107 protein-coding genes and 4 tRNA genes (1 of these 111 running past the window's edge) are annotated in these 114966 nt (G+C 62.5%); 37 read left to right on the top strand and 74 right to left on the bottom strand.

The features are described 5' to 3' along the window. The 15 genes from nuoN to V4R08_RS03780 all read right to left on the bottom strand — a co-directional run. Positions 1-906: the 5' portion of an NADH-quinone oxidoreductase subunit NuoN gene (nuoN, locus tag V4R08_RS03850; protein ID WP_335578123.1), read on the bottom strand. The gene continues 531 nt to the left of window position 1, outside the view; only the first 906 of its 1437 coding nucleotides appear in the window; it begins with the start codon at positions 904-906; its stop codon lies off the left edge, out of view. A 24-nt stretch (positions 907-930) separates the two neighbouring features. Then, entirely contained in the window at positions 931-2439 is a 1509-nt protein-coding gene (locus tag V4R08_RS03845; protein WP_335578122.1) for an NADH-quinone oxidoreductase subunit M, read from the bottom strand. Beyond that, positions 2439-4508 (bottom strand): NADH-quinone oxidoreductase subunit L, encoded by a 2070-nt coding sequence (gene nuoL, locus V4R08_RS03840; protein ID WP_335578121.1) that lies wholly within the window; start codon positions 4506-4508, stop codon positions 2439-2441. Before nuoL ends, V4R08_RS03845 begins: the two co-directional genes overlap by 1 nt. Positions 4509-4591: 83 nt before the next feature. Further along, positions 4592-4900, bottom strand: a complete 309-nt coding sequence (nuoK, locus tag V4R08_RS03835) for an NADH-quinone oxidoreductase subunit NuoK (protein ID WP_335578120.1) — start codon at positions 4898-4900, stop codon at positions 4592-4594. Then, the gene (locus tag V4R08_RS03830; RefSeq protein ID WP_335578119.1) at positions 4897-5535 is read right to left on the bottom strand and encodes an NADH-quinone oxidoreductase subunit J; all 639 of its coding nucleotides are present in this window, start codon (positions 5533-5535) and stop codon (positions 4897-4899) included. The genes nuoK and V4R08_RS03830 overlap by 4 nt, the downstream gene beginning before the upstream one ends. Before the next feature lie 93 nt (positions 5536-5628). Continuing rightward, positions 5629-6117: an NADH-quinone oxidoreductase subunit NuoI gene (gene nuoI, locus V4R08_RS03825; protein ID WP_335578118.1), complete on the bottom strand. Its 489-nt coding sequence runs from the start codon at positions 6115-6117 to the stop codon at positions 5629-5631. Positions 6118-6124: 7 nt separating this feature from the next. Next, positions 6125-7195: an NADH-quinone oxidoreductase subunit NuoH gene (gene nuoH, locus V4R08_RS03820; protein ID WP_335578117.1), complete on the bottom strand. Its 1071-nt coding sequence runs from the start codon at positions 7193-7195 to the stop codon at positions 6125-6127. Between the two features lie 5 nt (positions 7196-7200). After that, a complete protein-coding gene (gene nuoG, locus V4R08_RS03815) occupies positions 7201-9276 on the bottom strand; it encodes an NADH-quinone oxidoreductase subunit NuoG (protein WP_335578116.1) in 2076 nt (691 codons plus the stop codon). Between the two features lie 4 nt (positions 9277-9280). Continuing rightward, positions 9281-10606, bottom strand: coding sequence for an NADH-quinone oxidoreductase subunit NuoF (gene nuoF / locus V4R08_RS03810; RefSeq protein ID WP_335578115.1), 1326 nt, complete (start codon positions 10604-10606; stop codon positions 9281-9283). Then, a complete protein-coding gene (gene nuoE, locus V4R08_RS03805) occupies positions 10606-11292 on the bottom strand; it encodes an NADH-quinone oxidoreductase subunit NuoE (RefSeq protein WP_335578114.1) in 687 nt (228 codons plus the stop codon). Before nuoE ends, nuoF begins: the two co-directional genes overlap by 1 nt. A 14-nt stretch (positions 11293-11306) precedes the next feature. Further along, a complete protein-coding gene (locus V4R08_RS03800) occupies positions 11307-12269 on the bottom strand; it encodes an FkbM family methyltransferase (protein ID WP_335580172.1) in 963 nt (320 codons plus the stop codon). Then, positions 12269-13477: an NADH-quinone oxidoreductase subunit D gene (locus V4R08_RS03795; RefSeq protein WP_335578113.1), complete on the bottom strand. Its 1209-nt coding sequence runs from the start codon at positions 13475-13477 to the stop codon at positions 12269-12271. Before V4R08_RS03795 ends, V4R08_RS03800 begins: the two co-directional genes overlap by 1 nt. After that, a complete protein-coding gene (locus tag V4R08_RS03790) occupies positions 13477-14097 on the bottom strand; it encodes an NADH-quinone oxidoreductase subunit C (RefSeq protein ID WP_335578112.1) in 621 nt (206 codons plus the stop codon). Before V4R08_RS03790 ends, V4R08_RS03795 begins: the two co-directional genes overlap by 1 nt. Before the next feature lie 12 nt (positions 14098-14109). Then, the gene (locus V4R08_RS03785; protein ID WP_335578111.1) at positions 14110-14724 is read right to left on the bottom strand and encodes a NuoB/complex I 20 kDa subunit family protein; all 615 of its coding nucleotides are present in this window, start codon (positions 14722-14724) and stop codon (positions 14110-14112) included. Continuing rightward, the gene (locus V4R08_RS03780) at positions 14715-15080 is read right to left on the bottom strand and encodes an NADH-quinone oxidoreductase subunit A (protein ID WP_335578110.1); all 366 of its coding nucleotides are present in this window, start codon (positions 15078-15080) and stop codon (positions 14715-14717) included. The genes V4R08_RS03785 and V4R08_RS03780 overlap by 10 nt, the downstream gene beginning before the upstream one ends. A 328-nt stretch (positions 15081-15408) precedes the next feature. Here V4R08_RS03780 and V4R08_RS03775 point away from each other — a divergent pair, with 328 nt between their 5' ends. Continuing rightward, a complete protein-coding gene (locus V4R08_RS03775; RefSeq protein ID WP_335578109.1) occupies positions 15409-15603 on the top strand; it encodes a hypothetical protein in 195 nt (64 codons plus the stop codon). A 182-nt stretch (positions 15604-15785) separates the two neighbouring features. On the opposite strand, the gene V4R08_RS03770 is transcribed toward V4R08_RS03775, so the two are convergent. Next, positions 15786-15862 (bottom strand) — tRNA-Asp (locus V4R08_RS03770). Positions 15863-16075: 213 nt separating this feature from the next. Here V4R08_RS03770 and V4R08_RS03765 point away from each other — a divergent pair. From V4R08_RS03765 to V4R08_RS03755, 3 genes are all read left to right on the top strand, one after another. Next, a complete protein-coding gene (locus V4R08_RS03765; protein ID WP_335578108.1) occupies positions 16076-16375 on the top strand; it encodes an HU family DNA-binding protein in 300 nt (99 codons plus the stop codon). Between the two features lie 136 nt (positions 16376-16511). Continuing rightward, positions 16512-17765 (top strand): peptidase T, encoded by a 1254-nt coding sequence (gene pepT, locus V4R08_RS03760; protein WP_335578107.1) that lies wholly within the window; start codon positions 16512-16514, stop codon positions 17763-17765. 128 nt (positions 17766-17893) lie between these two features. After that, entirely contained in the window at positions 17894-18214 is a 321-nt protein-coding gene (locus V4R08_RS03755; RefSeq protein WP_335578106.1) for a hypothetical protein, read from the top strand. A gap of 7 nt (positions 18215-18221) precedes the next feature. Here V4R08_RS03755 and V4R08_RS03750 read toward each other — a convergent pair whose 3' ends face one another. Beyond that, positions 18222-19079, bottom strand: coding sequence for a class I SAM-dependent methyltransferase (locus V4R08_RS03750; RefSeq protein ID WP_335578105.1), 858 nt, complete (start codon positions 19077-19079; stop codon positions 18222-18224). A gap of 351 nt (positions 19080-19430) precedes the next feature. Here V4R08_RS03750 and V4R08_RS03745 point away from each other — a divergent pair, with 351 nt between their 5' ends. After that, positions 19431-19646 carry a hypothetical protein gene (locus V4R08_RS03745; protein WP_335578104.1) on the top strand — a complete coding sequence of 72 codons (216 nt, stop codon included), beginning with the start codon at positions 19431-19433 and terminating at the stop codon, positions 19644-19646. 58 nt (positions 19647-19704) lie between these two features. On the opposite strand, the gene V4R08_RS03740 is transcribed toward V4R08_RS03745, so the two are convergent. The 6 genes from V4R08_RS03740 to V4R08_RS03715 form a co-directional block, all read right to left on the bottom strand. Beyond that, positions 19705-19781 (bottom strand) — tRNA-Val (locus V4R08_RS03740). 226 nt (positions 19782-20007) lie between these two features. After that, positions 20008-22431: an endopeptidase La gene (gene lon, locus V4R08_RS03735; protein WP_335578103.1), complete on the bottom strand. Its 2424-nt coding sequence runs from the start codon at positions 22429-22431 to the stop codon at positions 20008-20010. A 305-nt stretch (positions 22432-22736) separates the two neighbouring features. Then, positions 22737-24011, bottom strand: a complete 1275-nt coding sequence (clpX, locus tag V4R08_RS03730) for an ATP-dependent Clp protease ATP-binding subunit ClpX (RefSeq protein ID WP_011510697.1) — start codon at positions 24009-24011, stop codon at positions 22737-22739. 425 nt (positions 24012-24436) lie between these two features. Next, positions 24437-25072, bottom strand: a complete 636-nt coding sequence (locus V4R08_RS03725) for an ATP-dependent Clp protease proteolytic subunit (protein ID WP_335578102.1) — start codon at positions 25070-25072, stop codon at positions 24437-24439. 332 nt (positions 25073-25404) lie between these two features. Beyond that, on the bottom strand, positions 25405-26766 hold the full coding sequence (gene tig / locus V4R08_RS03720) for a trigger factor (RefSeq protein ID WP_335578101.1): 1362 nt from the start codon (positions 26764-26766) through the stop codon (positions 25405-25407). A gap of 150 nt (positions 26767-26916) precedes the next feature. Beyond that, positions 26917-27001 (bottom strand) — tRNA-Leu (locus V4R08_RS03715). Positions 27002-27248: 247 nt separating this feature from the next. On the opposite strand from V4R08_RS03715, the gene V4R08_RS03710 reads away from it, so the two are divergent. Then, positions 27249-28595, top strand: coding sequence for a multicopper oxidase family protein (locus V4R08_RS03710; RefSeq protein ID WP_335578100.1), 1347 nt, complete (start codon positions 27249-27251; stop codon positions 28593-28595). Positions 28596-28699: 104 nt separating this feature from the next. Here V4R08_RS03710 and V4R08_RS03705 read toward each other — a convergent pair whose 3' ends face one another. Further along, on the bottom strand, positions 28700-30199 hold the full coding sequence (locus V4R08_RS03705; RefSeq protein WP_335578099.1) for an NAD(P)H-hydrate dehydratase: 1500 nt from the start codon (positions 30197-30199) through the stop codon (positions 28700-28702). Between the two features lie 351 nt (positions 30200-30550). Between V4R08_RS03705 and V4R08_RS03700 the strand changes: the two genes are divergently transcribed. The 3 genes from V4R08_RS03700 (at position 30551) to V4R08_RS03690 (ending at position 33820) form a co-directional block, all read left to right on the top strand. Continuing rightward, on the top strand, positions 30551-30889 hold the full coding sequence (locus V4R08_RS03700; protein ID WP_011510702.1) for a P-II family nitrogen regulator: 339 nt from the start codon (positions 30551-30553) through the stop codon (positions 30887-30889). Positions 30890-30979: 90 nt separating this feature from the next. Beyond that, positions 30980-32389, top strand: a complete 1410-nt coding sequence (gene glnA / locus V4R08_RS03695) for a type I glutamate--ammonia ligase (protein WP_335578098.1) — start codon at positions 30980-30982, stop codon at positions 32387-32389. 243 nt (positions 32390-32632) lie between these two features. Next, the gene (locus V4R08_RS03690) at positions 32633-33820 is read left to right on the top strand and encodes an AI-2E family transporter (protein WP_335578097.1); all 1188 of its coding nucleotides are present in this window, start codon (positions 32633-32635) and stop codon (positions 33818-33820) included. A gap of 121 nt (positions 33821-33941) precedes the next feature. Here the strand turns inward: V4R08_RS03690 and V4R08_RS03685 are convergent, their stop codons facing one another. The 4 genes from V4R08_RS03685 to V4R08_RS03670 all read right to left on the bottom strand — a co-directional run bounded on the left by V4R08_RS03685 (position 33942) and on the right by V4R08_RS03670 (position 37259). After that, positions 33942-34238: an antibiotic biosynthesis monooxygenase family protein gene (locus V4R08_RS03685; RefSeq protein ID WP_335578096.1), complete on the bottom strand. Its 297-nt coding sequence runs from the start codon at positions 34236-34238 to the stop codon at positions 33942-33944. Positions 34239-34770: 532 nt separating this feature from the next. Beyond that, complete coding sequence (locus V4R08_RS03680; protein WP_335578095.1) at positions 34771-35310, bottom strand: hypothetical protein; 540 nt, start codon at positions 35308-35310, stop codon at positions 34771-34773. Positions 35311-35817: 507 nt separating this feature from the next. Next, positions 35818-36333 (bottom strand): transcriptional regulator LdtR, encoded by a 516-nt coding sequence (gene ldtR / locus V4R08_RS03675; RefSeq protein ID WP_335580171.1) that lies wholly within the window; start codon positions 36331-36333, stop codon positions 35818-35820. Between the two features lie 458 nt (positions 36334-36791). Further along, on the bottom strand, positions 36792-37259 hold the full coding sequence (locus V4R08_RS03670) for a DUF6163 family protein (RefSeq protein WP_335578094.1): 468 nt from the start codon (positions 37257-37259) through the stop codon (positions 36792-36794). 179 nt (positions 37260-37438) lie between these two features. Between V4R08_RS03670 and hemB the strand changes: the two genes are divergently transcribed. The 3 genes from hemB to V4R08_RS03655 all read left to right on the top strand — a co-directional run bounded on the left by hemB (position 37439) and on the right by V4R08_RS03655 (position 40130). Continuing rightward, entirely contained in the window at positions 37439-38500 is a 1062-nt protein-coding gene (gene hemB / locus V4R08_RS03665; RefSeq protein WP_335578093.1) for a porphobilinogen synthase, read from the top strand. Positions 38501-38631: 131 nt separating this feature from the next. After that, positions 38632-39171, top strand: coding sequence for an RDD family protein (locus V4R08_RS03660; RefSeq protein WP_335578092.1), 540 nt, complete (start codon positions 38632-38634; stop codon positions 39169-39171). A gap of 185 nt (positions 39172-39356) precedes the next feature. Further along, on the top strand, positions 39357-40130 hold the full coding sequence (locus V4R08_RS03655; protein WP_335578091.1) for an arginyltransferase: 774 nt from the start codon (positions 39357-39359) through the stop codon (positions 40128-40130). A 5-nt stretch (positions 40131-40135) separates the two neighbouring features. Here V4R08_RS03655 and V4R08_RS03650 read toward each other — a convergent pair whose 3' ends face one another. The 14 genes from V4R08_RS03650 to rpoZ form a co-directional block, all read right to left on the bottom strand. Continuing rightward, the gene (locus V4R08_RS03650) at positions 40136-41536 is read right to left on the bottom strand and encodes an Nramp family divalent metal transporter (protein WP_335580170.1); all 1401 of its coding nucleotides are present in this window, start codon (positions 41534-41536) and stop codon (positions 40136-40138) included. Between the two features lie 179 nt (positions 41537-41715). Further along, positions 41716-42087 (bottom strand): arsenate reductase (glutaredoxin), encoded by a 372-nt coding sequence (arsC, locus tag V4R08_RS03645; RefSeq protein WP_335578090.1) that lies wholly within the window; start codon positions 42085-42087, stop codon positions 41716-41718. Continuing rightward, positions 42084-42782, bottom strand: a complete 699-nt coding sequence (locus V4R08_RS03640) for an MIP/aquaporin family protein (protein ID WP_335578089.1) — start codon at positions 42780-42782, stop codon at positions 42084-42086. The genes arsC and V4R08_RS03640 overlap by 4 nt, the downstream gene beginning before the upstream one ends. Further along, positions 42769-43110, bottom strand: coding sequence for an ArsR/SmtB family transcription factor (locus tag V4R08_RS03635; protein WP_335578088.1), 342 nt, complete (start codon positions 43108-43110; stop codon positions 42769-42771). Before V4R08_RS03635 ends, V4R08_RS03640 begins: the two co-directional genes overlap by 14 nt. A gap of 109 nt (positions 43111-43219) precedes the next feature. Further along, positions 43220-45466: a DNA topoisomerase IV subunit A gene (gene parC / locus V4R08_RS03630; RefSeq protein ID WP_335578087.1), complete on the bottom strand. Its 2247-nt coding sequence runs from the start codon at positions 45464-45466 to the stop codon at positions 43220-43222. 102 nt (positions 45467-45568) lie between these two features. Then, complete coding sequence (gene recO / locus V4R08_RS03625) at positions 45569-46324, bottom strand: DNA repair protein RecO (protein WP_335578086.1); 756 nt, start codon at positions 46322-46324, stop codon at positions 45569-45571. Positions 46325-46367: 43 nt separating this feature from the next. Continuing rightward, the gene (locus tag V4R08_RS03620) at positions 46368-46745 is read right to left on the bottom strand and encodes a hypothetical protein (RefSeq protein WP_335578085.1); all 378 of its coding nucleotides are present in this window, start codon (positions 46743-46745) and stop codon (positions 46368-46370) included. 13 nt (positions 46746-46758) lie between these two features. Continuing rightward, the gene (gene era / locus V4R08_RS03615; protein ID WP_335578084.1) at positions 46759-47670 is read right to left on the bottom strand and encodes a GTPase Era; all 912 of its coding nucleotides are present in this window, start codon (positions 47668-47670) and stop codon (positions 46759-46761) included. Then, a complete protein-coding gene (gene rnc / locus V4R08_RS03610; protein ID WP_335578083.1) occupies positions 47667-48467 on the bottom strand; it encodes a ribonuclease III in 801 nt (266 codons plus the stop codon). The genes era and rnc overlap by 4 nt, the downstream gene beginning before the upstream one ends. Next, a complete protein-coding gene (lepB, locus tag V4R08_RS03605) occupies positions 48464-49222 on the bottom strand; it encodes a signal peptidase I (protein ID WP_335578082.1) in 759 nt (252 codons plus the stop codon). Before lepB ends, rnc begins: the two co-directional genes overlap by 4 nt. A gap of 303 nt (positions 49223-49525) precedes the next feature. Beyond that, positions 49526-49945 carry a holo-ACP synthase gene (acpS, locus tag V4R08_RS03600; RefSeq protein WP_335578081.1) on the bottom strand — a complete coding sequence of 140 codons (420 nt, stop codon included), beginning with the start codon at positions 49943-49945 and terminating at the stop codon, positions 49526-49528. Beyond that, positions 49942-50712 (bottom strand): pyridoxine 5'-phosphate synthase, encoded by a 771-nt coding sequence (locus V4R08_RS03595; protein WP_335578080.1) that lies wholly within the window; start codon positions 50710-50712, stop codon positions 49942-49944. The genes acpS and V4R08_RS03595 overlap by 4 nt, the downstream gene beginning before the upstream one ends. Positions 50713-50932: 220 nt before the next feature. Next, a complete protein-coding gene (locus V4R08_RS03590) occupies positions 50933-53188 on the bottom strand; it encodes a RelA/SpoT family protein (RefSeq protein ID WP_442935622.1) in 2256 nt (751 codons plus the stop codon). Positions 53189-53439: 251 nt separating this feature from the next. Then, the gene (gene rpoZ, locus V4R08_RS03585; RefSeq protein WP_335578078.1) at positions 53440-53832 is read right to left on the bottom strand and encodes a DNA-directed RNA polymerase subunit omega; all 393 of its coding nucleotides are present in this window, start codon (positions 53830-53832) and stop codon (positions 53440-53442) included. A gap of 331 nt (positions 53833-54163) precedes the next feature. Here rpoZ and V4R08_RS03580 point away from each other — a divergent pair, with 331 nt between their 5' ends. Then, complete coding sequence (locus V4R08_RS03580; RefSeq protein WP_335578077.1) at positions 54164-54793, top strand: LabA-like NYN domain-containing protein; 630 nt, start codon at positions 54164-54166, stop codon at positions 54791-54793. Then, the gene (locus V4R08_RS03575) at positions 54771-55493 is read left to right on the top strand and encodes a uracil-DNA glycosylase (protein WP_335578076.1); all 723 of its coding nucleotides are present in this window, start codon (positions 54771-54773) and stop codon (positions 55491-55493) included. The genes V4R08_RS03580 and V4R08_RS03575 overlap by 23 nt, the downstream gene beginning before the upstream one ends. Here V4R08_RS03575 and V4R08_RS03570 read toward each other — a convergent pair. The 4 genes from V4R08_RS03570 to dapA all read right to left on the bottom strand — a co-directional run bounded on the left by V4R08_RS03570 (position 55477) and on the right by dapA (position 57872). Next, positions 55477-55638, bottom strand: a complete 162-nt coding sequence (locus V4R08_RS03570; RefSeq protein WP_335578075.1) for a hypothetical protein — start codon at positions 55636-55638, stop codon at positions 55477-55479. The genes V4R08_RS03575 and V4R08_RS03570 overlap by 17 nt on opposite strands. A gap of 316 nt (positions 55639-55954) precedes the next feature. After that, complete coding sequence (smpB, locus tag V4R08_RS03565) at positions 55955-56428, bottom strand: SsrA-binding protein SmpB (protein ID WP_335578074.1); 474 nt, start codon at positions 56426-56428, stop codon at positions 55955-55957. 64 nt (positions 56429-56492) lie between these two features. Beyond that, the gene (gene mscL, locus V4R08_RS03560; protein ID WP_335578073.1) at positions 56493-56912 is read right to left on the bottom strand and encodes a large conductance mechanosensitive channel protein MscL; all 420 of its coding nucleotides are present in this window, start codon (positions 56910-56912) and stop codon (positions 56493-56495) included. Positions 56913-56981: 69 nt separating this feature from the next. Beyond that, positions 56982-57872, bottom strand: a complete 891-nt coding sequence (gene dapA / locus V4R08_RS03555; protein WP_335578072.1) for a 4-hydroxy-tetrahydrodipicolinate synthase — start codon at positions 57870-57872, stop codon at positions 56982-56984. A gap of 228 nt (positions 57873-58100) precedes the next feature. Here dapA and V4R08_RS03550 point away from each other — a divergent pair, with 228 nt between their 5' ends. Further along, positions 58101-60350: a lytic transglycosylase domain-containing protein gene (locus V4R08_RS03550; RefSeq protein WP_335578071.1), complete on the top strand. Its 2250-nt coding sequence runs from the start codon at positions 58101-58103 to the stop codon at positions 60348-60350. Positions 60351-60539: 189 nt separating this feature from the next. Here the strand turns inward: V4R08_RS03550 and V4R08_RS03545 are convergent, their stop codons facing one another. The 3 genes from V4R08_RS03545 to V4R08_RS03535 form a co-directional block, all read right to left on the bottom strand. Next, positions 60540-60824: a DUF3551 domain-containing protein gene (locus V4R08_RS03545; RefSeq protein ID WP_335578070.1), complete on the bottom strand. Its 285-nt coding sequence runs from the start codon at positions 60822-60824 to the stop codon at positions 60540-60542. A gap of 231 nt (positions 60825-61055) precedes the next feature. Then, complete coding sequence (locus tag V4R08_RS03540) at positions 61056-62564, bottom strand: porin (protein ID WP_335578069.1); 1509 nt, start codon at positions 62562-62564, stop codon at positions 61056-61058. A gap of 194 nt (positions 62565-62758) precedes the next feature. Then, complete coding sequence (locus tag V4R08_RS03535) at positions 62759-64240, bottom strand: porin (RefSeq protein ID WP_335578068.1); 1482 nt, start codon at positions 64238-64240, stop codon at positions 62759-62761. A gap of 647 nt (positions 64241-64887) precedes the next feature. Here V4R08_RS03535 and V4R08_RS03530 point away from each other — a divergent pair. Continuing rightward, a tRNA-Ser gene (locus tag V4R08_RS03530) sits at positions 64888-64981 on the top strand. 99 nt (positions 64982-65080) lie between these two features. After that, positions 65081-65947 (top strand): hypothetical protein, encoded by an 867-nt coding sequence (locus V4R08_RS03525; protein ID WP_335578067.1) that lies wholly within the window; start codon positions 65081-65083, stop codon positions 65945-65947. A gap of 55 nt (positions 65948-66002) precedes the next feature. On the opposite strand, the gene V4R08_RS03520 is transcribed toward V4R08_RS03525, so the two are convergent. From V4R08_RS03520 to V4R08_RS03485, 8 genes are all read right to left on the bottom strand, one after another. Next, positions 66003-66269, bottom strand: a complete 267-nt coding sequence (locus V4R08_RS03520) for a hypothetical protein (RefSeq protein ID WP_335578066.1) — start codon at positions 66267-66269, stop codon at positions 66003-66005. Positions 66270-67831: 1562 nt separating this feature from the next. Continuing rightward, positions 67832-69316, bottom strand: a complete 1485-nt coding sequence (gene gatB / locus V4R08_RS03515; protein ID WP_335578065.1) for an Asp-tRNA(Asn)/Glu-tRNA(Gln) amidotransferase subunit GatB — start codon at positions 69314-69316, stop codon at positions 67832-67834. Between the two features lie 66 nt (positions 69317-69382). Continuing rightward, positions 69383-70726 (bottom strand): patatin-like phospholipase family protein, encoded by a 1344-nt coding sequence (locus V4R08_RS03510; RefSeq protein WP_442935621.1) that lies wholly within the window; start codon positions 70724-70726, stop codon positions 69383-69385. Between the two features lie 68 nt (positions 70727-70794). Then, positions 70795-71094: a hypothetical protein gene (locus V4R08_RS03505; protein ID WP_442935620.1), complete on the bottom strand. Its 300-nt coding sequence runs from the start codon at positions 71092-71094 to the stop codon at positions 70795-70797. Beyond that, positions 71091-72566, bottom strand: a complete 1476-nt coding sequence (gene gatA, locus V4R08_RS03500; RefSeq protein ID WP_335578064.1) for an Asp-tRNA(Asn)/Glu-tRNA(Gln) amidotransferase subunit GatA — start codon at positions 72564-72566, stop codon at positions 71091-71093. Before gatA ends, V4R08_RS03505 begins: the two co-directional genes overlap by 4 nt. Further along, positions 72563-72769 (bottom strand): hypothetical protein, encoded by a 207-nt coding sequence (locus V4R08_RS03495; protein ID WP_335578063.1) that lies wholly within the window; start codon positions 72767-72769, stop codon positions 72563-72565. Before V4R08_RS03495 ends, gatA begins: the two co-directional genes overlap by 4 nt. A gap of 14 nt (positions 72770-72783) precedes the next feature. Continuing rightward, the gene (gene gatC / locus V4R08_RS03490; RefSeq protein ID WP_335578062.1) at positions 72784-73071 is read right to left on the bottom strand and encodes an Asp-tRNA(Asn)/Glu-tRNA(Gln) amidotransferase subunit GatC; all 288 of its coding nucleotides are present in this window, start codon (positions 73069-73071) and stop codon (positions 72784-72786) included. Positions 73072-73263: 192 nt separating this feature from the next. Beyond that, a complete protein-coding gene (locus V4R08_RS03485) occupies positions 73264-74334 on the bottom strand; it encodes an NAD(P)H-dependent flavin oxidoreductase (RefSeq protein WP_335578061.1) in 1071 nt (356 codons plus the stop codon). Positions 74335-74480: 146 nt separating this feature from the next. On the opposite strand from V4R08_RS03485, the gene ruvX reads away from it, so the two are divergent. Beyond that, positions 74481-74972, top strand: a complete 492-nt coding sequence (ruvX, locus tag V4R08_RS03480; protein WP_335578060.1) for a Holliday junction resolvase RuvX — start codon at positions 74481-74483, stop codon at positions 74970-74972. Between the two features lie 39 nt (positions 74973-75011). On the opposite strand, the gene V4R08_RS03475 is transcribed toward ruvX, so the two are convergent. Then, entirely contained in the window at positions 75012-75788 is a 777-nt protein-coding gene (locus V4R08_RS03475; protein ID WP_335578059.1) for a CPBP family intramembrane glutamic endopeptidase, read from the bottom strand. Positions 75789-75828: 40 nt separating this feature from the next. Beyond that, positions 75829-77475 carry an acyl-CoA dehydrogenase family protein gene (locus tag V4R08_RS03470; protein WP_335578058.1) on the bottom strand — a complete coding sequence of 549 codons (1647 nt, stop codon included), beginning with the start codon at positions 77473-77475 and terminating at the stop codon, positions 75829-75831. A gap of 207 nt (positions 77476-77682) precedes the next feature. Between V4R08_RS03470 and V4R08_RS03465 the strand changes: the two genes are divergently transcribed. From V4R08_RS03465 to dprA, 4 genes are all read left to right on the top strand, one after another. Beyond that, positions 77683-78636: an aspartate carbamoyltransferase catalytic subunit gene (locus tag V4R08_RS03465; RefSeq protein ID WP_335578057.1), complete on the top strand. Its 954-nt coding sequence runs from the start codon at positions 77683-77685 to the stop codon at positions 78634-78636. Positions 78637-78774: 138 nt separating this feature from the next. Further along, positions 78775-80076 carry a dihydroorotase gene (locus V4R08_RS03460; protein ID WP_335578056.1) on the top strand — a complete coding sequence of 434 codons (1302 nt, stop codon included), beginning with the start codon at positions 78775-78777 and terminating at the stop codon, positions 80074-80076. Between the two features lie 164 nt (positions 80077-80240). After that, on the top strand, positions 80241-80837 hold the full coding sequence (gene plsY, locus V4R08_RS03455) for a glycerol-3-phosphate 1-O-acyltransferase PlsY (RefSeq protein WP_335578055.1): 597 nt from the start codon (positions 80241-80243) through the stop codon (positions 80835-80837). Between the two features lie 159 nt (positions 80838-80996). Beyond that, positions 80997-82115, top strand: a complete 1119-nt coding sequence (dprA, locus tag V4R08_RS03450; protein ID WP_335578054.1) for a DNA-processing protein DprA — start codon at positions 80997-80999, stop codon at positions 82113-82115. Between the two features lie 36 nt (positions 82116-82151). On the opposite strand, the gene V4R08_RS03445 is transcribed toward dprA, so the two are convergent. Continuing rightward, positions 82152-83561 (bottom strand): hypothetical protein, encoded by a 1410-nt coding sequence (locus V4R08_RS03445; RefSeq protein ID WP_335578053.1) that lies wholly within the window; start codon positions 83559-83561, stop codon positions 82152-82154. A gap of 267 nt (positions 83562-83828) precedes the next feature. Between V4R08_RS03445 and V4R08_RS03440 the strand changes: the two genes are divergently transcribed. Then, on the top strand, positions 83829-85079 hold the full coding sequence (locus V4R08_RS03440; protein ID WP_335578052.1) for a cyclopropane fatty acid synthase: 1251 nt from the start codon (positions 83829-83831) through the stop codon (positions 85077-85079). Positions 85080-85184: 105 nt separating this feature from the next. Here the strand turns inward: V4R08_RS03440 and V4R08_RS03435 are convergent, their stop codons facing one another. Then, positions 85185-85427: a hypothetical protein gene (locus V4R08_RS03435; RefSeq protein ID WP_335578051.1), complete on the bottom strand. Its 243-nt coding sequence runs from the start codon at positions 85425-85427 to the stop codon at positions 85185-85187. A 364-nt stretch (positions 85428-85791) separates the two neighbouring features. Between V4R08_RS03435 and V4R08_RS03430 the strand changes: the two genes are divergently transcribed. The 5 genes from V4R08_RS03430 (at position 85792) to purF (ending at position 92430) form a co-directional block, all read left to right on the top strand. Then, positions 85792-87282, top strand: coding sequence for a replicative DNA helicase (locus V4R08_RS03430; protein WP_335578050.1), 1491 nt, complete (start codon positions 85792-85794; stop codon positions 87280-87282). Positions 87283-87357: 75 nt separating this feature from the next. After that, positions 87358-88554, top strand: a complete 1197-nt coding sequence (gene alr, locus V4R08_RS03425; RefSeq protein ID WP_335578049.1) for an alanine racemase — start codon at positions 87358-87360, stop codon at positions 88552-88554. 27 nt (positions 88555-88581) lie between these two features. Next, positions 88582-90033 (top strand): DNA repair protein RadA, encoded by a 1452-nt coding sequence (gene radA / locus V4R08_RS03420; RefSeq protein ID WP_335578048.1) that lies wholly within the window; start codon positions 88582-88584, stop codon positions 90031-90033. 170 nt (positions 90034-90203) lie between these two features. Further along, positions 90204-90839, top strand: coding sequence for a CvpA family protein (locus V4R08_RS03415; protein WP_335578047.1), 636 nt, complete (start codon positions 90204-90206; stop codon positions 90837-90839). Between the two features lie 82 nt (positions 90840-90921). Next, positions 90922-92430, top strand: a complete 1509-nt coding sequence (purF, locus tag V4R08_RS03410; protein WP_335578046.1) for an amidophosphoribosyltransferase — start codon at positions 90922-90924, stop codon at positions 92428-92430. Between the two features lie 42 nt (positions 92431-92472). On the opposite strand, the gene V4R08_RS03405 is transcribed toward purF, so the two are convergent. Continuing rightward, positions 92473-93003, bottom strand: coding sequence for a GNAT family N-acetyltransferase (locus V4R08_RS03405; RefSeq protein ID WP_442935619.1), 531 nt, complete (start codon positions 93001-93003; stop codon positions 92473-92475). 62 nt (positions 93004-93065) lie between these two features. Beyond that, complete coding sequence (locus V4R08_RS03400; protein ID WP_335578044.1) at positions 93066-93452, bottom strand: hypothetical protein; 387 nt, start codon at positions 93450-93452, stop codon at positions 93066-93068. 715 nt (positions 93453-94167) lie between these two features. Between V4R08_RS03400 and V4R08_RS03395 the strand changes: the two genes are divergently transcribed. The 3 genes from V4R08_RS03395 to V4R08_RS03385 all read left to right on the top strand — a co-directional run bounded on the left by V4R08_RS03395 (position 94168) and on the right by V4R08_RS03385 (position 96583). Then, entirely contained in the window at positions 94168-94470 is a 303-nt protein-coding gene (locus V4R08_RS03395; RefSeq protein ID WP_335578043.1) for a hypothetical protein, read from the top strand. 381 nt (positions 94471-94851) lie between these two features. Next, positions 94852-95925, top strand: coding sequence for a PrsW family glutamic-type intramembrane protease (locus tag V4R08_RS03390; RefSeq protein WP_335578042.1), 1074 nt, complete (start codon positions 94852-94854; stop codon positions 95923-95925). Positions 95926-96004: 79 nt separating this feature from the next. Then, positions 96005-96583, top strand: coding sequence for an HdeD family acid-resistance protein (locus V4R08_RS03385; RefSeq protein WP_335578041.1), 579 nt, complete (start codon positions 96005-96007; stop codon positions 96581-96583). Between the two features lie 134 nt (positions 96584-96717). Here V4R08_RS03385 and V4R08_RS03380 read toward each other — a convergent pair whose 3' ends face one another. The 3 genes from V4R08_RS03380 to epmA form a co-directional block, all read right to left on the bottom strand. Next, positions 96718-96978: a hypothetical protein gene (locus tag V4R08_RS03380; RefSeq protein WP_335578040.1), complete on the bottom strand. Its 261-nt coding sequence runs from the start codon at positions 96976-96978 to the stop codon at positions 96718-96720. A 98-nt stretch (positions 96979-97076) separates the two neighbouring features. Next, complete coding sequence (locus V4R08_RS03375; RefSeq protein ID WP_335578039.1) at positions 97077-98177, bottom strand: lysine-2,3-aminomutase-like protein; 1101 nt, start codon at positions 98175-98177, stop codon at positions 97077-97079. Then, a complete protein-coding gene (epmA, locus tag V4R08_RS03370; RefSeq protein ID WP_335578038.1) occupies positions 98174-99211 on the bottom strand; it encodes an EF-P lysine aminoacylase EpmA in 1038 nt (345 codons plus the stop codon). The genes V4R08_RS03375 and epmA overlap by 4 nt, the downstream gene beginning before the upstream one ends. A 143-nt stretch (positions 99212-99354) precedes the next feature. On the opposite strand from epmA, the gene efp reads away from it, so the two are divergent. The 4 genes from efp to V4R08_RS03350 all read left to right on the top strand — a co-directional run bounded on the left by efp (position 99355) and on the right by V4R08_RS03350 (position 103786). Then, a complete protein-coding gene (efp, locus tag V4R08_RS03365; RefSeq protein WP_335578037.1) occupies positions 99355-99921 on the top strand; it encodes an elongation factor P in 567 nt (188 codons plus the stop codon). A 40-nt stretch (positions 99922-99961) separates the two neighbouring features. Then, a complete protein-coding gene (locus V4R08_RS03360) occupies positions 99962-101650 on the top strand; it encodes a peptidoglycan DD-metalloendopeptidase family protein (protein ID WP_335580167.1) in 1689 nt (562 codons plus the stop codon). Between the two features lie 69 nt (positions 101651-101719). Continuing rightward, on the top strand, positions 101720-102943 hold the full coding sequence (locus tag V4R08_RS03355; RefSeq protein ID WP_335578036.1) for a lytic murein transglycosylase: 1224 nt from the start codon (positions 101720-101722) through the stop codon (positions 102941-102943). Positions 102944-103031: 88 nt separating this feature from the next. Further along, positions 103032-103786 (top strand): IS5 family transposase gene (locus V4R08_RS03350; RefSeq protein ID WP_335577532.1). Its coding sequence is split into 2 segments (ribosomal slippage): positions 103032-103365 and positions 103365-103786, totalling 756 coding nucleotides; the frame shifts between segments, so codons are not numbered across the junction. A gap of 16 nt (positions 103787-103802) precedes the next feature. Here V4R08_RS03350 and V4R08_RS03345 read toward each other — a convergent pair. The 6 genes from V4R08_RS03345 to V4R08_RS03320 all read right to left on the bottom strand — a co-directional run bounded on the left by V4R08_RS03345 (position 103803) and on the right by V4R08_RS03320 (position 110633). Then, positions 103803-104225, bottom strand: coding sequence for a RidA family protein (locus V4R08_RS03345; protein WP_335578035.1), 423 nt, complete (start codon positions 104223-104225; stop codon positions 103803-103805). Between the two features lie 93 nt (positions 104226-104318). Beyond that, complete coding sequence (recJ, locus tag V4R08_RS03340; RefSeq protein ID WP_335578034.1) at positions 104319-106160, bottom strand: single-stranded-DNA-specific exonuclease RecJ; 1842 nt, start codon at positions 106158-106160, stop codon at positions 104319-104321. A 64-nt stretch (positions 106161-106224) separates the two neighbouring features. Continuing rightward, complete coding sequence (gene glpX / locus V4R08_RS03335; protein ID WP_335578033.1) at positions 106225-107220, bottom strand: class II fructose-bisphosphatase; 996 nt, start codon at positions 107218-107220, stop codon at positions 106225-106227. 263 nt (positions 107221-107483) lie between these two features. Further along, entirely contained in the window at positions 107484-108806 is a 1323-nt protein-coding gene (locus V4R08_RS03330; RefSeq protein WP_335578032.1) for a homoserine dehydrogenase, read from the bottom strand. Between the two features lie 82 nt (positions 108807-108888). Further along, positions 108889-110106, bottom strand: a complete 1218-nt coding sequence (locus V4R08_RS03325; protein WP_335578031.1) for an LL-diaminopimelate aminotransferase — start codon at positions 110104-110106, stop codon at positions 108889-108891. 260 nt (positions 110107-110366) lie between these two features. Further along, a complete protein-coding gene (locus tag V4R08_RS03320) occupies positions 110367-110633 on the bottom strand; it encodes a hypothetical protein (RefSeq protein WP_335578030.1) in 267 nt (88 codons plus the stop codon). 257 nt (positions 110634-110890) lie between these two features. On the opposite strand from V4R08_RS03320, the gene V4R08_RS03315 reads away from it, so the two are divergent. Continuing rightward, positions 110891-112696: a PHA/PHB synthase family protein gene (locus V4R08_RS03315; protein ID WP_335578029.1), complete on the top strand. Its 1806-nt coding sequence runs from the start codon at positions 110891-110893 to the stop codon at positions 112694-112696. A 113-nt stretch (positions 112697-112809) separates the two neighbouring features. Next, a complete protein-coding gene (locus V4R08_RS03310) occupies positions 112810-113208 on the top strand; it encodes an MAPEG family protein (RefSeq protein ID WP_335578028.1) in 399 nt (132 codons plus the stop codon). Positions 113209-113290: 82 nt separating this feature from the next. Here V4R08_RS03310 and argC read toward each other — a convergent pair whose 3' ends face one another. Together argC and V4R08_RS03300 are read right to left on the bottom strand one after the other, a co-directional pair. Continuing rightward, positions 113291-114286 carry an N-acetyl-gamma-glutamyl-phosphate reductase gene (gene argC, locus V4R08_RS03305; RefSeq protein ID WP_335578027.1) on the bottom strand — a complete coding sequence of 332 codons (996 nt, stop codon included), beginning with the start codon at positions 114284-114286 and terminating at the stop codon, positions 113291-113293. A 114-nt stretch (positions 114287-114400) separates the two neighbouring features. Then, entirely contained in the window at positions 114401-114931 is a 531-nt protein-coding gene (locus tag V4R08_RS03300; protein WP_335578026.1) for a DedA family protein, read from the bottom strand. Between the last annotated feature and the right edge of the window lie 35 nt (positions 114932-114966).

Raw genomic sequence — 114966 nt, 5'->3', positions numbered from 1 at the left:
CGAATAAGCCATCATGCGCTTGATGTTGCGCTGTCCGATCGCGCCAAACGAACCCAGCGCCATGGACGCGATCGCCACGAACACCACGATCTGCTGCCATTCGGAGACAACGCCGGAGAACGCCGTCAGCACCACGCGGGTAAACACCGCCATTGCCGCAACCTTCGGCGCCGAGGAGAAGAATGCCGTGACCGGCGTCGGCGCGCCTTCATAAACGTCGGGTGTCCACATGTGAAACGGCACCACCGACACCTTGAAGCACAGGCCCGCCAACAGGAAGACGACGCCGAATACAACGCCGATGCTGCCGGTCTTGGCAGCGGCTGCAATGCCTGCAAAGCTGACGGTTCCCGTGAAGCCGTAGATCAGCGAAGCGCCGTACAGCAGCATCCCGGACGCCAGTGCGCCGAGAACGAAGTATTTCAAGCCTGCCTCGGTTGACTTGACGTTGTCACGATCGCTCGCCGCCACCACGTAAAGCGCAAGGCTCATCAACTCGAGCCCGAGATACAGCATGATCAGGTCGGCCGCCGAAATCAGCACCATCATGCCGACGGTCGAGAGCAAAACCAGAATCGCGAACTCGAACATCCGCCGGGACTGGTTTTCAAGAAACTCGCGCGACAGAACGAGCGTCGCCGCCGAGCCTAGCAAAGCCAGAATTTTCAGAAACCGCGCGAAATCATCGACGATAAAACTGCCGCCGAGCGTGATCAGCTTGCCGCTCGGCAGCAGATACTCAATCACGCCGGTCGCGACGAGAAGGAGTACCGCCAGGACCGTAACGAGAGCTGCCGCGCGCTGGCCGCACCACGCCCCGATCGTCAGCAACGCCATCGCGCCGGTCGCCAGCACGATTTCCGGCAATACAGGAAGCAATTGATATCCGGCAGCCTCAAACGTCATAGTGGTATCCCTGACCTGCCGTGATCATGGCAGCGCCGCCGCCTTGATGGCGGCAGTCGCATTTGCATAATTATTGACAAGATTTTGCACGGAAGCCGCCGAGAGATCGAGCACCGGCTTCGGATAAACGCCCAACCAGATCGTCAGCGCAACCAGCGGCATCAACGTGAGGCATTCACGGAACGTCAGGTCCTTGATCGTCGCAAGCGACGGCTTGACCAGTGCCCCGAACACGACCTTGCGATAGAGCCACAGCGCGTAGGCCGCCGACAGGATTATGCCCGTCGTCGCCGCGAACGCCGTGGGGATCGATACCTTGAAGGTGCCGATCAGCGACAGGAACTCGCCGACGAAACCGGAAGTGCCGGGCAGCCCGACGTTGGCCATGGTGAACGTCATGAACACCAGCGCATAAAGCGGCATCCGGTTGACGAGGCCGCCATAAGCCGCAATCTCGCGGGTATGCATACGGTCGTAAATAATGCCGACACAGAGGAACAACGCACCAGATACGATACCGTGCGAGATCATCTGGAATACGCCGCCGTGGACCCCCTGCATGGTGCCCGCGAAGATGCCCATGGTGACGAAGCCCATGTGCGCGACCGACGAATAGGCGATCAGCTTCTTCATGTCGTCCTGCATCAGCGCCACCAGTGAGGTGTAGACGATCGCGATGGCCGAGAGCACAAACATCAGCGGCGCGAAATCATGCGACGCCAGAGGAAACATCGGCAGCGAGAAGCGCAGGAAGCCGTAGCCGCCCATCTTCAGCAGGATTCCCGCAAGAATCACCGAGCCCGCCGTCGGAGCCTCGACGTGCGCATCCGGCAGCCAGGTGTGCACTGGCCACATCGGCAGCTTCACCGCGAAAGACGCCAAGAACGCCAGCCATGCCCACATCTGCAAATTGTACGGAACAGGGATCCGCATCAACGTGGGGATGTCGGTGGTGCCGGCATTCCAGTAGAGCGCCATGATGGCCAGCAACATCAGAACCGAGCCGAGCAGCGTATAGAGGAAAAACTTGAAGGTGGCGTAGATCCGGCGCGGACCGCCCCAGATGCCGATGATCAGGAACATCGGAATCAAGACGCCTTCAAAAAATACATAGAACAACAACAGGTCGAGCGCCGAGAAGGTGCCGATCATCAGCGTTTCCAGCACAAGAAACGCTATCATGTAGGCCGGCACCTGGCGCGAGATCGCCCGCCAGCTCGCTATAATGCAGAACGGCAATAATGCCGTAGTGAGGATCAGCAACGGCAACGAGATGCCGTCCACGCCCATGTGATAGCGAATACCGGTCGCAAGCCAGGTCGCGTGTTCGACGAACTGAAAACCGGCATCGGTGGGATCGAAGCGCGCGACCAGAATCAGCGACACCGCAAAGGTGACGACGGTGGTCCATAATGCAATCCAGCGCGCAGTGCTGTTGGCAACGTCGTCATTGCCGCGCGCCAGCAGCCAGACCAGCAGCGCTCCGAGCAGCGGCAGAAAGGTCACGACGGAAAGAATCGGCCAGGTCGTCATCACTGGCCTCCCGCGCCGAACATAAACCAGGTGATCAGACCTGCGGCCCCCATCAGCATCGCGAACGCATAGTGATAGAGATAGCCGGTCTGCAATCTCACCACATTGCGAGTGACATCGAGCACCCGTGCCGACACGCCGTCGGGACCCAAGCCGTCAATGACGAAGCCATCGCCCTTCTTCCACAGGAAGCGGCCAAGCCACTTCGTCGGACGCACGAAGATCAGCTCATACAGTTCGTCGAAGTACCACTTGTTGAGCAGGAACTGATAGAGCATCCGATGCCGGCGGGCGAGTTGGACCGCCAGATAAGGCCGGCGGATATCGAGCACCCATGCCACCACGAAGCCCAAAATCATCATCGCCGTCGGCAGGAAGCCAATGGCTTGCGGAATCTGATGCATCTCTTCGATGATGTGCGGATGCATCTTCACCGACCCACGAAAAAATTCCTCTACGCCGTGACCAGCGAACAGTTCCTTGAACGGGAATCCCGAGAGGATCGATCCAGCGGCGAGAATACCGATCGGAATCAGCATCCAGATCGGACTTTCGTGCGCGGCCTCATAGTGAGCCCGATCGTGCGGCTTACCATGGAAGGTCTTGAAGATCATCCTCCATGTATAAACCGAGGTCAGTCCGGCCGCGATGACGGTCATCGCGAAACCGTAGAACGCGAAGGGATTGTGAGACACGTAGGCGGATTCGATGATCGCATCCTTCGAAAAATAACCGGCCGTCAGCGGAAATCCCGTCAGCGCCAGCGCGCCGATCACCATGACAAAATACGTGTAGGGGATACGATCCTTCAGGCCGCCCATATAGCGGATATCCTGCTCGTGATGCATCGCGTAGATCACAGATCCCGAACCCAGGAACATCAGCGCCTTGAAGAAGGCGTGGGTGAACAAATGGAACATGCCGACGGAGTAAGCCCCCGCTGCCATCGCAACGAACATGTAGCCGAGCTGCGAACAGGTCGAATAAGCTATGATTCGCTTGATATCGTTCTGGACAAGAGCGATCGTCGCCGCAAAGAACGCCGTGGTTGCGCCGATAAACATCACGAAAGCCTGTGCATCCGGCGCCAGCTCGAACAACGGCGACAGCCGCGCCACCATGAACACCCCGGCCGTCACCATGGTCGCCGCGTGGATCAGCGCCGATACCGGCGTCGGGCCTTCCATGGCGTCCGGTAGCCAGGTGTGCAACAGGAACTGGGCCGACTTGCCCATGGCGCCCATGAACAGCAGCAGACAGATCAACGTCAGCGCGTTGATGTCCCAGGCGAGGAAGTGGACCGTCTTTCCGGTCAACCCGGGCGCCGCGCTGAAGATGGTATCGAAATCGATCGAACCGATCAGCATGAACAACGCAAAGATGCCGAGTGAAAAACCGAAGTCGCCGATACGATTGACCACAAAAGCCTTGATCGCCGCCGCATTCGCCGAGGGCTTCCGATACCAGAATCCGATCAGCAAATAGCTGGCAAGACCAACGCCTTCCCAACCGAAGAACATCTGCACCAGGTTGTCCGACGTCACCAACATCAGCATCGCGAAGGTGAACAGCGACAGATAGCCGAAAAAGCGCGGGCGGTTCGGATCCTCGTCCATGTAGCCGATGGAATAAAAATGCACCAGCGACGATACCGTGGTGACGACCACCAGCATCACCGCCGTCAGCGTATCGACCCGCAGCGACCACGCGATTTGCAAATCGCCCGAATTGATCCAGGGGAACAGCGCTATCCGTGCGTCGTGATGCATGAAGCCGACATCGACGAACACCACCCACGACAGTCCGGCCGACACGATCAGAAGAATCGTGGTGATCAGTTCTGCTGCGCGCGATCCCGCGGCCGGCGGTTCGCTGACATGATGGTCGTCGTGACCGTGGACATCACCGTGCCCGTGATCGTCATGCGCGACCGCCGCGTGCGCATGATCGTGGGCGTCGTGATGATCGACCGTATCCCCGCTGGGGTTGCGCCAATGCGCGCCTGCCAGTGCAATCAGCCCGGCGAGGATCGCGCCGATCAGCGGCAAAAAGACGATCGCCTCGATCATGTACCCACCTCATGGAGCATGACCCCGCAGCCAATGGATCCATTGGTCGGAGAAAGCCGGTCCTCACTTTTCCGGATCATGCTTCAGCCCTTCATCAGATTGACGTCCTCAACCGCGATCGAGCCGCGGTTGCGGAAATACACAACGAGAACAGCAAGACCGATCGCCGCCTCAGCCGCGGCGACCGTAAGCACCAGCAGCGCAAACACCTGTCCAACGATGTCGCCCAGGAACGCTGAAAACGCCACCAGGTTGATATTGACCGCCAGCAGGATCAGCTCCACCGACATCAGGATGACGATGATATTCTTGCGGTTGAGGAAGATACCGAGAATCCCCAGGGTGAACAGGATCGCGGCGACCGCCAGGTAGTGCCCGAGCCCGATCGTCATTTCACCCACTCCGCTGCGTCGGCGTCCTGCAACCCCCGCCCGGAAGCCACCTTGCGCACGCTCATGGCCATCTCGGGCGTCCGCGCGTTCTGGACATTGATATCCTGCCGCTTGACGCTCGCCCTGTGCCGCAGCGTCAACACGATGGCGCCGATCATCGCCACCAGCAACACCATGCCGGCAAGCTGGAAATAATGGATGTACTTCGTATAGAGTACGAGGCCGATCGCCTCGGTGTTGCTGACGTCGCCCGGTATGGCCGCGGTGATCGATTTCGTGACCGTCGGATTGAGGGTCCAGCCTCCGACAACGAGCAGCAGTTCCAGCAAAAAGATCGCTGCGATTACCAAGCCGAGCGGCAAATATTCGAGAAAGCCCTCGCGCAATTCGGCGAAATTCACGTCCAGCATCATGATGACGAACAGGAACAACACCGCGACCGCGCCGACATAGACCACGATGAGGATCATCGCGAGAAATTCCGCGCCCATCAGGATGAACAGGCCGGCGGCGTTGACGAACGCCAGAATCAGAAACAGCACCGAGTGCACGGGATTGCGCGACGAAATGACCATGGCGGCGGATGCGACGCACACGCCGGCGAACAGATAGAAGAACAGCGCGGGAAGGATCATCTAGACGCCTCCACTCCCTCTCCCCACCTGCGGGGAGAGGCGAGGAAGAACATCCGTTCTATCGGCTGACGAACAAGACATTGTGCCCTCACTTCACCGATACGGCGCATCGAGCTCGATCGCTTTCGCGATCTCGCGTTCCCAGCGGTCGCCGTTGGCGAGCAGCTTTGCCTTGTCATAATAGAGTTCCTCGCGGGTCTCGGTCGCGAATTCGAAATTCGGCCCCTCGACGATGGCATCGACCGGGCAGGACTCCTGGCACAATCCGCAATAGATGCACTTCACCATGTCGATGTCGTAGCGCACGGTGCGCCGCGTGCCGTCGTTGCGGCGCGGACCGGCCTCGATGGTGATGGCCTGCGCCGGACAGATCGCCTCGCACAGCTTGCAGGCGATACAGCGCTCCTCACCGTTCGGGTAGCGGCGCAATGCATGTTCGCCGCGGAATCGCGGCGAGATCGGATTCTTCTCGAAGGGATAATTGATGGTCGCCTTCGGCTGGAAGAAATAGCGCATGGTGAGGAAGAACGCCGACACGAATTCGGTCAGCAGAAGCGAACGGGCTGTTGCATTGATACTCATGACAACCTCACTTCGGCGCGATGCCGGCGAACTGCAACACGCCCGCCACGATCACGACCATCGCCAGCGACAGCGGCAAAAACACCTTCCAGCCGAGCCGCATCAATTGATCGTAGCGATAGCGCGGCACGATCGCCTTCGCCATCGCGAACAGAAAGAACATGAAGAACAGCTTCAGCGAGAACCAGATGACGCCGGGCACCCAGTTGAACGGCGGCAGATCGATCGGCGGCAGCCAGCCGCCCATGAAGAGGATCGCACCCATCGCGCACATGGTGGTGATCGCGACATACTCGCCGAGCATGAACAACAGATACGGCGTCGAGCCGTACTCGACCATGAAGCCTGCGACGAGTTCGGATTCCGCCTCGACCAGGTCGAACGGAGGGCGGTTGGTCTCGGCTAGGGCCGAAACGTAAAATACCACGAACATCGGCAGCAGAGGCAGCCAATACCAGTTCAGGAATGTCAGCCACGGCAATCCGATCAGGCTGCCGAGACCGCGGACATGCTGCGCCTCGACGATGGCCGAGAGGTTCAGTGAGCCTGCGCAGAGCAATACTGTGACGAAAACGAAGCCGATCGAGACTTCGTACGAGACCATCTGCGCTGCCGAACGCAATGCCGCAAGGAACGGATACTTCGAGTTCGACGACCAGCCGGCCATGATGATGCCGTAGATCGACAGCGACGAAATCGCGAAGATGTAGAGAATCCCGACATTGATGTCGGAAATCACCCAGTTCAGATTGACCGGGATCACCGCCCATGCCGCCAGCGCCAGCACGCAAGTGACCAGCGGCGCCAGCAGGAACACGCCCTTGTTGGAGCCGGACGGAATAATCGGTTCCTTCAGCACGAACTTGAGCAGATCCGCGAAGGATTGCAGCAGACCCCATGGCCCGACCACGTTCGGGCCGCGCCGGATCTGCACCGCCGCCCAGATCTTGCGGTCGGCGAGCAGGATATAGGCGACCGCGATCAGCAGCACCACGAGCAGCAGCACGCTCTGCGCGACCATCACGATCAGCGGCCAGAGAAAGTCCGTCCAGAACGGGGCTGCGAAGAATTCGGCCATCACGCTCACTCCGCCGCCGTCAGCATGCGACCAGACGCAAGCCGCGAGCATTCCGCCATCACAGCCGAGGCCCGCGCGATCGGGTTGGTCAGATAATAGTCGTCAACCGCAGCCTTGAACGGCGGTTTTTCGATGCTGCCGCCCTTGCCTGCAAGATTTTTGATCGCGCCGGAATCGCCGCCCTCGATCCGGTCGATCCGCATCAGGTGCGGCACCGCCTTGAACATCGCCTGCCGCAGCGCCGCCAGCGAGTCATAGCCCAGCGTCTTGCCCAGCACTTCGGATAACGCGCGGATGATCGCCCAGTCTTCCCGCGCCTCGCCCGGAGGGAAGCCAGCGCGGTTCGCCATCTGCACCCGGCCTTCGGTGTTAACGTAGATGCCGGTCTTCTCGGTATAGGCGGCGCCCGGCAAAATGACGTCAGCGCGGTGCGCGCCCGCGTCGCCGTGAGTCCCGATATAGACGACGAACACCCCGTCCGGCACCTTGATCTCGTCGGCGCCGAGCGAGAACAGAACATCAAGTTCACCCGGCGCGGTCATCCGCGCTGCGTTCAGGCCGCCCTTCCCCGGCGCGAAACCGAGGTCCAGCGCACCCACCCGCGACGCCGCATCGTGAAGCACCGCAAATCCGTTCCAGCCGTCCTTCAGCGCGCCGATAGTCACGGCAAGCTTGGCCGCCGCCGCGAGAATGGCCCCGCCGTCGTGCCGCGATGTCGCACCCGCACCGACCAGCACGATCGGATTGTTCGCGCCTTTCAGCACACCGAGGAACCCGTTCTTGCCCGCGGCGAGGTCCGCAAGCGAATCCGCGCCGGCGCCGAGATAATCATGGTCGTAAGTCAGATCGGCGCTCTCGCCGATCACGCCGATCTTGAGCTGACCGGTTCGCCAGCGTTTGCGGATGCGCGCGTTGAGGATCGCCGCTTCCTTGCGCGGGTTCGACCCCACGATCAGCAGCGCGTCGGCCTGCTCGATGCCGGCGATGGTCGGATTGAAAATATAGGATGCCCGCCCCAGCGCCGGATTGAAGGCATCGCCGCCCTGCACCGCGACGTTGACCGAGCCGAGTTTCGACAGCAGGTCTTTCAGCGCGAACATTTCTTCCACGGCCGCAAGATCGCCGGCAATCGCGCCGATCCGCTTGCCGTCGGCCCGCGTCACTTTCGCGGCGATCGCAGCGAATGCTTCAGGCCACGAGGCAGCGCGGAGTGCGCCGTTTTCACGGATGTAGGGGCGGTCGAGCCGCTGGGTGCGCAGTCCGTCGACGATGTGGCGGGTCTTGTCGGAGATCCACTCCTCGTTCACGGCCTCATTGACGCGCGGCAGGATGCGCATCACTTCGCGCCCGCGCGTGTCGACCCGAATGGCCGAGCCGACCGCATCCATCACATCGATGGATTGGGTTTTGCCGAGTTCCCATGGCCTTGCGGCGAATGCGTAGGGCTTCGAGGTCAACGCGCCGACCGGACAGATATCGACGAGGTTGCCCTGCAATTCCGAGGTGAGCGCGCTCTCGAGGTAGGTGGTGATCTCCATGTCCTCGCCGCGGCCGGTCGCGCCCATTTCCGGCGCACCGCAGATCTCCGCAGAGAAGCGGACGCAGCGCGTGCACTGGATGCAGCGGTTCATCGAGGTCTTGACCAGCGCGCCGAGATACTTGTCCTCGACCGCGCGCTTGTTCTCGGCGAAACGCGAGGTATCGACGCCGTAACCCATCGCCTGATCCTGCAAATCGCACTCGCCGCCCTGATCGCAGATCGGGCAATCGAGCGGATGGTTGATCAGCAGGAACTCCATCACGCCTTCGCGCGCCTTCTTCACCATCGGCGATCGCGTGGAGATTTGCGGCGGCTCTCCGTTGGGACCCGGACGGCAATCGCGCACGCCCCAGGCGCAGCTCGCGACCGGTTTCGGACCACCCTTCACCTCGACAAGGCACATCCGGCAATTGCCCGCGATCGACAGCCGCTCGTGGTAACAGAAGCGCGGAATCTCGGCGCCCGCGGCCTCGCACGCCTGCAGCAGCGTATATTCGGCGGGTACGTCGATCTCTTTGCCGTCGATGATAAGCTTCGTCATGGCCCTACTCCGCCGCGACCATGCGCGCGGGATCGAGGATGCCCTGATCGTCGCGGTCGGCGTTGTGCGAATACTGGTCGATGCGCGCCTCGATCTCGTGACGGAAGTGCGCGATCAGTCCCTGGATCGGCCAGGCCGCAGCGTCGCCGAGCGCGCAGATGGTATGACCTTCGACCTGCTTGGTGACCTCGAGCAGCATATCGATCTCGCGCTTGTGGGCACGGCCTTCGGCCATCCGGGTCAGCACCCGCCACATCCAGCCGGTCCCCTCCCGGCACGGCGTACACTGGCCGCAACTCTCGTGCTTGTAGAAATAGGAAATGCGCGCGATCGCCCGGATCAGGTCGGTCGACTTGTCCATGACGATGACGGCGGCGGTGCCGAGGCCGGAGCGCAGCTTGCCGAGGCTGTCGAAATCCATCGGCGTATCGATAATCTGCTCGGCCGGCACCATGCGCACCGACGAGCCGCCCGGAATAACCGCCTTGAGATTATTCCAGCCGCCGCGGATGCCGCCGCAATGGGTGTCGATCAATTCACGAAACGTGATCCCCATCGCCTCTTCGACGTTACAGGGGCGTTCGACGTGGCCCGAAATACAAAACAGCTTGGTGCCGACATTGTTGGGACGGCCGATCCCGGCGAACCAGGCCGCGCCGCGGCGCAGGATATCCGGCGCCACCGCAATCGACTCGACGTTGTTCACGGTCGTCGGGCAACCGTAGAGACCGACATTGGCCGGGAATGGCGGCTTCAGCCGCGGCTGGCCTTTTTTGCCTTCAAGGCTCTCCAGCAGCGCTGTCTCCTCGCCGCAGATGTACGCCCCCGCGCCATGGGCGACGTACAGATCGAACGGGAAGCCGTGGATATTATCCTTGCCGATCAGTTTGGCCGCGTAGGCCTCGTCGATGGCGACCTGGAGGTGCTCGCGCTCACGGATGAATTCGCCGCGAATGTAGATATAGCCGGCATGGGCGCCCATGCCGACGCCGGCCAGCAGACAGCCCTCGATCAAAAGATGCGGATCGTGCCGCATGATCTCGCGATCCTTGCAGGTACCCGGCTCGGACTCGTCGGCATTGACGACGAGATAGCTCGGGCGGCCGTCGGCGTTGTCCTTCGGCATGAAGGACCATTTCATGCCGGTCGGGAATCCAGCGCCGCCGCGGCCGCGCAGGCCCGACGCCTTCATCTCGCTGACAATCCAGTCACGGCCCTTGTCGATAATCGCCTTGGTGCCGTCCCATGCGCCACGGCGGCGAGCGCCGGCGAGCCGCCAGTCGCCGAGACCGTAGAGGTTGCGGAAGATGCGATCCTTGTCGTCGAGCATCAGCTTTTGCCCTTTTTGCTCGCGTCATCGGCGGGTGCCGGCCGGGCGCTGGCCCGCTGTCCCCCCTCGCCTTTCGCAGCCGCCGTATTCAACGTGGTCGGGCCGCCGACGGGTGCGGAAAACTGGCGGTCGATCTGGGGACCGGGCTTCGGCGGTTGGCCCGAGGCGAACCCGTCCAGCACCTTACCGAAATTCTCCTTCGTCAGATCCTCGTAGGTGTCTTTCCAGATCAGCACCATCGGCGCGTTGACGCAGACGCCAAGACACTCGACCTCTTCCCAACTGAAGTCGCCATCTTTCGAGAGGTGGAAGGGATCGTGATGGATGCGGCTCTTGCAGACGGCGAGGATGTCCTCAGCGCCGCGCAACCGGCACGGCGTCGTGCCGCAGACCTGGATATGCGCTTTCTTGCCGACCGGCTGCAACTGGAACATCGTATAAAAGGTCGCGATCTCCAGCATCCGGATGTAGGGCATATCCAGCATGTCAGCCACGACGCGAATCGCGGCTTCCGACACCCAGCCGTCGTGCTGTTCCTGCGCGCGCCACAGGATAGCGATGGCCGCGGACGCCTGGCGACCGGGCGGATATTGCTCGATCTGTTTTTTGGCAAAAACGAGATTCTCCGCGCTGAACGCGAAACTCTCGGGCTGCTGTTCTTTCGGTGCCAGGCGGCGAACGGACATCGTACTCTAGTCTCTCAATGAACACGTTGCGACGCGGTCGCGTTCAGGCGGCGAAAACGATCTTGCCAGAATGCGCTTGAGGTTCCGAACACGTTGTACCCAACGTGGGAGGCGACCTTGATGCGATCCAGAATGGAAAGCTCTGTCAGCGTCTCGAAGCGGCCGTTGGCCGGATCGTGCACGATCAGCGTTAGCGGCGTCTGCTCAAGAATGTAGCGCGAAACGGTGTGGTTCCGGTCATTGCCGTGTTCCTCGCACAGGATCACGGCATCGCCTTGCAGCACGCGGGTGCCACCCTTGATGGCTTCGATCTCGACGCCTTCAACGTCGAGCTTGATGAGGTGCTTGCCATCGGGCGAAATTCGGCCGTCGTCGAGCAGGTTATCGAGCGTCAGCACCGGCACGTTCTCCCCGCCGGCATCGGCGTCGCCGGCGATGCTGAAGGCTTCGTGCTTGGTGCCGGACAAGCGCGCAGTGCCGCGGGTCGCGCCAATGGCGCTCTGCATCACCTCGAAGCGGTTGCCGTTAATGTCAGCGTTATTCGACAGCCTGACGAAATTCTTCGACGACGGCTCGATCGCGATCGCCTTGCGCGATCCGAACGGCTTGCTGGACACCAGCACCGACCAGTAGCCGTAATTGGCGCCGCAATCGAGCAGCGTGTAGTCGACGTCGGCGGAAGCGCGAAACAGCAGTTCAAGCTCCTCTTCATACTTGAAGGAGCGATTGAGCAGCTTGCTCCAATAACCGTCGCCATAGGGAAACGCGAACGTGGCGTCGGAATTGAGCCTGACGGCGATATCACGCTCCGGCAACGTCTTGCGCAACAGGTTGGCGCACCAGTTGTAGCCGCGATGCGAAAACAGCGACGACACCTTGGAACCTGCCACCAGCGCCAGCGACGCCGCGCGCTCCCAAGGGTTAGCTCCCTGAAGAACACCGGAGGTCCGGTCGAACTGGATCGGCGGCTGTGCGATCACCGGTCGACCTCTCCGAACACGATGTCGAGCGAACCGAGAATAGCGGAAACGTCCGCCAGCAGGTGGCCCTTGCAGATGAAATCCATCGCCTGCAGATGCGCAAAACCCGGCGCGCGGATCTTGCACTTGTATGGCTTGTTGCTGCCATCGGAAACGAGAAAGACGCCGAACTCTCCTTTGGGCGCTTCCACCGCCGCGTAGACCTCTCCGGCAGGAACGCGAAAGCCTTCGGTGTAAAGCTTGAAGTGATGGATCAACGCTTCCATCGAACGCTTCATTTCACCGCGACGCGGCGGGAAAATCTTGTTGTCTTCGATCGCCACCGGCCCCTGCCCGTCGGCGGCGCGCAACTTGGCGATGCACTGCTTCATGATCCGCGCCGATTGCCGCATCTCTTCCATGCGGATGAGATAGCGATCGTAGCAGTCGCCGTTCTTACCGATCGGAATATCGAAGTCCATTTCGGCATAGCATTCGTAGGGTTGCGCCTTGCGCAAATCCCAGGCAGCACCGGAGCCGCGGACCATGACGCCGGAGAAACCCCATTCCCAGGCCTGCTTCAAGCTGACCACGCCGATATCGACGTTGCGTTGCTTGAAAATGCGGCTGTCGGTCAGCAACGCATCGAGATCAGCCACGACCTGAAGGAACGGATCGCACCAGGCGTCGATGTCATCGATCAGCTTCGGCGGCAGGTCCTGATGCACGCCGCCGATGCGGAAATATGCGGCATGCATCCGCGAGCCCGAGGCGCGCTCGTAGAACATCATCAGCTTCTCGCGTTCCTCGAAGCCCCACAGCGGCGGCGTGAGCGCACCGACATCCAGCGCCTGCGTAGTAACATTGAGAAGGTGCGAGAGAATGCGGCCGATCTCGCAGTAGAGCACCCGGATCAACTGTCCGCGGCGGGGCACCGCGATCCCCAGCAGCTTTTCGGCAGCGAGACAGAAAGCATGCTCCTGGTTCATCGGCGCGACATAATCGAGCCGATCGAAGTACGGTATCGCCTGAAGGTAGGTCTTTTGCTCGATCAGCTTCTCGGTGCCGCGGTGAAGCAGACCGATGTGGGGATCGACGCGCTCGACCACCTCACCATCCAGCTCCAGCACCAGGCGCAACACGCCGTGCGCCGCCGGATGCTGCGGGCCGAAATTGATGGTGAAGTTGCGCATACCGGGAGTTTCGGTACCAAGTGCTTCGGTCATCAGCCACCCGCCTTGCCGCCGGTCGCCTTCTCGTCACCCGGCAGCGGATAGTCCGCGCCTTCCCACGGCGACATGAAATCGAATTTGCGGAATTCCTGATTGAGACGCACCGGCTCGTACACGACCCGCTTCTCGGCATCGTCGTAACGCACCTCGACGAAACCCGTCAGCGGAAAATCCTTGCGTAGCGGATGTCCTTCGAACCCATAGTCGGTCAACAAACGCCGCATGTCGGGGTGGCCGGTGAATATCACGCCGTAGAGGTCGTAGGTCTCGCGTTCGAACCAGTCTGCGCCGGGAAACACATCGATCAACGATGGCACCTGCGTGGTCTCCGAGGCCTGGGCGTTCAGACGAATGCGGGTATTCAGCGTCGGCGACAGGAAGTGATAGACCACGTCAAAGCGCTTCTCGCGGCCCGGATAGTCGACCGCGGTCACGTCGGTGATGTTGACGAAGCGGCAACGCTGATCGTCGCGGATGAAACGAGCGACCTCGACAATCTTCGCGACCTCGACCGTGATACTCAATTGACCGAACGCCAGGGAATGGCCGATGGCCGCGCCCGGAAGCGTGGCAACGATCATCTGACCCAAGGCATCGAGCCTGCTGTCGTCCATTCCTTCAAACCTTTAACGTTCGATAGTTCCAGTTCGCCGGATCTTTTTCTGCAACAGCAGAATGCCGTAGAGAAGCGCTTCAGCCGTCGGCGGACAGCCCGGCACGTAGACATCGATCGGCACGATCCGGTCGCAGCCGCGCACCACCGAATAGGAATAGTGGTAGTAGCCGCCACCGTTGGCGCACGATCCCATCGAGATAACGTAGCGCGGTTCCGGCATCTGGTCGTAGACCTTGCGCAGCGCGGGCGCCATCTTGTTGGTCAGCGTGCCGGCGACGATCATCACGTCCGACTGCCGCGGCGAGGCGCGCGGTGCAAAGCCGAAGCGCTCGACATCATAGCGCGGCATCGAAACCTGCATCATCTCGACCGCGCAGCAGGCAAGACCGAAGGTCATCCACATCAGCGAGCCGGTGCGCGCCCAGGTGATGAGGTCGTCGGTCGCGGCGACGAAGAAGCCCTTGTCGGACAGTTCGTGATTGACCTCGAGGAAATACGGATCGCTGGCTCCCACCGGCCGGCCGGTCCGGGGATCCAGAATCGAGGCCGCTGCCGGAGCCACGCGAGGACCGCCGACGGAGAACGCAGCATTCGCGACCTTCGTGCCAGGAGAGCTCAATCCCATTCGAGCGCGCCTTTCTTCCATTCGTAGGCAAAGCCGACGGTCAACACGCCAAGAAAGACGATCATCGACCAGAAGCCCGTCGCTCCAAGCTTGCCGAGCGTGACCGCCCAGGGAAACAGGAATGCGACTTCAAGGTCAAAAATGATGAAAAGAATAGCTACCAGGTAAAATCTGACGTCGAACTTCATCCGGGCATCGTCGAATGCGTTGAACCCGCACTCATAGGCCGAAAGCTTCTCCGGGTCAGGCTGCTGGTAGGCGACAATAAAGGGAGCGATCAGTAGCACAGCGCCGATCACGGCCGCTATACCGATAAACACCACAAGCGGAAGATAGTTCTGCAAAATGCCGCCCATCGGCGCTTCCCCTCGCTGCGGACGCTCGACCCGCAGATTTGTTAGACTATTGGAACTTTTGAGAGGCTTTAGCCCAGTGCAACAGGGGTGGCAAGATAGCCTATTTTGACGCACCCGGGACCGAGGTTTTGCGGGTTGACAAGACACTTCGGCCGAAAATCCCGCCTGCCAAACCCCTTGCCCCGCGCGTTCCATCGGACACCACGCCGGCGTCCGGGAATCAGGCAAATGAAACCATTTTGGAGAGCCCGCGAAGCGTAGCTGAAACAAACCGCATTTATTGCTCTGTCCGACGGCGCACGGCGGTGCCGGGAGACAGGAGGCGACCATGAACCACTCGATCCAAAGCGCGGACCGCGCCACCCACCTGAAGATCGTGGTCGTCGCACTCTTCGTAGGCGCCATGCTGACAGTTTTCGGCACTTCCCTCCGTCCGAGCACCGACTTCGTCCAGACCGTGCATGTGATCAAGGCCGGTCAGCCAACGATGATATCCAGTTCGGGGACATCCCTGGTGAGGTGATCTTGCCTGGTGAGGTGATCCTGGATTTCGGCTCGGTGACCAAAGCGGCTATAGGGCGGCTTTGCCTATCGATGTCAGGCCGCGAGGACCGCCCCAGCGTTACTGAAGCTTACATCACCGGCGTTTTACGTCGCCGGAGCCTTGCGTCAGAGCCGAGCGTTGGAGATCAAGCCGGAAAACACTGGCGCGAGAGACGGGACTCGAACCCGCGACCTCCGCCGTGACAGGGCGGCGCTCTAACCAACTGAGCTACTCCCGCGGATGTCGTATCCGCACAGAGCCGAGGACTTAAAGGCGGGGCCTTTCCAAGTCAAGGCAGTTGCGAATCCCCTTGGCTGACAGGCATTTTTGAGCGGTCGATGCAAAAAACCGGCTGTTTACAGGCAAAACGGCGTGGTCGGTGCCTCCCCGAATCAACCAAGGCCTGATACGCTTTGCGTCCCGAAGCCATCAACGACGAGGAGGGCCATATATGGCGAAGAAAGCAGCGACCCCGAGCACCGTGACGCTGAAGCATCTCGCGGCGGCATTGGCCGAGGACCATGAATTGTCGAAGAAGGCCTCCGAGGCCATCTTGAGCGACATGGTCACCCGCATCACCAAGCACCTCAAGAAGGGCGATCGGATCCGCATCGTCGGTCTCGGCATTCTTCAGGTCCGCAAGCGCGCCGCCCGCAAGGGCCGCAACCCGGCCACCGGCGAGGAAATTCAGATCAAGGCCTCCAAGAAGGTCGCATTTCGCGCTGCAAAAGAACTCAAGGAAGCCATCTAACCAGAACGCGGATCAGGACGCTCCGGTTTAACCGCCGGGGGATCCGCCTGCCCGACCGATCGCAATGAGCAAAGGCCGGAACGGCAGATTTGGTTGGCCTGATTTCCTGTATAGACGGCCCCTGCCCTGAGATACGATGGCCGCTCCCATGACATTCAAGCACACGGTGACGGAGCGCTTCCTGCGTTATGTCGTCATCGACACCCAGTCGGACCCGACATCCTCCACGTGTCCGTCCACCGAGAAGCAGAAGAATCTTGGACACCTGCTGGTGCGCGAGTTGCACGAGATCGGCATCGCGGATGCCCACCTCGACCGGCAGGGTTACGTCTATGCGACGATTCCCGCGAACAGTTCCAAGCGGGTCCCCGTCATTTGCTTCTGCTCCCACATGGACACGTCGCCGGATTGTTCAGGAACAAACGTCAGACCGCAGATCGTCAGGGATTATCGCGGCGGCGACATCAAGCTCTGCGGCGATCGGTCGCAGGTGATTCGCGTCAACGACAACCCGGCGCTGGCCGATCAGGTCGGCAATGACATCGTTACGTCGGATGGCACCACGCTGCTCGGCGCCGACAACAAGGCGGGCGTCGCCGAAATCATGGATGCCGCACAGATTCTGCTTGCCGATCCCCGGATCCAGCACGGCGCCATCAAAATCCTGTTTACGCCCGACGAGGAAATCGGGCGTGGCGTCGACAAGGTCGATCTGGAAAAACTGGGCGCAGACTTCGCTTACACCGTTGACGGAGAGACTGCGGGTCATATCGAGGACGAGACCTTCTCGGCCGATGGCGCCGTTATTACGATCGAGGGCGTCAGCGCCCATCCCGGCTTCGCCAAGGGCAGGATGGAACATGCGATCAAGATCGCATCCCGTATTGTGGAGCGGCTTCCGAAAGACACCTGCTCGCCCGAGACCACCGACGGCCGCGAGGGATTCCTGCATCCGACCGGCATCAGCAGCACGCTGGAGCGTGCGACACTCAGCTTTATCGTGCGCGATTTCACCGATGGCGGGCTGAAGGAAAAGGAAACTCTGCTGGAGGGAATCGTCCGTGGTGTCATGGCGGATTTTCCGCACTCGACGTATCGGCTGGACATCCAGCCGCAGTATCGCAACATGAAACAGATTGTGGATCGTCATCCCGATATCGTCGACAACGCCATGGAAGCGATCCGCCGCGCCGGTCTCGAACCGGTCAAGGGCAGCATTCGCGGCGGCACCGACGGCTCGCGGCTGTCGTTCATGGGGCTTCCCTGTCCCAATATCTTCGCCGGCGAGCACGCGTTCCATTCACGCACCGAATGGGTCAGCGTGCAGGACATGGAAGCCGCGGTCCGGACTATCGTGCATCTCGCAGCGATCTGGGAAGAGCGCGCCTGAAGGCTCTGATATCGCGGTCAATGATGGCGTTTTGGATGCCACGCCATGATCGGAAGAGCGCGCAACGACATCGTTAATCTTTCCTAAACGCCAGGAGATATGATCCTCGAATCAACGAGGATTCAAAAATGCTGCGCACCATCCTGCTTGCGGTCATCGGCCTCGCCGCCACGGGAGCGACGGTGTCAGCCGCTGACCTTCCGGTGCATAGCCGCATCGGCGCGATCTTCGCCGAGCCTGCTCCGTCTCCGCGTGCCCGTGTCGTGCGTGAGAAGGAGAAGGATTATCCCGAGAGCGCGCTCTACCGTTTTCGGATTCCTCCGCCGGTGCCCGGCTATTACGGGAGGCCGAACGATTTCTACTATCGCCCCTACTACGAAGATCGGTCGGCGATCTCGTTCTATTTCGACCGGTTACCATACGCTTGCGGACTGTACGGATATTGCTAGTCCGCCATCATGGGTTGCGCGCGGTCACGATCCAGATCGATGCTGGAAGCACGACCGCCTGCCCTTTGACGAACGGAGCAAGCGCTTCACGGATCGACCTCGTCGCCGCGGCGATGACATCAACAGGCTGCCCCTCAAGCGCACGGCTGGCCGGACCGATCTGAAGCGCGGACTCGACCGCGGCGTCGAGCCCGCTGCCGACCGAAATGTCCAATGCGAGGTCGCAAGCTTCCATTGCTATTTCGGAGAAACCGGCCTGGCCGAGAATACGGTGAACGCGCGCTTCGGACGCGAACGAGAACGGGCCGGGGTCTTCCGGTCCGAGTTCGGGAAGTTTCGGAACATGGTTGTAGGCCGCCTGGAGCGGGGCCATGAGCCATGGATTGAGCCGCGGCTCCCGCCAGCATGCGAATGTCAGCCGGCCGCCCGGCCGCAACGCCTGGCGCAGGTTGGCGAACGACACGGCCGGCTCCGCAAAGAACATCACGCCGAACCGGGAGGCAATCAGATCGGACCGTGCCGCTTCGAACGGATGCACCGTGGCGTCGGCGAGCAGGAACTCCACCGGAGCGCCTTCCGGTGCGACTTGCCCGGCCCGCTCCAGCATCGGCGCCGAGATATCGACGCCCAGAACGCGGCCAGTAGCACCGACTTGTTCCGCAAATGCCCGCGTGGTGGCGCCGCAACCACAGCCGACATCGATGATGCGTTCGCCCGGCACGGCTTGGGCGCGATCGAGCAGGATGGCTGACACCGGCGCCAGCATCGTATCCTGCACCTGCTGCCGGTCGACCCAACGCTGGCCGCCGGGCCCATTCCAGTAAGCGATCTGTTCCGGGTCCTGCGCGTGAGGGATTTCCGCCATCGCTGCTCCCGCGAGAATCTGAAATCAACAGAGAACTGGTGGGCGGCGAGAGATTCGAACTCCAAACCTCTCCGTTCAAACGAGACCGCCCGTCACGAAATCAATGACTTAACGATGGTTTTGACGGAGGTAAACCGTGAACGATTCAGCAACTTGCGGGATTGGCGAAATCTCCCTACTGCTCGCCGTCCAAAGTTGAAATAGGCCACGCGAGGGCTGTAACCGTGAGCCATGGTCGCGTAAAGGTACCGACCTGCGCTTGGGATGGCGCCATGGGAGACTAACCGGCCTTCGTGCGCAAGAAAGATGCGCGGCTTATGATCGCGCACTCGACCAGGATGGAGAGATGAGATGGAAGACGAGGAAGATAAGCGGATTGTTGAGCATGGCCCTTCCATCGGCGAATACCGCCGGGAGTCAATTCCGGAATACATCATCGATGCGAACGGCGATCGGTTTGAGTTTGATCGCATTGCACTGGAGGGCTACGGCGGGCTTGAACCGTCGCAGCTAGCCCGGAACGAATGCCTTATGTCGCCAGGTTTGATCTATCGTAAAGTTTCGTGATCGACCTGCGCCGAATGGCGTAAGATAGATAGCTGCGCCAGCGCAAGGTCTTGATTTGTGGTAGGCGGCGAGAGATTCGAACTCCCGACCCTCTCGGTGTAAACGAGATGCTCTAACCAGCTGAGCTAGCCGCCCGCGCCTCCTGTTTAGCTCCGACACGCCCCTGCACGCAAGCCGGCGCCGGCCGTAGTTGCAGCGCGGGTTCATCGGCAACGTCTTTGTGGATCGGTCTTCGCGCGAAAGTCAGGAATCCGAAGTCTCATTGTCGGTCGATATCCGCGATCATCCGGCAGGCATAACCGGCTCATAAAGCAAACGGCGCCCTCTCGGGGGCGCCGTTTCGTTGGTTGGCTCAAGACGTTCAGTGCGCGGTCAGACCGCCGGCGGCCTCGTCAGTCGCATCGGTGACCGGAAGCTTGGGATCCTCTTCCCAGACAATCGGCTTCGGCTGCCGCACCAGCGCCCTCCTGATCACCTCGTCCATCCGCGCGACCGGAATGATGTCCAGCCCACCCTTGATGGCGTCTGAGATCTCCGTCAGATCCTTGGCATTTTCGTCGGGTATCAGCACCGTCTTGATGCCGCCTCTAGCAGCAGCCAGAAGCTTCTCCTTCAGGCCGCCGATCGGCAACACCCTGCCGCGCAGCGTGATCTCGCCCGTCATCGCGATGTCGTGCCGGATCGGAATTCCGGTCAGCACCGACACGATCGTCGTTGCCATCGCCACGCCGGCCGAAGGACCGTCCTTCGGAGTAGCTCCCTCGGGAACATGGACGTGGATATCGCGCCGCTCGAACAGCGGCGGCTCGATCCCGAAGGTGATCGCGCGCGAGCGGACATAGGACGCCGCCGCCGAGATCGATTCCTTCATCACGTCGCGCAGGTTGCCGGTGACCGTCATGCGCCCCTTGCCGGGCATCATCACACTTTCGATCGTCAGCAACTCGCCCCCGACGTCGGTCCACGCCAGACCGGTCACGACGCCGACCTGATCGTCGCTCTCGATCTCGCCGTAACGATACTTCGGCACTCCGAGAAATTCCTCGACGGCCTTCTCGGTGACCTTGACCGACTTCCTCTTCGACAGCATCAGCTCCTTCACCGCCTTGCGGGCAAGCGTGGAGAGCTCGCGCTGCAGGTTTCGTACGCCCGCTTCGCGGGTGTAGCGACGGATGATGAGCAGAAGCGAGTCGTCATCGATCGACCACTCCTTCGAATCCAGGCCGTGCTTGGCGAGCGAGTTCGGGATGAGATGCTTGCGGGCGATCTCGACCTTCTCGTTCTCGGTGTAGCCGGCGATCCGGATGATCTCCATGCGGTCCATCAATGGCCCGGGAATATTCAGCGTATTCGCGGTCGTGAGGAACATCACGTTGGACAGATCGTAATCGACCTCCAGATAATGATCGTTGAACGTCGAATTCTGCTCGGGATCGAGAACCTCAAGCAGAGCCGACGACGGATCGCCGCGGAAATCGGCGCCCATCTTGTCGATCTCGTCCAGCAAAAACAGCGGATTCGAGGTCTTGGCCTTGCGCATCGACTGGATGATCTTGCCGGGCATCGAGCCGATATAGGTCCGACGGTGACCGCGGATCTCGGCCTCGTCGCGCACGCCGCCGAGCGACACGCGCACGAATTCGCGGCCGGTCGCCCGCGCGATCGACTTGCCGAGCGAGGTCTTGCCGACACCGGGCGGACCGACGAGGCACAGGATCGGTCCGGTCAGCTTGTTGGCGCGCGACTGCACCGCGAGATACTCGACGATACGGTCCTTGACCTTTTCAAGCCCGTAATGGTCGGCGTCCAGCACTTCCTGCGCTGCGTTGAGATCCTTTTTGACCTTGGACTTTTTGCCCCACGGAATCGATATCAGCCAGTCCAGATAGTTGCGCACTACGGTTGCTTCGGCCGACATCGGAGACATCTGCCGCAGCTTCTTCAGCTCGTGCTGGGCCTTCTCGCGAGCTTCCTTCGAGAGCTTGGTCTTGGCGATCTTCTCTTCCAGATCGGCGAGTTCGTCACGGCCCTCGTCGTCGCCGAGTTCCTTCTGGATCGCCTTCATCTGCTCGTTGAGATAATACTCGCGCTGGGTCTTCTCCATCTGGCGCTTGACGCGCGAGCGGATGCGCTTCTCGACCTGCAGGACCGAAATCTCGCTCTCCATCAGACCGAGCACCTTTTCCAGACGCGCCGTCACCGACAGCGTTTCCAGGATGCCCTGACGATCCGCGATCTTGGCGGCGAGGTGCGAAGCTACGGTATCGCCGAGCTTGGCGAAATCCGCGATCGCCTGCACGACCCCCACGACCTCGGGCGAGATCTTCTTGTTCAGCTTCACATAGCTTTCGAAATCCGACACGACCGAACGCGCCAGCGCTTCGGCTTCGACGCTGCTGGTGTCAGCATCGGCGAGCGCGACGGCTTCGGCCTCATAGTAATCGGTGCGATCGGAGTATTTGGTGACGCGCGCGCGGTCCAATCCCTCGACCAGCACCTTCACCGTGCCGTCGGGAAGCTTCAGCAGTTGCAGCACACTGGCGAGCGTTCCGATTTTATAGATCGAATCCGGCTCAGGATCGTCGTCCGACGCGTTCTTCTGCGTCGCCAGCATGATCAGCGCATCGTTCTTCATGACCTCTTCGAGCGCCTTGATCGATTTCTCGCGGCCGACGAACAGCGGCACGATCATATGCGGGAAAACGACAATGTCGCGAAGCGGCAGCACCGCGTAAGTATGGCTTTCTCCGTGAACGATAGCTGGCCTGGGTTTTGAGGCGGTCATGGCCTTGTTCCTTTTGTTGCGCCCCCTTGTACGCAGCCCGCAGATCGTGCGCAACCGCCACAAGGTGCCGAGTTTCCTGGAGAAGTATGGGCCTTTTGCGAACCGATGGCCTCACCTGCCCTGGATCGTGAAGCAGCGAACGCACATGCGTCGCCGCCGACAGCATTAGGTGGCCATCGACCACCGGCGTGTCAAGTGAAGGAAAGTGGCGGCTTCCAGGGACTACATGGCCGTCGCTCGTATAGCCGGCGACCGCCGCGCGGAACGACCGGCAGCGACGCTTCGCGGCGACAGGAGCGCCTCGATCAGGCGCTGGCGCTGGTCTCGCTCGCGCGATCCGAGCGGTCCGCGTAAATGTACAGCGGCCGCGCGGTTCCCTCAACCACTTCGCGCGAGATCACGACCTCCTCGACCCCTTCCAGACCCGGAAGATCGAACATGGTCTCGAGCAGGATGCTCTCGAGAATCGAACGCAACCCGCGCGCGCCGGTCTTGCGCTCGATCGCCTTGCGTGCGATCGCACCCAGCGCCTCGTCGGCAAACGTCAGTTCGATATTCTCCATCTCGAACAACCGCTGATACTGTTTCACCAGCGCATTCTTCGGGTCGGTCAGGATCTTCTTCAGCGACGCTTCGTCGAGATCCTCGAGCGTGGCGACAACGGGCAGACGCCCGACGAACTCCGGGATAAGGCCGTACTTCAGCAAATCCTCCGGCTCGACATGCCTGAAGATTTCACCGGTGCGGCGATCTTCCGGTGCAAGCACCTGCGCAGCGAAACCGATCGACGTGGTCCGTCCGCGCGCGGAGATGATCTTCTCGAGGCCGGAGAACGCACCGCCGCAAATGAAGAGGATGTTCGTCGTATCGACCTGCAGGAACTCCTGCTGCGGATGCTTGCGGCCTCCCTGCGGCGGCACGCTCGCGACAGTTCCTTCCATGATTTTCAGCAACGCCTGCTGCACGCCCTCACCCGATACGTCACGCGTAATCGAGGGATTGTCGGACTTGCGCGAAATCTTGTCGATCTCGTCGATGTAGACGATACCGCGCTGCGCACGCTCGACATTGTAGTCCGCGGACTGCAACAGCTTCAGGATAATGTTCTCGACGTCCTCGCCGACATAGCCGGCTTCGGTCAGCGTCGTCGCATCCGCCATCGTAAACGGAACATCGAGAATTCGCGCCAGCGTCTGCGCAAGCAGCGTCTTGCCGGATCCGGTCGGGCCGATCAGCAGGATGTTCGACTTCGCGAGTTCGACGTCGTTGTGCTTGGTCTGATGATTGAGCCGCTTGTAGTGGTTGTGGACAGCGACCGAGAGCACCTTCTTGGCATGGCCTTGCCCGATGACGTAGTCGTCCAGGACCTTGCAGATTTCCTTCGGAGTCGGAATGCCGTCGCGCGATTTCACCAGCGAGGATTTGTTCTCCTCGCGAATGATATCCATGCAGAGTTCAACGCATTCGTCACAGATAAATACGGTGGGTCCCGCAATCAGCTTGCGTACTTCGTGCTGACTCTTGCCGCAAAACGAACAATACAGCGTGTTCTTGGAGTCGCCCGTACCGACCTTACTCATTCCTGTCTCCGTCCGCCGTTCGGTCTCGCCTGTTTGCCTGCTCGCCTGCTACGTTCCGGCACATCCGGGGAAGCAGGGTTAGATATGAGCAAAGTCCGCACCAGGAAAGACCCTGCGCTCTCAATCCCGCGCGAATCGCGGTTAATTCGATTCTCCTGCGCATACTCGCTAGCTGAACCCAGCTAGCGAACCACGGTGACCGCCGACTATCAAGAATTCACTAATCGGCCGGCCTTCCGCATCATGACAATAGCGCGATTTGGCTCGACAACGCGACTCTCTTTGACCAAATTCAGCGCAGCGTTGCGCTATTGTCACGCCAGTCAAGCGGAAACGCCATGAAAAAGGAACTTTTCAGAAAGTATCGCGCCGTGATCGCCGGCGGCGCCGGGTTGGGCCGAATCAACCGGCCCGTTCAGCCCACACTATGAAGTTTTGGGGGCAGCCGGCTCTTCAGCACGCTTGTCGATCACCTTGTCGACAAGGCCGAAATCGCGGGCCATCTCGGCGGTGAGGAACTTGTCGCGCTCAAGCGCATCCTCGATCGCCTTGTAGGTCTGTCCCGTGTGCTTGACGTAGATCTCGTTGAGCCGCTTCTTGAGATTCAGGATTTCCTGAGCGTGCAGCATGATGTCCGTCGCCTGACCCTGGAAGCCGCCGGAAGGCTGGTGCACCATGATGCGCGCGTTCGGCAGCGCATGGCGCATATCCTTCTCGCCGGCAGCCAGCAGCAACGAGCCCATCGACGCGGCCTGTCCCGTACACAACGTTGCGACCGGCGGACGAATGAACTGCATCGTGTCGTAGATCGCGAGGCCCGATGTCACCACGCCGCCCGGCGAATTGATGTACATCGAGATTTCCTTCTTGGGATTCTCAGCCTCAAGGAACAAGAGCTGCGCGACGACCAGCATCGACATGTTGTCCTCGACCGGCCCGGTCAGGAAGATGATGCGTTCCTTCAGCAGCCGGGAGAAGATGTCGTAAGACCTCTCGCCGCGGTTGGTCTGCTCGACCACCATCGGCACGAGGTTCATATAGGTTTCCACTGGATCGCGCATTGATCACCTAAAAGTTTGTGTCAGCAGTTAGCGGCGACGGACATCCGAGCCAAAACCGACAGTCTCCGGCTTTTCCGGTGCGGACGAACGTCCCGTGATGCAGGACTCGGCAAGCACGGCCCACAGATATGAGCCGATCGCTCGGGCGACAAGGGAGCCGCGCCGCGGCGACCGAACCTAGTGGTCCGATTCGAACATTCGCATCCACTCCACCAGTTCAAACCGATTCGCAGCGCATGACCTAGCGTTGACGGCGTCGCGACGCTGGTTTCGACCAATATCCTTAATATCCGGCACGGGCCGGACCCGAGGCCCGATCGACGCGCGGCCCGTCAGGCCTCGGCACTGTGTGCCTCGTGATCCTTAAAGAGATCCTCACGCGTCACCTTCTTTTCCGTAACGGTGGCGAGTTCGAGAATGAAGTCAACCACCTTGTTTTCGAACAGCGGCGCACGAACCTGAGCCAGGGCCTGGGGGTTTTTCTGATAGTAGCTCCAGATCTCCTTCTCCCGCCCCGGCGTCTGGCGGGCGCGACTGACCACTGCGCGATTGATTTCGTCATCAGTGACCTTGATCCCGTTCTTTTCGCCGATATCGGAAAGCACGAGGCTGAGCCGTACCCGGCGGTCGGCGATCTGGCGATACTCAACCCTTGCGGCCTCTTCGGTGGTATTCTCGTCGGCAAAGGTCTTCTTGTTCGTCTCCATCTCCGTCGTGATCGACTTCCACACCTGTTCGAATTCCTCGTCGACCAGCGACGGCGGCGCGTCGAACTTGTGCGTATCGTCGAGACGATCGAGCAGCGCGCGCTTGAGGTGCTGCCTCATCGCGCGGGCAAATTCGGCGCCGAGTTGCTCGCGGACGACTTGCTTCAACTGATCGAGTTCCTCCAGACCGAGCAACTTGGCGAACTCGTCGTCGATCTTGATGTCCTGCGGTGCCTCGATCAGGCTGGCGGTGGTCTCGAACTCTGCATCCTTCCCGGCAAGTTCGTTGTCCATATAGTTGTTGGGAAAGGACGTCTTGACGATGCGAGTCTCGCCGGCGCCGATCCCGATCAACTGCTCCTCGAATCCCGGAATGAGGGCGTTCGACCCGAGCACGACCAGAACGTCATCGCTACTGCCGGCCTCGAACAGCTCGCCGTCGATGGTGCCCTTGAACGAGATGGTGACGCGATCGCCATTCTCGGCCTTGGCGCCCTCCGCCCTGGCGGAGTAGCTGCGGTTCTGATCTGCGATCCGCTGGATGGCCTCGTCGACGTCGGTGTCGGAGACATCGACCACCGGCTTTTCGAGGTTGAAGGTCTTGAAGTCCGCAAGCTCGATCGCCGGTACGACTTCAATCGCCACGCTGTAGCTGAGGTCGGATTTGCCCGCGAGGATATCCTCGATCTCCTTCACCTCCGACGGCATCGTCACCTTGGGATTACCCGCAAGCTTGAAGCCGCGGTCGGTGGCGATCTGCATGTTCGTATCGCGGATCGTGTCCTCGATGGTCTCGATCATGACGGAGCGGCCGTACATCTTCTTGAGATGGCTGACCGGCACCTTTCCGGGACGAAAGCCGTCGAGTTTCACCTTGTCCTTGAGGTCGACCAGCCGCGCATCCGCCTTGGCCGTGATTTCAGCAGCCGGAATGCTGATCTGGAATTCGTGCCTCAGTCCCTCGGCGAGGGTTTCGTTCACCTGCATGGCGTCAATCTTCTTCCGCTTGGCCCGGCCGGAACGGCCGGATCATTGTCAATCGGTCGATGCGCGGCAAAACGCCTGCATCGGTGTATGGCCGGCATATATCCACCCGGATAGCTGCCTGAAATCGTTCTGCTCAAACGCTGTGGCGTTTGGTGCGGGCGGAGGGACTCGAACCCCCACAACTTTCGTCACTGGAACCTAAATCCAGCGCGTCTACCAATTCCGCCACGCCCGCTACGAGCATCAATCCGGCCTGCGATGCCGAGCATGATGCCGAAAATGCGAAGCGGCTTTCGGTAGACGTCATGCTCCAACGAGTCGAGATCGGGCGCACCAACGGCACCGGCCTCTCCCCCGGTATCATCAACGCGCTCAATGGGGCGGGCTTATAACATGAGGATACCGGTTCGCAGCAAAAAAATGGCCGTTCGGCCCGCCGGAGACTGCTGGACAGAACTCCGAGAACATGATCCGCATCGGCAATGACGCGCCGTCCTGTTCAGTTCACCCGGAGGCATCTGCTAGCGGGCTTCGGGGCTGCCGCCGTGGCGGGTCCAACGGCCGCGATCCACGCGCAATCGCGGCATCCGCAGCATCCGCAGATGCTTGCCTTTGATGCGGCGCCTGCCCCCCTTTTACTGGGGCCGGATCGACGCGAAACCGCGGTCTGGTCGCTGCGGACCGACGGGTCATCGGCAATCCCGCGTTTCCGCCAAAACGAGGGCTTCGACCTTGTCGTGAACAACGGCCTTCCGGCGCCGCTGGTCCTGAACTGGCACGGGATCGATGGCGTACCTTCCATCGAACCGTTGACCGCTCGACGGCCGGCGTCGTCGGGCGAATCCGACCGCTACTCGCTCCCGTTGCGTCAGGCCGGTACTTTTCTCTGCGATGGCCGCCTCCTCGGAGACGGTCTGGCGCAACCCTCGCCCGCACAGGCCCTGATCGTCGAGGAACGGACGCCGGTCGAGGTCGACCGCGACGAGGTCATGCTGATCGAGGACTGGCGGCTCGACGCCGAAGGATCTCCGGTTGCTCCCGGTCCCGGAGGAAAGAAGGCAGGAGCCCCAATTTATCTGGTCAACGGAAAGCCCTCGCTCGACCTCACATTGCGCCCCAACGAACGACTCAGACTCAGGTTCGTCAATGCCTGCCAACGCAATGCAATTGCTATCGGAATCAAGAATCTTGATGTTCGGGTCATGGCGATCGACAGTCAGCCGGCGGAACCGTTTCTGGCCCGCAACGGGCGAGTGGTGCTGGCCCCCGGGACCCGGATCGACGCCGTTATCGATGCGACGCTCCCCGCAGGAACGACATCAGCCGTCACCCTGCATGATGGCGGCAGTCCGCGACAGATCGCCCAACTGCACATTTCCACAGACAGCCCCGTTCGGCCCGCGCCATTGCCGGCGCCCGCTCCGTTGCCGTCCGAGAGCCTGCCGACCCGGCTCGATCTCAAGACTGCGCTCCGCGTCGACATGCCGCTGGCCTCCTCCGGAGAGGCTCCGACTTCGTGGGGTCCGCCGACGCACTTCAGTACGGGCTGGACCCCGGCGTTTCGCGCAAAGCGCGGCCGGCCCGTGGTGCTCGCGCTGACCAACCGGGCAGCAATCCCCATGGCATTTCATCTGCACGGCCATCACGCCCGTCTGCTCGACCGGCTCGACGACGGGTGGAAGCCGTTCTGGCTGGATACCGTGCTGGTCGATGCCGGGCAGACCCAGCGTATCGCTTTCGTCGCGGACGTGGCCGGGGCCTGGCTGGTCGAGACGATGGCCGTCGAATGGAACGCGCCGCGCCAGGTCCGCTGGTTCGCGGTGGAGTAGGATGGAGCCTGATTCAACTGCATTGCATCAGACTCTGAAACCTTATTCCTTGTGGTTGAGTACGATCTTATCCGGAAACCGGTTTCCACTTTTCGGGATCATGCTCAGTAATCAATCCCGAATTGATCGTAGAGCCGCCGCAACACCGCTGGCAGCACCTCCGGCAGATCCTCCGCGATCAGCCCCGGGCCGGCCTCGTGCCCTGCCTCGCCGTGCATCCAGACGCCGATGCAGGCCGCATCAAAAGCCGGCACGCCCTGCGCCAGCAACCCGCCGATCATGCCGGACAGCACGTCGCCTGAGCCTGCCGTGGCCAGCCACGGCGGCGCATTGGCCGCGATCGTCGCGCGCCCGTCCGGCGAAGCCACCACCGTATCCGGCCCCTTGAGCAGGACAGTCGCGCCCGAACGTCCGGCCGCGGCGCGCACCCGCTCAAGTTTTGAGCGAAGTGGAAATTTGTTGCTCATCGCGCTGAAAAGACGACGGAACTCTCCTTCATGCGGCGTCAGGATAATGTCGGTATTCCCGGTCTCCTTAACGGCCTCGAACAGGCGATCCGGTGCGTCGGCAAAACTGGTCAGCGCGTCGGCGTCGAGCAGCAGCGCCGGCCGCGCCGAAAGCGCCGTGGATACGAGCGCGCGGGTCTCCTCCCCAATTCCCGCCCCCGGCCCGATCACGCAGGCATTGAGACGCCGGTCCGTCAGGATTTCCGCAAACTCCGCAGCGCCGTTCATGCGCCGAACCATCACGGCGATCAGCGACGCTGCGTTCGCACCCAGCGCATCGTCCGGCGAGAGCACCGTCACAAGCCCGGCTCCAGCCCGCAGCGCGCCACGCGCCGACAATCGGGCAGCGCCCGTGGAGGTCAGATGGCCGGACACGACGACTGCATGTCCTCGTGCATATTTGTGCCCGTCGATACCCGGCACGGGAAACGCGCCTCGCCAGTAATCCGGGATATTCTCGAAGGTTGCGGGACGAATCTTATCCAGCACCGCATCGGAGATGCCGATGTCGGCAACGCGCACCCGGCCGCAATGAATCCGGCCCGGCAGCAAGAGATGCGCCGGCTTCTTGCGAAAGAACGTCACCGTCTCCGTGGCGCGTACCGCGGCGCCCATGATCGCGCCGGTGGTGCCGTTGATGCCGCTCGGCAGATCGACGCTGAGCACCGGCGCGCCGTTGGCGTTGATGGCCTCGATCATCGCATGGGGGTTGCCCGTGACCGAGCGATTGAGCCCTGCGCCGAACAGCGCGTCGACAATCAACGCGGGCGAGCCGAGCGCGGACAGGTCGCAACGCAGCACCGGCCCTTTCCAACCCTTCGCCGCGAGCGCGGCGTCGCCCTTCAGGCTGTCCCGCTCGCACAGCAGGATAACCGAAACGTCGTGGCCGCGCGCCGCCAGTTCGGTCGCTGCGACAAACCCGTCCCCCCCGTTGTTGCCGCACCCGGCGACAACCAGGATCGAGCCTTGACCGACGAGGTCGGTGGCCGCGTCCGCCACCGCCTGTCCGGCGCGCAGCATCAGCGCGAAGCCCGGCGCGCCGGCCGCAATGGCGAGCCGGTCAGCCTGCTCCATTTCACCGGTCGTCAGAATCTCCATGGCCTAACCAACTCGCTGGGGCAAAGAGCTAACCGTCTTACAGACGCACGGCTGCACAAAAAATAAACCCGTTGCCTAATTTGTAATCTGACAGATACTCCGGCGCGCTGCTACGACATGCAAAGTCACGCTTTAATCACCTGATAACGTTTGAAAATTGCACGCTCCTGCGAGTTGGCACAAACCCTGCTTAGAGAGAGACGTTTCGATCTGTGGTGACCACTGGCAGGTAATGAAGCGTGTCTCGCGACTTTTGTCCGTCCGAAAACCAGTGCATGACCGATGCTGCAGGCGGCAGTGTAAGCGCGCATCGGCCACTGGCTGGAAATCGGAAGCGCCAGGAGACGTTCAGTGAAGAAGATCGAAGCCATCATCAAACCGTTCAAGCTCGACGAAGTAAAGGAAGCCCTTCAGGAGATCGGATTGCAAGGCATCACCGTGATCGAAGCAAAAGGCTTTGGCCGGCAGAAGGGGCACGCCGAACTCTATCGCGGCGCGGAATACGTCGTGGACTTCCTGCCCAAGGTCAAAATCGAGATCGTGATCGGCGATGATCTGGTCGAAAAAGCCATCGACGCCATCAGGCGCGCCGCCCAGACGGGCCGCATCGGCGACGGCAAGATCTTCGTGTCCAATATCGAGGAAGCCATTCGGATCCGGACGGGAGAATCCGGCCTCGACGCCATCTAGACTCTCTGAGAGCGACATCCGCACATCAAGCCATGCCAACGGCCGCTTCGCGCTGCCGATCACGAAGACCAGCAGAGACAAGGGGTATTTATGAAGACCGCCAACGACGTCCTGAAATCAATCAAGGACAACGACGTAAAGTACGTCGATCTGCGATTCACCGATCCGCGGGGCAAGTGGCAACACGTCACCTTCGACGTCAGCATGATCGACGAGGAGATTTTCGCAGAAGGCACGATGTTCGACGGCTCGTCGATCGCCGGCTGGAAAGCGATTAACGAGTCCGACATGATGCTGATGCTCGACCCGAGCACGGCCTCGATCGATCCGTTCTTCGCGGAAACGACGATGGTCATCACCTGCGACATCCTGGAGCCCTCCACAGGCGAGCCCTACAACCGCGACCCGCGCGGCATTGCCAGGAAAGCCGAGGCGATGGTGAAATCGATGGGCATCGGCGACACCGTGTATGTCGGCCCCGAAGCCGAGTTCTTCGTTTTCGATGACGTGCGTTTCTCCGCCGATCCGTACAACACCGGATTCAAGCTGGATTCATCCGAACTGCCGACCAATTCGGCAACGGAATATGAAGGCGGCAACCTCGGCCACCGCATTCGCACCAAAGGCGGCTACTTCCCGGTCCCGCCGCAGGATTCAGTGCAGGACATGCGCTCCGAAATGCTGGGTGCCATGGCCAAGATGGGTGTCAGGGTCGAGAAGCATCATCACGAGGTGGCGTCCGCCCAGCACGAGCTCGGCATGAAATTCGACACGCTGACCCACATGGCCGACCAGATGCAGATCTACAAATATTGCATCCACCAGGTGGCGCATATCTACGGCAAGACCGCCACTTTCATGCCGAAGCCGATCTTCGGCGACAACGGCTCCGGCATGCACGTCCACCAGTCCATCTGGAAGGACGGCAAGCCGACCTTCGCCGGCAACAAGTACGCCGACCTGTCGGAAACATGCCTGCACTACATCGGCGGCATCATCAAGCACGCCAAGGCGATCAACGCTTTCACCAATCCGTCGACCAACTCCTACAAGCGTCTGGTGCCGGGCTACGAGGCGCCGGTGCTCCTCGCCTACTCGGCGCGCAACCGCTCGGCATCGTGCCGCATCCCCTACACCACCTCGCCAAAGGCCAAGCGCGTGGAGGTTCGCTTCCCCGACCCGATGGCCAATCCGTATCTCGCCTTTGCGGCGATGCTGATGGCGGGCCTCGACGGCATCAAGAACAAGATCGATCCGGGTCCGGCCATGGACAAGGACCTTTACGACCTGCCGAAAGAAGAGCTGAAGCAGATTCCGACGGTCTGCGGCTCGTTGCGCGAGGCGCTGGAAAGCCTCGACAAGGACCGCACCTTCCTGAAGAACGGCGGCGTGTTCGACGACGACTTCATCAACGCCTATATCGAGCTGAAGATGACCGAGGTGGAGCGCTTCGACATGACCCCGCACCCGGTCGAATTCGACATGTACTATTCATACTGATTGGTTCTCGGTCTCGAAAACAAAAGCAGGCGCTCCTGACGGAGCGCCTTATTTTTTGACGCCAGCACCCCTCGTTTCAAATTTCCGGCCGTTGCAGCGCGGCACGGCGGCAGGACCGGTCCGGGGCCCGTTTCGAGCGGACGCCTCGCCCGATACCGGTCGCCGTCAGACCAGCACAGCCGGCGACGCTTGATCCGGACGGCGTTTTAACGGAACACTGCGGGCTCAAAACCGGAGGCGACCGTGACCGACTTCACCGTAGGCAAAGGGCAAACCCGGACGGATCTGGCATGGGCGATTGCGACCGGAGGGATCGGCATCGTCCTGTTCGCGGCCCTGCTGGTGTTCGCCTGGGAATTTGCGGCGACGCTTTTCCTGATCTTCGCCGGTGTGCTGCTCGGCGTTGCTCTCAACGCCATCACAAATCTGCTCGGCCGCGTCGTTCGCCTGCCTCATGGATTGCGGCTGACGATCGTCTGTCTGGCGCTCGCTGCGGCGTTGTCAGGCGTTGTGGTTCTCGGGGGAACAACAATCGCGAACCAGGCAACGGTTTTAAGCAATACCCTCAAATCGCAGCTTGTGAACCTCAAGGCCTTCCTCGAGAAAAATGGCGTAGACACCAGCTACCTCAATCTGACCGGTCTCAATCCGTCGTCCGAAACCTCGAAAGCTTCCGGGACTGCAAGCGCTTCAGGAACCGCAAGAGCCTCCGGAGCCGCAAAAGCCGATGAGACGCCGTCAGCAAATGTTCAGCACAACTTGCCAAGCGCCGGCGCGCTGGCCTCTAGCGGTTCCGCAATTGTCAGCCAGACCCTGAAGCTCATCCTCGGCACCGTCAGCGCCGTCGGAAATTTCTTCATCGTGCTGTTTCTCGGCCTTTGCTTTGCCGCGCAGCCAACTCTCTATCGTAAAGGATTGCTCAGCATGACACCGGCGAAACACCGGGCGGCGGCGGCGGTTCTGGTCGACAGGATCGGCGATACCCTGGAGCGCTGGCTGATCGCCCAAATGGTCACCATGGCCGCGGTTTTTCTGGTGACCTGGATCGGCCTTGAGATCATCGGCATCCAGAGCTCCTTCATCCTGGGCATCCAGGCCGGTTTGCTCGCCTTCATTCCGACCATCGGCGCGCTACTCGGCGGGTTGATCGTGGTGCTGGCGAGTCTGGCTTCGGGGTGGGTGGCAGGCGCGAGCGCATTCGTGTTGTTTCTTGGCGTCCATGCACTGGAGAGCTACATCCTCACGCCCATCATCCAGCGTCAGGCGCTCGACATCCCGCCCGCGACGCTGTTCGCGTTCCAGATTTTGCTCGGCGTTGTCTTCGGCGTCTGGGGGCTCGCGCTGGCCCTGCCCCTGCTCGCGATCGGCAAGGTCGCTATCGATTATTTGCGCGAGGATGGCGAGCAGCGGTCCGTCAAAGCCGCAAGTTAGAGCGTTTTCGAGCGAAGCATGTCCTCGGGCTTGACCCGAGGATGGGTACCGGTTCGCGTGAAGAAAACGCGTCAAATCAAAATCATAGAGCCTCGCTTCTGGTTCCATCAGGAGCGAGGCTCTAAAAGGTTGCAACCGTATTGGTGTGTTCGACCTCGGGGGGCGAGGCAAAATGCGCTCCGACCAGCGCGCGCCATTCGGTGAAATTGGCGGATTCGCGAAAATCCACGGAATGGTTTTCAAGCGTTTCCCACTCGATCAGCAGCCGGTAGCGTGACGGCTTCTCGATAGACCGGTGCAACTCGAAGCTTTTCCAGCCCTTGCAGCGCTTGAAGATCGTCTGCGCCTGCGCGATCGCGGCCTCAAAGTCCTTCTCGCTGCCCGGCTTGACCTCGATTTGCGCGATTTCGGTAATCATGTGAGGAGACCCTTCGTACGGCTCCCGTCTGTATCGCAATCGGCAGCAACCGGGAAGCCCACCGCGAACGAACGTCTCACGCCTTCCGGGTTAGCCAGCCTCGTTATCGCTCGCAGCAACGCAACAAGGAACGGCAAAACGCACCGGATGAGCCGGGCCGGAGCGCTTAAAAGTGCGGGGAATGTCGCGTTCTATTGGTCCAGTTCTAACATTCGCATCCCGCTTCAGCGAGCCTTTTACGAATGTTAGAATCGAGGGACCACCAGCTTAGAGCGCTTACCGTTCTGATGGAATCAGAACGGACGCTCTAAGCCATTGAGTGGTCGCATTTCCTTACGGCAAACCGGTTTCCACTTCACCGGGACATGCTCTAGGTGTCAGGCGTTGGCGCGCTCGCCTTCAGCGACCATGGCGCTGCCTGAGCCGAAATAGATGCGCGCAACGCCTTTAGGCGTTGCGCAGCAAGAGGCTTGTCCTTGGTTTCCCATAGAACACGGCGCTGCCGCCTCAGGTGATCAATTCGCGGTACTCTCTATCTCGAGTGGTGGTGCGACTTATGCGAGCTGTGTTTGGATTCCGACTGCGAGCTGTGGTTGGAATTATCCGACGCTGCGGCGGAAGCAACCTGCTGCGAAAGCTGATCGACGCTTTTGTGCAAGTTTCCTACGTCGGTCTGAAGAGCCTCTATCGTCTTGACGGACTCAGGATTTGCCTTCCCGGCGCGATCAATCTTCGCCTTGAGAGCGTCGAGATCCGATACCTTGAAAGCACCCAACTGCGTTTGTACGGTCGCGAGCTGAGACTGCAAATCCTTAATCCGTGCGTCGAGCTGAGAGGTATCGGCTGCCGGCGGCGGATCCTTCATCCTTGCTTCGAGATAGCCCAAGCGCTTTTCCAGCCCGGCGACTGCATCTGTGTGGGGCGCGGCTTTCGCTTTCGCGGGAACCGCTGCAAGCGCCTTCGACGGAAGCGGGCCGCCGGTACTCCATACCAAGCCCACGCTGGCGAAGGACAACACGCCGACAACGAGTATGCCCCAAATCAACCGATTAGAGTGGTCGTGTTCGTTCATCACGTTGCCTCCCTTATGTGTTGTCTTGTTATCTTTTAACTCGTCCAGCCAAGCCCTCAGTATGACCGCTCTGCGACTATTTGTACAGAGGGCACGCTTCGTTTGGCTTCGCTCCTCGGCGCGGGCGCGTGGGCTCGGATTGAGATGCTGGTCGGTTGCACCAACGGGACTTGATCGCCAACCCCATGGACTACTGGCAAATATAAATTGCACGTGTAGTTTTGCATTCGCGTTCGGGACGCGCGACTAGATGAGCATTTTCGAGCGAAGTGGGTACCGGTTCGCGTGAAGAAAACGCGTCAATTCAAAATCATAGAGCCTCGCTCCTGATTCCATCAGAAGCGAGGCTCCATGTCGGCCGCGAATGTCAAATCCACTCGGCCAGGAACAGCAAACGCACCGGCGCCGGACGAACCGGGCCGATGCGCTTAAAGTGGAGGGAATGTCGCGTTCCAGGAGAACGGGCGGCCGGTCTTGACGCCGGCTTCGCACTGTCCCGGAGAAAACTCACAGCCGATACAAAATCTGGTCGGTCCAGAAGCGCTCGAGGCGATGCAGCGACTTGTTCAGCGTTGCGAACTCCTCGTTCGAAATGCCGCCGACCTGTTCAACGGTCTTGACGTGCTTCTGGTATAGCGCGTCGACGATGCGTCGGATTTCCTGGCCTTGCGCGGTCAGGCGAATGCGCACCGAGCGGCGATCGACGCGCGAGCGCTGATGATCGAGGAAGCCCAACTCGACGAGCTTCTTCAGATTATAGGAAACGTTGGAGCCGAGATAATAGCCGCGGGTCCGCAATTCGCCGGCGGTCAACTCCTTGTCGCCGATGTTGTAGAGCAGAAGCGCCTGCACCGAATTGATGTCGGCGCGGCCGCGACGATCGAATTCATCCTTGATGACATCGAGCAGACGACGATGCAGACGCTCGACCAAGGTCAACGCTTCGAGATAGAGCGGCTGCACCGGCGCCTGGCCGGCAACCTGTTCCGCGGGCTCGTGAGCCTTCGCAACGGCTTTCATGATGACATCCCCTGTTGTCGTTTTTATCGACTTATTCGACGAAACTTGTGTCCCGCCTGATAGCTGGACCTTAGGGGAGGCGTTTGAAGATCAGCTTAAATAAGACAATAAAGACATCATGAATTTAAGACAGTGAATCGCCGATTAAGCCTTTCAGATAAGGGCTTTTTGCAACTTTTCCTTGACGTTTCCGCCACGCTGTTCACCCTTCGTCTGCGGCTGTTGTCGCATTCAGGAACAGCACCGTTCAAATTCGAAACATCCGGTCAATACAAATGACCACGCCGTTAGGGTGACCGAATTCTTACCGCTAAAAATTCACGGAAAATTTGACGCAACGTCTCAATTTCGATTCTGCGCGACGTCGTCACAATTCTAGCGATGCCGTCTATTCCGGTTAAATCGGCTCCGTCCTTTCGGATGCGGGACTTTTTTTGACGAGGCTCGCGCATTTGCAATGTCTATGGCGGCCGTTCGCGCGCCGCCATCCAGGCCAGCGCAAGATAGGCCGTGAGCATTGCCGTTTCCAACCCGACCACCGCCAGACTGCCGCCATAGATCGCCGGGAACATCAGTTCGACCACAGCCATCGAGACGACGGTGGTGAGCCACACAACGGCGCCCCATGGCGTCGCGAGCCACAGGCCCACGGCGGCCACCAGATCGATCACCGCGAAGTAGACCGTCGCCGCCTGCCAGGCCATGGTCTGGTTCTCAAATGCATCGTCTTCGCCACCGATGAATCCGGTCACTTGAGCCCAATGATAGAGCCCCGCGACGAGCGATAGCACCGCCATGATGCGCAGGAACAGCACCAGTCGCCGGGTCCAGAGATTTTCGACCGTTTCCGTCCGTGCAGACGAAATCCCCGCCACCGACATGGCGTTGTTATCCCGTGGGATCTGCTCGCGCGAAGAGGTTTCAGACATCAGGGTGCTCGTGGCCGGAAACGACGGACATACGAATGCGAAGTCGATTCATGACTTTTTGGAACCACAAAATCAATTGCATTGCGTCGGGGTGCATGAGCGCGGTGACGAAGCCGGTTCCTGGTGCTAGAATTGGAACAAAATCAAATCGGTTTCTGGCCTTCGGGAGTGTCGGCAACATGGCGATAAAATACGGACGTCCCATAGAAATGCGGGATGGACCCCGCCGCGAGGCCGCCGTCACCGCCGCTCCGCTCGATCTGGTGGCCCGGCTGCGCCGCAACCGCAAGGCGGAATGGGCCCGCCGTCTAGTCCGTGAAAGCGTCCTCACCACCGACGACCTGATCTGGCCGCTGTTCGTGGCCGACGGCACCAACAAGCGGACGCCGGTCGCCTCGATGCCCGGCGTCGACCGCATCAGCGTCGATCAATGCGTGCGCGACGCCGAACGCGCGCTGAAGCTGAACATTCCCTGCATCGCGCTGTTCCCCTATACCGATCCCGCGTTGCGGGACGACGCCGGCAGCGAAGCTCTCAATGCCAAGAACCTGGTGTGCAAGTCGGTCCGCGCCATCAAGCGGGAGTTTCCGGACCTCGGCGTGCTCTGCGACGTGGCGCTCGATCCGTTCACCAGTCATGGCCATGACGGTTTGGTCGAGGACGGCAAAATCCTCAACGACGAGACCGTCGCGGTGCTGGTCCAGCAGGCGCTGGTGCAGGCGGAAGCCGGTTGCGACATCATTGCTCCGTCGGACATGATGGACGGCCGTGTCGGCGCGATACGAAGAGCTCTCGACGAGGCCGGATTCGTCGACGTGCAGATCATGGCTTACGCCGCGAAATACGCGTCGGCGTTTTACGGCCCGTTCCGCGACGCCATCGGCTCGGCCAAGGCGCTCACCGGCGACAAGCGCACGTATCAGATGGACAGCGCCAACTCCGACGAAGCGCTGCGCGAGGTTGAGCTCGACATCGCCGAGGGCGCCGACATGGTGCTGGTGAAGCCAGGTATGCCCTATCTCGACATTGTGCGGCGAGTGAAAGACACCTTCGGGATGCCGACCTTCGCCTATCAGGTATCGGGCGAGTACGCGATGATCGCCGCCGCCGCCGGCAACGGCTGGATCGACGGCGACCGCGCCATGATGGAAAGCCTCGTTGCTTTCAAACGCGCCGGGGCCGATGGCGTACTTACCTATTTTGCGGCCGCGGCGGCGGAGAAACTGAAACAAAACCTCTGACGTGCCGCCCTCGGCCACCTGCAATGATTGCCGTTCCTTACCGCTTGCGAGGCCTTGCAACCCCGGCAGCCCGTCGCCATTTCGAGGGCCGGGTAAGAAAAATGCCGTAGATGAGCCGCGGAGGATCGGTGATGGCCGACAATGGCTTCAACAATGCGCATGGCGACAACTCCGCCGGGTTCCGGCCTCATGCGTTCGACCCCTGGATGCAGCCAGAACTGTTTCGCGGCGTCCTGACGCGGCGTTTTTTTGCATTCCTGATCGATCTCGTGGTGCTTTCGATACCAGTGATTTTCGCGGTGATCTTCATCGCGGTGTTCGGCATCGTCACGCTGGGACTTGGCTGGGTGCTGTTCTGGCTGGTCTCGCCCGCCTCCCTGATCTGGGCTCTTGTCTATTACGGCGCGTCGCTGGGCGGCCCGCATTCCGCGACCATCGGAATGCGGCTCATGGGTCTGGAAATGCGGACCTGGTACGGCGAGCCGGGCTATTTTGTACTGGGCGCCGTGCACGCGATCCTGTTTTGGGTATCGGTGTCGGTTTTTACGCCGCTCATTCTGCTGATCGGCCTCTTCAACGGACGGCGGCGGCTATTGCATGATATGCTGTTGGGCACCGTGATTATCAATAACTCGGTTCTCGCGGCGGTTGCGCAACCATACCGGACCTAACCTTTTCGCTTCTGATGGAATCAGAAGTGGACTCTATGATTTTGATTTGACGCGTTTTCTTGACGCGAAACGGTACCCGCTTCGCTCGAAAACGCGCTAGTTGATATCAAGGCAACCGGATTGACGGTCGGCCTTGGGAGCGCGATGCTCGGACATAACCCGCTTCGGAGACTGACAAGACTGCCGTGACCCAGCACTCGCGCGACACCCCGCAATTCTATTTAACGGCACCTTCGCCGTGTCCGTATTTGCCCGATCGCAGCGAGCGCAAGGTGTTCACTCATCTCGTTGGCGAAAAGGCCGGCGAGCTTAACGACCTGCTGACCCATGGCGGTTTTCGCCGCAGTCAGTCGATCGCCTATCGCCCCGCCTGCGATCAGTGTCGCGCTTGCGTTTCCGTGCGGGTGATCGCCGGCGAGTTTCGGCCATCGCGCAATTTCCGTAAGGTGCTGGCGCGCAACGCCGACATCGCCAGCCAGCTACGCGCAGCGGCACCAACGTCCGAACAATATTCGATCTTTCGCGCCTATCTCGACCAGCGCCACCGCGACGGCGGCATGGCCGATATGACCGTGCTCGATTACGCGATGATGGTCGAAGACAGCCACGTCGAAACCCGCATCATTGAGTATCGCAGACGCGGCGCGGATACCGGTGTCAACGAACGCGGCGATCTCGTGGGGGTCGCGCTTACCGACGTGCTCAGCGACGGGCTGTCGATGGTTTATTCGTTTTTCGAGCCGTCCGAGCAGAACCGTTCGCTCGGCACCTTCATGATCCTCGATCACATCTCACGCGCGCGGCAGCTCGGCCTGCCCTATGTGTACCTCGGCTACTGGATCGAGGGGTCGCGGAAGATGGATTACAAGGGCCGCTTTATGCCACAGCAGCGCCTCGCGCCTACGGGCTGGTTGCGGGTCGATGCCAAAGACGAATCGCTGCACGATCCGCGGTGCTAGCAGTGTTATCCGGCAAGCGTGTCCACCAGCAGCTTCACATTGAGGATCACGATCACACCGGCGACGATCCATGCCGCAACGGCAGTTCCGGTTGAAATCGCGAACTTGCCCATCTTGCGCCGATCCGAGACAAAGCGGACCAGCGGGATCACCGCGAACGGCAACTGCATCGACAGGACGACCTGACTGAGAACCAGAAGTTGCGCGGTGCCGCGCTCGCCATAGAACGCAGTGACGGCGATCACCGGAACGATGGCGATGCCGCGGGTGACCAGCCGCCGCGCCCACATCGGCATCCGCAAACGCAGAAAACCTTCCATCACGATCTGGCCCGCAAGCGTCGCCGTCACTGTGGAATTGAGGCCGGAGGCCAAAAGCGCGATCGCGAACAGCGTCGAGGCGATGCTGAGACCCAATAGCGGCGACATCAGCCTGAACGCGTCGCCGATTTCAGCCACCTCGGTGTGACCACTGCGGTGAAACACCGCGGCGGCCACGATCAGAATGGCGGCGTTGACGAACAGCGCCAGCATCAGCGCCAGTGTGCTGTCGGCGGTAGCCCACCGGATCGCACTCCGCCGCCCCTCCTCCGTGCGCGGATATGCGCGCGTCTGCACGATCGACGAATGCAGATAGAGGTTATGCGGCATGACCGTCGCGCCGATGATGCCGATGGCGATGTAGAGCATTTCCGGATTGGTGACGATCTCGCGTGACGGTGCGAAGCCGTGCAGAATCTCGACGACCGGCGGCGCGGCGGCAACGATCTGGATTGCAAAACAGACCGCGATCACGATCAGCAGCGCGACCACAAAGGCCTCAAGGAAACGGAAGCCCCGGTTCATCAACAGCAACAGCAGAACAGCGTCCAGTGCCGCAATCAGCGCGCCGCCGATCAGCGGAATGCCGAACAGCAACTGCAGCGCGATCGCCGTGCCGATCACCTCAGCCAGGTCGCAGGCGATGATCGCCGCCTCGCAGACCAGCCACAGCATGAAATTGACTGGCCGCGAATAGCTGGCGCGGCACGCCTGCGCGAGATCGAGGCCGGCCGCGATGCCAAGCCGCGCGGCGAGCGCCTGCAACAGGATCGCCATGAGGTTCGACAGCAGGATGACCGACAGCAGCGTGTAACCGAACTGCGAACCGCCCGCGATGTCGGTGGCCCAGTTGCCGGGGTCCATGTACCCCACCGAGACCATGTAACCGGGGCCCGCAAAGGCCAGCAGGCGACGCAGCCAGTGCCCGGTCGCGGGCACCGGCACCGTCGCATGGACCTCCTCAAGGCTGGGGCGAGCCGGCGCTTCCGGACGCCAGCCAGCCCCAGCCGAAAAGGCTCCATGCGACGGCTCCGACACCGGCACAGGCTCAGGATCGGGCGACAAACCAGGTGTTTTCACATCCATCGGCTGGATCATGGAATAAATTGATCTTTATTGCAACTCATTTGCAAGTGCATCTGGTAGGTCACGCAAGCGGACGATGGCCGTTCGCGTTCCGCAATCCACGCGGGTGCTCGCGAACGGCTATATTCCGCGACGCGAAGATCGCGCCCGGTCCAGCTCAGGATACAGTTGCGCGCAACCTACTTTGTGGAAGCGACGGGAGAATCGAGCAGATCGAGCACCGTCTCAGACGGACGGCAAATCCGCGTGCCCTGCGACGTTTCCACGATCGGGCGTTGAATCAGGATCGGGTACGCCAGCATGAAATCGAGAAGCTGGTCGTCGGTCCATTTGGGATTGCCGAGATCGAGCTCGGCATAGGGCGTGCCCTTCTCCCGCAGCAGCGCGCGGATGGGAAGCATCATGGCGTCTGCGAGCGCGCGAAGCCGCGCACGGTCCGGCGGATGCTTGAGGTATTCGACGATCACCGGCTCCTCGCCGCTCTGCCGAATCATCGCCAGCGTGTTACGGGAGGTGCCGCAGGACGGGTTGTGATAGATCGTCACGGTCATGGCTGAACCTCCTTGCTGATGGGAGCCGCGCGATTAACCTCGCGCAGCAGCCAACCAATAACAATCACGCCGATGATAGCCCCACAAAGTTCGGCGGTGATAAAACCCGGAAGGTCCCGCGGACGAATCCCGGAAAACGTGTTGGTCAGCGAACGCGCCACCGCGACGGCCGGATTGGCAAACGATGTCGACGCCGTAAACCAGTACGCGGCCGTGATATAGAGACCAACCAGCCACGGCACCGAGCCGCGCTCAAAACGAAGTCCCGCAAGGATCGTTGCGACCAATCCGAACGACGCGACGGCCTCAGCAAACCATTGCGCGCCGCCGGTGCGGATTTTCATCGATGCATTCAGAAGCGGCAGCCCGAACATCAGATGTGCGGTCATCGTGCCGACAATGCCGCCGATAATCTGGACTATGACATACATCAGCCCATCGTTCGTCGACAGTTCACGCTTAAACCAGAAAACCAGCGTTACGGCGGGATTGAAATGCGCGCCGGAGATCGGTCCGAATACGGTAATCAGAACAACCAGGATTGCGCCGGTGGAAATGGTATTGCCGAGCAGCGCCAGCGCCGCATCCTTCGTAAGCCCCTCCGCCATGACGCCAGAGCCGACCACGGCCGCGACCAAGAGCGCTGTCCCGAGCGCTTCAGCCGTCAACCTGCGCGGCAGATCAAACTCTGGCATGCCTGCCGCGCTTGCTTGTCGCCGCGGGCGCGCACAAATTGGCGCGACCGCCGCAGCAGTCTTCGAGCAGGAACTGAATCACGCCGCCAAAGCGCGTAAGGTCAGCGCGATAGACGATCGACCGGCTGAAACGCCGCGCCGAAACCAGTCCGGCACGGGACAGAACCGCAAGATGCGACGACATCGTGTTTTGCGGCACGGCAACAGCTTTCGCGATATCGCCCGCTGCAAGGCCCTTCGGTTCATGCTTCACCAGAAGCCTGAAGACATCCAGCCGGGTCGATTGGGCGAGCGCCGCGAGCGCCAGGATAACGGCTTCAGATTCCATATATCGAGAATTATCGATATACAGCCCGTTGTCAAGGTGCCGACGTTTGCGCCTCGATGGCGAGGACGCGGCGCATGGTTCCCGCGCGGGTGCGCATCTTGAAATGAAATTAAATCGTGCGGCCGAACCTGTTCGATTTCGGCAGGCCGTGCGCGAGGCGTCCGGCGTCGGCGCGGTTGCCGCGCCAGTCGGACAGGTCCTTCCAGTTCAGGCCCTGCTCGCGGCCTGCGGAGTCCCTCCACGTCAATCCGGCCTTCGAATCGAACACGGCGACATCGGACAGACCTGCGTCCTTGTACTTCTGCAGCCGCACGCCACGGCCGCGCGCCATCTCCGGCACCTGATCGAGCGAGAAGATCACCATCTTGTGGTTGGTGCCAATGACGGCGACCTGATCGCCCGCGACCGTCACAATCGCCTTGGCCTCGTTCGGCATCTCGACATTGAGCACCTGCTTGCCCTTGCGGGTGTTACCGACGCAGTCGTCCTCCTTGACGACGAAGCCCTGCCCTTCGCTGCTCGCGATCAGGAACTTGCGGCCGCCGGTGTTGACGAACATCGACACGATCGCGGCGTCCTGCTCCATGTCGATGAAAAGACGGATCGGCTCGCCGTGGCCGCGCCCGCCCGGCAGCTTTGCGACATCGAGCGAATAGAATTTGCCGTTGGTGGCGAACAACAGCAGCTTCGACGTGGTTTCAGCGAAGAACGCGAAACCGGGCTTGTCGTCGGTCTTGAAGGACAGGCCCGACAGGTCCTCGACGTGGCCTTTCAGCGTCCGCACCCAGCCCTTGTCGGACACCACGACCGTGACCGGCTCGCGCTCGACCAGCGACTCTTCCAGCGCGGCGAGATCGTGCTCCGGCGCATCGGCAAACACGGTGCGTCGCTTGCCGAGTGGCGTCTTGGGACCGAACATGTCGCGCACGGTGCGCACCTGCTCGCCAACCTTGGCCCACTGCTCGGTTTCCGACCCGAGCACTTTGTTGATGTCCTTCAATTCCGCCCGCAGTTTCTTGTCCTCGGTGCGGATCTCCATCTCCTCGAGCTTACGCAAGGAGCGCAGGCGCATATTGAGGATAGCCTCGGCCTGGACGTCGGTCAGCTTGAATGCCTTCATCAAGGCCGGCTTCGGCTCATCCTCGGTGCGGATGATTTTGATGACCTTGTCGATGTTCAGATACGCAATCAGGTAGCCGCCCAGCACCTCCAGCCGATGCTCGATCTGCGCCTTGCGATAGGCTGAACGGCGCAACAGCACGTCGCGCAGATGGTCGAGCCACTCGCGAAGGCATTCCGAAAGGCCGACGACCTTCGGAATCTTGCCTTTGATGAGCACGTTGAGGTTGAGCGAAATGCGGCTCTCAAGCTCGGTGAGCTTGAACAGCGATTCCATCACCAGTTCGGGATCGACGTTGCGCGACTTTGGCTCGATGACGACGCGGATATCTTCTGCCGACTCGTCCCTGATGTCGCCGACCAGCGGCAGTTTCTTCTCGTTGAGCAGTTCGGCGATCTTCTCGATCAGCCGCGACTTCTGCACCAGCCAGGGGATTTCGGTGACCACGATCACCCAGGTGCCGCGCGCGCCTTCTTCCTGATTCCACTTGGCGCGGGTGCGGAACGCGCCGCGCCCGGTCATGTAGGCCTCAGCGATGCTTTCCTTGGGGTCGATGATGATGCCGCCGGTCGGAAAATCCGGACCCTTGACCCATTTCAACAGCGACTTCGACTTCGCGTCCGGCTTGTCGATCAGATGCAGCGCGGCGTCGCAGAGTTCGGCGGCGTTGTGCGGCGGAATGGCGGTGGCCATGCCGACCGCGATGCCCTGCGCGCCATTGGCGAGCAGGTTCGGAAAGCCGCCCGGCAGCACCACGGGCTCGCGGGTCTGGCCGTCGTAGTTGGGGCGGAACTCGACGGCATCCTCGTCGATGCCGTCGAGCAGCAGCCGCGCCACATCGGTCATGCGCGCTTCGGTGTAGCGGTAGGCGGCGGGATTATCGCCGTCGATGTTGCCGAAATTACCCTGGCCGTCGACCAGCGGGTAACGCGAGGCGAAATCCTGCGCGAGCCGCACCATCGCATCGTAGATCGCCTGATCGCCGTGGGGATGGAATGAGCCCATGACGTCGCCGACGATCTTGGCGGATTTCTTGAAGGCCGAACCGGGATCGAGCCGCAGCAGCCGCATACCGTAAAGGATGCGCCGATGTACCGGCTTGAGGCCGTCGCGGGCATCCGGCAAGGCGCGGTGCATGATGGTGGACAGCGCGTAGGCGAGATAGCGCTCTTCCAGCGCATCCCGAAGCTGCACGTCGTGAATTTCGGCCGGTTCCGGAATCAGTCGTTTTCCCATGCGGACGGGTTAAACCCGGACAAGTGCGGCGACAAGGCGCGAATCACTTTAGTGAGTCGTCCCGGCGTTCGCCGGGACGACTCGCGGAAGCGGTCGCCTCTGTCATTCAAACGACCGATCTGATCCGCGTCGCTTTCGCACCACCGCGTTGATGAACCCGGCGCGCGCGTCGGAATGTCCTTGCCCCCTCGGCTCCAGCACGTGGCGCAGCAGGAACCGACCTGTCAGTTCGAATCCGTCCAGCAAGTCTTGTTCCGACCAGCCGCTTTGTTCTTCGTCGGCCTCGCGCAGAAACGGCGGCAGCCGCAGCAGCCGGTCGCGCCACGGTTCGCCGGCCTGCCGCGACACCGCCCCGCCCGATTTCGGTGAGACGTAAATGAGGTCCGTGGTGCCTCCGGTCGCCGCGCAGGCCGACAGATCGAGGCCGAAACCGAGTTCGGTCAGCATCGCCAGTTCGAACCGGATCAGATGGATCGCCGCCTCGTCCGCCGTGTCGAAATCGTCCAGCGTCCGTTCCAGCATCTCGAAAATGCCGTCATGCGGATCGCGCTCGGGCAACAGCCGCGCCAGCGACGCCAGATGGGTCACGCCATAGGTCGCATGGGACGCGCCGAGCAGGTTGGCGGCGCGCATCCGCGTGCCTTCCAGCGCATAGGCGCCGAGATGCTCGTCGAGCCGCGCCCGCCATAGCGCGCTGACCGAATTTCCGGGCTGCAACAGCGGGCGCATCCGCGATCCCGCCCCTCCGCGCACAAGGCCGAGATGGCGACCGTGGCCGCGCGTCAGAAGCTCGACGATGGCTGAGGACTCGCCATGCCGCCGCACCCCGAGCACGATACCATCGTCGGTCCATTCCATGGCGCCAGCTTATAATATCGCGCGGCGTTTCGCAGCCATCCGATCAGACGGAGTTGAACCAGTCTTTGGCGTCATCCGTGAATGAAAAATATATCCCGGCCCCTGCCAGAACGGTCGAAAACAGATCGACCGCCGACGCCAGCGTCAGCCCGCGGCTCAATGAATCGAGCAGGGAAAGCACCGAGAGCCCGAGTGCAGCGACCAGGATCCATCGCGCCCAGCTCTTCCGGTGCCGTGCCGCGAGCCAGACCAGAAGCAGGAAAAACATCAACACGACAACGACAAACATATCGGCGCTCACCGCGGCCGTCTCGCCAATATCAGCCGACGGGCGTTCGATGAACGCAGCCGACAACGTATCGACCAGCAGCGACAGATACAGCAGGACCTCGAACCACAGCACGTTTCTCGGGATCGTCATGGCGTGCGCCGGCCTATTCCTTGGGAAACTCCAGTCCCATTTCGCGATAACGGTTCGGATCGTCGCCCCAGTTCTCACGCACCTTCACGAACAGAAACAGATGCACCGGCTGGCCAAGGATCTCGCCGATCTCCTTGCGGGAGTCAGCACCGATCGCCTTGATGGTCGCGCCATTCTTGCCCAGCACGATCTTACGCTGGCTGTCGCGCTCCACAAAGATGGTCTGCTCGATGCGAACCGATTTGTCGTTGCGCTCGGTCCAACTGTCGGTCTCGACGGTGGATTGATACGGCAATTCCTGATGCAGATGGCGGTAGATCTTCTCGCGGGTGATTTCGGCAGCGAGGTGACGCAGCGGCGCGTCCGACATCTGGTCTTCCGGGTAGTGAAACGGCCCTTCCGGCACGCGCGCGGCCAGCGCGCGGCGCAGATCATCGACGCCGTCGCCCGACAGCGCCGACACCATGAACGTATCCTCAAAAGCGAGACGTTCGTTGGCCGCGCTGGCCAGCGCCAGCAGTTTTTCGCGAGGCACGAGATCGATCTTGTTCAGCACCAGAATTTTCGGATGCGCCACGCCTGCGAGTTTCGTCAGGATGACGTCGGCCTCGTCGTCGACCCCCGCGCGTGCGTCGAGCAGCGCGCAGACGAGATCGGCGTCGTGGGCCCCGCTCCACGCGGTCGAAACCATGGCGCGGTCGAGCCGCCGCTTCGGCGCGAAGATGCCGGGCGTATCGACCAAAATGATCTGGGCGTTGTTCTCAACGACGATGCCGCGGATCAGCGCACGGGTGGTCTGCACCTTGCGCGAGACAATGGTGACCTTCGAGCCGACCAGAGCATTGACCAGGGTGGACTTGCCGACGTTCGGCGCCCCGATCAACGCGACGAAACCGCATCGCGTCGCCGCGTCCGTCTCGCTCATTTTACACCTTCACGCGCGATCATGGCGGATGCCGCAGCCTTCTCCGCCGCGCGCTTGCTGCCGCCGATGCCCTCCGAGGCCTCCAGCCCCGGCAATTCCACCGCGACGCGGAAGCGCGGGTCGTGATGCGGCCCGGTGCGCTCCACTTCGCGGTAAACCGGCGTCGGCAGGCCCTGGCCCTGCGCCCACTCCTGCAGCACGGTCTTGGGATCGCGCAGCGGCCGGACCGGCTTGCGCATTCGCTCAAGCCAGTTGCGCTCGACGAAGGCAGCAGCAGCCGCATAGCCGCCATCGAGATAGACCGCGCCGATCACCGCCTCGCAGATGTCTCCGAGCACAGACCGGCGCAGCCGCGCGCCGGCACCGGCGCCGACCGCGCCGAGCTTGATGCCTTCGAGCAGATCGAGCGATTTGGCAACATCGATACAGGTCTCCTTGCGCACGAGTTCGGCGAGCCGCTTCGACAGTTCGCCCTCGTCCGCCTTGGGAAAGGCGCGGTAGAGCATGTCGGAGACCACCAGACCGAGTACGTGATCGCCGAGGAATTCGAGACGCTGGTAGCTGTCGCCGCGTCCGCGCGACGACTTCAGCGCCGAGACATGGGTGAAGGCCGTGGTCAGCAGCGACATATCGGCGAACTTGTGGCCCAGCCGCTGTTCGATCGCGGCCATGATCGCCTTGGTGCTGGTCCTGACCCGCTTCGCCTTCGGCGCAGGCTCCGCCGGCTCCGTGTCGGATGGCACGGCTGCATCGTCGGGGGGCGGGACTGGCTTGATGTCAGCCGATTCGTCGATCATCGCACGAGGGAGAATATGCGATTCCACCGCACAGCGGTGGGCCAGCGCCAGATCTCCCAGGCATGTCCGCCCTCCCCGATCGAGAAGAAGATCATCTGCGCCCGTCCGACCAGATTCTCGAACGGCACATAGCCGACCGCGGAGAGCACGCGGCTGTCGGTCGAATTGTCGCGGTTGTCACCCATCATGAAGAAATGGCCCGCCGGCACGGTGTAGACGTTGGTATTGTCGTAGAAACCGTTGTCGACGCAATCGAGCGTCTTATAGGAGACGCCGTTCGGCAGCGTTTCCCGCCATTGCTTGACCCGCGCCGTCGCATCGGAGCCGCATGGGTCTTCCCCGACGAAATCCGGCAGCCGTTCGCGCTGCACCGGCTTGTCGTTGATGTAGAGCAGCCCCTCCTTCATCTGGATGCGGTCGCCCGGCAGCCCGATCACCCGCTTGATGTAGTCCGTGGTGTTATCCTTCGGCAGACGAAATACCACGACATCGCCGCGGCTCGGTTCGGAGCCGAAGATACGCCCCGAAAACAGCGGCGGCGAGAACGGGATGGAAAAGCGACTGTAACCGTATGAGTATTTCGAAACGAACAGATAGTCGCCGACCAGCAGCGTGGCCTTCATCGATCCCGAGGGGATGTTGAACGGCTGGAACAGGAAGGTTCGGATCACCAGCGCGATCAGGAGAGCGTGAATGACGACACGGATGGTCTCGCCGACGCCGCTTTCAGTTTTGGTCCCGGATGTCACGCCCATCGTTTCCCCTTGTCCATCGCCGCCGCCCGAAGCGATGGCAAAGCGCTTTGCGACGAAGAGCCTGGCTTCGCGAAAAAACGCCAATCATTCCGGTATTTAGAGTGAACTCGCGTACCAACCGCTGAAGGTTTCCTGCTGACTTCGCTCTCGTGTCCCGATTCCGAAGCACCCTGCGGCATTTTAGACGGTTGTTTGCGGCCGCGCAATCAACCGCGCGGCTAAAACTTTCTAACTATCTGATATTACTTTTATTTTAGTTTCGACGCGACACTGTATCGGACTCAGCGTATCGGACTCAGCCGATCAAAGGTTGCCCGGCGTGCCGGCCGAAATTATGACGAAGGCCTGCGCCAACGGCCAATCGTCGGTGAGGCTCAGGTCGATCCGCGCCTCAAGACCCTGCGGCGTCAGCATTTGCAGCCGCTTCAGCGCCCCGCCCGTTAGCATCATGGAGGGCCGCCCGGACGGCAGATTGACGACGCCCATGTCCCGCCACCACACGCCGCGCCGGATTCCGGTCCCGAGCGCCTTGGAGCAGGCTTCCTTCGCGGCAAACCGCTTTGCGTAGGTCGCCACCACCATCTTCTCGTTGCTGGCGCGGCGCGCGGCCTTCGCCCGCTCGGCGTCCGTGAAGATGCGATTGAGGAACCGGTCACCGTGACGCTCGATGACCTTCGCCACCCGGCGGATATCGATCAGGTCGGAGCCGACGCCGATGATCATGCCATGCGCGTCTTCAGGGTTGCGCGGCCGCGATCCATCGCCGCGCGCATGGTGCGAACTGTCTCCGCGATCCCGACGAGCAATGCCTCGCCCATCATGAAGTAGCCGATATTCAGTTCGACGATCTCGGGCAGCGCCGCGATCGTCTCCGCCGTCGCGTAATCGAGACCGTGCCCGGCGTGAACCTCAAGGCCCGCCGACTTGGCCAATGCAACGCCTTCGACAATGCGGCGCCATTCGGCATCCGCCTTCTCCGTGTGACCATCGACGACGGCATCGCACCAGCCGCCGGTGTGAATCTCGATCGCCGGCGCACGCAGTTGCGCGGCCATCTCGATCTGCTGCGCATCGGCGGCGATGAATAACGAAACACGAATACCGGCATCGCCGAAGCGCGCGATCGAAGGCGCCAGCGAGTCCCGTTGACCAACCACATCGAGACCACCTTCTGTGGTGAGTTCCTCGCGACGTTCGGGCACCAGACACACTGCGTGCGGCTTGGTTTCCAGCGCGATCCGGATCATGTCCGGGGTCGCCGCCATCTCGAAATTGAGGGGCTTTGGGATTTCGGCCTTCAGCCGCGCCATGTCGGTATCGCGAATGTGGCGCCGATCCTCGCGCAGATGCGCGGTAATGCCGTCTGCGCCGGCCGCGATCGCCGCAAGCGCGATGCGCACAGGATCCGGCCGCGCTCCGCCACGTGCGTTGCGCAGGGTGGCGACATGATCGACATTGAGTCCGAGGCGGATCGCGGAAGGATGAGGCATCAGGGTCTCTTATTTAGTTTTTAGTTCGGCATACCGAAAGGAAAAATGCGCTCCCTCTCCCATTGGGTCGAGCCGAGCGAAGCTCGCTTTTGGAGGGTTGGGGTGTGGGATTACAGACGATCGACAAGACGGCGCCTCACGACTGCCGCACAGCCGACCTCTCCGCGATGCGGAGAGGTGAAATTGCGCGCGCAGGTCCGTCACGATTCCTGTCCATTGCCTAGCCATTGACCCGCTCGACGCGCCCCACGACGTCCTTGGCACGCAACTGGGCGATGATGGCGCTGAGATGCTTGAGGTCGTAGACCTCGAGATCGATGGTCATTTCGGTGAAGTCGGGCGAACGCCTGCTCATGTTGATATTGTCGATATTGCCGTCGTGTTCGGCGATCACGGTCGCGACCTGCGCCAGGCTGCCGGGCTCGTTGAGGCTATCCACCACGATGCGCGCCGGAAACCGCTGCGGCGTGGTGTCGTCGACATCCCAGCGAACGTCGAGCCAGCGCTCCGGCTCTTCCTCGAAATCCGTCAGCGCCGGCGACTGGATCGGATAGATCGTGACTCCCTCGCCCGGCGTGATAATACCGACGATGCGATCGCCCGGTACCGCACCGCCATTGGGCGCGAATTTGATCGGCAAATTCGAATCGATGCCGCCGATCGGGATTACCGACGGGCCACGAGCTGGATCCGGCGCCGATTTCAATTTGAGCTTCGCGGCCAGGCCCTTCTTGGCGCCGGCGCCGCCCACCCGCTCCTCCTTGTAGTCCGGATACATCGCGCGCGCGACATCGGAGGCGCGCATTTCCCCGCGACCCACCGAAGCCATCACATCCTCGATCGTGGCGCGCGCCAGCCGCGGCAACGCGCCGGTGAGCTTGTCGTCGGCGTATTCGATCTTCACGCGACTGAACAGGCGCTCCACGATCCGCCGGCCAAGGCTGACGTATTGACCGCGCACGGCGGCCCGGGTGGCGCGCCGGATCGCGGCCCGCGCCTTGCCGGTGACCGCAAGCGATTCCCAGGCCGACGGCGGCGCGGACTGGGCGAGCGACGTCAGGACCTCGACCTCGTCACCGTTCTGCAATTGCGACGACAGCGGCGCGAACTTGCCGTTGATCTTGCAACCCACCGTACTGTTGCCGACATCCGTATGCACCGCATAGGCAAAATCGATGACGTTGGCGTGCCGCGGCAGCGCGATCAGCTTTCCCTTCGGGGTGAAGCAGAACACCTGGTCGTGAAACAACTCGAGCTTGGTGTGCTCAAGGAATTCTTCCGGATTGACGCTCTCCGACAGCATTTCGATGGTGTGGCGCAGCCATGCAAAGGCATTGGATTCGCGGTTGAGCAGTTCGGTCGGCGAACCCGCCCCATCCTTGTAAAAAGCATGTGCGGCGATGCCGAATTCGGCGATGCGGTCCATCTCCCCGGTGCGGAGTTGCAGTTCGACACGCTGGTTGCCCGGTCCGATCACGGTGGTGTGGATCGAGCGATAGTCGTTCTGCTTCGGCGTCGAAATGTAGTCCTTGAAGCGGCCGGGCACCACCGGCCAGGTCGTGTGGACCACGCCGAGCGCACGATAGCAGGCTCCGACATCGGGCATCACGACGCGGAATCCAAAAATATCCGAAAGCTGCTCGAAGCCGACCGATTTTCGTTCCATCTTGGTCCAGATCGAAAACGGCTGCTTGCGACGGCCATTCACGCGCGCCGCGATGCCCTTGTTCGCAAGACTGGTCGTGAGCTGGCTCTCGATCTCGCCGATCAGGTTGCGGTTGCGTTCGGCCAATGCGTCGAGCCGCTGCGAAACCACCGCATGGGCTTCCGGATCGAGAGTGCGGAACGCCAGATCCTCAAGCTCCTCGCGCATCTCCTGCATACCCATGCGGCCAGCCAGTGGCGCGTAGATGTCGAGGGTCTCCTCGGCGATACGCTGACGCGACGCCGGCGGCACGAAGTCCAGGGTGCGCATGTTGTGCAGCCGGTCGGCAAGCTTGATCAGCAGCACGCGAACATCTTCGGCGATCGCCAGCAGCAGCTTGCGCAGGTTCTCGGCCTGCTTGGCCTCGCGCGAGACCAGTTCCAGCCGTTTCAGCTTGGTCAGGCCCTCGACCAGCGCGCCGATCTCGTGACCGAACATGTTGTCGATCTCGGCTCGGGTGGCCTCGGTATCCTCGATGGTATCGTGCAGCAGCGCTGCGACGATGGTGGCATCGTCGAGCTTGAGACCGGTCAGGATGGCCGCGACCTCGAGCGGGTGGGAAAAATAGGGATCGCCCGACGCCCGCATCTGCTCGCCGTGGGCCTTCATGGCATAGACGTAGGCCCGATTCAGCAAATCCTCGTTGGTGTCCGGGTTGTAGGAGCGAACGCGCTCGACCAGGTCGTACTGGCGCATCATGCGCGGGCGCGGCGGCCTGGCCGGGGTAGCCGGCGTCGGAGCCTCCCCGACTGAATTGGTCGCGGTCTGCATCTGCCCCATTCTGCGAGGCCAACTCGCCATAGAACTCAGTACCTTCATCGCACGGAAACCGTCCGCTCACCCTCCAATATCTATCCTAGATTGTCCCGGCCAAAAGTCGAATTCGATCTTTAGGCGCACGAGATTTTGGTTACCGGAGCAAGGCCCGGCCGAACGGCCGGGGTCGCCCTTTCTGCTCCCAGAAACGCAAAAGCCCGGACCAGGGTCCGGGCTTGCAAACCTCACGGCGGCGGCGAGAGCGCTCATTCGTCCTCTTCGGGCTGCTCTTCGCGAGGTGCGAGCCCCTCCAGACCCTTCAGCAACTCTTCCTCGGTCATACGCTCAACGGTGACCTCGGTGTCGTCGGCATCGACGCTCGCCCCGGCCGAGCCGATCAAGGGCACGGTGTCGGGCTCGGGCTCGTCGACCTCGACAAACTTCTGCAAGGAATGAACCAGCTCTTCGCGCATATCTTCGGGGGAGATGGTCTGCTCGGCAATCTCGCGAAGCGAAACCACCGGGTTTTTGTCGTTATCGCGATCAATCGTAAGTTGCGAACCCGACGAAATCATCCGCGCACGATGCGCGGCCAAAAGAACCAGGTCGAACCGATTGTCGACCTTATCAATGCAATCTTCCACGGTGACGCGCGCCATCGACTGTCGCTCCGTTAAGGGGGGCCGAAACTGTTAGATGTGTTTGCTAGGTATAGTGGGTTTGCGGGTTTCGCAACAGGGAATTTAGTATTTGGCGCGAAGGCCGGTCTCTGGTACCCAGTAGTGGAGCCAGAAGGCCGGCGTCCAGAGAAGCGGGATTAAGTCCCACTCGGACAAGAATTCGCTTCATTGCGTGCTTATCCCCAACGCAGCCTTGCCTCATCTCATTGCGCTATTGTTTGCTTCAGTTTGATCCGCAAGACGCGATTTGCATCATTTGAACGCGTCGCTGGCCTGACAATAGCACCAACAACAATCACGAGAACGCTTGATGTCACCCGCCTCCAACAAGATCGCGCTCTTTATCGATGGCGCCAATCTCTACGCAACCGCCAAGACGCTCGGCTTCGACATCGACTACAAGCGCCTCCTGAAGGAATTCCAGTCCCGGGGCACGCTCGTCCGCGCATTCTATTACACCGCGATCATCGAGGATCAGGAATACTCCTCGATCCGGCCGCTGATCGACTGGCTCGACTACAACGGCTACACGGTCGTCACGAAGGCCACCAAGGAATTCGTCGACGCCAGCGGCCGCCGCAAGATCAAGGGCAACATGGACATCGAACTCGCAGTCGATGCAATGGAGCTTGCCGAACACGTCGACCAGATCGTGCTGTTCTCGGGCGACGGCGATTTTCGCTCTCTGGTCGAAGCTGTGCAGCGCCGCGGCGTTCGCGTGACCGTTGTTTCGACGATCTCAAGCCAGCCGCCGATGATCGCCGATGAACTGCGCCGCCAGGCAGACGTCTTCACCGATCTCGTCGAGCTGCAACCGAAACTCGGCCGCGATCCGTCGGAGCGTTCGGCGGCGCGCGAGCCGCGCCACCATGCACCGCAGTTCCTGCAACGAGCTACCACTGTGGCGCCTCGGCACGATGACGACGACTTCGAGGACTGATACGCAGTCCCGCGCCGAGCCCGCTCCGTCCGGCGCAAACACCGCCAGCGCAGAACCCGGCCGCGATTGCTCGCTTTGTCCGCGGCTGGTCGCCTATCGCCTGTCGGTGCGGGCGCGCGAACCGGACTGGTTCAACGCCCCCGTCCCCTCTTTCGGCAATCCCGATGCGGCCCTGCTGATCGTCGGCCTGGCGCCGGGCGTGCAAGGGGCCAACCGCACCGGTCGGCCGTTTACCGGCGATTACGCCGGCGACCTGCTTTACGCCACGCTGCTCAAGTACGGCTTTGCCGCAGGACATTACCAGGCTCGCTTTGATGACGGCCTCACGCTGGTCGATTGCCGCATCAGCAATGCGGTGCGCTGCGTGCCCCCGCAAAACAAGCCGCTGCCGGCCGAGATCAACACCTGCCGCGCGTTTCTGAGCGCCACGCTGTCGGCGATGCCCCGGCTGCGGGCGATTGTCGCGCTCGGCCGCATCGCTCACGATTCCGTGGTGAAGGCGCTCGGCCTCCGCGCCATGGCCGCGCCCTTCGGGCACGGTGCAGTGCATCGCGCGGGTGCGGTCAGGCTCTACGACAGCTATCACTGCTCCCGCTACAACACCAACACCCGCGTCCTGACAACCGAAATGTTCGAGAACGTATTCGCGCAGGTGCGCGCCGACATGACCAGGTTCAGAATTTCTACCTCGTTCCCGTGAAGCGGATACCCATCATCTCGCCGTATCGCCAGACCCGTTCGCATTCCTTCGGCGGAGAATTCGGGACCAGCGCGATACCGAAGCGCTTTGGCAGGGTCAGGCCGGAGGCGATCACCAGACGCGCGCCATCGCTGGAGATGTCCATGACCTGGCACTCCGATCTGCCATCGACGGAGTCGAGCACAAGCCAGGCCCGTTGATGCCGGCGGCGCATGCGCCGAATGGCGCGCTTCTGTTTGATCCGCATGGCCGGAGCAAACCACCTCAAACCTGAAATTGCCTTGAACCGATCGTTCAAAGTTTAACGACCGGAGCCGAACCGCGCCGTGGCAGGCGACGTCGCCCAGCGGCTATCGACGAAGCAAATCCAGGCGCGTCGACGGTGCTAACCGGATCGCTTCGCTCAGCGCAAAATAGGCAAGAGCCAATTTCGTCGCGAGTCCGCAAACGACGGGGCGCTCTCATCCCCTCGCCCGCAGCAACCGGCCTTTCTCGCGGCCCCAGTCGCGCTTCTTCTCGCTCTCGCGCTTGTCGTGCAGCTTCTTGCCCTTGGCAATCGCCAGCAGCAGCTTGGCCCGTCCGCGTTCGTTGAAATAGAGCTTGAGCGGAATCAGCGTCATGCCCTCACGATCGACCGCGCCCAGCAGCTTATTGATCTGCTTCCTGTGCAGCAGCAGCTTGCGCGGCCGTTTCGGCTCGTGGTTGAAGCGGTTGGCTTGCAGATATTCGGGGATGTTGGCGTTGATCAGCCAGATCTCGCCGTTTTTCGAATCGGCGTAGGATTCGGCAATCGTGGTCTTGCCGTTGCGGACCGACTTGACCTCGGTGCCGGTCAGCGCAATGCCGGCCTCGACAGTATCCTCGATCGCGTAGTTGAACCGCGCCTTGCGGTTTTCAGCGACGACCTTGATCGCGCGCTCGTTCTTCTCGGCCATATCTGAAACCTCCGGGCGGCGCCTTTCGAGGATGGCGACGACGCCCGATCCGGCGGCGTTGCGCCTATTTCTTCGCTTTCAGGAGATCGCGGATCTCGGTCAGCAGTTCTTCCTCGCGGGTCGGCTTCGGCGGCGCTGCGGGCGCTGCCTCATCCTTGCGCTTGAGCTTGCCCATAAGGCGAACCACCATGAACAGCACGAAGGCCACGATCAGGAAGTTCAGCGTCAGGGTCAGGAAATTGCCCCACGCCAGCACTGCGCCCTGCTTCTTGGCGTCGGCGAGGTTGGCCGCGGTGACCTTCGATGACAACGCCGTGAAATAGTTCGAGAAGTCGAGTCCGCCGGTAACGGCGCCGATGATCGGCATGATGATGTCGGCCACCATCGAGGAGACGATGGCCCCGAACGCAGCGCCGATGATGACGGCGACGGCGAGATCGACGACATTGCCCTTCATCGCAAATTCACGAAAATCCTTGAGCATCGTAATTCCTCCCTCGGTTTCACTGTTGCGCGCGGCGACGGCAATCCAGTCCCGATGCGGAACCGAAGCTCAATTGATCAAACCCGCATGCACCATGGCGTCGCGGATGACTTTTCCGGTCGGCGGCGTCACCGGCATCAGCGGCAGGCGCACGACCTCATCAAGCCGGCCGAGCAGCTTGAGACCGTGCTTGGCTCCGGCGAGGCCCGGCTCCTTGAAAATGGCGTCGTGCAGCGGCACCAGCCGGTCCTGAATCTCGAGCCCGGTGGCATAGTCGCCCTTCAGCACAGCGGACATCAGGCTCGCGCACAATTTTGGCGCCACGTTGGCGACCACCGAGACGCAGCCGTGTCCGCCCGCCGCCATGTAAGCGAGCGCCGTCATGTCCTCGCCCGACAACTGGATGAAGTCCGGTCCCATCGCATGGCGCTGCAGAGAGACCCGGGCCACATTGGCGGTGGCGTCCTTGACGCCGGCGATGTTCTTCAACTCGAACAGCCGCGCCATCGTCTCCACGGAGAGATCGACGACCGAGCGCGACGGAATGTTATAGATGATGATCGGGATACCGATCGCGTCGTTCACCGTCTTGAAGTGTTGGAACATGCCTTCCTGGGTCGGCTTGTTGTAGTACGGCGTCACCACCAGCACGGCGTCGGCGCCCGCTTTCTCGGCATGAACAGCCAGATCGACCGCCTCGCGGGTCGAATTCGAGCCCGCACCCGCAATCACCGGGACCCGGCCCCGCGCCTCGTCGATGCACCATTCCACCACCTTGCGGTGTTCGTCGTGGCTCAACGTCGGGCTCTCGCCGGTTGTGCCGACCGGCACGAGTCCGTGGACACCCTCGTCAATCTGCCAGCTCACCAGACTGCGGAAGGCGGCCTCATCGACGGAGCCGTTCTTGAACGGCGTCACCAGGGCGGTGTATGATCCCCGGAACTTCGCCTTGCTTGCCATGATCCGCTCCAACACGTTGCGCGGCGTCGCCGTCTGCCGAATTCGATGCCGTATCAGTCATATCGGGTCTGACGCTGCTACGAAAGGTCTGCGCCCGGAGCAGCCGCGATTTTGCCGTGGTCGAAGCGCACACGATCCCGACACCCGGATTTTAGTGCTTTGTCCACATATTTAATGAAATAGTAAGGGGATTTTGGGGGTCTGCCTCATTCGCCGAGAGGGATTGCCGTGACATTGCTTGCCCACGCATCAAGGTTGCGAACGACGGCTTTGGGAGCGAGCCTGGTGCTGGCGGCCGGGCTCTGGGCCGGGGCCGCAGATGCCGAGAAAGCCGCTAAGGCTCCAACACCGAAGTCGCGTCCGATTTCACGTCACGTCGTTCCGAAGACGGTCACCGGCCATGCGCATGGCAAGATCCCGGTCCCGGCGCACCGCAAGACCTCAGCCCCGGACAAAAACAAGGCCAAGGCCACCGCAGCTCCGGCAATTCAACCGGCCACACGCCAGCACGCCGTGCTCCCGCCGCCGTCGAAGCGCAAGCCCGTTCCGAGAGCCGCGATGGCCGCGACGTCATCGACGTCGCACGCCGATCTCGATGCGCTTGAGAACGTCATCGACCTGACCCGCAAGCAGAGGCAGTCCGACGCCACTCAGGTCGAGGCCAGAATGACAGACCCGGTGGCGCGCAAGCTCGCCGAGTGGATCATCCTGCGCAGCAACGACAATGGCGCGCCGACCGAGCGCTACCGCGCCTTCATCGCCGCCAATCCGAGCTGGCCCTCGCAGACGTTCCTGCGCAAACGCGCGGAGGCTGCACTATGGGACGACCATCGCGACGATGCCGCCGTGCTGGCCTGGTTCGAAAACGAACGGCCGCTGTCGGCCAAGGGACGGTTCGCATTGGCAGGCGCGCTGCTCGCGCGCGGCGACCGCACCAACGCCGTACGACTAGTCCGCGAGGCCTGGCGGACTGATTCCATGTCAGAAGCGGTCGAGAAGAAGGCGCTGGAGATGTTCGGAGCGCTGCTGGCGCCGGGCGATCAGAAAGCTCGGATGGATTATATGCTCTATGGCAGCGATCATGACGCAGCGCTGCGCGCGGCGAAGCGGCTCGGAAGCGCCGAGGTCGCCCTCGCCAGGGCGCGGATTGCCGCCGACCGCAAATCCTCCAGCCTGCGCTCGCTGCTCGACAAGGTGCCGCGCGAGCTGCACGGCGACCCCGGCTATATCTTCGCCCGCATTCAGCTTTTGCGCCGCGAGGAGAAGTTTACGGAAGCCGCGCGGCTGATGCTCAGCGCGCCGCGGGATCCCAATCGGCTTTACAATGTCGATGAATGGTGGATCGAGCGACGGCTGCTTGCACGCAAGATGATCGACGTCGGCGAATATCGCACCGCGTATCTCATCGCGCGCGATGCGGCGCTCCCCGCACGGGATATCTACAAGACCGAGCAGGAATTCACCGCCGGCTGGATCGCCCTGCGTTTCCTGAAGGACCCCAACACCGCCGCCCGGCACTTCGCCCGCATCGGCGTCGGCAGCGTCAACCCGACCGCGCTGGCGCGGGCCGGCTACTGGCAAGGCCGCGCCGCCGAGGCGGCAGGCCGCGTTCAGGAGGCCCGTCACGCCTATGCCGCTGCCGCCGAGCAGTCCACCAGCTATTACGGCCAGCTCGCGCGCGCGAAGCTGGGACTGCCGCAGATCGAACTGCGCGGCGTTCCCGGCAGCCGGTCGCGCGGCGTCGAACGGCTGGAGATCGTGCGCGCCGTTCAGCTTCTTTATGCAATCGGCAAAGGCGAATACGCGATCCCGATCTTTGCCGACATGGGCAAAAACGGCGACCCCGATGCGGTGCTGGGACTGGGCGAACTCGCCGCACGTCACGGCGACGCACGGGGTATGCTGCTAGCCGGCAAGGCCGCGCTCAATCGCGGACTGCCGTTCGATTTCTATGCCTATCCGGTCAGCGGGATTCCCCCTTTCCGGTCGATCGGGCCTGATGTCGAGCGCAGCGTCGTCTATGCGATCGCCCGGCAGGAAAGTGCGTTCAATCCGTCGGTGGTGTCGCCGGCCCACGCCTACGGGTTGATGCAGGTGACGCCGGGCGCCGGAAAATATGTCTGCAAGAAATATGGCGCCAGCTTCGACCTTCATCGCCTGAAAAACGAACCCGCCTATAACGCCGCGCTCGGCGCAGCGGAACTCGGAGGTCTGCTCGAGGACTATCGCGGCTCCTACATCCTGACCTTCGCGGCCTATAACGCCGGACGCGGCAGCGTCAGAAAATGGATCGCCCGTTACGGCGATCCGCGCGATCCCGGGGTCGATGCGGTGGACTGGGTCGAACTGATCCCGTTCTCGGAGACGCGCAATTACGTGCAGCGCATCATGGAGAACCTGCAGGTCTATCGCGCCCGCTTCGGCGGCGGCTCGAGGTTGCAGATCGAGGCGGACCTGCACCGCGGCTCCATCGAATAGCGCAGGATGTGCCCGGGCTAGAGCCTTTTCGCTTCTGATGGTATCAGGAAGCGAAAAGGCTCTATGATTTTGATTTGAAGCGTTTTCTTGACGCGAACCGGTATCCATCCTCGGGTCAAGCCGAGGACATGCTTCGCTCGAAAACGCTCTTCTCTTCGTGCCCGCGCTGACGCGCGCGAGGCGCGTCTTCTATCGCCGAAGCTTCCTTCGGTGGGCATCAGGGTATGCAGCGAAATCGGCCTCCCGGAACCCGTAGAAGGGATTCACGTCGCAATACGCGCGGCGGCCAGAGGCGGTCGCGCGGCATTGCTCGTAAGTGTCGAAACTGCAATCCCCGACACCGCTCACGTAATAGTCGCCCTTGATGCAGTACGGATAATCCCGCGCTTGCGCGCCTGACGAAGCCAGGCCAAGGAACGTGACTGCGACACCGGTGCATGCAGCCACCAGCAAAAATTTGAGGGCCGTCACCATTATGTTTGACCTTCCGGATCGTCTTACCCAATGGGACGTTCGCTCTGCCCTCTGGGTTCACAATTATATGGATAATATTAGATTAATTTCATAGACGGCTTTTAGAAAATTTTATCTTCGTTTCGGCCCGACGAGTTCGCCGTGACTTGCAGGGGGTTTCGCGACCGACCTCTGCCGCCTCGCGGCAAAACAAACCTCCCGCCAGGGTTCAAATATCGTCAGCGATCTGTCTTACCAGGTGCGTTGCGCGCGGAGCATTACGGTCCAGGTGTCCTGGTCCTTCAGGGTATAATTACCCGCCGGCTTGGCAAAGTTGTTGGCGGGAAGAGTCGCCACGCCGGCGTACTTCTGATCCAGCATGGTATAGAGCGCTTCCGTCGTGAAGGTCAGGTTCTTGACCGGAGTCCAGCGGAGGTTCGCGCCAACCTGTCCGATGTTGTAGTCCGGGTTGCAGGTGGTGACGCCGACGCCAAGAATAGCAGGTACCGTACCGCCCACACCGCACATCAGGCTCTTGGCCGCGCCGGTATACCTGACCGATGCGTAGGCACCGAAAACCGAACTGGCCCAGTGCTGGTTCCAGTTGTGGTTGAAAGCAGCACGCATGCCCCAGGTCGAGACAAGCTGAAGCTCGCCGCCAGGGCCGAAGACCGCATCCGGCGCAAAGCCATATCCAATGCCGGTTACGCCGGTATAGATCGTGTTGACACCCGCTGCGCCGGCCAGGTCCTGGATATTGTAACGGGTTGCGCCGTTGGTGTAGACGCCCTGGACGTCGATCGTGTCACCCGGTCCGGTCGGGATATTCTTGACCGACAGAGCGAGTTGGCCGGCCCAACCCCACTTGTCTGCGGGACCGCCAGTATCTTGAGTGGCACCGTAGTAGGCCGGGTTGTTATTATGCGCCGCAACCGATGCCTGGAACATGCCCCAGGCCTGATCGACGCGGAGCTGAGCCACGACATCCGGAACGGTGGTCCCACCGTAATCATTCGAGCCGTAACCAAGGTTGGCAGTGCCGAAGGTGGCGGTCGGCGCTACCCCGAGGTTTAAAATACCGGCCTGATAGTACTGGATCGGATCCTGAACGCCGACCGAGGCCGACACGCCGTTGCCGAACTCCGCGGTATAGGTGAACTGATTCACGCCCGTGAGCGCGCCGCCGCCGCCGACCAGACCGTCGAAGATGTTGTTGCCCAGATAGTTTCCCCACGGAGTGCTGAACTGAGAGACAGCTTTACCCATCGTGAAGCCGGCGAACTGGATGAAGGCGTAGTACACGCCAAGCTGGCCGCCGGAGACGGCGCCGTTCGGATTTCCGTCATACGCAGTCGAACCGGCACCGTTGCCGACGTAACCGCCCGAGGTCCACGAAAAGACCGACTCCATGTAAGTGCGGACCACGCCGTATTCGGTCGCGGTACGGGTATCGACGTTCAGGTCCGCACGCGACCGCCAGGTGGAATCATTGCCTAAACGGTTCTGCGCACCGGCGACACCCGCAGTGTTACCGGCGAACATCAGGTTGGCGTTGACGCCCATGTCGGCACGGATAAAGCCGCCCAGCTTGATGCAGGTGTCGGTGCCGGGGATGTAATAGAAACCCGCGCCGTACAGGGAGCAGGTCTTCACATATTCGACCGCCTTGGCCTTCAACGGAAGATCGGCAGCCTGTGCCCCGCTCATGACGACGAGCAGCCCTGCCGCCGAGCCGAGGAAAAAGCTCTTCATCGATTTCATCTTAGGCTTCCAAGTTGCTCTGTAGCGCGCAGGCTGCGGATTCGCTGCACGCAAGCACCCGAAGAAAATCCCAGAAGATGGTTAACAGAGTATGTCTTGCGGCCCGACAAGACACCCTGCGGCAGTTCATCAAAACAAAGCCCCCGGCAGTTTCCCGCCGGGGGCTTTCTCAGGATGTCGTCAGACGACCTGTATTACCAGGTGCGCTGCGCGCGCAACATGACGGTCCAGGTGTTCTGGTCCTTCAGGGTATAGTCACCCGCCGGCTTGGCAAGGCCGGCGTTGGCGGCATTCACCGTGCCGGCGTACTTCTGATCCAACATGGAGTAAACCGCTTCCGTCGTGAACGTCAGGTTCCTGACCGGCGTCCAGCGGAGGTTCGCACCAACCTGCCCGATGTTGTAATCGGGGTTGCACGTGCCACCCAGAGAGATCAAACGGGAAACCGTGCCGCCTAAGCCGCACATCGCAGTTTTAGCCGCGCCGGTGTACCGAACCGATGCGTAGGCACCGAAAACCGAACTGCTCCAATACGCGTTCCAATTGTGGTTGAAAGCGCCCCGCACGCCCCAGGTCGAGACCAACTGGAGCTGGCCGCCAGTGTCAAACACCGCATCCGGTGCAAAACCAAATCCAACGCCGGTTACGCCGGTATAGATCGTGTTGGCACCCGCCGTACCGGCCAGTTCCTGGAAATTGTAACGGGTCGCGCCATTGGTGTAGACGCCCGAGACGTTGATCGTGTCACCAGGTCCGGTCGGGATGTTCTTGATCTGGAGCCCGAGCTGACCGGCCCAACCCCACTTGTCTCCGGGACCGTTGTTGAGCTGACCTAATGGCCCAGCGTAGTAGGCAGCATTGTTATCATGAGCCGCAACCGAGGCCTGGAACAGACCCCAGGCCTGATCGACGCGGATCTGGCCGACGACGTCAGGAGCTTTCGTACCAGCATAGTCGCTGGCGCCGTAGCCGAACGGACCAGCAACCGCGAGGTTGTTAATGCCGGCCTGGTAATACGCACTCGGATCCTGCACGCCGACCGAGGCCGACACGCCGTTGCCGAACTCCGCGGTATAGGCGAACTGGTTCACGCCCTGCGAGGTCGTACCGCCGCCGCCGACGAGACCGTCGTAGATGTTGCCCGGATAGGCTCCCCAAGGCGTACTGAACAGCGAGACGGCTTTACCCATCGTGAAGCCGGCGAACTGGATGAAGGCGAAGTTCAGGCCAAGCTGGCCACCGGAGACGCCGCCGTTCACAGATCCGTCATACGTTGTCGCGCCAGTACCCGAATAGCCACCCGAGGTCCACGTGTAGTTCGCATCGAAATAGGTACGCACTACGCCGTATTCGGTCGCCGTGCGGGTATCGATGTTCAGGTTCGCGCGCGCCCGCCAGGTGAAATCGTTGCTGAGCCGGTTCCGCGCACCGCCGAGACCACCAGTGTTGCCGGTTTGGACTCCGTTGGTATTGACGCCCATGTCGGCACGCAGGTAACCGCCGAGCTTAAGGCAAGTGTCGGTGCCGGGGATGTAATAGAAGCCCGCGCCGTACAGGGAGCAGACCTTCACGTATTCGACCGCCTTGGCCTTCAACGGAAGATCGGCAGCCTGTGCCCCCGTCATTGCGACCAAACCCGCCGCCGAGCCGAGGAAAAGGCTCTTCATCAAGTTCATTTTAACCTCCAAGTTGCTCTGTAGGGCAGGTCCGGATCCGCTGTGCGCAAGCACTCGAAGAAACGTTCCCTCAGTCCCTGACTAACCGCCTAGCCGTTCGCGCCTGTCGGACACTCCCGCTCAACGCGCGAGACTCAAGCGAACTACCCAAAAACAGCGAACCACCTAAAACGGGACGACCTCGGGATGCCCCCCTCCGTCGTGCGATCACAATTACCGAACCGTTCTGCACACGCAATGAAGGAACGTCTCAGAATAGAACGGGTCTAGCCGTTTTCGGCCGTGTGTTGCACAAACACCACGCCCGACCCATTACAAACCACCATACAAGTCATTGTATTGTCGTATATTTTTAAAACGCTTCTTCGAAGCCCTGCAAATGGCCGTCCCGCCGTCTTGCAAGCATGGTGTCTGTGTGGACGCCCAATTGTGGCGAATCACCGAGAGCATCGCACGGCTGATTCGACAGGCGTTCGATGCCTGCTTTTGACGTCGTACGAGCTTTCGACCGATGCGGGCATCGTCGAAAGTCATCGACGTATGACCGGCCCGCGACAGGTGGCGCCGATGATTTTGGCGCGCGATCCCTGTATCTCGCGATCAGGCGCTTGCGGCTGACGAGCGTGTCGGGCATATCGGGCGTCAACGGAGCTGTGGCCGAGTGGCTGAAGGCGGCGGTTTGCTAAACCGTTATAGGGTTGTAAAGCCCTATCGAGGGTTCGAATCCCTCCGGCTCCGCCATTTCGCCGCGTCACGTCGCGCCTGCAATTCACCGCCTAGCTTCGGTACATCCATCGTTTGACGGCATGGTTTGTATTGCACCATTAACGGGGGCGTCTCATGCAAAAGCCGAAGAATCGCTCCAAACGACAGACCAGGACCGCCCCGTCGTCTCCTGAAGGATCGGCGCTCGACCTTCGATCCATCGAAACTCTCGTGGCCACGTTCGGCGACGCGCAGCAAGACGACGATGCCGTCGATACGGCCCAGAACATCATGTACGATGCGTGGGAAGCCAGCGACCGGCGACGACGGATCGCGCTGGCGAAGAAGGCGCTGAAGACATCGCCGCTGTGCGCCGACGCCTATGTGCTGCTGGCTCAGGAAGCGGCGCAAAACCCCGACGAAGCGATCGATCTTTACCGCCAGGGCGTGGAGGCTGGTGAGAAGGTGCTGGGGAAGGCAGCCTTTCGCGAGGACGTCGGCCAGTTCTGGGGGCTTCTGGAAACGCGGCCTTATATGCGGGCGCGCCACGGTCTCGCCCGGGCATTATGGGACAAGAGCCATCGGGACGAAGCCGTGACGCACTTTCAGGCGATGCTCGATCTCAATCCGAACGACAACCAGGGAATCCGTTATGTGCTGATCGATCGCCTGCTGACGCTCGGGCGCGATCACGAAGCGGCCGAGCTTATCGAGCGCTATAGCGAGGACGGGTCGGCCGCTTGGAGTTGGTCTCGTGCATTGCTGGAATTTCGACGAAACGGCGATGCCGCGAAATCTCGTGCGGCGCTGTCGCAGGCAATGAGCGACAATGAACATGTCGCGCCGTTGCTTCTCGGAGACAGGAAGATGCCGCGCCGCCTTCCCGCCTACATCAGTTGGGGCGGAAAAGACGAGGCCGTCGCCTACGTCCACGGCGCCGCCGCCGGTTGGGCCGCAGCGGACGGCGCGCTTGCCTGGCTCAGGGCACACAAGGAAAGATGACGCACCGCCGCGCTTCTGTTGCCAGACGCTTAGACCGGTGCGGTCCGTCTCCGCATCAATGCACTGTCATCCAGGCCCGCGCATCGCGTTGCGCCGTGACAATATCGGCCTCGGACATCAGTTCCGCAATCTCGCGACGCATCGCGATCGCATCACCGTGGCCCTTGAGCGCCGCGAGATTGAACCATTTATGCGCGGCCACCAGATCGACCAGGCCAGCCCGACCGCTCGCCCAGTACAGGCCGCGCTCGAACAGAATATCCTGAATGGCGTCGGCGCCCACCGGCACCACCGTATCGAAGTCGATTTGCCCCTGAAACATCTGCGCGTTCCTTTTTACTGCCGCCCTGCTTCGAGTGCGGCCCATCCACCTGTTGTCGCCCCGCCCCGGTCCCGACCGCCGTTTGCCGGCGTGCCGTCCAGACGCGCAGACCATGGAGGTAAAATTTGAAGAGCAGTTTAAGCATCGCGATGAATCGAACGTGAACGGCCCATGCGCCGGGTATTGGCATGGATTCAAAAAGTCCTTATTCGACGGGGGCTTTCACGGTTTTGCGCAATTCGATTTACCGTCACGCTTGGCAAACCGGTAACCATCGCCACAGCCGGCATGGACCGCGCGTTCGCGGAATCGCACAGCGGGCAATGCCGTGAAAACCGCGAATCGCACGCAGCGTTTCAGCAACCTCAGGTTTCTGAGACAACTCAAATGCAATGATGGGGGAACGGCAACACCGGGGCTAAAGCCACGCCGGCGGCAGGACGAGGGCGTCGGTGAACACGTCAGGATCAACTCTCACCGCAGCCGAGGCCGTAGGTGGATCGCGGACACTGATAATCCGCATCGAACGAAGACCGCCGATGAAACTCACCGCGCTCTTCCGCCGAACCGGTGGTCGCGGGAACTCCCGAAACCGACGATCCGACCGTTTGACCTGATGTCTCGCCGACACCCTCTCTCGTCGAGCGAAGCCTGGATTGAAAATCTGCTCTTGGGAAACAAACTCTCTTCGGCTCCCGCGACGTCGCCGGCATCGAACTGCCGGCGATTCCAAGGCGAGCTTACTTCTTCTTCTTGGCAACCTTGCGAGTCTTCTTCGCAGTCTTCTTCACTGCGCTCTTCGCCTTCTTCACCTTCTTTGTCTTCGCCTTTGCCTTCTTCGCCTTCTTGGCCATGTTGCCCTCCAGGGGTTAGTGAGATGGCTTAGTCGCTGCGTGCACTCGGGAATCGAAATGCACGTCCTTTGGAATACACCAACACATTGAAAAAAACAGTGTCCCGCTTAAGGAAGTGTTGACGCACCGATGCCAGTGCGACGGCAGCGCGTTTCGCGATAACGCGCAGATGCGTTGATGAGCGATGCGAGTAACACGCGGAAATTCTGCACCGACGATTGTCAATGTTTTAGAAGGTGCCTGTGCCGCAGAGGTATCCTGCATTTCTTAAATCGGTGACAGGCGCGCGGCACGCATCGCACCGAGTCGCCCGGCCGGTGAAAATCGTTACAGCGCGGACTCCGAGTCGAAGCTTTTGGCAATAAAAATATTTTTACGATAACCTTGGAAGTTTCCGTTCGGCGCCCGCGAAGATGCGCCTTTTGCGAATCGTAAAATCCGATTCGCAAAATTGATCCAGCTATCGCGACCCTGTTGCCGAGCGTCGCCGGTGCGCTCAGCGCACCCATACGCAACCGCAATTTCAATGAGCAGACAGACCGTGGCGTCGGCCGATGTCTAGTCCGCGCTTCCGCGCAGCATCCTTCGGACAACTCGGGCCACGCGCCAGGCCAGCCATGCAAGGGCTCCGTCGTGCCGATGTCGACAGCATGAGCGAATGCAAACGCACGCGGAGTTGAAGCGCTGGTCGGTGATCGCCAAGGATGGTTACAGACCGAGCTTGGCCTTGAGCAGATCGTTCACCGCTTGCGGATTGGCCTTGCCGCCGGACGCCTTCATCACCTGACCGACGAACCAGCCGATCATCTGTGGCTTGGCGCGGACCTGCGCGGCCTTGTCCGGGTTGGCGGCGACGATGTCATCGACCGCCTTCTCGATCGCGCTCATGTCGGTGACCTGCTTCATGCCGCGCGCCTCGACCAGCGCCCGCGGGTCACCGCCCTCGGTCCAGACGATCTCGAACAGATCCTTGGCGATCTTGCCGGAGATGGTTCCCTCGCCGATCAAGTCGACGATCGCGGCGAGCTGGGACGCCGATACCGGCGACGCCGCGATGCCACGGCTCTCCTTGTTGAGCCGTCCAAACAGTTCGTTGATTACCCAGTTGGCGGCGAGCTTGCCGTCGCGGTGCGCATTCGCAAGCCTGGCCAGCACCGCCTCGTAGAAGTCAGCGCTCTCATGCTCGCTGACCAGCACGCCCGCGTCATACGGCGTCAGGCCGAAGTCGCCGATAAACCGGATCTTCTTCTGGTCCGGCAATTCCGGCAGATCGGCCTTCAGCGCCTCGACGAAATCTTGCGAGAATTCCAGCGGCAGCAGGTCGGGGTCCGGAAAATAGCGGTAGTCGTGCGCCTCTTCCTTGGAGCGCATCGCGCGGGTCTCGCCTTTGTCCGGATCGAACAGCCGGGTTTCCTGATCGATGCTGCCGCCGTCCTCGAGAATGCCGATCTGGCGCCGCGCCTCATGCTCGATCGCCTGACCGATGAAGCGGATGGAATTGACGTTCTTGATCTCGCAGCGGGTACCGAGAGGCGCGCCGGGCCGGCGCACCGAAACGTTGACGTCGGCGCGCAGGCTGCCCTTCTCCATGTCGCCGTCGCAGGTGCCGAGATAGCGCAGGATCGTCCGCAGTTTCGTCACGTAGGCCTTGGCCTGTTCCGACGAGCGCAGATCAGGCTTGGAGACGATTTCCATCAGCGCCACGCCGGAGCGGTTCAGATCGATCGCGCTCATGTCGGCGTGCTGGTCGTGCAGCGACTTGCCGGCGTCCTGTTCGAGGTGCAGCCGCTCGATCCCGACCGCGATGCTCGCGCCGTCGGCCAGATCGACCACGATCTCGCCCTCGCCGACGATCGGCGACTTGTACTGACTGATCTGATAGCCCTGCGGCAGGTCGGGATAGAAATAGTTCTTGCGGTCGAATACCGAGCGCAGGTTGATCGCCGCGTTCAGCCCCAGTCCGGTGCGCACCGCCTGCCGGACGCATTCCTCGTTGATGACCGGCAGCATTCCGGGCATCGCCGCATCGACCAGCGAGACGTGGCTGTTGGGGTCGCCGCCGAAGGCAGTCGAGGCGCCCGAAAACAGCTTTGCGTTGGACGTGACCTGGGCGTGGACTTCAAGCCCGATCACCATTTCCCAGTCGCCGGTGGCGCCCTTGATCAGATTCGACGGTTTGACAGGTGCGTTCATGCGCGGCTTTTACCCTGCGGATTGCGACGGGAAAACCCCGTCTTTGCGTGGGCCATCCACGCTCGCTTACATGCTGCCGGCAAACGCGCGGAACGCTGGGCTTGCCCGCAATGCGTCGCGGCCGGCGGCGATCACGTCATCCACCTGCTGCGGCGGCAGATGGAAGCGGGTCGGAACGGATTCAAGCCTGGCGGCGCGCGCGGGATCAAGTTGATCGAAGCCGATCCGCCCGACGATCAGTTTCAGATCGTGACAATTCCAACCCGGACGCGCGCCATAACGGGTGCGGTCCGCCGCCGACAGGCCGCAGCGCCAGCGGATCAGCGATGACTGCCAGTCGCTCATGGTGCGCGCGAACGCGGTGTAGCCCGCGCCGACGCTGGCATCGATCGCGGTATCCGCCGCCGCCTTGACCAGATCGACGCCGCTTGGACCTTCCACGGTGTTGATCCAGTTGCCCGCCACGCCGGTCTTGGCATCGACCACCAGAAACAGCCCGCGCCGCAGTTTGACGGCCTGCTGCGGCGACAGCGGTTCATAGGGCTTGCTCGCCGACAGCAGCGCAATGGTGAAACCGGACAAGCCGTAGTTGTCGACCAGGCCGCCGTCGAGCAGCTTGATGTAGGGGATTTCGCCGTCGTGATAGCGGCTGACCGCTTTCGCAAACGCGCTCAGCATCGGCGGCGCGTTGCGATTGTCGCGCGCCTTCACGATCCAGGCCGGCAGCGGATCGTTGCAGCGGCCCGGAAAGGTCTGGATCACCACCGGCGCAAACGCGACGGGGACCGCCGCCGACGCCGCGACCGCATTCGCCAGTGGATAGGACGCGAGGTCGCTGCACATCGCGCGGAACGCGGTCACACCGAAAACAAAGGGCGTGCGATTGTAGATGTCGGAAGCGTTGATCCACACCCGCGGGCGCGCCGTCTTCCGAAGGTCCGCGAAGGTCGCGCCTTGAAACAGATTGGCGTCGAGCCAGCGCGGCAGGCCGCGGGAGTCATTGATGCCGCCGGCAAACGCCTTGCCGAGCGTCGCGAGGTTGAGGTCGGTCTGAAGTCCCTCCTCGGCATTGCGCAGCAGGAACTTTTCCCGAAAGTCAGCCAGCGCCGCGCGCTTGCGCAGCCCGTAATATGCGGCCGTCACCGACCCTCCGGACACTCCGGAAATGAAATCGATACGGTCGATCATGGACGCGCCGCCGCCGCGCACCGGCGTCTGCGCCATTTCTTCCAGCACGCCAAAGGAAAAGGCCGCGGCCCGCGTGCCGCCGCCCGAGAACGACAGCCCGACCAGATCGTCGTCGGTAGCAGCCCGCTCATCGAAGCTCTCGTGAAGCTGGCCCGCGAGATCGGCGCTGCTGCCGGGCTGGTTGACCGGCGCATTCTGGATCGACGCGCAACCAAGCAGCACCGCGCATAATCCGATAATGGGAAATGCTGAACGTGCGTGGCGTCGCAGCGTCCGAATCGAGGTGTTCTTCACTCGCCGCCCAACAGTTCAGCGACGATCTGCTCCCACTCCGCTTCGGACGACCCTTTCGCATACGGCTTGTCGGCGCGGCGATACCAATAGGCGGCGTTGCCCATCTCGCCTTCGCGCCGATGCAGATAAGCGTGCACCCAGGAGGCGTCCGCGCCCACCACCGGCTGCACAAGGACGTGCGCCTTGTTCCAGTCGCCCTTGGCGGCCCACCACAACGCCTCAAGCGGCGCGGACACGCCCTGCGGCGGCTCCGCATTCGTCAAGCTGGCTTTGAATGCGGCCGGGGTCACCGTCACCACCAGCGCTCCGGCGAAAAGCGCCCCGCGGCCTGCTCGATCACCTCCCCGAGCGAAATCAGCGTCTCCTCGTCGAACGGACGGCCGATCAGTTGCAGTCCAAGCGGCAGCCCTTGCGCGTCCCTGCCGGCGGGCACGGCAATGCCCGGCAGGCCCGCCATGTTGGCCGTCACCGTGAAGATGTCGTTGAGATACATCTCGATCGGATCGGCACCGGCTTTCTCGCCGATGCCGAAGGCGGCGGACGGCGTCGCGGGAGTCAGGATCGCGTCGATACCCGCCGCATAGCAATCCTCGAAATCCTTCTTGATCAAGGTACGAACCTTTTGTGCACGAAGGTAATAGGCGTCGTAGTAGCCCGCGGACAAAACGTAGGTGCCGATCATGATACGACGGCGGACTTCCGCGCCAAAGCCTTTCGCACGCGTATTCTCATACATTTCGACAATGTTGCGGCCCTCGACGCGGGCGCCGTAGCGGACGCCGTCGTAGCGCGCGAGGTTGGATGACGCCTCGGCCGGCGCGACGATGTAGTAGGCGGGCAGCGCGTATTTCGTGTGCGGCAGCGACACCTCGACCAGTTCGGCGCCGGCAGCCTTCAGCCAGCCGGCACCCTGGGTCCACAGCTTCTCGATTTCCACCGGCATCCCGTCGAGCCGATACTCCTTCGGGATTCCGATCTTCATTCCCTTCACGGATTTGCCGACCGCGGCTTCATAGTCGGGCACCTCGCGATCGACCGACGTCGTATCCTTCGGGTCGTGGCCGGCCATCGAGCGCATCAGGATCGCGGCGTCGCGCACGGTGCGCGCGATCGGCCCGGCCTGATCGAGCGACGATGCAAACGCGACGATGCCCCAGCGCGAGCAGCGTCCGTAGGTCGGCTTGATGCCGACCGTGCCGGTGAAGGCTGCGGGCTGGCGGATCGAGCCGCCGGTGTCGGTCGCGGTCGCGCCAAGACACAATCCGGCCGCCACCGCCGAGGCCGATCCGCCCGATGAACCGCCGGGGACCAGCTTCGCGTCGGAGCCCTGCCGCCGCCACGGATTGACCACGGGGCCGAAGCGCGAGGTTTCGTTCGACGAGCCCATCGCGAATTCGTCATTGTTGAGCTTGCCGAGCATCACGGCGCCGTCGCGCCAGAGCTGCGACGTCACGGTGGATTCATAGGGCGGCTTGAAATCGTCGAGAATTTGCGAACACGCCGTGGTCCGCGTGCCTTCCGTCGCGAACAGGTCCTTGACGCCGAGCGGAAGGCCGTTGAGCAGCCCACCCTCGCCCTTCGCAATCCGCGCGTCGGCCGCGCGCGCCATCGCCCTCGCCTGCGCAGGCGTCTCCAGCACATAGGCGTTCAGCACACGCGCCCGCTCGATCGCCGCGAGATGCGCGTCGGTCAGTTCGAGTGCCGTGAACGATTTGCTCGCAAGACCGTCGCGGGCCTCGGACAGCGTGAGCGAAGTCAGGTCCGTCATTTATCAACCGCGCTGCAAAAAAATGGCGATAGCGTCCTGTCGTTCCGGGGATCATCGGCTCTCATTTTATCGTCCGCGCGAAGCCTGTCGAGAACCGCGTCCGTCGCCTTGTCGGGATCGGCGATCTTGCCCTGGCGCTCCATGGCGTCGAGGTAATCCATATAGGCCTGATAGGCCTTTTCATCGCCGCAGAGCAGACACATGGGCTCAAAACCTGTTATTCGACAACCTTCGGCACCAGAAAGAAATGGTCATCCGTCACCGGCGCGTTGCCGACGATCTTATCGGCGATGCCGCCGTCATTGACCACGTCGGCCCGCTTTTTCATCTCCATCGGCATCACCGATGTCATCGGCTCGACGCCATCGACGTTCACTTCCTGCAACTGCTCGACGAATGCAAGGATCGCATTCAGTTCGCCCTGCAGATGGGGAACCTCGGCGTCATCGACCGCAATGCGCGCGAGATGCGCGATACGGCGGACGGTAGCGGCATCGACAGACATATTATACAGGGCCTCGTATATAGAGCTTCGCACGCGCTTGGAACCTTGTGAGGTTTGGTACCTCACAAGGCTCCCGCCGTATAGCAGACCCGGCTTTCGCGCCGCAACAGCTCGTCATTGCGAGGAGCGAAGCGACGAAGCAATCCAGTCTTTTCGACCCCCTGGATTGCTTCGCTACGCTCGCAATGACGACTACAGCGCGCTCAGCCGTTTCAACGCGTCTCCCGCCAGCGCGCGGGTGAGGTCCGCCGCCGGCATCTCGCGGCCAAGCCGGACCGCCTGCCCAGCCCAGAGGTTGGTGAAATCGACCTTGCCCTGTTTCTCGGCAGCCGCCTTGAGCGGCGCGAAAGCGCTGGCCGCGTGCGGAAATGCCGGTGCATCCGGCGAGACCGGCCCCACTTCGCGCATCGCCCGGTTGGCGATTCCGCGCGCCGGACGCCCGGTCATGACGTTGGTGATGACGGTCGACTCGTCGCCCGCGCTGGCGAGCGCGGCACGACCCAGCACTGATACCTTCGATTCAGGACACCGCAGATAGGCAGTGCCGATCTGCACGCCGGCCGCGCCAAGCGCGAACGCGGCCGCGATGCCGCGGCCATCGGCGACACCGCCCGCCGCGATGATCGGCACGCGCACGGCATCCGCCATTTGCGGCACTAGCGCAAACAGACCCGGCTGCGCGGCGATATTGTCGGTCAGAAACATGCTGCGGTGACCGCCCGCCTCCGCGCCCTGCGCGATGATGGCATCGGCGCCGTTTTCCTCGAGCCACACCGCCTCACGCACGATGGTGGCGCAGCCGACCACGATCGCGCCGGTCGCCTTGACCCGATCGAGCAACGCCTTGTCGGGCAACCCAAAGTGGAAGCTGACCACCTCCGGCTTAAGGTCCTCGACAACGTCGCACATGGCCGCATCGAACGGGGCGCGGTTGGCGGCATTGAGCGGCGCATTCGGATCGAGGCCCAACTCTTTATAATAAGCGGCAAGCCGGGTCCGCCACCCGGCCTCACGCTGCGGATCGGCCGCGACCGCGCGATGGGCAAAGAAGTTCATGTTGATCGGCGCCCTGACCCGCTGCCGGATGATGCCGACCTGTTCGCGGGCCTTGCCGGGCGAGAGCATCGCGCACGGCAATGACCCCAAGGCACCGCCCTCGGCTGCACCGATGACCAGTTCTGCATCAATGATGCCGGCCATCGGCGCCTGAACGATGGGAAATTCGATGCCAAAGAGATCGATGAGTCTGCGGTCGGGCCACATGGTCTGCTCATTCGCTGGTGGGATTTGGCGGCGGCCTTGCGGACCGTCAGGTCCGCCTTAGCATACCGCGACGCGGGAGAGCCATGCGTTCCTCAATGATGCGGCCCCGCTTTGGCACATTTGGCGCGCGCATGTTATGCGGTGCCATGCCCGCCCTTATCCTCCCGTTGATCGAAGCCGCCGCGCACTGGCCTGAACGCGGCGCCCTCGTCGGTCTCGACCTCGGCACCAAGACCATCGGCGTCGCGGTATCCGATCCGGATCGCCGTCTCGCCACCGGCGTCGAGACGATCCAACGCAAGACCTTTACAAAAGACGCCGCGCGGCTGCTTGCCCTCGCTGCCGAACGCGGCGTCGCCAGCTTCATTCTTGGATTGCCGATCAACATGGACGGCAGCGAAGGACCGCGCGCGCAATCAACCCGTGCCTTTGCGCGCAATCTGGCAAAACTCACCGATCACGCCATCGGGCTATGGGACGAGCGGCTATCGACGGTCGCCGTCGAACGCGAGTTGATCGGAATGGATATGAGCCGCGCAAAGCGCGCCAAGGTCATCGACGAGCACGCCGCGATCTTCATTTTGCAGGGCGCACTCGACCGGCTTGCGGTGCTGCGGCGGACTGCCGGAACAGACTAAGCACGCTACCAGTGTTCGTCATCGGTGCAATGATGGCCGTTACGTCTGGTTCGCAAGCCACAGCGTCTGCAACGTCGCCGCGAGATTGTTGAGGCCGTGCAGGATCACGGTCAGCCAGATCGAGCCGCTGCGATAGCGCAGGTAGCCGAACAGCAGTCCGATCGAGAATATCTCTCCGAAAAAGAACCAGTCGTATTGCAAATGCATCGCCGTCCACACCAGCGACGACAGCACGATGGCGCCGGTCGGCCGCAGGAACGACTCCGACCACCCGCGATAAAGGAAACCGCGCGTGAGGAATTCCTCGGTGATCGGGGCCACCACGCAAAACGAGATGACCAGCAGCCACAGAGCGCCTTCGGCCCGCGCCGACTTCAGCACATCTACCATGAATCCCGCCGAGGACTCGCGTCCCATCGCAGCGGATACGCCCTCCCACCCCATGACGAGTACGACCAGAGAGACGATGCCGAGCAGCAGATGCCGCCACGAGGTCCGGCGCAGCGCGAGATAATCGGTGAACGGCACCCGCGACAGCCGGATCGCGATCCAGAGCGCGAGCAAGGCCGCCGGCAGTCCCATGACCACCGACAGCGAGATCGTCAGGCCGCCTCCGGCCAATTCCTTGACCTCGTCGAAACTGAACGGCGCGCGATCGGCGATCAGGAAATAAACGAGGACTGAAAGTTGCCCGGCAAACATCGCAGCAAATACCGCGATGCCCCACAGGCTGGTGCCGATGAATTTCCAGACCTGCGGCGGACGCGGTGAAGGAGACAGCAGCGGCGCCAAAGGGTCACTTTCAGGTATGCTCATGGCGGCACTCTGGCCGGCATTCCTTACCAAAGCGTGGGACTCACGGCAGCGCCCGTTCGAGCAGCCGCCGGCTGTCGTCGTAAGACAACTCGGCCGTGCCGTACATGCGCCCGTGCGTGCCGACGCCGAGCCGCGTCGCCGCAAACAGCGCCGCCTGATCCGGCGCGATCCGGTTGAGCGCCGCGGCCGCAGCCAGTTGCGCCAGCGTCTCCACCGCCTGCCGCGCCACGCGCTCGCCGTCGGGCCGGAGGAAGGTCCTGGCGAGAAACGCCACCGCTTCCGAAGCACCGGGCAGGCCCCTGGTGTCCGCCACGAAATCTTCGAGCACGGCCGCAGCCGCCTCGGCCTCATGTGCCAGCGCCCGCAATACGTCGAGGCACATCACGTTGCCGGAGCCTTCCCAGATTGCGTTGACCGGCGCCTCACGGTAGTGCCGCGCCAGAATGCTTTCCTCGACATAGCCGTTGCCGCCGAGGCACTCCATCGCTTCATACAAGAAGCCCGGCGCGCTCTTGCAGGTCCAGTATTTCACCGCCGGCGTCAAAAGCCGCATCCACGCCGCCGCCTTCGGGTCCGAGGGCGCTTCGTCGAAAGCGCGACACAGCCGCATCACCAGCGCCACCGACGCCTCGACATGCAGCGCCATGTCAGCCAGCACCGCCTGCATCAGCGGCTGATCGGCGAGATGCTTCTGAAATACGCTGCGGTAACGCGTGTGATGCAGCGCGTGCGCCAGCCCCGAGCGCATCAGCCCGACCGAGGCGATGGCGCAATCCTGACGCGTCAACTGCACCATCTGAATGATGGTGCGGATACCCTTGCCCTCCTCGCCAACGCGTTCGGCATAAGCGCCTGTGAATTCCACCTCGGACGAGGCGTTGGAGCGGTTGCCGAGCTTGTCCTTCAGCCGCTGGAAACGGATCTCGTTGACCGAGCCGTCGGGGCGGAAGCGCGGCATGAAGAAGCACGTCAGCCCGCCGTCGGCCTGCGCCAGCACCAGGAACGCGTCGCACATCGGCGCCGACATGAACCATTTGTGGCCGGTGATGCGATACGCGTCGCCGTCTCTCTCGGCGCGGGTCTGGTTGGCGCGCACGTCGGTGCCGCCCTGCTTCTCGGTCATGCCCATGCCGAGCGTCATGCCGCGCTTGCTCCACCATGGTGCGAACGACGGATCGTAGCTGCGGGTGGCGATCACAGGCATCGCCTTCGCCAGAACGTCCGGCTGCACGGCGAGCGCCGCCACCGACGCGCGGGTCATGGTGATGGGACAGAGATGTCCCGTCTCGACCTGCGCGGCCATATAGAATCTTGCCGCACGCACCACTTCCGCAGCCCCGCCTGCCGGTCTGCCGTCGGCGGTCCAGCTGGAATTGTGGATGCCGGCATGGGCGCTGCGCGCCATCAGTTCGTGATAGGCCGGATGAAATTCGACCTCGTCACGCCGGTTGCCTCGCGCGTCGAACAGCCGCAGCTTCGGCGGATTTTCGTTGGCGAGACGGCCGCGCGCCGCCATCGCCGCCGATCCCCAGTGGCGGCCGAATTCAGACAATTCCGAAGCCGCAGCCTTGCCGCCGTTTGCAGCCACCGCCTCCGCCAACGGAGCGTCCAGCGCGAACAGATCGACGTCCTCAAACGGCGGCGACTGGTTGAATACCTCGTGCGTCTTGAATGCAGGCTGCGTCATGAACCACCTCTTGACAGCGTCCGACTGTACGCCGGAACCGTAGCGAGATCACGCCGGCCGAACGCATTGCCGCCGCCTTGCCGGCGCATCGGAACGCTGCCCGTCTCCCGCTCCGTTTACCCTGACCCCGCTTCAGCGGGGGAAAACCCGCCTGTGCGCTGTTCGGCCTTGCTCCACGGGGAAACTCTGCCTATAGCTCTGGCTTTAATGACATCGTCAACGAAATCGAGTTTTGTCCTCGGACACCGGCACCTGCTGGGGATCGAGGGCCTTTCCGTCGCCGACATCACCGGCCTCCTCGACCTTTCCGAAGAATACGTCGAACTGAACCGCCAGGTGGACAAGAAGCGCACCTCGTTGCGCGGGCGCACCCAGATCAACCTGTTCTTCGAGGCTTCGACCCGAACCCAGTCCTCATTCGAGATCGCCGGCAAGCGGCTCGGGGCCGACGTGATGAACATGTCGGTGTCGTCAATGTCGACCCGCAAGGGCGAGACGCTGGTCGATACCGCGATGACGCTCAACGCCATGCATCCGGACATTCTTGTGATGCGCCATTCCGCCTCCGGCGCGGTGGAGCTTCTGGCGCGCAAGGTCGACGGCTCCGTCATCAATGCCGGCGACGGCACGCACGAACATCCGACCCAGGCGCTGCTCGACGCTCTGACCATCCGCCGCAACAAGGGACGGCTCGATGGACTTCTGGTCGCGATCTGCGGCGACGTGCTGCATTCGCGCGTCGCGCGCTCCAACATCATCCTGCTCAACGCCATGGGCGCGCGCGTGCGTGTGGTTGCGCCCTCCACGCTGCTGCCGCCGGGCATCGAGCGCATGGGCGTCGAGGTCGCCCGCGACATGCGTGAGGGACTGGACGGCGCCGATATCGTGATGATGCTCCGGTTGCAACGCGAACGGATGAGCGGCTCGTTCGTGCCGTCGGTTTCCGAGTATTTTCACTATTTCGGCCTCGACCAGAAAAAGCTCGCTTATGCCAAACCCGACGCGCTGGTCATGCATCCGGGACCGATGAATCGCGGCGTCGAGATCGACTCCATCGTCGCGGACGGCGCCCAGTCGCTGATCCGCGAGCAGGTGGAAATGGGAGTGGCGGTGCGGATGGCGGTGCTGGAAGCGCTGGCGAGGAACCTGCCGAATGCGTAGTGCACTAAACTTCGCGCCATTCCGGGGGCGGCCGCAGGCCGTAACCCGGAATCCAGCCGCAACGGCAATTCTCTCATCTGGATTCCGGGTTCGCTTCGCTACGCTCGCGCCCCGGAATGACGGTAGAGAGTTGCGCCCATGCTGACCGGCCCACGCCCGATCCTGCTCGCCAACGCCCGCATCGTCGATCCCGCGCGCGATCTCGACGGCCCCGGCGACGTCCTGATCGCCGACGGGGTTGTTCGCGACGCGCGGCGCGACATCGGCGCCACCGGCGTGCCCGAAGGCACCGACATCATCAACTGCGCCGGCAAGATCGTCGCGCCCGGCCTGATCGACATCCGCGCTTTCGTCGGCGAGCCGGGTGCCGGCCATCGCGAAACCTTTGCGTCCGCGAGCCGCGCCGCCGCCGCCGGCGGCATCACCACCATTGTCTGCCAGCCCGATACCTCGCCGGTGATCGACAACTCCGCGACCGTCGATTTCGTGCTGCGCCGCGCGCGGGATACCGCAATCGTCAACATTCATCCGATGGCGGCGCTGACCAAGGGCCTCGCCGGCAAGGAAATGACCGAGATCGGCCTGTTGAAGGCGGCGGGCGCGGTCGCCTTCACCGATGGCGCGCGCAGCGTGATGAACGCCCGGGTGATGCGCCGCGCCCTGACCTATGCCCGCGACTTCGATGCCCTGATCGTCCATCACACCGAAGATGCTCATCTGGTCGGCGAAGGCGTCATGAATGAAGGCGAGCTGTCCGCCCGCCTTGGACTGATGGGTATTCCGGCGGCCGCAGAGGCAATGGTGCTGGAGCGCGACATGCGGCTCGTGGCGCTGACCGGCGGCCGCTACCACGCGGCGTCGCTGACCTGTGCGGAATCGCTCGATATTCTCAAGCGTGCGCGCGACGCCGGACTCCAGGTCACCGCGTCCGCATCGATCAATCATCTGACGCTGAATGAAAACGATATCGGTCCGTACCGCACGTTTCTGAAACTGTCGCCGCCGCTGCGCAGCGAGGCCGACCGCCGCGCACTGATCGCGGCGCTGGCGTCGGGCCTGATCGATGTCGTGATGTCCGATCACAATCCGCAGGACGTGGAAACCAAGCGCCTGCCGTTCGCGGAAGCCGCGGCCGGCGCGATCGGGTTAGAGACCATGCTGACGGCGGCGCTGCGGCTCGTGCATAACGCGGAACTGGATTTCAAGACGCTGATCCGGGCGATGTCGACGCGGCCGGCGGAGTTGCTGGGTCTGCCCGGCGGATCGTTACGTCCCGGCGCGCCTGCCGATGTGATCGTGATCGATCCGGACGTGCCGTGGATCCTCGATCCCGCCGATCTCAAATCGCAATGCAAGAATACGCCGTTCGACGAATCCCGTTTCTCGGGCCGTGTCGTCCGTACCATCGTCGGCGGACGCACGGTTTTCGAACACGTCTGACGCTGCAATGGTTGCACCCGGCGAAGATATCCGAAACGAAGGATCATCCCGCCTGAGCAGGTGGATAGATGCGAACCTTCATTCTCTACCTGACATATCTGTCGTGGCGCGACGGTGCCGATTTATGGTTTAAATCTGCGGACTAACGCCCGGAGCCTGCCACGATGTCCTCTTCCGCCATTGCCGTGATTGCCTTCGCCATCGGCTATCTGTTCGGCTCCATCCCTTTCGGGATGATTTTGACGCGGATAGCCGGAACGCAGGACCTGCGCTCGATCGGTTCGGGCAATATCGGCGCAACCAACGTGCTGCGGACCGGACGCAAGGGCCTCGCCGCGGCAACGCTTGTCGGCGACATGCTGAAGGGCACCGCCGCCGTGCTGGTGGCAGGACTGTTATGGGGACCTGCGGCCGCGATAGCCGCGGCGCTCGGCGCGTTTCTCGGTCACCTCTTCCCGGTGTGGCTGAAATTCCGCGGCGGCAAGGGCGTCGCGACCTATATCGGCGTGCTGCTCGGCCTGTTCTGGCCGGCAGCGCTGGCCTTCTGCGCGATCTGGCTGCTCGTCGCGTTCACGACACGCTACTCGTCGCTGTCGGCGCTGACCGCGAGTTTCGCCACGCCGCTGCTGTTATGGTGGCTCGGACACCCGCAGCTTGCGCTGCTGTTTGCTGTGCTGACGCTGCTGTTGTGGTTCAAGCACCGCGAGAACATCCGACGGCTCTCCACCGGCAGCGAAGGCCGGATCGGCGCGAAAGCATAAGCCGCCCCGTCGGGAACAGACCGTGATGGACGTCACATTTCCAGGCCGACGGCCTTCGCGTCGGTACGCGCGTCTTGCGTGAATATGGTGACGATCCTGCATCAGAGGTTGTCCCCTGCGCCGACTTGGGCAAAGCTTCCCCTTGCATTGGGGGCAGGCGTGGATATCCGAAATCCCGATAGACGGCTAACCGACAGCCAGCGGATCGACTGGTTGCGGCTGATCCGGTCCGAAAACGTCGGGCCGCGGACCTTTCGTTCGCTTGTGAATCATTTCGGCAGCGCCGGTGAAGCGCTGGCCCGCCTGCCCGATCTGGCACGACGCGGCGGCGCTTCGCGCCCGGGCCGGCTTTGCGGCGAAGCGGAGGCCAGGGACGAGTTGGCCGCCGCCCGGCGGATCGGCGTCAGTTTGCTGGCGTCGGGCGAAACCGGTTATCCGCCACACCTCGCAACCATCGACGACGCACCGCCGATGCTCGGCGTGCGCGGCAACCTCGATGTCATGGAACGTCCGATGATTGCGATCGTCGGCTCACGCAATGCGTCCGCTGCCGGTCACAAGTTCGCGCAGACGCTGGCGCACGATCTCGGCGACGCCGGTTTCGTCATCGCGTCGGGGCTGGCACGCGGCATCGATCAGGCGGCGCATCGCGCAAGCATGGCGAGCGGCACTGTCGCGGTGCTGGCCGGCGGCCACGACCGCATCTATCCGCCCGAGCACGAGGATCTGCTCGCGGCCATATTGAAAGACGGCGGCGCGATTTCCGAAATGCCGATGGGGCATGTGCCGCGCGCCCGCGATTTCCCACGGCGCAACCGCCTGATCTCGGGCGTCGCGCTCGGCGTCGTCGTGGTCGAGGCGGCGTATCGCTCGGGCTCGCTGATCACGGCTCGCATCGCCGCCGAGCAAGGCCGCGAGGTCTTCGCCGTGCCGGGCTCGCCGCTCGACCCTCGCGCCGCAGGCACCAACGATCTCATCAAGCAGGGCGCGGCGCTGATCACCGGGGCGTCCGATGTCATCGATGCCGTGCGTCCGATCATGGGACGGCCGATCGAACTGCCCGCCGGAGAACCGGATCACGGCGGCCCGGGGACGGAAGAGCCGGACGCGAGCGACCGTTCGCGCATCGTCGGTCTGCTTGGCCCGGTGCCGACCGGGCTCGACGATCTGATCCGGTTGGCGGACGCTTCACCGGCAATCGTGCGCACGGTTCTGCTTGAGCTGGAACTAGCCGGGCGGCTGGAACGCCACGGCGGCGGGCTGGTATCGATGATCTGACGGCGGCTAACCGGATTCCACTAGCCGGAAAGTGTTCTATTGCGAAACCGGTGCAACCGGCGATCCGTCAGGAGCGGGTGGCGGGGCGGATGAGGCAGCGCCCCCCTCCGGCGGCGAGACAGGCTTGGCCGGCGGCGAGGCCGACTCCGCCGGAGACGTGGCCGGTTTTGCCGGCTCTGCGGAGGTCGACGGCGACGCCACCGAGTCGTCAGCGGAAGTTGGTGCCGGCGTGGGGCTCGCGGCTTCGGACGGCGGCTTTGCGTCAGCCTCGCCGACCTTCGGAGCCGGCGTCACCGCAGGAACGGGGTCGGCGCGCAACGGCACCGCCTTCGGTTCGCCGGGGGCCACAGCCTCTGCCGGGCCGCTGTCCGGTTTGCTGCTTTCGGACGTGTCTGTTTCAGATTTATCCGTCTCGGACTTGTCTTCTTGAGACTTGGCTTCAGATTTGTCTGCGTCAGGCTTGTTCGTTTCGGCTTTGCCGGTCTCGGCCTTGCCACTCTCGGATTTTGTCGGATCAGGATTCGGTGCGCCCGGCTTCGCCGCGTCGGCCTTGATGCCTTGCTCCTTGCCAGCCTGCTCCTTGCCAGCTTGTTTCTCGGCTGCTTGTTCCTTCGGGGTTTCCGTCTTGGGAGCTTCGGCCTTGGAGGATTCCGCCTTGGAAGTTTCCGCCTTAGGGGCTTCCGCCTTGGGCGTCTCTACCTTGGTCGGCTCTCCCTTGGCCGTCTCTCCCTTGGCTGTTTCTCCCTTGGCGGAAGCCGCGCCGGATGGTTCGCTCTTCGCTGTTTCCGGCTTCGTTACGGCGTTGTCCTTGGACGGTTCCTGCTTGGCGGCGTCGGCTTTCGGCGATCCTTCCGGACCGTGCTTGTCTTCCGGACCGTGCTTGCCGCTCCTGCTCAGCTTTTTCTTGTCTCCGTGCTTCCGCCGATCGTGCTCGCTGGCGGCCTCCTCCGAAGCCGGCCGCGCGGCCTCCGGATTCTCGGTGCCCGGTCGCGCGCGCCTGCGATGCCGGTCCTTGCGGCCATGCGGCTCACTCTGCGCGGACGCATCTGGCTCCCTCTGCGCGGACGCATCTGGCTGCGCCGCTTCCCGGGACGGCGGCTTCCTGCCCTCAGCCTGCCTCGGCTCCGATCTGTGATCGCCCGGGTGCCGCCTGGGTTTCTCCGCCCGGTGGCTCTCATCGGTCGCACCGTTGGAAATCAGATAGGCGCTGAGCATCCTCGCCATGTCGGGGCCGGTGGTATAATGCTGGCGCAGAAAGCCCGGCAGCGATCTCGGCGCCACCGTCCTGAGCAAACCGCGGACGCCTTTATGGCAGGCGGTGCAGTTCCCCGAAAAAATCTGCGCAGCCGACTTTCCTGCGTCGAGATTTTGCGCCCGCGCGCTACCTGCCGCGCAACCGACGATCGCAAGCATCACCGTCGCTAGACTGAGCGCTCGGCTCAACATTCCATCCTCCAGGCGCGGAAATTGGTAGTGCGGAAATTGCCCCACAGCCGCAGTGCCCCACCTTTTAGCCCATTATGCCGCGAATGGAAGCGCACAGATGACGCAAGCGCGTGATCGGAACAATTTGGCTATCCGCGATGCAACCAATGCACTGGAACTGCGTTTTGTCCAATATTACTCATCTCGCATCGGACAGTTCCAGACTTACCTGAGCACGGCGGGCGATAGCGGATATCTGACCGAACGCGATTGTATATGGTGGTTTCGATGGACCGTTTGTTGCGGTTTTTTTTGGACCGGTTTATTCGGCGCGGCTCGATCACATTTGTAACTGCGAGCGGATCGACCTTCACCTGCGGCGATGGCACAGGAAAGGCGGTGCGGGTGCGGCTGACCACGAAAGAAGCCGAACGCCAGCTTCTGCTGGATCCTGAAATGTCCTTCGGCGAAGCCTACACCGACGGCACGATGCTGGTCGAACGGGGATCGATCGCCGACGTCCTGGCGATCATTCTCGACCAACCCGACATCATGCCGCGCTGGGCGAAGCTGCAATGGTGGCTCCGCTATCTCGTTCGCAACATCCAGCAATTCAATCCTCGCGGGCGCTCCAGAAACAACGTCGCGCGCCATTACGACCTCGACGGTCGCCTCTACTCGCTGTTTCTCGATGCCGATAAACAATACAGTTGCGCGTATTTCGAAACACCGGACACGACGCTGGACGATGCCCAGCTTGCAAAGAAGCGGCATGTCACCGCCAAGCTTCTGGTCGAGAGCGGCCACAGCGTCCTCGATATCGGCTCGGGCTGGGGCGGCCTCGGCCTGTATCTTGCGGAAATGACCGGCGCCAACGTTACCGGCGTCACGCTATCGACCGAACAGCTTCAGGTGTCGAACACCCGCGCCGCCGAAAAAAACCTGACGCAGTCGTCCAAATTCCTGCTCCAGGATTATCGCGACATTCCCGGACCGTTCGATCGCATCGTGTCGGTCGGCATGTTCGAGCATGTCGGCGTCGATCACTACGATACCTTTTTCAAGCACTGCGCCGAACTGCTCGACGCCGACGGCGTGATGCTGCTGCATTCGATCGGCCGCTCCGAGGGTCCGGGCATCACCAATCCCTGGATCGCGAAGTACATCTTCCCGGGCGGGTACATTCCGGCGCTGTCGGAAGTCTTGCCGGCGATCGAGCGCGCCGGACTTCTGGTCTGCGACATCGAAATCCTGCGTTTGCACTACGCGGAAACGCTGAAGGCGTGGCGCGAGCGCTTCATGGCGCGACGCGAGGAGGCCGTGCAGCTTTACGACGAGCGATTCGCACGGATGTGGCAGTTTTATCTGGCGTCGTCGGAAATGTCGTTCCGCAAGCAGAACCTGATGAATATCCAGATCCAACTCACCAAGCGCCAGGGCATCGTGCCGATGACGCGCGACTATATCCCGCGCGGCGAAGCCAGGCTGCGCGGCATCGAGCGAAAACAGCGGCCGCGACTTCAGATCGCCGGCGAGTGAGCAGATTCGGGTCGGGAGAAGAACTCAGCTTCGCAGACGCTTTCGAGCGACCATATCCTCGGGATTGACCCGAGGATGGTTGCCGCTTCGCGTCAAGAAAACGCGTCAAAACAAAAAGCTGGAGCCCGGCTTTGATTCCATCGAAGCCGGAATGGCACTAAGATGCGATCCATAGAGGCCGAGGGGACAGCGCGGGTGCGCGAGATGAGTCTTGGCGGCTGTCAGGTCCGCCGGATCGCATGGCGCGGCGCGCGCCTCCGGATCGGACAGTTTTTCGAGTGCCTCCACCAGCATCGACAGCCAGGCGGTTTCGTCGTTTTCGTAACACCACTGGCGGGACTGTGCCATTCTGAGAGCTTTCCGTGCTGGATTCTCACATGATCAATCGGGCATCCGCAGTTTTGTTCCGGATCGCATGAAAAACCGCACGCCAAGGCGATGATTCTTTATGGCCTCGGCGCGCGACCTCATCCTCGGTCGGCCCAACAGCGCCGAGGTTCATGATCGGCAAGGCATTTTTTGCTTTGGCCGCTGGCCGTTGGAGCGCCGGTTACAGTCCGGTTACAGTCAAGTTCGATACCCTTTCGACTCAAGTTTCATTCAAGGTCATGTGGGAATCGGGCATAAGGGGTGTGGCATTGCTTTCGCCGTCCGCCGGAGCGGCGCTTTATGCGTGCCCCATACCCGAAAAATCCGTCAAACTCCGAGAACCATGGCTGATTCGAACATCCTGAAGCTTGCGCCTGATACGGCAACGCCAGCCTACCGCACCGCGCCACACAACATCGAAGCGGAGCGTGGTGTTCTCGGCGCCATTCTGGTCAACAACGACGCGTTTTACAGGGTTTCGGATTTCCTCGAACCGAAGCACTTCTTCGAGCCGATCCACCGGACCATCTTTGAGACCGCGGGTAGCCTGATCCGCGCAGGCAAGATCGCGACACCCGTCACGGTCAAGACCTTCGTTCCCGCCGAGACCGACATCGGCGGAATGACCGTAAGCCAGTACCTCGCCCGTCTGGCGGCGGAAGCCACCACGATCATCAACGCACTCCACTACGGGCGCACCATCTATGAGCAGGCGCTGCGCCGGGACCTGATTCACATCGGCGAGGACATGGTCAACGTCGCCTACGACGCGCCGGTCGATTTCGCGCCGCGGGCGCAGATCGAGGATGCCGAGCGCCGACTCTACGAACTGGCCGAATCCGGCCGCTATGAGGGCGGCTTCCAGAAATTCTCGCAGGCGATGAAGATCGCGCTCGACATGGCGGCCAACGCCTACCGCCGCGATGGAAAACTGTCCGGCATCGCCACGGGACTGCGCGATCTCGACTCGAAAATGGGCGGATTGCAGCAGTCCGACCTGATTATCGTCGCCGGCAGGCCGGGCATGGGCAAAACCGCGCTCGCGACCAACATCGCCTACAACATCGCCAGGGCTCATCAGTCGGAGCTTCAGCCCGACGGCACGATGAAGACCGTCAATGGCGGGATCGTGGGCTTCTTCTCCTGCGAAATGTCGGCGGAGCAACTGGCGACGCGTATTCTCGCCGAGCAGACCTGCATCCCCTCCAGCAATATTCGGCGCGGCGGCATCACCGAAAACGATTTCGAGAAGATCCGCGATCACACCATCGAACTGGAGCACCTGCCGCTCTTCGTCGACGAAACCGGCGGCCTCTCGATTTCACAACTGACGGCGCGCGCCCGCCGCCTGAAGCGTCAGAGAGGGCTCGACGTGCTGGTCATCGACTACATCCAGCTTCTGCTGGGCAGCGGCAAGCGCAGTGACAACCGGGTGCAGGAAGTCACCGAAATCACCACCAGCCTGAAGGCGCTGGCGAAAGAGTTGAATGTTCCGATCATCGCGCTGTCGCAGTTGTCCCGTCAGGTCGAAAACCGCGATGACAAACGCCCGCAACTTTCAGACCTTCGTGAATCCGGTTCGATCGAACAGGACGCCGATGTCGTGATGTTCGTATTCCGCGAGGAATATTACCTCCAGAACAAGGAGCCGCGGCCGGGTACGCCGGAATACGAGAAGTGGCAGCTTGAGATGTCGCTGGTGCACGGCAAAGCCGAAGTCATCATCGGCAAGCAGCGCCATGGGCCGACCGGCACCGTCGAACTGCAGTTCGAGGGGCAGTTCACCCGCTTCAGCGACCTCGCGCATGACGGTCACCTGCCCGACCGAATCTAGCAACCGAATTTGCAGCCCGTCTACGCGCACCGCTCGCGCGGTTGAACCGCCGTGCGGCCGAGCGTACCATGCGGCATGAATCTGCTCCCCGATTCCAAGATGAAGTCCAGCGGCATCCCGTTGCCACAGACCGACGCTGATACGGATTTTACGGCGGCTGCGGCAATCGGCACCCTCACCGTCGATCTCAATGCCATCGTTGCCAACTGGCGCAAGCTCGAAAAGACCGCCGTGCCCGCCGAATGCGCCGGCGTGGTCAAGGCCAATGCTTACGGCTGCGGGGCCCGACGTGTGGTGCGCGCGCTGAGCGCAGCCGGATGCAGGACGTTTTTCGTTGCCACGCTCGACGAGGCGCGCGTCGCCCGCGCCGCCGCCCCCTCCGCCGATATCTATGTGCTGGACGGCATCTTTCAGAATTGCGCTGACGCTTTCGCCGCGATCAATTGCCGGCCCGTGATCGGCAATCTCAACGAACTCGCGGAATGGGACGCGTTCTGCCGCCGCACCGGCTGGGCGGGCGGCGCAGCCATCCACATCGACACCGGCATGAACCGCCTCGGCCTCACCCTCGACGAGGCGCAAGCCATCCTTCCAAGGATCGACGCCGGCGATCACGGCATCACGCTGGTGATGAGTCACCTCGCCTGCGCCGAAAGCCTCAATCATCCGCTCAATGCCAGACAGGTCGCGGCTTTCCGGGAGATCGCCAGGCTGTTTTCCGGCGTTCCGGCCTCGCTGGCGAACTCGTCCGGCATTTTCCTCGGGCCGCAATATCAGTTCGACCTGGTGCGTCCGGGCGCCGCGCTCTATGGCGTCAACCCGACGCCGGAAGCCGACAATCCGATGCAGCCGGTTGTCGAGTTGAAAGCGCGGATCATGCAGACCCGGATGATCGACAAGGGCGAAAGCGTCGGCTACGGCGCGACCTGGACGGCGCGGCGAACGACCCGGCTTGCCATCGTCGCTGCGGGATACGCCGACGGCTATTTCCGCGCCGGCGGCAGCAATGACGGTACCCGCGGCGCCGATGTCGTTGTCGCCGGAACACGATGCCCGGTGGCGGGCCGCATTTCCATGGACCTGTTGGCGATCGACATCACCGATCTGCCGCCCAAGGCGGCGGTACGGCGCGGCCATCTGGCAACGCTGATCGGCGACGGCATCACCGTGGACGAACTCGCGCACCATTTCGGCACCATCGGATACGAAGTGCTGACCGGCCTCGGCGACCGCTACAGGCGCGTCTATAAGGGCGGCACAGGTGAGTCGTGAACCTGGCGCGGAATGCGATCACTGAAAATGCCCAAATCCGCCCTCTCCTTCGTCTGCCAGAACTGCGGCGCGGCGTATAACCGCTGGCAGGGCAAGTGCGAGTCCTGCGGCGAATGGAATACGCTGGCCGAGGAGGACACCACGGGCGCGACGACGATGCCGGTCAGCATCCGCTCCAGGCGCAAGGGCCGACCGTTTGCACTGGAGACGCTGACGGGCACGACGCAGGATGCGCCGCGCCTCTCCTCCGGCATGACTGAGCTCGATCGCGTCACCGGCGGCGGCTTTGTCCGCGGCTCGGTGCTGCTGGTCGGCGGCGACCCCGGTATCGGCAAATCGACGCTGCTCACGCAAGCGACCAGCCTGCTCGCCCGCGCCGGCCATCGCGCGGTCTATATTTCCGGTGAGGAAGCGGTGGCGCAGGTGCGGTTGCGCGCCGAACGCCTCGGGCTTGCCGATGCGCCGGTGCAACTGGCGGCCCAAACCTCGGTTGAGGATATCGTCGCCACCTTGTCCGAGGGCACGGTGCCGCGGCTGGTGGTGATCGACTCGATCCAGACCATGTGGACCGACACAGTGGAATCCGCGCCGGGAACTGTGACGCAGGTGCGCGCCTCGGCGCAGGCGCTGATTCGCTTCGCCAAGAAGTCCGGCGCAGCGCTGATCCTGGTCGGTCACGTCACTAAGGACGGCCAGATCGCCGGTCCCCGCGTGGTCGAGCACATGGTCGACGCCGTGCTGTCGTTCGAGGGCGAAGGCTCGCAGCAGTTCCGCATCCTGCGCGCGGTGAAGAACCGCTTCGGTCCCACCGACGAGATCGGCGTCTTCGAGATGACCGGGCTCGGACTGCGCGAGGTGTCCAATCCATCCGAATTGTTCCTGTCCGAACGCGATCTCGGCAGTCCGGGCACCGCGGTGTTCGCGGGCATCGAGGGCACCCGGCCGGTGCTGGTGGAGTTGCAGGCGCTGGTGGCCCCGACCGCGCTCGGCACGCCGCGGCGGGCCGTTGTCGGCTGGGATTCAAACCGGCTGTCCATGGTGCTGGCGGTTCTCGAAGCCCATTGCGGGGTCAAGCTGTCGGGACACGACGTTTATTTCAATGTCGCGGGCGGCCTGCGCATCAACGAGCCGGCCGCCGATCTTGCCGCCGCGGCGGCGCTGGTGTCCTCGCTGACAAATGCCCAACTGCCTACCGACGCGGTTTATTTCGGCGAGATTTCGCTGTCCGGCGCGGTCAGGCCGGTGGCGCAGACCTCGGCGCGGCTGAAAGAAGCCGCCAAGCTCGGATTCGGCCGCGCCGTGCTGCCGGAATCGGCCCGTGGCGACATCGGCGGCGATGCCGGCCTGTCGCTCGATACCGTCGCCGGATTGACCACGCTGGTGGCGGACATCGCCGCGCGCGGACAAGGCCGATCCGGCAAGGCCGCCGATCCTGAGAAAAATGCCACACCGGCCCGATTCCGTCGTCAGGACGGCTAAAGCGGCGTGACCTAGCGACCCGCCGCCGCTATACATTCGGCGCGGCCGCAAAGCCGACGATATGTTGCGCGAAAGGTCCTTGCGGGACGCGTCATAATGACCGTCAGTCGGACCGGCGGCGAGAAGCCGATTCGCGGTTTCCAGGATTTAAGAGCGGACCTGACCAGCCGATGCCGATAACCATCCTCGACCTCGTTCTGCTCGCCGTGATGCTGATTTCGGGCCTGCTGGCGATGATCCGCGGCTTCATGCGCGAAATCCTGTCGATCGCCTCCTGGGGCATAGCCGCGCTGGCCACGCTTTACTCGTTCCAGAAGCTTCTGCCGTTCGCCAAGACCTATATCAACAACGACATCATCGCTGCCGCGGCCGTGATCGGCGGTGTTTTCATCGGTACCCTGATCGTGATTTCGATCCTCACGACGCGCATTTCCGACATGGTGCTCGATTCCCGGATCGGCGCGCTCGACCGCACCCTGGGTTTCCTGTTCGGGCTGGCACGAGGCCTGTTGATCGTCGTCGTCGCCTTCCTGTTCTTCACCTGGCTGGTTCCGGACAAGCAGCGGCCGGACTGGGTCACGGGTGCGAAGTCGCTCACGGTGCTCAATTCCACCGGCGCCTGGCTGCAGTCGCTCTTGCCGGACGATCCCGAGAACACCATCTTAAACAAATTCAAGAAGAATAAGCCCGGCGAGGAGCAATCGGACACGGAACCTGCGTCCCCTAGTTCCGACGGCTATTCCAAACCTGCCCGAGACAGCCTGAAAAAGCTGATCGACGGCAAACCGGAAGGCGCAGCGCAATGAGGCGAACTTCCGGGTCTAAGCACGAGTGGGGGTTGATTTGACGTTCGCGACTTGCCTGGGTTTGGCCGAAAAGCGAGGCGCTATGGACTGTCAGCAGAGCCCTTCCGGTAACGCGCCCGAGTCGGACCCGGATTTCGGTCTGGACGGCGACACGCTCCGCGAGGAATGTGGCGTATTCGGCATCTTCGGTCATCCCGACGCCGCCGCCATCACCGCGCTCGGCCTTCACGCTCTCCAGCATCGCGGCCAGGAAGCCGCCGGCATCGTGACCTTCGACGGCCACCGCTTCCACTCCGAACGCCGCCTCGGCCTCGTCGGCGACACCTTCTCCCGCCGCGAGGTGATCGAACGTCTCCCCGGCAGCGCAGCCATCGGCCACACCCGCTACTCCACCACCGGAGGCACCATCCTTCGCAACGTGCAGCCGCTGTTCGCCGAACTCAACGCCGGCGGCTTCGCCGTCGCCCACAACGGTAACCTCACCAACGGGCTGACGCTGCGCCGCGAACTGGTGCGCAACGGCGCCTTGATGCAATCGACCACCGACACCGAAGCGATCCTGCATCTGGTCGCGCAGTCCAGGCGCGGCCGTTTCATCGAGCGCTATATCGAAGCGCTCCGGGCCCTCGAGGGCGCCTACGCGCTGGTGTCGCTGACCAACAAGAAGCTGGTCGGCGCGCGCGATCCGCGCGGCATCCGCCCTCTCGTTCTCGGCGAACTCGACGGCTGCCCGATTCTCGCGTCGGAAACCTGCGCGCTCGACATCATCGGCGCGAAGTATGTCCGCGATATCGAACCCGGCGAAGTCATCGTGTTCAATCGCAAGGACGAGGCCATCCAGACCGAAATCCACAAGCCCTTCCCGCCGATGCCGCCGCGGCCCTGCATCTTCGAATACATCTATTTCTCCCGGCCGGATTCGATCGTCGGCGGCCGCTCGGTCTACGAAGTCCGCAAGGCGTTCGGCGCGCAACTGGCCCGCGAGAGTCACGCCGAGGTCGATGTCGTGGTGCCGGTGCCCGATTCCGGCGTGCCCGCCGCTCTCGGCTACAGCCAGTTCTCCGGCGTGCCGTACGAACTCGGGATCATCAGAAACCACTATGTCGGCCGCACGTTCATCCAGCCGGCCCAAAGCGTCCGCGAACTCGGCGTGCGCATGAAGCATTCGGCCAACCGCGCCGCGATTGCGGGCAAACGCATCGTCCTGATCGACGACTCGCTGGTGCGCGGCACCACCTCGAAGAAGATCGTGCGCATGATGCGCGACGCCGGCGCCACGGAGGTGCACTTCCGCCTCGCATCGCCGCCGATCATCCATCCCGATTACTACGGCATCGACCTGCCGGACCGCAGCGGGCTATTGGCCGCGACCCATAGCCTGGAGCAGATGCGCGACATCATCGGCGCGGATTCGCTGGCCTTTCTCTCCATCGACGGCATGTATCGCGCCATGGGCGAGCCCGGACGCGACGCCGCGAACCCGAGATATTCCGACCACTGCTTCACCGGCGCTTATCCGACCACCCTTACCGACCATACCGACGTCGAACCGCAGCCGCATCAGTTGTCGCTGCTCGCGGAAGCGAGCTGACTGGACCGCGCCGCAAAGCGGTCGAAGGCCGGGACAAGCCGTTCAGATCTGGCGGACCATGAAGGTTGCCGCGTTGCTATAGCCGCGCAGCTTCCGCGCGAGCGCGGCGTCGACGATCCCGTCGAACGCGATCTTGCGGAAACCGTATCGTATCCAGAAATCCGCGGAGTCATTGACTGCCACCAGCGAAACGGTCGCGAGCTTTTCCTTGCCCGCTCGCGCCAGCAGCAGCGCGACCGCCGCCGTCGCCGCGCCAACGCCGCGCAATTCGGGCAGCAATGCGATGTCGTGGATGTAGTAAGTTTCAGGGTCGCCGGGCAACATGCCGAGCCGTGAATTCAATGCCGGAGGATCCATGGCCCGCCACGGATGGCTGATGACATAACCGCCGATAGTCTCGCCCGCGTGGAAAACGAGGCAGCCGGCCGCGTAAAGCCGGAGCCGCTCGGCGAACACCTCCGCATCCTCGGGAAACGCTGGATGGACTTTCCCCGCGATTGCCAGGACCGGCGGCAGGTCGGCAGCCGACATCGCCCGCCATCGTCCTTTGGCTTCGCGAGAAAGCCCGGCCATAAGGCCCTGAGACTCCATTCCTTTCCTAGTGTCGGCGGGCGGTGCGAAGATGTAGCCCGCGCCTATTGCCGCACCGCGTCCGCCATATTGGACTCGGGCTGAGGCGTCGGACTTGAAACGGCTGAGGGCTCGCTCCGCTTCTTTCGGATTTGCCGCAGAATTATCAAGACCGGCAGAAAAAGGACGAGAAGAAGTCCGAAGACCACGATCCCGTAGAGGATCGCCTTCAGCGCCGACCAGACGACCAGCACCACGTGCATAAGCGTCTTCAGGACTAGGATCACTTCCACGTACACCATCGTCGGGTATCCCAGCGCGTACATCGCCATTCCTGCCAGTATCGACAGGACCACCGCCGGCACCATCACCGCCGCTAGCCTGAGGCTCATTACGGAAAGAACCTGCTCCTTGATATCCGCCAGCATTGCCTGCGCCTCCAACTGCTCCATTGGCCGGAATCGTATCGCCGAGAGACTCGCCACACAAGGGGGCGCAGCCGGTGATCGGCGGCGCGGCAGGCCCGGATGATCCCATCTTCAGCATCAAGGCCGGATTTGCACCGGCGCGTGGTCGTTTCTGGGGCTCGCCGATACGCCACCATAGACGGGCGAACGGCAGTGCATCGCTTCCACGATTTAAGCAGCAGATAGCCGGCGCCGACCGGAAGCAGCAAGAGGGTCGCCATCGCCTGAAAGAAAATTGAGCCCCTCTCGCAAAATGCCGCGCTCTCCACCGGAGTGAACAGCGCGGCCAGTCCTGGGGAACAAGTCCGGACCGAAGCCCGGCTCTTACCGGCTTTCGCCGGTTACGGACGGCCTGTGAGACCGAATTTCAACCGTAATATTTATTGGTATATATCGTAATATCTGAAGATAGCATAGTGCGATTTTGCGCGATTGAGGACATCCCGAGCCAACCCCGAGCAGCCTGAGAGGGAAATGGCGTCGCGCTGGACTCAGTTATCGGAGACGAGACCGCTGCGCCACGCGGCTTCGCGAATGATCGTTAACCTTCAATTAACCAGAATCCAATGACGCTCTCTTTCTCGGCCTGAAGCTGCGTTCCTCCGCTGCTGCGCCGGTGTCAGTGGATGAGCGGCGTTCCGGCTCTCTCGTTCTTTATCGCGGCTCAAAAGCAGCCGCCGCAGGGTGAGGAGGTTTTTCGATGGCGGACAGCGACAGCACCATCGCCTGGCACCGTGCCCGGTTGAAAAAACATCGCGACGTCCTGCGCGACATGGAGGTTCGCCGTTTCCGTTTCGGCGAGACGGCGGAGCCGCAAGCGCGCGCCAAGAAGCAACGGATGGTGGCCGACCTGCGGCGCAAGATCACCGTCTCCGAGCGAGTCATCGGTGCCTACGAGAAGCGCACCCGGCGTCCGCTGACGACCGACTTCCGCAGCCTCGCCAGCGTTCACTGGGGCAACTGGAATAGCGCACCCTGCAACGCGGAGCCGGCGGGAGACTGAACGGGCCGGCGGCACGAGCTGCTGATTTCCGAGGCGGCTCGCTAGAGCATTTCCCGGTGAAGTGGACACCGGTTCACCGTAAGGAAATGCGACCATTCAATAGCTTAGAGCGCCCGTTCTGATTCCATCAGAACGGTAAGCGCTCTAAAGTCCGATTCAACTGCATTGAACTAGGCTCTGGTCTTATCCGTTTGATTGAGCATGATCTTAAGGGGTCATGCTCTCGCGGCGGGGTGGAATTCGTTTGGCGTGTGCAACAGCGCCGCGAAGGACCTGCTCCGCTCTGGCCGCGGCAAGCCTCGCGAATCGGCGTATCCGCAGCGGCGACATTTGTTACGGAATTACGTATAAGTCATTGAAACCTGTCCATTTTCGGTCAATATGCATCTGCTCGAAACTTTCCCGACCGTCATCGGCGCCGCGGCCATCGCGCCCGCGCTGCTGCTGCTTTGGTTGGTGATCGCGGCGGACGAGCGGCCAGGACCACCCGCGATGGTCTGGGCGGCATTCGTGCTCGGCGCCGTCAGCATATCGCTGCTCGGATTTGCCCGCGTGCCATTCGCGCCGATGCTGAAGGTGCCGGAACCGCCTTGGCTTGCGTTGATGCTGAAGTCGGTTTTCGGCATCGCCGCGCCCGAGGAACTGGTGAAGATCGCCGCCATCGCCGCGGTCACCGCAATGCGCCGCAAGTCCTCCGACCCCATGGATGCCGTGGTGTACGGCGCCGCCGCCGGGCTCGGCTTCGCGGCCTATGAAAACCTCGCTTATCTGATGCAGCATACCGACATCTGGCGTTCGCTCGCGGTTCTGCGCAGCGTGCTCACCGTTCCTTTCCATGGCGCGCTGGGCATTATCGCCGGCGCCTACATCGCGATGGCGCGTTCGGGCACCGCGCTCGGTGCGCACCGCCGCGCCCGCGACTGGGCGCGCATCCGCAATAGCGTGGCAGTCTTCGCCGTGCCCATCGCGCTCCATGCGAGTTTCGACGCGCCGCTGCTCGCGCTGCAACAGAATCCCGACCTGGGCCGGTCCCACGCCTTCGTGCTGGAAGCGGTCGCCATGCTGGTCGGATTCGGCGCCATCCTGTTCGCGGCCTATCTGGTTCGCCGTGTCGGCGCGCACCACGCCCCTCGCAGCGAGACCTCGCGCGAGCGCCTCCGTAACCTGCGCGGCATGTGGGCGCTGCTGCTCGCCGGCGGCGGCGCGAGTTTCCTCGGTGCGGCCTTCATCCTGTCCTCGATCCATCGCTGGATCACCAATGCCGACAAGCACATCCACATCGCCACCTATCTCGTCCCGGTCGGAATTGTCGCGATCGTGATCGGGATCTGGCTCCTGGTGATGACGTCTGCCGTCTACGTGCTCGGGCGCAACCGCCTGCAAATGACCGGGACGAGCCCCGTCTCCGACCTCGATCAGGACGGTCCCCCCGCGGGTTCCGAAAAACGACATTAGTCCTGCCACTTTTGGCGCCGTCGCGCGTTAGGCTCCTGCGAGCGAGACCCGCAGTTCATCTCTTATGGGAGACCAGCCAATGACGACCCCTTCTCAGGACATCGATCGCCTTCGGTTGAAAGTGAGTACCGAAGTCCGCAAGCATTGGAAGGCTTTCCTGTTCGAGGGTATCGTGCTGGTCATTCTCGGTCTCGCCGCGATGATCGTGCCGCCGCTGGCGAGCATTGCCGTCACGATCTTCCTCGGCTGGTTGTTTCTCGTCGGCGGAGGCGCCGGGCTCATCGGCACCTTCTGGGCGCGCCAGATGCCCGGATTCTGGTGGTCGCTGCTCTCGGCCGCGCTCGCGCTGATCCTCGGCATCGTGCTGCTGATGCGGCCGGCCCAGGCCACGCTGACGCTGACCATCGTGGTCAGCGCCTACTTCCTCGCCGAGGGCGTCGTCAGCATCATGTACGCTCTGGAACACCGCCGCGAACTCACGCAGCGGTGGGGCTGGATGCTGACCGCGGGATTCATGGACATCATCATCGCCGGCATCATCGTCGTGGGGCTACCGGGATCGGCGGTCTGGGCCATCGGCCTTCTGGTCGGCATCAACCTGCTGTTTGGCGGCACCGCCTTGATCGTGATGGCGCTCGCGGCGCGCAACGCGGATTAGGGCGTTTTCGAGCAAAGCATGTCCTCGGGGCTTGACCAGAGGATGGATACCGGTTCGCGTGAAGAAAACGCGTCAAATCAAAATCATGGAGCCCCGCTTCTGATTCTGTCAGAAGTGGAAAGGCTCCAGGACCGTCAGCAGCCCCGGCAGATGCTCTTGATCTTGCGGTCGAGAGCGGCATCTGCCGGATCAATCTGATCCGGATTCCAGGCCTTGGTGCTTTCCGCCGGAATTTCGCTCGGGCGCGGCTGACGGTGACCGACCGGTGCGTTGATGTAAGGTGATGATTGGGTAGCGGCCGGATCGGACGATCCGCCCGTCGTTTTGTGCTGCGCCAGCGCCGCAGGCACGCCGATCAAAGCCATAGAAACCGCGATCGCAACAGTCTTGCTCATTTCGCTGCTCCAACGTCCGCAATTGGTATTGTCGAGAACGTTCCGGAACTCCAACGTTCTGCGATTACGCCGACCGCCTCCCGGTCGAACCGATCCGGCTAAGGCTTCGGCGGATAGAGGTGAACGCCGCCGCAATAGTCGACGATACGATAACGCGATTCCGGCCGATGTTCACCTTCTCCGAAGGTTAAATCTGACCGCGACAGATAATCCGGCCCCACCGGCGACTTGCCGTATCCGCCGGGAATATCGAGAACATAATCCGGCTGGCACAGTCCGGACACACGACCGCGCAGCGCGCGCATCAGGGCCTGGCCCTGTTCCAGCGTGGTCCGCAGATGCGCCGTGCCCGGCGCGAGGTCGCCGTGATGCAGATAGTACGGCTTGATGCGGCATTCGACGAAGGCACGCATCAACGCCTCCAGCGTCGCCGCGTCATCGTTGACGCCGCGCAGCAGCACCGACTGGCTGACCATGGGAATACCGGCATCGACGATCCGCGCGCAGGCCGAGCGGGCCGCGGCGGTCAGCTCGCGCGGATGATTGGCGTGCAGCGCCAGCCAGGTGGTGGCGCCCGCCGCTTTCAAGGCCGCCACCATCTCATCGGTGACACGCGTGGGGTCGGCCACCGGCACGCGGCTATGGATGCGGACGATCTTGACGTGGCCGATCCCGGCAAGCTCGGTCATGATCTCGGCCAGCCGCCGCGGCGACAGCATCAGCGGATCGCCGCCGGTCAGGATCACTTCCCAGACTTCCGGATGCGAGCGGATGTAATCGAGCGCGACCGTGGCCGAGGATTTCGACAGCGCGGTTTCCTTGGCAGGTCCCACCATCTCGCGACGGAAGCAGAACCGGCAATAGACCGCGCAAACATGAACGAGCTTGAGCAGAACCCGGTCGGGATAGCGGTGGACGATTCCGTCCACCGGCGAATGCGCATGATCGCCGATCGGGTCGGCACGCTCGCCGGGTTGCGCCGCCAGTTCATCGGCGCTCGGAACATACTGCCGCGCGATCGGATCGTCGGGATCGCCGGGATCGATCAGGCTGGCGACGTGCGGCGTGACCGCAATCGCATAGCGCGCGCCGACTCTGGCGAGATCGGGCAGAGCCGCGGCCGGCGCGAGACCATGGGCAACGAGATCCTCCGGCTGCCGCAATGTCGAAACGACGCTGCTGTTGGCTCTAACGCTCATGCATCCTCCGCGGGCGGCGTCCACACCACCTGATCGATCTTTGAGGCGCCGCTTGCCAGCATCACCAGCCGGTCGAAGCCCAGCGCCACCCCGCTCGCCTCCGGCATTTGCGCGACCGCCGCAAGAAAATCCTCGTCCAGCGGATAGCGCTCGCCGTAGCGGTTTTGCTTGTCGTCCATCGCCCGCGCGAAACGGATGCGCTGTTCGGCGGCGTCGGTCAATTCACCAAACCCGTTCGCAAGCTCGACGCCGCAGGCATAGATCTCGAAACGCTCGGCAACGCGGCTGTCGGCCGGATCGATGCGCGCCAGTGCTGCTTCCGGCGCGGGGTATTCGGACAGTATCGTCAACCTCCCCTGCCCGAGATGGGGTTCGACATGCTCGACCAGCACCTTGCTGAAAATATCCGACCAGGTGTCGTCGTCCGCAATCCGCACCCGTGCCTGCGCCGCCAGCGCCGCGCGATCGCCCTCGCCGCCGACGACGGTTTTCAGGAGGTCGATCCCGGCGAAGCGATCGAACGCGGCGGCGACCGTCAACAGCTCCGGTTCCGCGAACGGATCGGCTTGCCGGCCGCGAAACGAGAACGTGCCGATGCCGGTCGCCCGGGCCGCGCGGGCAATCACGGCGATGCAGTCGGCCATGATGACGTCGTAGGAACTGTCTGCGCGATACCACTCCAGCATGGTGAATTCCGGCAGGTGCAGCACGCCACGCTCGCGGTCCCGAAACACCCGCGCGAACTCCACGACCTTCTGCTCGCCGGCCGCCAGCAGCTTCTTGCACGCGAATTCCGGGGAGGTGCGCAAGTAGCGCGTAACCTGGTCGCCGGCCGGCGTTGTCAGCGTAGTGCGAGGCGCATGAAGGTGGGTTTCGTTGCCCGGCGACACCTGCAAAACCCCGGTTTCGACCTCAACGAACCCTTCCCCGTCGAACCAGGCCCGCAGCGCCTTCGTCACCGCACCGCGCGCTTTCAGGAACGGCCTCCGGTCCGCGTGCCTTGCCTGGTCCCACCAGGGTGAAATCCGATTCATCCATCCTCAGCAATCGACCGGAATCGGCCGCAAACCACTGGCGCCGACGGGCCAAATCAGTATGTTCGGCCCGAAACCACCTCAACAGCCGCAGGACGCCCCGTCCGGACCGGTCTCGAGCCCGAACCTTAGGAAATCCAGCCTTGAGAGTTATCGCCAGTTCTATTCGCAAGGGCAACGTCATCGAGCAAGACGGCAAGCTCTACGTGGTCCTGACCGCGGAAAACATCCACCCCGGCAAGGGAACCCCGGTCAGCCAGATCGAGATGCGGCGGATCAGCGACGGCGTGAAGATTTCCGAGCGCTACAAGACCACCGACCAGGTCGAGCGCGCCACCATCGAGGACCACAACTTCACCTTCCTCTATGAAGACGCTGACGGCTTCCACTTCATGAATGCCGAGAACTACGATCAGGTCCAGGTGCCCAAGGACATCGTCGGCAACGTCGCGCCTTACCTGCAGGAAAACATGGTGGTGAAACTGTCCCTGCACGACATGGTGCCGGTTGCGATCACGCTGCCGCAGCGGGTGACGCTCGAAGTGGTCGAGACCGAGCCGGTCACCAAGGGGCAGACCGCGTCCTCGTCCTACAAGCCCGCCATGTTGTCGAACGGCGTCCGCACCGGCGTGCCGCCCCATGTCGCCGTCGGTACGCGGGTCGTGGTGATGACGGAAGACGGCTCCTACGTCGAACGCGCCAAGGACTAACAGAGACGCCGACGGGAAGCAGGCCACGGATGTGAGACTGATGGTTGGCGGCAACAGTCTTCTCCGGTTCGTCAGACGTGTGGCCGCGGCGTGGCTGCTGCTCGCGGCCGCCACCGGAGGTGCCGCCGCCGACGACTTCAAGACCCCCGGCATTTCGATCGCCCGAGTGGAATGGCGCACCGTTCTCGACCAGTTCAAGTCCGAGATCGAGGCCTGGCCCGCTATTGACGACCGCTTCACCCTCAATGCGCTGCGCCACCTGCCGCCGTCCGATCCACGCACCATGCCGGCGCTGATACAACTGAATGCGGTGACGCTGCCGCTTTTTGCGCGCATCAACCAGAGTCCGGTGCCGGTGCTGCTGCCGTTCGATGCCGGCATGTATCTCAACGCGCGCGCGACCGGCGCACCGGCGAACCTGCCGCTCGCGCATTATCAGGCGGGGTTTCAGCGGCAAATGTTCGACGCCGGTCTGGCCGGCTATGATGCGAAGTTCGCTCTGGCGCCCGGCGCAGGTAAGGGCATGCCGCACCTGACCTTCACCAGACCCGTCGAAGTCCAGATCACCGGGTCGATCCTGACCTACGACATCGACGATCCGTCGGGAGAAAAAGGCGAGCCCGTGAGTGCGCTGGCGGCGCAGTTTCCGGATCTCCGACGCATCATTCGCGGAGGTTACGTGCGCTACGCTTTCACGCGGTTCGGCGCTCCCTACGTTGTTTCGATCCCTTGCCTCGACAGCGCGCCGCGCAAAAGCCGGCTCGCTTGCCGCGAGGCGTCGGCGGTGGCCGAGCGGTTTCTGAAAGCGTTGCGCATCGCGGGCGGGCGGCCGTCGCAATCCCGCATGAATATCGCGCCCGGCGTCATGCCGCGCCCTGCAACGTCCTCGCCCGATTTTACCTACCGGCCTCCGGGCGACATCATCGCGAACAGCGGCTATCGCGGCCAGGGCGGCCGCGCCGATCCGACCGTCTATTCGCAGATCCGGTTTCCGATCGAACAGGCGCCGGCCTACGCGAACTCGCAATCGTTTCTGAACTGGGGCGACTGCTTCCATCGCGGCCGCATTCCCTCGCCCTCCCGCAAAGGCGACGCCTATCATTGCAAGTCGAGCAACAAGCCGCTGGTATTCGACGAATCCGCCGCCGAGAACTATTCCTATCCCTGGCAGGACAATTTCTGCGAGGCCCGCGATTTCAACGTCGGACAATGCCCCGCAGGGTCCGGACATCAGGGTCAGGACATTCGCCCGGCGACATGCACGCTCCGCAATAAGGGCGCCGACCGCTGCATCCCGAACCGCTATGCGGTCGTGGCCGTGCGTGACGGCGTTATCATCCGCTCGCCGAAACAACAGGCGGCGACGTTGCTGGTCGACACGCGCAACGAGCATGTGCGCTTTCGCTACATGCACATGAACCCGTCGCAACTTGATGAGGACGGCATCCTCGATGATCGACGCGTGAGCGAAGGCGAGAAGATCGGCCTGGTGTCGAACTATATGGGTCGCTCCGGGGGCACCACGACCCACCTGCATTTCGACGTGCAGGTCTTCACGCGCGAGGGCTGGATCTGGGTCAACCCCTATGTCACCCTCATTTCGGCCTATGAGCGCCTGATCGGCGGACGCGGCCGCGAGATCGCAGCCGAGCCCGGGGCGAGTCCGCCGACCGCGAAGCCGCACGATCCCACCCATCCCGAGAAACCCGCCGAGGGCGAGGACAACTGAGGAAAGCTGAAGTTCCCGCGACGCAATGAACCTTTGCCGCCGGACACTCCCCTCCGTTAAGCTCACCACATGAAAACCCTCGATTCTCGAATTCGGCTCAGCCGGCGCGGTGCGCTGCAATGTCTCGGCGCAGTGGCGGCGCTCGCGCCCTTCCCGGCTCTCGCAGCCATGCCTCAGGGCTTCGAGCAGTGGCGCGACAAATTCCGCGCCCGCGCGCTGTCCAAGGGCATCTCAGACGCGACCTGGAGCCGCTGCATGGACCGGATCGAGCCGGACATGAGCGTTTTCAAGCAGATGCGCAAACAGCCGGAGTTCCACGAAAAGACCTGGCAGTACATCAACCGCCGCGTCTCGGACTGGCGCATCATCGCCGGCAAGGAGGCGCTGCGGAAGAACGAGGCTCTGTTCGCGCGGATCGAGCGCGATTTCGGCGTCGAGCGCGGCACGCTGCTGGCGTTGTGGGGCGTCGAATCCGCGTTCGGTGACCCGCTGGTGCAGAAGAACCACATGCGCCCGGTGTTTCCTTCGCTGGCGGCGCTCGCCTGGAACGAGCCGCGCCGCCGCCGCTATTGGGAAACCGAACTGATCAACGCGCTGCGCATCGTGGACAAGGGCTGGAGCACGCCCCAGGAGATGCGCGGCTCGTGGGCCGGTGCGATGGGACACACCCAATGGATGCCCGAGGTCTGGCTCAATGTCGGCATGGACTATGACCATGACGGCCGGGTCTCGCCGTTTGGAAAACCCGACGACGCGCTGGGCTCGACCGCGCGTTATCTTATCAAGCGTGGACGATATCATCGCGGCGAGCATTGGGGATATGAAGTGCGCGCATCGCGCGGCGCAAGCGCCAGCCGCACCTATGCCGCGTGGTCCACCGCCGGCGTGCATCGCGCCGACGGCAAGCCGTTTCCGCAGCCGAATGCGTCGGCCAAACTCTGGGTCCCGGAACCGGACGGTCCGGCATTCCTGCTGGGACCGAATTTCTTCGCCGTGCGCAGCTACAATCCGTCGATGAATTATACGCTGGCGATCTGCCATCTCGGCGATCGCATTCTCGGGGCGCCGCCTTTCATCCAGCCTTTCCCCGGTTCGGAACGCATACTCACGCTCGCGGAAGTGCAGGAAGTGCAGACGCGTCTGACCAGGGCCGGCTTCGATACCGGCGGCACCGACGGCCGCGTCGGCAACGCAACCATGCAGGCGGTGAAGGATTTTCAGGCCCGCGTCGGATTGCCGGCCGACGGCTATGCCGGACTCGAGGTTTTGGCGCGGCTGCGGCGCGGCGGCTGACTTAGACTAATCTAGGATCAGGACCCATTAATTTTCTTGCGGTTTGCCTGATTGGCTGATTCACTGGTGTCGTGAGGGAGACGCCGCCATGACTGATTTGTTTTTGCTGTCAGAGGCGCAGATGCGCCGGATCGAACCGTATTTTCCGTTATCGCACGGGATCGCGAGGGTCGATGACCGGCGGGTGATCAGCGGCATCATCTTCGTCATCAGAAACGGGCTGCGCTGGCGCGATGCGCCGCGCGAGTATGGCCCGCACAAGACCATCTACAATCGGTTCGTGCGCTGGAGCCGGCTCGGCGTGTTCAATAAAATCTTCGCCGAACTGGCCCGCAAGGCCGGCAAACCATCCCGGTTGATGATCGATGCCACGCATTTAAAGGCGCATCGCACCGCTGCGAGCCTTTTTAAAAAGGGCCTGTTCCCAGGCGTATCGGGCGCACCAAGGGCGGCCTGAACTCGAAGCTGCACGCCGTATGCGATGGTCAGGGACGTCCCGTCATCCTGCTGCTCAGCGAAGGCCAGATGAGCGATTACAAGGGCGCTGCATTGATGCTCGATGCGTTACCGCCCGCTAGGCAGTTGCTCGGCGACAAGGGCTACGACGCCGACTGGTTCCGCCAGGCGCTTGCCGCGCGCGGCATCACGGCATGCATTCCGTCGAAGTCCAATCGCAAGACGCCGATCGAGCATGATCGTGTGCTCTATCGCCAGCGCCACAAGATCGAGAACATGTTCGGCAGGCTGAAGGACTGGCGGCGCATCCATACACGCTACGACCGATGCGCCCATACCTTCTTGTCAGCCATCTGCATCGCAGCCGCCGTCATCTTTTGGCTCTGATCAATGAGTCCTGACCCTAGCTCTCGGCCACAACCGCGGTGAGATCGACCTCGACCAACATGCCGGGCCACGCCAGATTGTTGATGAACAGGAACGTGTGTGCTGGCAGGCCGGCCACATCCTTGAACGCCTCGGCGCGGGCGCGGTGATAGTTTGGCGCCTCGCGCACGTCGAGCAGGTAGGCGCTGATCTTGACCACGTCGGCAAGCGTCGCGCCATGCCTGGCAAGCACCGTCGCCGCTTTCTTGTAGGCCAGCCGCGTCTGCTGGTAGACGTCGCCGTGATGGTGGATCACACCCGGCGCGTCGCCCGTGTCCTCGGCGCCGATTCCCGACAGGAACAGCAGCTTCCCCGGTCCCTTGACGCTGACGACCTCGGAAAACGAGGTTTTCGACCATTCCGCATATTGAAAATGCTGCTTTTCCAGCTTGCCGGGCATCGTCGGACTCCTTTCGCCGTGGTGTTGACGGTGACCCTCGTTGCCATAATGCGCCACGCCGACGCAAATCGGCTTTGACTCAAATAACGGGTGTCAGCGAATTGTCGCCGGCCCGGGGTCGGGCACCGCCACGTCCGTCACACGCAACTGCACGCGCTCCGTGCCCTGCCAGCGGTCCACCGCCAGCGATCCCGCCACATGCAGCGGCTGGCCGCGCATTTGCGTCAGCGCGTTGCCGAGCGGTTGACCGATCGCGCGAAACGCGATGCCGTTCACGATAGTCCCGTCACCGGATTTCAATCGCAGCCGAAGGTGCGCCTGCCCGACCTCGTCAGCATAGATCAACTGGTGCGACGGCAACGCCACCACCGGCTCCGGATTGCCCGCGCCGAACGGCCCCGCGCGATTGAGCGTCGCCACGAACTCGGGCGTCACGGCCCGCGCGCTGATCGCGCCATCGATGAAGAGTTCGCGGACATGACGCGACCGCGCGACATCGGCGGCGAGCGCCTTTTCCATGTAGGCGCGGAATTCCGCCAGCCGCTCCTTGCGCAGCGTCACGCCCGCCGCCATGGCGTGACCGCCGCCCTTGAGCAGCACGCCGTCGGTCACGGCCTGCCGCACCGCCTTGCCGAGATCGACGCCGCCGATGGAGCGGCCCGATCCGGTGCCGATGCCGCCCGGCTCCAGCGCCACAACAAAAGCTGGCCGGGAAAACTTGTCCTTCAGCCGCGACGCGACGAGACCGACGACGCCGGGATGCCAGCCCTCGGACGCCGTGACGATGACGGCACCCTTGTCCTCAAGACCGAGCGAGGCCAGCGCCTCCGCTTCCGCCTGCGCTTCGGCCGCCTGCTCGATCACGCGGCGCTCGGCGTTGAGGCGATCGAGTTCGGCGGCGATCCGTGCCGCTTCCGAGACGTCGCCTTCCAGCAGCAACCGCACGCCGAGATCGGCGCGTCCGATCCGGCCCCCGGCATTGATGCGCGGTCCCAGCATGAAACCGAGATGCCAGGCTTCCGGCGGACCGTTCAGCCGCGCGACATCCATCAGTGCGGTGTGACCGACATGATCGCGGCGACGCAGCGCGATCAACCCCTTCGCGACGAAGGCACGGTTGAGGCCGGTCAACGGCGCGACATCGGCGACCGTTCCGAGCGCGACGTGATGCAGCATGTTCAGGAGATCAGGCTCGGGTCGCTCGCCGGTCCAGAAGCCGCGCTGGCGCAGCTCGCGGTTCAACGCGACCAGCGTCACCAATACGAGACCGACGGCGGCGAGATGTCCGAGGCCGGAGAGATCGTCCGGTCGGTTCGGATTCACCAGTGCCTCGACCTCGGGCAGATCGTCGCCGCACTGGTGATGATCGATCACCACGACCGACATGCCCTGCTGTTTCGCAACAGCCAATGGCTCGATGCTCGTGGTGCCGCAGTCGACCGTCACCAGCAGCGTCGCGCCCCTGGCCGCAAGCGCGTTGATCGCATCAACGTTCGGGCCATAGCCCTCAAATATCCGGTCGGGGATATGAATCAGCGGATCCAGCCCGCAATGACGCAGATGCCAGGCGAGCAGCGCTGCCGAGGTTGCGCCGTCAACATCGTAATCGCCGAAGATCGCGACCGTCTCGCCGTGCATCGCGGCATCGGCGAGCCGCCTGGCTGCCGCCTCCATCTGCGTCACGGTGAAGGGATCGGGCATCAGCCGGCGGATGGTGGGGTCGAGAAAATCCGGGACCGCATCGACCTCGACGCCCCGCCCGGCGATCACGCGCGCCAGCATCTCCGGCAACTGGTGGCGCTGGGCGATCGCCAGCGCGCGCGCCGCGCCCCGCGCATCGAGGCGATCCCGCCACAGACGCCCGGTCGCCGAATGCGATACGCCGAGAAAGGCGTCAGGCGCTTCGACCGGCAATGCGGAGGCGGGCAAGGTCATGATGTCGTCCGTACCTTGCGATAGCCGCGGTGTTGGCGACAATGTCGCCAGCCTTTGGCATACCTCAATCCAGGTGAAATTTGTCCAGTTGCCGGTGCTCGGCCTTGATGCGGCGCACGGTGCCGGTCACCGAGCGCATCACCACCGTATCGGTCTCGATCACGCCCTTGCGGAACCGGACGCCGGACAGCAGCGAGCCCGACGTCACTCCTGTGGCGGCGAACAGGCAATCGCCTTTCACCATGTCGCAGATCTCGTACTTCTTCCTGGCATCCATGATACCCATTTGAAGGGTCCGCTCGCGTAATGCCTCGCTGTCGATGATGAGACGGGTCTGCATCTGGCCGCCGATGCAGCGCAGCGCAGCCGCCGACAGGACGCCTTCCGGTGCGCCGCCGCTGCCGAGATAGATGTCGATTCCCGTTCGTCGCTCCGCGGTATGGATGACGCCGGCGACGTCGCCATCGCTGATGAGCGTCACCGCGGCGCCGAGCTTGCGGAGTGCTGCGATCTTCGCGGCGTGGCGGGGCCGGTCGAGCAGGATCGCGGTGATCTCGGTCGGCTTGACCCCCTTGGCCTTGGCCAGATTGATGATGTTCTCTTCCACCGGCGCGTCGAGATCCACCGTGCCCTTGGGATAGCCGGGACCTATCCCGATCTTGTCCATGTAGCAGTCCGGCGCGTGGAGCAGCGTGCCGCCTTCGGCCATCGCGATGGTGGCGATCGCACCCGGCATGTTCTTGGCGCACAGCACGGTCCCCTCGAGCGGATCGACGGCGATATCGACCTGCGGGCCGTGTGTGTTGCCGACCTTCTCGCCGATGAACAGCATCGGCGCCTCGTCGATCTCGCCCTCGCCGATCACGACCGTGCCGTCGATCGGCAATTTGTTGAGTTCGCGCCGCATCGCATCGACCGCGGCCTGATCGGACGCCTTTTCCATGCCGCGCCCGCGCAGACGCGCCGCCGACACCGCCGCCCGCTCCGTTACGCGCACGATCTCCAGCGTCAGGAGGCGCCCCAGCACTCGCTCTGGCTGGACGGACGTTTGTGTCGGCATCGTCTCAACTCCCTCGGACAGCGTGTCGGGCTAGTGGAGTGGATTTGACATTCGCTATCCACCTGCTGCGGGCTCGCGATACGAAACGGACCACTAGATCGTGATGACTTGAGGTCAGATCAGCTTCCCCGTCATTGCGAGCGAAGCGAAGCAATCCAGGAGCCACTCCGAAAGACTGGATTGCTTCGTCGCTTCCGCTCCTCGCAATAACGACGATCCAAACTCATTTTATCCCGCTCTAGCGTGTCCGCACGCATTTTCGTTCAGTTCTTCTCGATGCGTATGACCTGCGGACGGCCGGTGATGACCTTGTCCGCCCGCACCGCATGGAGCGCGCGGTGCACCGCATCCTCGCTGGTCGCATACGTTATCAAAATCACCGGAACCGGCGCGGCCGGCTTGCCGGACTCCGTTATATCCAGCTTGCCATTGGGATGGCGCTGGACGATCGATTCGATCGAAATCTTCTGCTCCGCCAGCCGGGTGGCGATGGTCGCGGCGGTGCCGGCGAAGTCGCGCGCCATCAGCCGGATGTAATAGCCGCCCTCGTGGCGCTCCATCGGCGCCTTCTTCGTCGCGCGCAACCGCTCCGCGGGCCGACCGAACGGCAGGGCGCGGATGCCGCACGCGACATCGGCGATATCGGCAACCACGGCGGACGCCGTCGCGGCGCCGCCGGCGCCGGGACCGACAAGCGTGATCGGCGGGATGCCCTCGCCGTCGATGGTCACCGCATTGGTGACACCCATGACCTGCGCGATCGACGACGTCTTCGGCACCATGGTCGGATGCACCCGCTGCTCGATGCCCTTGGCGGTCCGTACCGCGACCCCGAGCAGCTTGACGCGGTAGCCGAGTTCTTCCGCTGCGCGAAGATCTTCCGGCGCAATCGACGAAATGCCTTCGACATAGACGGAACTCTGCGCGACGCGCGTGCCGAAGGCGAGGCTCGCCAGAATCGACAGCTTCTGCGCGGTGTCGTGACCGTCGACGTCGAACGACGGATCGGCTTCGGCATATCCGAGACGCTGGGCCTCCTTCAGGCATTCGGCGAACGACAGGCCTTCCCGCTCCATCCGCGTCAGGATGTAGTTGCAGGTTCCGTTGAGGATGCCGTAGACGCGATTGATCGTGGTGCCCGTCAGTCCTTCCCGCAGCGTCTTGATGACGGGAATGGCGGCGCCGACCGCAGCCTCGTAGTTCAACGCGCCGCCGTGTTGCTCGGCGAGAGCGGCGAGCCGCAGGCCGTGCTTGGCGATCAGCGCCTTGTTGGCCGTCACCACCGGCTTGCCGGATTTCAGGGCTGCCTCGATCGCGGATCGCGCCGGGTCGTCCGAACCGCCCATCAGTTCGACGAAGCAGTCGATGCCGGGATCGTTCGCCAGCGCCAGCGCATCTTTGGCCCACGCAATGCCGCGTAGGTCGAGGTCGCGCTTCTTGACCTTCGAGCGCGCGGCGACGGCGACCACGCGAACGCCGCGACCGCAGCGCGCCGACAGCGCGCGGCCCTGCTGCTCGATGAGACGGACGACCGCGGACCCCACAGTGCCGAGCCCCGCGATGCCCACTTTCAGGGGTGCGACCATGTCAGGAAACCTGCTGGAAAAACCGGTGTTGCAAGGCACGAACCAGCCCAAAAGACCGAAAGGCCTTTCTCTGGACTGGCGCCTATCGCCGGTTGGCGAGAGGAACCACGTTGTGCAACGTTTCGATGCCGCTTTCAAGGAAGTGGCGCACGCCGCGGGCGGCCTGGCGGATTCTCTGCTCGTTTTCCACCATGGCGATGCGGACATAGCCCTCGCCGTGCTCGCCGAAGGCGACGCCGGGAGAGACCACGACCCCGGACTTCTCGACCATCAGGGTGGCGAACTGCATGCTGCCGAGATCGCGGAACTTCTCCGGCAACGGCGCCCATGCGAACATCGAGGCCTGAGGCGGCGGAATCACCCATCCTGCGCGGCCGAAAGATTCCACCAGCGCGTCGCGGCGCTTGCGATAGGTCTCGCGCATCTCGCGGATGCAGGCATCGGGGCCGTTCAGCGCGGCCGTGGCCGCCACCTGCACCGGCGTGAACGCGCCATAATCGAGATAGGATTTGACCCGTGCGAGCGCTGCGATGATGCGTTCGTTGCCGACGGCGAAGCCGATGCGCCAGCCGGCCATCGAGAACGTCTTCGACATCGACGTGAACTCCACGGTTACGTCGATCGCGCCGGGCACCTGCAGCACCGAGGGTGGCGGGTTGTCGTCGAAATAGACTTCGGAATATGCGAGGTCGGACAGGATGAAGATCTCGTGCTTCTTCGCGAATGCCACGAGGTCCTTGTAGAAATCGAGGCTCGCGACCTGCGCCGTCGGGTTCGACGGGTAGCAGACGATCAGCGCGATCGGTTTCGGAATGGAATGGATGATCGCGCGCTCGCAGGCGGCGAAGAAATCCGGCGTCGGCGCTGAAGGCACCGAGCGGATCACGCCGCCCGCCATCAAAAAGCCGAATGCGTGAATCGGGTAGCTCGGGTTCGGGCACAGCACGACATCGCCCGGCGCGGTGATCGCCTGAGCGACGTTGGCAAAGCCTTCCTTGGAGCCGAGCGTGGCCACGATCTGCGTGTCGGGATTGAGTTTGACCCCGAAACGGCGGGCATAGTAGCCGGCTTGCGCCTTGCGCAGGCCGGTAATGCCGCGCGAGGCCGAATAGCGGTCGGTCTTCGGCTTGCCCAGCGTCTCCTTGAGCTTCTTGATGACATGGGGCGGCGTCGGCAGGTCCGGGTTGCCCATGCCGAGGTCGATGATATCGGCTCCGGCGTTCCGTGCGGCCGCCTTGGCGCGGTTGACCTGTTCGAACACGTAAGGCGGCAGACGGCGGATACGATAAAACTCTTCCATGGGTCCTGGCTCCGGGGCCGGATTTGACGAGGCGATCGGCACATTGCCCCGACGAGGTCGGCGGGACTTCATCAAAAAACGTGTGTATTCAAAAGCCTGACATATTCAAACACGATCTCGCCGGCGGTCGATATTTGACGGTTTCGCGCGACCTCGTGCTTGAATACCTCGGGCTTGAATCATGCCAATTTAGCACGGACGCCCCGCTCTGCCAGCAGCACTTCGCGTGTCTTGCGCGGACAAGGACTGCGCGCACGGGCTCATTTGGCGGACGAGGAGGCCTGGGACTGGTGGTCGCGTGCGGCGATCAGTTCCTTTTCGAGCCTGGCCTGTTCGGCGGGATCCATCGCCGTCTCATCTCTCGGCGCGGGAAGGTCATGCACCGCGGGATAGGCCGATACGTCGTGCGCGCGTTCCGGCGCGCCCGACGGGCCGTCGAAAGGCAAATCCGCAATCGACGTCGAGCAGCCGCCGAGCGACAGCGACAACAGCACCAACGTGGCGGCGCCGACCGTCGCGCGGCCCATACGCCTCCGCGCTTGTCGCTTCGATGCCGCCGCCCCAGATAAGCTTAGAACCATTATCGCTCCAGAACATTAAGCTGCTATGGCGCCGCAACAGCGCCACTACAAACCGGCTCATCGGGGCTCATATATGGCCGGATAAAGATGTTTTGTCGCACTGCAACACATGGAAACCGGCAACCCTCCCCAGATTATGCCATGATCGATGCCCGGCAACGTGCGTGACGGAATTTTGAACAAACCCTCTCAGGTGTATGGCCATGAGCGAGTTACCCGTCGGGACCAAGCCCGCGGCCCGGTTCGATCCCGATACCTTCGCGATGAATCTCGCGAATGCGATGGAGAGCGGCGGCAGGGCGCTGGCCGCCTACCTTAAACAGCGTGAAGGTGGCGAGGCGCACGACAACCCGCCGAACGAGTTCGCCGAGTTGATCAAGACCATCAGCACGGTCGCCGAATACTGGCTGTCGGACCAGACCCGCGCGGTCGAATTGCAGACCAATCTCGGCAAGGCCTATCTGGACCTCTGGGGCTACGCGGCGCGTCGCCTCTCCGGCGAGGAGACCGAGCCCGCCATTGAACCGGGGCCCCGCGACAAACGTTTCACCGATCCGGAATGGCGGTCGAACCAGTTCTTCGATTTTGTGATGCAGGCGTATCTGCTGACGACCAAATGGGCGAACGAGCTGGTGCGCGACGCCGACGGCCTCGATCCGCACACCCGCAGGAAGGCCGAGTTCTATGTCGCGCAACTCACCAACGCGATCGCGCCGTCGAATTTCGTGATGACCAATCCGGAGGTGCTGCGCGAAACCTTCGCCCAGAACGCCGGCAATCTCGCGCGCGGCATGAAGATGCTGGTGGAGGACATCGAGGCCGGCAACGGCGTGCTGCGCATCCGCCAGTCCGACTCCGGCAATCTCGCGGTCGGCGTCAACATGGCGACGACGCCCGGAAAGGTGATCTACCAGAACGAGTTGATGCAACTGATCCAGTATTCGCCGGCAACCGAGAACGTGCTGCGCGCGCCGCTGCTGATCGTGCCGCCGTGGATCAACAAGTTCTACATCCTCGATCTCAGGCCGGAGAAATCCTACATCAAGTGGTGCGTCGATCAGGGCATCACGGTGTTTGTGATCTCCTGGGTCAACCCCGACAGTCGGCTCGGGGAAAAGACCTTCGAGGACTACATGAAGGAAGGTCCGCTGGCCGCGATGGACGCGATCGAGAGGGCGACCGGCGAGACCAAGGTGCATACCGCCGGCTATTGCGTCGGCGGCACCCTGCTCGCGACCACGCTGGCGTGGCTTGCGGACAAGCGGCGGGCGCGCGTGACATCGGCGACGTTCTTCGCCGCACAGGTCGATTTCACCCACGCCGGCGATCTGCTGGTCTTCGTGGACGAGGACCAGGTTTCCGCGCTCGAACGCGACATGAAGCAGGTTGGCGTGCTGGAAGGCAGCAAGATGGCGATGGCCTTCAACATGCTGCGCTCAAACGACCTGATCTGGTCCTATGTCGTCAGCAACTATCTCAAGGGCAAGACGCCGCCCGCCTTCGATCTGCTGCACTGGAATTCGGATGCGACGCGGATGCCCGCGGCCAACCATTCCTATTACCTTCGCAACTGCTACCTCGAAAACCGCCTCTCCACCGGCTCGATGGTGCTCGACAACACCCTGCTCGATCTCTCGAAGATCAAGGTGCCGATCTACAATCTCGCCACCCGCGACGATCACATCGCGCCGGCGGAATCGGTGCTGTACGGCTCGCGATTCTTCGGCGGCCCGGTGCGCTACGTGCTGTCCGCATCCGGGCACATCGCCGGCGTGATCAATCCGCCGTCGCTCGGCAAATACCAGTACTGGACCAACGACGCCATCGGCGACACCACGCTTGCCGAGTGGATGAAGGGCGCACAGGAACATAAGGGTTCGTGGTGGCCGGACTGGCAAGCATGGCTGCGAAACATCGACGCCGAGGAAGTCGCGGCCCGCGAGGTCGGCAGCGTCGCGCTGCCGCCGATCGAGGACGCACCAGGCAGCTACGTCCGCGTGCGCGCCTGAGATAACTCCGTCGAACGACCGCGTCGCGCATTGGCGCGATCATGGCGACGGTCTATGCTTCGACCACGCCGTCCCCGCCGGGACGGCATTAGTCGATCTGGACGGAGAGACTCATGACCCGTGAATTGTTCTGGCTGACATGCACGGTTATCCTGACCGGGTTGCTGTGGGTTCCCTACGTGCTCAATCGCGCCCAGGTCCGCGGCCTTGGCGGCGCGATGGCAAATCCTTCGCGCAACGACAAGCCCCATGCCGAATGGGCCAACCGGCTGATGTTCGCGCACGACAATGCGGTCGAAAATCTCGTGATCTTCGCGCCGCTGGTGCTGATCCTCAACGCGATCGACTATTCCAGCAAATGGACGGTGCTCGCCTGCGCGGTCTATTTCTGGGCCCGCCTCGCGCATCTCATCGTCTATACCATGGGCCTGCCGGTATTCCGCACGCTCGCCTTCACCGTCGGCTTCCTCGCGCAGGCCGTGCTGGCGCTGGCAATCTTCAAGGTGTTTTAAGACCCGCTACCCCGACAGGACCCGGAATCGTCCGGCGCTGCGCGACGGCACATCGCACGCAGCCCCGAAGTAGCGAGCGCAATCAGTCCAGCCCCGTATCCGGCAGTCCGAGCATCAGCCGCATGTTCTGCACGGCCGCGCCGGACGCGCCCTTGCCCAGATTGTCGAGCCGCGCGACCAGAACGGCCTGCCGGTGCTTGTCGCTGGCGAAGACATGAAGTTCGAGCCTGTTGCTGCCGTTCAACGCCTCCGGCTCGATCCGTCCGCCCGTCGCGGCGTTGTCCAGCGGCATCACCGAAACATAGGTGCTGCCCGCATAACGCTTCTCCAGCGCCGCATGAAGTGTCGCGCCGTCGGGCTTTCCGGGCAGCGTATCGAGATGCAGCGGTATCGACACCAGCATACCCTGCCGGTAGTCGCCGACCGATGGTGCAAAAATCGGCCGCCGCGTCAGGCTCGCGTACTTCTGCGTTTCCGGCAGATGCTTGTGCTCGAAGCCGAGACCATACAGTTCGAACGCGGGCGCCGTTCCCTTCTCGAAACTCTCGATCATGGACTTGCCGCCGCCGGAATAGCCGCTCACCGCATTGATGGTGACGGGGTAATCCGGCGGGATCAAACCGGCGTCGATCAACGGCCGCAGCAACGCAATTGATCCGGTCGGATAGCAGCCGGGGTTCGCGACCTTGCGCGCCGCCTTGATCGTGTCCGCCTGATCCGGCGTCAGTTCCGGAAAGCCGTAGGTCCAGTCCGGCGCGACACGAAACGCCGTCGAGGCGTCCAGCACTTTCGGCGCGTTCGTACCCATGCCGTCGATCAATGCGACGGTCTCCTTCGCCGCGTCGTCGGGCAGGCAGAGGATCACGAGATCGACCTCCGCCATCAGCGCGCGCTTGGCGGCCGGGTCCTTTCGCTTGTCGTCACCGAGGCTTTTGACAGTGACATCGCCCTGCCGGTCGAGCCGTTGGCGGATTTCGAGGCCGGTGGTTCCCGACGCGCCATCGACGAACACCGTCGGCCTGGCAGCGGTCTTGCCGCTCGAGGCGGGACTTTTCGCCCTGGTGTCTGCGAGAGTCATGACGTCATCCTTGCATCCGCGAGCACGCTCGCGGTCTTTTTTGGACTTGTAACCCAGTTGCGGCGGTTGCGCGACCGCCAGTTGTCCGATCGTCGGCGCAGAGGCCACTCAGACTCAAACCGCGCGCCAGACCCATTCGACGATCCGCGAGATCACGTCGCCGAACATCAGCAGCACGGCCGACCAGATCAGCGCCGAAATCCAGTTGGCGAGCTGAAAACGCCAGTAAGGCATTGCAAAAATTCCAGCGGCGAGCGGCACCGTGGCGCGCAGCGGTCCGAAAAACCGCCCGATGTAAATCGACGGGATGCCCCATCTCTGCACGAAGGCCTGACCGCGCGGCAGCAGGTCGGAGTAGCGCGACAACGGCCACATGTCGGCGACGCGATCCTTGAAGCGGTAGCCGAACCAGTAGGACAGCCAATCGCCGAGCGCCGCGCCGACCGCGCCGGCGATCCAGACCGGCCAGAAGCTGATGCCGCTCACACCGATCAGCGCGCCGATCGCGATCAAGGCGCTCCAGGCCGGGACCAGCAGCGAGATGAAGGCGATCGACTCGCCGAAGGCAAGCAGCAGCACGACCGGGGCGGCCCAGACCTGATGATCGCGCACGAAGTCGACCAGGCCGCGTCCGACCTCTTCCATTCAAAAAGCCTCTTGCCATCTCCGCCCGTGGCGGG

This window comes from Nitrobacter sp. NHB1, from assembly GCF_036964665.1.
Taxonomy (GTDB): Bacteria; Pseudomonadota; Alphaproteobacteria; order Rhizobiales; family Xanthobacteraceae; genus Nitrobacter.
This window is presented reverse-complemented; position numbering and strand designations above follow the sequence as displayed.

Coding starts and splice junctions, on each gene's coding strand:
- V4R08_RS03620 (WP_335578085.1), bottom strand. CDS start 46,745: ATGACGATCCCGAGAAACGTGCTGTGGTTCGAGGTCCTGCTGTATCTG.
- argC (WP_335578027.1), bottom strand. CDS start 114,286: ATGACTCTCGCAGACACCAGGGCGAAAAGTCCCGCCTCGAGCGGCAAG.
- radA (WP_335578048.1), top strand. CDS start 88,582: ATGCCCAAATCCGCCCTCTCCTTCGTCTGCCAGAACTGCGGCGCGGCG.
- V4R08_RS03385 (WP_335578041.1), top strand. CDS start 96,005: ATGACGACCCCTTCTCAGGACATCGATCGCCTTCGGTTGAAAGTGAGT.
- V4R08_RS03845 (WP_335578122.1), bottom strand. CDS start 2,439: ATGACGACCTGGCCGATTCTTTCCGTCGTGACCTTTCTGCCGCTGCTC.
- gatB (WP_335578065.1), bottom strand. CDS start 69,316: ATGAACGCACCTGTCAAACCGTCGAATCTGATCAAGGGCGCCACCGGC.
- rpoZ (WP_335578078.1), bottom strand. CDS start 53,832: ATGGCGCGCGTCACCGTGGAAGATTGCATTGATAAGGTCGACAATCGG.
- glpX (WP_335578033.1), bottom strand. CDS start 107,220: ATGCCGACACAAACGTCCGTCCAGCCAGAGCGAGTGCTGGGGCGCCTC.
- parC (WP_335578087.1), bottom strand. CDS start 45,466: ATGGGAAAACGACTGATTCCGGAACCGGCCGAAATTCACGACGTGCAG.
- V4R08_RS03435 (WP_335578051.1), bottom strand. CDS start 85,427: ATGGCACAGTCCCGCCAGTGGTGTTACGAAAACGACGAAACCGCCTGG.
- glnA (WP_335578098.1), top strand. CDS start 30,980: ATGAAGACCGCCAACGACGTCCTGAAATCAATCAAGGACAACGACGTA.
- recJ (WP_335578034.1), bottom strand. CDS start 106,160: ATGACCTTGCCCGCCTCCGCATTGCCGGTCGAAGCGCCTGACGCCTTT.
- tig (WP_335578101.1), bottom strand. CDS start 26,766: ATGCAGGTGAACGAAACCCTCGCCGAGGGACTGAGGCACGAATTCCAG.
- V4R08_RS03785 (WP_335578111.1), bottom strand. CDS start 14,724: ATGGGATTGAGCTCTCCTGGCACGAAGGTCGCGAATGCTGCGTTCTCC.
- V4R08_RS03300 (WP_335578026.1), bottom strand. CDS start 114,931: ATGGAAGAGGTCGGACGCGGCCTGGTCGACTTCGTGCGCGATCATCAG.
- V4R08_RS03775 (WP_335578109.1), top strand. CDS start 15,409: ATGAACCACTCGATCCAAAGCGCGGACCGCGCCACCCACCTGAAGATC.
- V4R08_RS03670 (WP_335578094.1), bottom strand. CDS start 37,259: ATGTCTGAAACCTCTTCGCGCGAGCAGATCCCACGGGATAACAACGCC.
- V4R08_RS03485 (WP_335578061.1), bottom strand. CDS start 74,334: ATGTGGCCCGACCGCAGACTCATCGATCTCTTTGGCATCGAATTTCCC.
- V4R08_RS03440 (WP_335578052.1), top strand. CDS start 83,829: ATGGACCGTTTGTTGCGGTTTTTTTTGGACCGGTTTATTCGGCGCGGC.
- V4R08_RS03525 (WP_335578067.1), top strand. CDS start 65,081: ATGCAAAAGCCGAAGAATCGCTCCAAACGACAGACCAGGACCGCCCCG.
- V4R08_RS03795 (WP_335578113.1), bottom strand. CDS start 13,477: ATGACCGAAGCACTTGGTACCGAAACTCCCGGTATGCGCAACTTCACC.
- V4R08_RS03545 (WP_335578070.1), bottom strand. CDS start 60,824: ATGGTGACGGCCCTCAAATTTTTGCTGGTGGCTGCATGCACCGGTGTC.
- nuoF (WP_335578115.1), bottom strand. CDS start 10,606: ATGCTCGACGACAAGGATCGCATCTTCCGCAACCTCTACGGTCTCGGC.
- nuoL (WP_335578121.1), bottom strand. CDS start 4,508: ATGATCGAGGCGATCGTCTTTTTGCCGCTGATCGGCGCGATCCTCGCC.
- V4R08_RS03680 (WP_335578095.1), bottom strand. CDS start 35,310: ATGAACGAACACGACCACTCTAATCGGTTGATTTGGGGCATACTCGTT.
- V4R08_RS03660 (WP_335578092.1), top strand. CDS start 38,632: ATGGCCGACAATGGCTTCAACAATGCGCATGGCGACAACTCCGCCGGG.
- V4R08_RS03765 (WP_335578108.1), top strand. CDS start 16,076: ATGGCGAAGAAAGCAGCGACCCCGAGCACCGTGACGCTGAAGCATCTC.
- arsC (WP_335578090.1), bottom strand. CDS start 42,087: ATGACCGTGACGATCTATCACAACCCGTCCTGCGGCACCTCCCGTAAC.
- V4R08_RS03355 (WP_335578036.1), top strand. CDS start 101,720: ATGAAAACCCTCGATTCTCGAATTCGGCTCAGCCGGCGCGGTGCGCTG.
- V4R08_RS03750 (WP_335578105.1), bottom strand. CDS start 19,079: ATGGCGGAAATCCCTCACGCGCAGGACCCGGAACAGATCGCTTACTGG.
- V4R08_RS03580 (WP_335578077.1), top strand. CDS start 54,164: ATGTCACCCGCCTCCAACAAGATCGCGCTCTTTATCGATGGCGCCAAT.
- V4R08_RS03310 (WP_335578028.1), top strand. CDS start 112,810: ATGACCCGTGAATTGTTCTGGCTGACATGCACGGTTATCCTGACCGGG.
- V4R08_RS03325 (WP_335578031.1), bottom strand. CDS start 110,106: ATGGAAGAGTTTTATCGTATCCGCCGTCTGCCGCCTTACGTGTTCGAA.
- rnc (WP_335578083.1), bottom strand. CDS start 48,467: ATGATCGACGAATCGGCTGACATCAAGCCAGTCCCGCCCCCCGACGAT.
- V4R08_RS03705 (WP_335578099.1), bottom strand. CDS start 30,199: ATGGAGATTCTGACGACCGGTGAAATGGAGCAGGCTGACCGGCTCGCC.
- V4R08_RS03725 (WP_335578102.1), bottom strand. CDS start 25,072: ATGCGCGATCCAGTGGAAACCTATATGAACCTCGTGCCGATGGTGGTC.
- V4R08_RS03460 (WP_335578056.1), top strand. CDS start 78,775: ATGCTGACCGGCCCACGCCCGATCCTGCTCGCCAACGCCCGCATCGTC.
- dapA (WP_335578072.1), bottom strand. CDS start 57,872: ATGGCAAGCAAGGCGAAGTTCCGGGGATCATACACCGCCCTGGTGACG.
- V4R08_RS03400 (WP_335578044.1), bottom strand. CDS start 93,452: ATGGAGCAGTTGGAGGCGCAGGCAATGCTGGCGGATATCAAGGAGCAG.
- V4R08_RS03430 (WP_335578050.1), top strand. CDS start 85,792: ATGGCTGATTCGAACATCCTGAAGCTTGCGCCTGATACGGCAACGCCA.
- V4R08_RS03635 (WP_335578088.1), bottom strand. CDS start 43,110: ATGGAATCTGAAGCCGTTATCCTGGCGCTCGCGGCGCTCGCCCAATCG.
- V4R08_RS03315 (WP_335578029.1), top strand. CDS start 110,891: ATGAGCGAGTTACCCGTCGGGACCAAGCCCGCGGCCCGGTTCGATCCC.
- V4R08_RS03475 (WP_335578059.1), bottom strand. CDS start 75,788: ATGAGCATACCTGAAAGTGACCCTTTGGCGCCGCTGCTGTCTCCTTCA.
- ruvX (WP_335578060.1), top strand. CDS start 74,481: ATGCCCGCCCTTATCCTCCCGTTGATCGAAGCCGCCGCGCACTGGCCT.
- mscL (WP_335578073.1), bottom strand. CDS start 56,912: ATGCTCAAGGATTTTCGTGAATTTGCGATGAAGGGCAATGTCGTCGAT.
- V4R08_RS03755 (WP_335578106.1), top strand. CDS start 17,894: ATGCTGCGCACCATCCTGCTTGCGGTCATCGGCCTCGCCGCCACGGGA.
- V4R08_RS03520 (WP_335578066.1), bottom strand. CDS start 66,269: ATGTTTCAGGGGCAAATCGACTTCGATACGGTGGTGCCGGTGGGCGCC.
- V4R08_RS03685 (WP_335578096.1), bottom strand. CDS start 34,238: ATGATTACCGAAATCGCGCAAATCGAGGTCAAGCCGGGCAGCGAGAAG.
- nuoK (WP_335578120.1), bottom strand. CDS start 4,900: ATGACGATCGGGCTCGGGCACTACCTGGCGGTCGCCGCGATCCTGTTC.
- V4R08_RS03640 (WP_335578089.1), bottom strand. CDS start 42,782: ATGCCAGAGTTTGATCTGCCGCGCAGGTTGACGGCTGAAGCGCTCGGG.
- V4R08_RS03575 (WP_335578076.1), top strand. CDS start 54,771: ATGACGACGACTTCGAGGACTGATACGCAGTCCCGCGCCGAGCCCGCT.
- V4R08_RS03830 (WP_335578119.1), bottom strand. CDS start 5,535: ATGATCCTTCCCGCGCTGTTCTTCTATCTGTTCGCCGGCGTGTGCGTC.
- lepB (WP_335578082.1), bottom strand. CDS start 49,222: ATGGGCGTGACATCCGGGACCAAAACTGAAAGCGGCGTCGGCGAGACC.
- V4R08_RS03470 (WP_335578058.1), bottom strand. CDS start 77,475: ATGACGCAGCCTGCATTCAAGACGCACGAGGTATTCAACCAGTCGCCG.
- V4R08_RS03710 (WP_335578100.1), top strand. CDS start 27,249: ATGACGCGCCGTCCTGTTCAGTTCACCCGGAGGCATCTGCTAGCGGGC.
- lon (WP_335578103.1), bottom strand. CDS start 22,431: ATGACCGCCTCAAAACCCAGGCCAGCTATCGTTCACGGAGAAAGCCAT.
- V4R08_RS03780 (WP_335578110.1), bottom strand. CDS start 15,080: ATGGGCGGCATTTTGCAGAACTATCTTCCGCTTGTGGTGTTTATCGGT.
- V4R08_RS03330 (WP_335578032.1), bottom strand. CDS start 108,806: ATGGTCGCACCCCTGAAAGTGGGCATCGCGGGGCTCGGCACTGTGGGG.
- gatC (WP_335578062.1), bottom strand. CDS start 73,071: ATGTCTGTCGATGCCGCTACCGTCCGCCGTATCGCGCATCTCGCGCGC.
- V4R08_RS03395 (WP_335578043.1), top strand. CDS start 94,168: ATGGCGGACAGCGACAGCACCATCGCCTGGCACCGTGCCCGGTTGAAA.
- clpX (WP_011510697.1), bottom strand. CDS start 24,011: ATGAGTAAGGTCGGTACGGGCGACTCCAAGAACACGCTGTATTGTTCG.
- V4R08_RS03745 (WP_335578104.1), top strand. CDS start 19,431: ATGGAAGACGAGGAAGATAAGCGGATTGTTGAGCATGGCCCTTCCATC.
- V4R08_RS03375 (WP_335578039.1), bottom strand. CDS start 98,177: ATGAGCGTTAGAGCCAACAGCAGCGTCGTTTCGACATTGCGGCAGCCG.
- purF (WP_335578046.1), top strand. CDS start 90,922: ATGGACTGTCAGCAGAGCCCTTCCGGTAACGCGCCCGAGTCGGACCCG.
- alr (WP_335578049.1), top strand. CDS start 87,358: ATGAATCTGCTCCCCGATTCCAAGATGAAGTCCAGCGGCATCCCGTTG.
- nuoI (WP_335578118.1), bottom strand. CDS start 6,117: ATGAGTATCAATGCAACAGCCCGTTCGCTTCTGCTGACCGAATTCGTG.
- acpS (WP_335578081.1), bottom strand. CDS start 49,945: ATGATCATCGGCGTCGGCTCCGACCTGATCGATATCCGCCGGGTGGCG.
- V4R08_RS03390 (WP_335578042.1), top strand. CDS start 94,852: ATGCATCTGCTCGAAACTTTCCCGACCGTCATCGGCGCCGCGGCCATC.
- epmA (WP_335578038.1), bottom strand. CDS start 99,211: ATGAATCGGATTTCACCCTGGTGGGACCAGGCAAGGCACGCGGACCGG.
- V4R08_RS03495 (WP_335578063.1), bottom strand. CDS start 72,769: ATGTGTCTGCTCTGCGGCGATGAAAAGGCCTATCAGGCCTATATGGAT.
- V4R08_RS03445 (WP_335578053.1), bottom strand. CDS start 83,561: ATGTTGAGCCGAGCGCTCAGTCTAGCGACGGTGATGCTTGCGATCGTC.
- nuoE (WP_335578114.1), bottom strand. CDS start 11,292: ATGTCCGTTCGCCGCCTGGCACCGAAAGAACAGCAGCCCGAGAGTTTC.
- hemB (WP_335578093.1), top strand. CDS start 37,439: ATGGCGATAAAATACGGACGTCCCATAGAAATGCGGGATGGACCCCGC.
- pepT (WP_335578107.1), top strand. CDS start 16,512: ATGGCCGCTCCCATGACATTCAAGCACACGGTGACGGAGCGCTTCCTG.
- V4R08_RS03590 (WP_442935622.1), bottom strand. CDS start 53,188: ATGCAGACCGCGACCAATTCAGTCGGGGAGGCTCCGACGCCGGCTACC.
- V4R08_RS03380 (WP_335578040.1), bottom strand. CDS start 96,978: ATGAGCAAGACTGTTGCGATCGCGGTTTCTATGGCTTTGATCGGCGTG.
- recO (WP_335578086.1), bottom strand. CDS start 46,324: ATGGAATGGACCGACGATGGTATCGTGCTCGGGGTGCGGCGGCATGGC.
- plsY (WP_335578055.1), top strand. CDS start 80,241: ATGTCCTCTTCCGCCATTGCCGTGATTGCCTTCGCCATCGGCTATCTG.
- V4R08_RS03595 (WP_335578080.1), bottom strand. CDS start 50,712: ATGCCTCATCCTTCCGCGATCCGCCTCGGACTCAATGTCGATCATGTC.
- V4R08_RS03535 (WP_335578068.1), bottom strand. CDS start 64,240: ATGAACTTGATGAAGAGCCTTTTCCTCGGCTCGGCGGCGGGTTTGGTC.
- V4R08_RS03360 (WP_335580167.1), top strand. CDS start 99,962: ATGGTTGGCGGCAACAGTCTTCTCCGGTTCGTCAGACGTGTGGCCGCG.
- smpB (WP_335578074.1), bottom strand. CDS start 56,428: ATGGCCGAGAAGAACGAGCGCGCGATCAAGGTCGTCGCTGAAAACCGC.
- V4R08_RS03415 (WP_335578047.1), top strand. CDS start 90,204: ATGCCGATAACCATCCTCGACCTCGTTCTGCTCGCCGTGATGCTGATT.
- V4R08_RS03570 (WP_335578075.1), bottom strand. CDS start 55,638: ATGGACATCTCCAGCGATGGCGCGCGTCTGGTGATCGCCTCCGGCCTG.
- V4R08_RS03540 (WP_335578069.1), bottom strand. CDS start 62,564: ATGAAATCGATGAAGAGCTTTTTCCTCGGCTCGGCGGCAGGGCTGCTC.
- V4R08_RS03790 (WP_335578112.1), bottom strand. CDS start 14,097: ATGGACGACAGCAGGCTCGATGCCTTGGGTCAGATGATCGTTGCCACG.
- nuoG (WP_335578116.1), bottom strand. CDS start 9,276: ATGACGAAGCTTATCATCGACGGCAAAGAGATCGACGTACCCGCCGAA.
- era (WP_335578084.1), bottom strand. CDS start 47,670: ATGAGCGAGACGGACGCGGCGACGCGATGCGGTTTCGTCGCGTTGATC.
- V4R08_RS03320 (WP_335578030.1), bottom strand. CDS start 110,633: ATGGGCCGCGCGACGGTCGGCGCCGCCACGTTGGTGCTGTTGTCGCTG.
- gatA (WP_335578064.1), bottom strand. CDS start 72,566: ATGACGGACCTGACTTCGCTCACGCTGTCCGAGGCCCGCGACGGTCTT.
- nuoH (WP_335578117.1), bottom strand. CDS start 7,195: ATGGCCGAATTCTTCGCAGCCCCGTTCTGGACGGACTTTCTCTGGCCG.
- V4R08_RS03405 (WP_442935619.1), bottom strand. CDS start 93,003: ATGGCCGGGCTTTCTCGCGAAGCCAAAGGACGATGGCGGGCGATGTCG.
- V4R08_RS03465 (WP_335578057.1), top strand. CDS start 77,683: ATGACATCGTCAACGAAATCGAGTTTTGTCCTCGGACACCGGCACCTG.
- V4R08_RS03650 (WP_335580170.1), bottom strand. CDS start 41,536: ATGGATGTGAAAACACCTGGTTTGTCGCCCGATCCTGAGCCTGTGCCG.
- V4R08_RS03345 (WP_335578035.1), bottom strand. CDS start 104,225: ATGCCCGGCAAGCTGGAAAAGCAGCATTTTCAATATGCGGAATGGTCG.